The organism is Xanthobacter versatilis (assembly GCF_043193975.1).
Lineage (GTDB): Bacteria > Pseudomonadota > Alphaproteobacteria > Rhizobiales > Xanthobacteraceae > Xanthobacter > Xanthobacter autotrophicus_E.
The window spans coordinates 113,284-225,124 of sequence record NZ_JBAFVB010000006.1 but is presented as its reverse complement, the minus strand read 5'-3'; the positions used below and the strand labels follow the sequence as shown (position 1 = coordinate 225,124).

The window sequence follows — 111,841 nt, the reverse complement described above, 5'->3', positions numbered from 1 at the left end:
GCCTTGCCCAGGGCCGCGAACAGTTGATAGGCCGCAACTTCGGCGCCGCCGGCGCTGAAATCCACATGGCCATGGGAAATGACAAGAATGGTCCCGGTCAAAGACGCTCTCCCGCCATCCCGTGCATCGCGTGTCGATCCAGCGCCTCGCGCCAGCGCTCCTGGTGCAGCCAGGCGTTGAACAACATCACCCGCACCCGGAAGTCGCCGGAACCGAAAAGGCCCAGGGACTGCCGCTCCAAGTGCGTCAGCGCGATGTCTGGGCACACGCCCACCCGCCGCCCCGCCGCCTCCGCTGTCAGGCAGAGGTGGGAATCCTCGAAATCCCCGATGAGGTAGTCCTCGCAGAAGCCGCCAAGCTCCAGCAATTCTGCGCGATGGCCGATGAGGCAGGCTCCGGTGGCAGCGGCTTGGTCGATAATGGCACCCGCTGTCGCCGGCCCGGCCGCGAGGCCCTTGCCGGGATGCTGGTTCAGATAGACCCCGTAGGCCGGGCTGTACTCGAATGTCATGCCGTCATGCTGCACGCCGCCGCTGGGAAATAGCAGCCGGGTACCAAGCAGCGCATACTCCGGATTGTCGTCGAGCCGGGCGCTCAAGGCGTCGAGCCAGCCGGGGGCGGTGGGGATGACATCGGAATTCAGGAACAGGATCTGGCGTCCCCGCGCCACCGACAGGCCCAGGTTGTTGGCGCCGGAAAAGCCCCTGTTGCGTCCGCCCCAGACCACGGTCAGTGGCACCCGGTAGAGTTGCCACCACCGCTCCATGGCGGACTGCACGGGCTGCGCGATGTTGGGATCATCGACGATATAGAGCACCTCGCAGCGCTCGCGGATGAAAGCATCGTCTGCAAATTCAAGCAGTTGATGGTCCACGAAGTCGTAGCGACCGAACAGCGGGATGAGCAGCGACACCTCCGGCTCGGCCGCGACCGGGCCGATGCGCCGCACGAGGGGTTGGTTTCGCGGGTGCTGGCGCATGCGGGCGATGAGGCGCTGCAGCAGCGGGCCGTCGTGGGCGGCGAAGCGCTCCACCATGCGCTCGGGCGGCACCGGCAGGCTGAAGGCCCAGCGCGCGTAGCCCACCGCATCGAGGGGGGCGGGCTCGCTGGTGCGCTCATGGAGCAGGATGAGGTCGTCGCCGGCCCGGGCGAGAAGGCGCACCACGGAGCCTCCGCGAGCGGTCGGCGGCAACGCCTGCAGGAAGCCGGCTTCGGCGCAGTCGGCCCCGTAATCCGCTGAAAAGCCTTCGAAAATGTCGGGTCGGTTCCAGCGCAGCGCACCCGCCAGATCGAGGCACGCGCCCCTGTCGTCGACGACGAAGAAGTCGGCGCGGCCGAGCGACCAGCCGACGCAGAGGCCGCCGGCGTCGGGGACGGTTTTCAGGATGTCGATGTAGCCGCGGGGGTCGCCGGGGCGGTGGGAGGGGGTGGCGGACCAGGCGACGGTGCGCAAAAGGTCGGGCAAATCGCGCAGCGCATCGAACAGGACGCCCCGGGCCGGGGCGTATTCGCGCAGGATACGGGACAGGTCGGGCTCAAGATCGGCGGCAGCAAAGTCTTGCAATGCAACGCTTTTCTGCTTCCGCCCGCCGGCCCTGGCGTGCACCTTCGCGCCTTCCGGGAAGGGGCTGCGCCAGAGGAGGAGGTAGCCGGTGACTGGACTGGAGAAGGCATAGGCGGTGGCCACGTCGGGGCGCGGCACTTCGACCCGCAGGAGTGGGGCGAGGGGCTCATTTCCGCTGTAAAGTCCGAGGGTTGCGTCGCCGCTCGTCCAGCCGGTGAGGACCAGAATCTGGCCGTCGAAATACAGCCGGTCGAGTCCCGCCCCGTCCCGGTGGGTGCCGGTAGAGTCGGTCTGAACCACTGGCGGCCAGACCGGGCCTTCGACGGGGCGCTGCCAGATAACCTCTTTTTCTTCAGGGGCTTGCGCTGGCGGAGCGGGGTCGGCTGCGGGTTCTTGAACTTCATGGGGTTCAGGAGGTTCGGGTTCAGCTGCGCTGCCGCCTTGCGCCTGCTGCGGCCGAGATCGATTTGTGAACCACGACATGATCTTAACCCGCCCCAGCAGGGTCCAGAGGCAATGGCACCGTCCCCGCAATCCCTGACATGTCAATTAGAACTCGCGTAAGGGGACGTCAATTTGCATATTGCGACGCTGTGGAGATGCAATTCTAATTCACAAATTTTCTTATTAATAAAAATAGTTCACTGCGCAAAGGTTCGGCTGGGGCTGCTTTTGCGTGCAGCGCGATCCTGAGTTGCGGCGAATGGCTAATCGCGCTTTCCCTCGCCTTTTGGGCCTTGTACGAGAGGAATTGAAATGGTGCCGAAATCGGGCTCGATTCCAATTTGGCAAGGTATGGAGGTACAAGTGCGCGTAGCTTTGATGGCCCCGACCGCAGGCATAGAAAATTCCTACCAGCTGTCGGCGTCGGAGCTGTTCCGTACCGTTGGCGGCAATACCGGCAATCTGGCCTTCATTGAAGCTATCTCCATTCATTTGAAGCGACAGGCTGTTGTTGTTCCATGGGAAATCAAGCCGGATAAGCTTCGGGAGGTTGCCGACATTGTTGTTTTTGCCGGAGCCAATCAACTTGGAGCGCATACCCACCTTGGAGGACTTGCGACCCTGTTTGAAGCCGCCAAGCTGCCGGTCGTCGTGATAGGCCTTGGCGCGCAAGCCGATAGCCTGGAAGTTGAAACGACCATTCCCGAGGGCACGCTCCGATGGCTCAAGGTGGTTTCGGATCTGGCACCCTCATCAGCGCCCAACATCGGTGTCCGAGGAGAATATAGCTACAAGCAGATTGAACGTGTCGGGTTCGGTGATCGGGCTATCGTTACGGGCTGCCCTTCCAATTTCATGAATCTGGAGAGTGATTTTGCCTCCGTTATCGAAGCAAGATTGCAGCTTCCGATTCGTCGCATCGTCTCAGCAGTGGGCCAACATCGCTGGGGTCGTCTTGCAGATATCGAGCGTTCGTTGCTCGATCTGGTGGATTCGACGTTCGGCTCGTGCGTTGTGCAGAGTGGCGAGTTGATGGTCCAGCTTGGGCAGGGTGAGCTTAGCTCTATCCCGCCCGCAGAATTTGAACTCCTACGCGCCTATTTCCGTCCGGAATTGACCAGCGACGAGTTCGCTGTGTGGTGCCGCCGCAACATGCTCGCGTTCGGTAACGTTCCGAGCTGGAGAAAATGGCTGGCCCAGCATGATTTCGTTGTAGGGCCGCGTTTCCATGGCGTCATGCTGGCGATTCAGTCCGGGGTTCCCGCGGGGTGTATCGCGCACGACAGTCGGACAATTGAGCTTTGCACGACGATGGGCATTCCTGTTCGAAAAGTGCAGGACATCAAGCTTCCGATCAGCCTACAGGCACTCAGCAAACTATTCTCATTTAGCGCATCAGAGTATCGAGCAAAGCGCCAAAAACTGGCCAAGGCGTATGTTTCGATTCTTCAAGGTGCGAAACTTGATTTCGATGGCCGGCTATTGGCGCTATCGTCCAGCGTTTGATGTGGATCCAGAAATCCTGATTATAAACCAGCCGAAAATTAGAAAATATCATGGAAACTGCATCAAAATTCAGAGCAAAGCGAATTCAGAATGCGAGAGTGCAAGCATTCCGACACCCGCTACTCTCATTTAATGGTGGCGTTGTTTTCGATGATCCAAATGATAAGGAAAATATTTTCCTTCGCCACACGCGATATTGGAAACCTGTAGACCGCACGGATTATACATTAGATTTCAGTAATTTCGTTGCTGGATCGTATATCTACGGCGGACCGATTTACAATCATTTTGGACACTTTATGTCCGAAATGATTCATAGGATTACGCTTGCACGCATTCTTAATCCGGGGCAGAAAATTGTATTTGTTGCTCCGCCGACGACGCTAAGTAAAATACCAGATCCACCTAAATATATAGAGGCGATTCTCAATTTTATTGGCGTGAATCGGTCGGATTATATTGTTGTAAATGTGGATTCAACAATTGAGGAATTATTTGTAATCGAATCCGGCTCTGATCTTGGTGGTGGGCCAAAGCCATACTATGCGGATTTTTTGAGAGATAATTATAGAATCAAAGATCTAGATGGCTTTAAATATAAGTATGGCGGGAAAAAATTGTTTGTTTCCCGATCTCGATTGAATCACGGAGGGGGCTTCCTCGGCGAAGCGTACGTTGAGGAGTGGCTCGGATCGGCTGGGTTCGAAGCATTTTTCCCAGAAAATATATCATTTGACGAGCAAGTTGCAGCTTATTCGCTGTCGAACGAGGTGGTGTTCTCGGAGGGCTCCGCCTGCCATGGGACGGAGCTTCTAGGGACTTCAGCAATGGGGAAATGCTCCCTCCTTGGTCGTAGGCGTTCTCATTCCGATGTTTTTTGTCGCGTTCTGAAGCCAAGATCTGAATGTTTTGTTTACAAACATTGTGGAATCGAAATTGGAACCATTGTCCACCGAATTGGTAGTGGCGCGCCACTCAACGAATTTGCTGTCAGCTTGTATGATCCAATATATTTAAGCGAAATCATAAATTCAATTGGAGTTGATCCTAGGCATAAATTCGACACTTCTAAATATACTGACTACGTGCGAAGAGATTTCCAAAAATATGTAGATCATCACAAAAGTAAGCCATCTCCATTGTATTATTCAGATAATGAAGAATATATAACACAAAAAATGGGTGACTGTATCGACTCAATATCGTAATTCTACGAAATTTTTCTCAATAATACCGGCATTGAGAGTCCAAATATAAGTAATATCAAAATCGAAATATTCAAAAAAATAGGATCATAAAATGTACTTGTATATTCATTATAAAAACTAATTCTCGCACTATCAACGACGTGAGCGAGGGGATTAAAATAGATAAAATCTGATATTTTATTTGGCAATAAGTCTGGTAGGAATAGAATTCCTGACGAGACCCAAAGAATTGGACCCATAACATTTCCTAGCATCATCGCAAATGGCCAGATTGCGCTTACTCCTCCGAATATTAGACCTGTTGCAACTCCGAAAACCCAGGCATGGACTATTGCGCCAAGAAAATTCGGCCATTCTGATGCAGATACGTGGTGTCCTAAAATGGAAAGCGAGCTAAACAGCGTTACTGCAACAATAGTTCCGCTAATTATTTCGACAATAATTCGAGCAGCAAATAAATCAAAAATATCGACGCTTGGAAAATACAATAGAGATCTATTTTGAGCTATGGTTTGCATAATCTGGCGGTGGCAATACAGCCATAATATAAACGGGAGTACGCCAGTCATTAAAAAAACGGGGCCATCTGTTCCAATGGGTGCTGGTCTTCCGAGCACTGTGGTTATGACGATCGCAATCGTCAGATGGGCAAGCGGAATCATAATCCCCAGCAGGAAGCCGAAATAGCCGGCGCCAAACCGCGTCTGCAGGTCGCGCATGATCACCGCGCCGACCACGCGGGCGTGCATGGCCGAGGCAGTGCGCCAGCTCTCGCCGGCGAAGCGGGTGGGGCGGGGGGCGTTGGTCATGCTCAGGCCTCCATTGCCTGGCGGTGAACCTCGATGGCGTCGTTCACATCCTCGAAGATCATCAGCCGACCCTTCTGCAACACCATTCCGGCGGTACAATAATCCTTGATGGTGCCGGTGGAGTGGGAGGCCATGATCATGCCCGCGCGCGTGCGCCGCTCGGCAAAGGCCTGCGCGCACTTGAGCTGGAAGCGGGAATCGCCCACCGCCGTGATCTCGTCCACCAGGTAGAAATCGAACTCGATGGCCATGGATACCGCAAAGGCCAGCCGCGAGGTCATGCCCGAGGAATAGGTCTTCACCGGCATGTCGAGGTCGCGCCCCAGCTCGGAAAAATCCTCCACGAAATCGGTCACCTCGGCAATGTCCGCATCATAGACGCGGGCGAGGAAGCGGATGTTCTCCCGCCCCGTCATCTGCGGGTGGAAGCCGCCGGCAAAGCCCAGCGGCCAGGACAGGCGCACCGAGCGGTAGATGCGTCCGGAGGTGGGCGCCTCGGTGCCGGCGATGAGCTTCAGGAAGGTGGACTTGCCGGCCCCGTTCTGCCCGAGCAGCCCGTAGCTCACCCGCGGATCGAGGGTGACGGAGACGTTGCTGAGCACCACCTTGCGCCTGAGGTGGGTCCAGTAGGTCTTGGTGAGGCGGTCGGTGACGATCATCGTGCAGCCTCAAGCCTTCAGGTGGCGCATCAGCTCGAACGCCGAGACGATGACGAGCCAGAGGAGGCAGAAGGCCAGCGCCGCCGCCAGCGGCATCCAGAAGCGGTGGGGCCAGTCGCTCTCCTGCGCGCGCACGGGCTTGACGAAGGTGGCCAGATACATGCCCTGCCGCTCGGCGGCCACCCGCGCCTGCTCCAGCGCGGTGGCGGCCGCGGTGTACTGGCGCTCGGCGATCTGGCGCTCGAGGTCGAGGGTGTCGTAGCGCGTCATGATGGCGGAGAGGGTGTCCTTGTCGGGACCGCCGGCCGTGGTGAGGCGCGCCTTCAGGGCGGTGATGTTGTCGCGGATGGCCTGGCGGCGCGCCTCCAAAAGGCCGAACTGCGGGGCATCCGGGCTCAGGGTGCGGCGGGCGGTGCCCAGCTCCTGGTCGATGAGCACGAGGTCGCTTTCGAGGTCGCCGAGCAGCTTGGCGATGCCCTCGTTGGTGCGGGCGGGATCGATGACGCCCACCTCGTTGCGCAGGTCGCGCACCGCGGCGCGGGCCTTGCGCAGGCGGGCCTCGGCGCGCTCCAGCTCGGCCTGGCTCTGGGCGATGGCATCCTTGCGGGTGCGCTCGCCGAGCTTGTTCACCATGTCCTCGCTGAGGCCGACGATGGCGTCGGCGATGGTGAGCGAATCCTCCGGGGAGAAGGCCCACACCTTCACCGTGATGATGCCGGAGGGGGATTCGATGGCGGTGTCGATCTGGCTGCGCCAGCTGCGCTCCAGCCGCTCGATGGGGCGGTCCGGGTTGAAGCGGGAGAACCAGTCGATGCTCGGCCGCGAGAACAGCTTGCGCAGGCCGATGCGCTCGTCCAGCGCCGCCACCACGGCGAGGCTCTTCACGTAATTGGCGATGATGAGGGAATCCTGCACTTCCGACAGGCCCTGGGCGGCGGCGTCGGAGGAGAGGTTCTCGATGCCCGCATGCTCGGAGGTGCGCACCGCGAAGCGCGCTTCCGACAGATACTGGCTGGAGGCGAAGAAGATGAAATAGGCGGCCACGATCAGGGAGGGCACCACCACGATCACGATGAAGCTTGCCATCAGCGGCAGCTTGAACGCGGCAATGGCGCGCACCTCCGCGCTCCAGAACGCGGCGCTGGTGGGCCGAACGACCGATTGTCGCAGACGCGCCTCGCGCGCCTGGCGGCGCAGCTCCTCGCGCAGGCGCGCATTGCGTTTGACGAGGGCCTCGGCGGACGCGGGTGGCGGCGCCATATACTCGACCCGTGCGACGGTCTGGTTCACCGCGCCACCCTCTCCCACCCGATGGCGACCATATCTTCAGTCACTTCCCGAACCTCTGCGGCAGCTAGCATTCCGCAGCTTTCCATGTCTATCCTAACGCTTGGTGGCGCTGCCGCAAATCTGCATGAATTCGACTGGTCCTGATGACCCGACCCGGTTTTTCCACGCCACATACGTGCCCTGATGACGCAAAGGCGGTGGAGGAGGCGGAGGTCGGCGGCCCGGAACACGGGGCCTCGGATCTCGGCTCTCCCGATCTCGTCACCCCCGATACTGGCGCCCCTGATCTTGGCGGCAGCGACGGTCCGGCGCTCCGCGCCCGGCTGGAGCGGATCGAACGGCAGAATGCGGCGCTCATGGAAGCGCAGGCGGCCCTCGGCGCGCAGATCGCGGCCCTGCAGGACCATGCCAATCTGGTCGGGCAGATGGTCCAGGAGATGCACGCGGGACGCCGGCGCCGCCTGTTGTCCGGGTTCGCGTTGCCGCTGCCGCTGGTGCGGCTTCGGGAACTCATCACCGCGCCGGGACCCTCCTTTGCCTATCTGAAGGAAATGGCGCGCCTGTGTGTCGTCACCGGCACGAGCGTGGTGGCGGACGGGGCCGGCGGCTGGCGGCTGAAGCGCCGTCCGGTGGCGATCGCCCGCAACATGGCGCGCGATTTCTCCGCCCTCATGTTCGGGCGCCGGTCGGTGGTCTACCGGGTGCGGCCCCACCATCCGCCGCTGGCGGTGCGCCCGCGCGTCCTGCACGTCATTCCCAATGTCTATGTGGGCGGCTCGACGCAACTGGTGGTGGACCTTCTGGAGCGGCTGGGCCACCGCTACGAGATGCAGGTGGTCACCGCCGGGTTGCCGCCGAACGGCCGGCACGAGGGCATGGTGCTGCATCACCTGCCCTTGGGAAGCCAGCCGGCGGCGTTCGCCAATCTCCTGTCCTCCGTGCGGCCGGATATCGTCCACCTGCATTACTGGGGCGAGAGCGACCGCCCCTGGTACGAGGCGGCGCTGGCCGCCGCGCGCGAGAGCGAGGCGGTGCTGGTGGAGAACGTCAACACGCCGGTGGCGCCGCTGCGCGATCCGCGCATCCACACCTATGTGTTCGTCTCCGACTATATTCGCCAGGCCTTCGCGCCGGATATCGCCAACGGGCAGGTGGTGCATCCCGGCATCGATCTCGACCGCTTCTCGCCGCGCGATTTCGCGCCCGGTGCCGAGGACACGGTGGGCATGGTCTATCGGCTCACCCGCGACAAGCTGGACGACGATTCCATCCTGCCGCTCATCGACGTGGCGCAGCGCCGGCCGAAGACGCGTTTTCTCATCGTCGGCGACGGGGATCTCCTGCCGGTCTTCCACGCGCGGGTGAGCGACGCCGGCGTGCGGCACAATTTCGAGTTCACCGGCACCGTTTCCTTCGACGACCTGCCGGAGACCTACCGCCGGTTCTGCCTGTATGTGGCACCGGTGGTGCGGGAGAGCTTCGGGCAGGTGACGCCCTTCGCCATGGCCATGGGGCAGGCCGTGGCCGGCTACAAGGTCGGCGCGCTCGCCGAGATCCTGGGTGACGACGCCACGCTGGGGACCAGCCGCGCCGCGCTCGCGGATATCCTCATCGCCCTGCTCGACGACAGGGATCGCCTCGCCGCCCTCTCGCACGCCAACCGTGCACGGGCGCCGCACTTCGCGCTCAACGGGATGATCTCATCCTACGCCCGAATCTATGCCGAAGCGCTCGGCCGGGACGCGGACCTGATGCCCGGCTTTCCGTCGGCACAGTTTTACCGCGAAGTGTGACATTCCGCCATCAAGGACCATGGAATTGCCGCGCCGCAAATGAAAAAGCGTCGCTCCTAGTTGCATTTCGCTACCGTTTAGGCCGACAGTTTCCAAAGTGGGAATTCGGTTGCTTTGCATTTTGCGAAATAAGGCTGCACAACGGTTTCATTAGGTTGTGTAGTCAATTTTCGGGTTGTGCAAAGGGGATTCTGGGCTGGTAGCAGGGGCGGTCTGCGCAATGCGTTTTTGTTGCGCTGCACCGTAGGGCGGGCATGACATCACTTATTGTCGGGGCGAACGGCCTGATCGGTCGTCGTCTGTGTGAGCGGCTTTCCCGGAATTCCGTCGGCGTCATCGCGACGACGCGGCGGATGACGGACCTGCTGGCTCATCCGCAGGTGCGCTGGAAGACGGTGGATCTGGCCACCTTCGACGGCTGGGCGAAGCTGCTCGACGGGGTGAAAACCCTTTATCATCTCGCCTGGTCCACCATTCCCGCCAGCGCCGATCCCGATCCGGCGCGCGACATCCTGGAAAACGTGGTCGGCACGGTGCGAATGCTCGAGGCGGCACGGCATGTGCCTGGCCTGCGCATCGTGTTCGCGTCGTCGGGCGGCAGCGTCTACGGCGCGCCCGAGAACCTGCCGGTGAGCGAGGCGCATCCCACCCGGCCGGTGAGTGCCTATGGCATCTCCAAGCTCATGGTGGAGCATTATCTCGACAAGTATCGCGCCATGTACGGCGTGGATGGCGTGGCGCTGCGCATCAGCAATTGCTACGGCGCCCGCCAGCAGTCGCAGAAAGGCCTGGGTGCGGTGACCCTGTTCGCCCGCGCCGGCCTGCGCCGGGATCCGCTGAAGCTGTTCGGGGCCGGCGACGTGGTGCGCGACTATGTCCACGTGGATGACGTGGTGGACGCGATGATCGCCGCCGGTGCACGGCGCCACGTGACCGGCCCCATCAACATCGGGTCCGGCGTCGGCCATTCGCTGCGCGAGGTGATCACGCGGCTGGAGGCGGCCCTCGGCCACCCCCTGGTGGTGCAGCAGGCGCCGCCCCGCATCTTCGACGTGGCGGCCTCCGTGCTCGATGTCACGCGTGCCTATGAGCGGCTGGGCTGGACGCCGACCATCAGTCTTGACCTTGGCATCGAACGGCTGCTGGCCGAGTTGCGCAGTGAACTGGAAACGGAATGCGGGTCGCGCTCTTCGTCCATTGCTACTATCCCGAGCATTTTTACGGTACGGAAAGCTATACTCGGACACTAGCGCGGGAACTGTCCGCGCTGGGGCACGAGCCGGTGGTGGTGACCGCGACCTTTCCCGGCGAGACGCCCCAGCAGGAGATGGTGGAGCGCTACACGTTCGATGGGATTCCGGTCATCCGCATCGACCGCAACGTCCATCCCAACACCGGCCTGCGCGATACCTATGACCTGCCGAGCCTGCGCGCCGTGCACGAGCGCATCCTGCGTGGCATCCGGCCGGACATCGTCCATGTCTGCCACCTCATCAACCACACCACGGCGCTGCTGGAGGTGACGCGGCGGCTCGGACTGCCCACCGTCGCCACCTTCACCGACTTCTTCGGCTTCTGCTTCAACAACAAGCTGAGCGCCGCCGACGGCAGCCTGTGCGCCGGACCCAACGCCTCGCGGTCCAATTGCGTGGCCTGCTCCCTGTTCGCCGATGGCACGGCGGCCAGCAATCCGGCGCGGCGCCTCCTTGCCCGTCTCGTTTCGTCCGGGGCCGCGAACCTGCCGATCCTTGTTCCGGGATGGCGTCCGACCGTCTCCGCGCTGAAGGACCGGCCCGAGCACCTCGCCGCAGCCTACAGTGCCTACGCCGGGGCGCTGACGCCCACGCGCTTTCTCATGGAGGCCTACAAGCGCACCAGCATCGGCGTGCCGCTGGAGCTGAGCCGCTTCGGCATCGATATCGACCGCGCGCCCAAGCCGGCGCGGGACGGCGGACCGACGCGGCTCGGCTTCATCGGCCAGCTCGCCCCGCACAAGGGCCTTCACCTGCTGCTCAGGGCCCTGCGGGAGGTGCCGAAGGGGGCTTTCACCCTCGATGTCCATGGCGACGAGGGCATGGATCCGTCCTACGCCGCACAGGTGCGCGGCCTCTCGACGGGCCTCGACGTGAGCTTCCGCGGCACCTTCTCCATCGAGCGCATCGCGCAGGTTTTGGGCGAGATCGACTTGCTGGTCATTCCCTCCACCTGGGTGGAGAACAGCCCGCTGATCCTGCTCCAGGCCCTCGCCACCCACACCCCGGTGCTGGTGGCGAACGTGGAGGGCATGAGCGAGTTCGTGGAGGCAGGGTGCAACGGCTTCACCTTCGCCAAGGGCTCGGTGGCGGACCTTGCCGCCCGGCTCAAGCTCTTCGCGCAAGATCAAGGCCTTGCGCGTGCAATGAGCGCGAAGACGCACTATGAAAGGACCTCCCGCCATATGGTGGCGGATGTGGCTGACTTTTATGCCCGCGCCTGCGGCATCTGATGAGTGAGAGCATGGGTGGTGAGGGGCAACGATCGCTGGCGGTGACTATCCCCGTGCGCGAGGGCATCGCCGGTGATTTCGAGGCCTGGCTGGCGCAGAACCTGCTGCCGCCCGATGCGTCCGCGCCGCCCGAGGGCATCGCGCCCTTCCCGCCGGCCGAGCTCATGCACAACACCACCGGCCTGACCGAGCCGCGCGATTTCGCCAGCCACGGCGTGCACTTCATGCGCGCCCTGAACGCGCTGAGCCCCACCGCGCTGCCGAACTTCCGTTCGGTGCTGGATTTCGGGGTCGGGGTCGGGCGGGTGGCGCGGCTGTTCCATGGCTTTCGCGGCCGCTACGTGGGCATGGATGTAGACGACCGCCACATCGCCTGGGTGGACAGCAACCTGACCCATGTGCAGGCGGTGAAGACCAGGCCGCGCCGGCGGCTTCCCGCCATCGACCGCAGCTTCGATGCGGTGATCTCCATTTCCGTGTTCAGCCACCTGAGCGAGGCCGACCACCTGTTCTATCTCGACGAGCTGGCACGGGTGGCGGCGCCGGGGGCCGTGCTGTTCCTGTCGGTGCATGGCGAACAGGCACTGCGCCGGGCGCAGGCGGAAGAGCGCGTCTTCGCCATGCTCGACATCCCCGCCGATGCCCTCGATGCGGCGGCCGAAACGCTCCACGGCGGGCGCGGCTATGCCTTCATTCGGCAGAATGGCCATCTCACCAGCGCCGCCTATGACTACGGCATCACCTTCGTCTCGCAGGATTATGTGCACAGCGAATGGGGCCGGCGCTTCGAGGTCGCGGCCATCGGCGCCGGGGCGCTGCACGACTTCCAGGACGTCGTGGTCCTGAGGGCGCGGTAGAATGGCCGGGCTTCCCGTCGCCCAGCCCATCCGGGTCCTGATCGAACGCAGCCGCGCATTCGCGGTGCTCCCCTTCGTGCGGCCCATGCTGAACTGGCGGCGGCTGCCGCGCACCTACGGCACCGGCGCCACCGCCTCGGCCCGCTGGTTCCGCCTGCTGCGGCTGACCTTCGCGCTGGTGGTGCTGCTGCCGGCGGTGATCGCGGCGCTCTATTCGGGGGTCATCGCGACGCCGGTCTATATTTCGGAAGCCCGCCTCGCCATCCGCGAATCCCTGGGCGGGCGCACCATGCTGGACCAGGGCACGCAGGGCGCCTCGGGCGCGCGCGGCGCGGTCTCCGGCATCCTGCAGTCCCTGTCCTCGCTCCTGGGGGGCACGGGGCGGTCGGCGCAGAGCCAGGCGCCTTTCATCCTCACCAATTTCGTCACCAGCCGCGCCTATGTGGCGCGGCTGGATGCGGACGGCCTGCTGCAACAGGCGTTCTCGGGGCCGGGCATCGATCCGCTCTCCGCGCTTAGCAGCACGGCGAGCCTGGAGGAGCGCTGGCGCTACTGGAACCGGCATGTGACCGCAGCGGTGGACCGGCGGTCCGAGATCGTGCTGCTGAAGGTGCGCGCCTTCTCGGCGGAGGAGGCCCACCTCATCGCCGAGCGCATCCTGAAGGATGGCGAGGCCCTGCTCAACGACATCGTCGCCCGCAGCCGGGCCGAGAGCGTGGGCCGCGCCCGCGAGCAGCTCGACCGCGCGCAGGTGCGCTACACCGATGCCCTGGTGCGCCAGCAGGAATGGAGGGCGCGCCAGCGCGCCGTGGATCCGGTGCAGGCCGCCGACGCCCTCGGCCAGAGCCTCTTGCGCCTCGAACAGGAGCGCATCGCCGCCGACCGCGAGATGCGGGCGCTCGAACGCCTGTCCGCGCCCGACGGCCCCACCTCCGGCGTGCTGCGCGACCGTGTCCACGCCCTCGACCAGGAGATCGCCGACTTCAAGCTGCGCCTCGCCCGCTCCGGGTCGGGCAGCACGGCGGTCAGCGCGCTCGCGGCCTATGAGGAGGCGGAGCTGGAGGTGCGGTTCGCCGAGACCATGCAGTCCATCGCGGTCGCCGGATTGCAGGAGGCGGAGCGCCGCGCCCGGGCGCAGAGCGCCTTCGTCAACGTGTTCGTGCCGCCGAGCCTGCCGTCGACGGCCTCCGAGCCGGTGTGGTGGAAGACCGGGCTGTTCGTCTTCACCCTGGCCGGCATCTTCTGGATCAATGCCATGATCCTCGTCGCGGTGATCCGCGATCATCGTCATTGAGGGGGCGGGGGCGTGCTGTTCAGTATCGACGAGGACGCCGGCACCCGCATCGTGGGCTGGATCATGCCCGACAACCCGTCGAGCACGCCCCACGTGGTGGTGTTCACCGGCGGGCAGATGCGCAAGGTGGTGCGCGCCACCGTGCTGCGCCCGCTGCTGCGCGAGCAGGGCCTGCACGAGACCGGCATCTGCGGCTTCGTGGTGGACCAGCATGCGGTGGCCGACCTGCAGGACATGGCCGACCTCGAGCTTTATGACGAGGCCACCAATATCCGCATCTACCGGCGGCGGCCGGCCACCGCCAAGGCGGACCTCAAGCTGTTCCGGCTGGAGACCCGGGTGGTGCCGCAATCGGCGCTGAACGAGCCGTTCCAGGACCTCTTCCACATGGCCTTCACCCGGCTGGACCGCATGCCGGAGGAGGCGGTGCGCTCCATCCTCGGCATCCCCTTCTCGCCGTCCATCTTCTGCGCCGGCCGGCTGTATTTCCGGACCTACGAGCCACTGCTGCGCGATCGCGGCTTCAAGTGCTCGGTACTGGTGCGCGACCCGTTCGAGGAGCTGGCCGAGCAATTGCTCGCGCTGCGCTGGGCGGTGAAGACACCGAACCTCGCCTATTCGGTGCTCAGCGAGACCTACCGGCCGCTGGTGGAGAGCCTGGGCAAGGCCGACCTCTCCGAAATGGCTGACCTTGAGGCCTGGCTCGGCGCGCTGACCCCGTTCGAGCGCACCCTGATCGCGAGCCCGCTGGCGCGTCTTCTGACCTGCCGCAGCTCCGACGAGAACCTGGAGGCCGGCGCCGTGGAGCAGGCGCTCCAGACCCTGGCCGACATGGACGTTGTGGGCCATTTCAACGGCGTGGAGACCTATTGGGACACCCTGCGCGCGGTGCTGGAGATCGACCTGCCGCCCTTGCCCGCGCTGAATTTTTCCAAGCAGGTGGGCGATCTGGAGGCGCGGGTGCGCGACTGGCCGGCGGCGCAGGATCTCCTGGCCGCCGACGTGCAGATCTTCGCCGATCTCGGGGAAGCGATCCGGCGCACCGACGAGGCGACCGACGAGGCCGCCGTGGAGCCGACGCCGGCCTGATCCGCGCGGGGCAGGGGACGAGCTGACGCCGGGACTCAGCGGGTGCGGGCGTAGACGCTGCCCACATAGAGCGACGCCACCGCCCAGGCCGCGAACAGGATGCCGGACACCGCCGCCGCGTCGATAAACGGCGAGGGAAAGGCCTTTTCCGCGGGCAGGGTCGGCGCCATGAAGGTCAGGATATAGACCTGCTTCTGGGCCTGTTGCGTCCGTGCGTCCAGCAGCTCGCTTTCCGCTTCGTTCAGCCGCTGCTCGGCGAGGCGGCGGCGCACTTCCAGCTCGGCGGCAGCCTTCAGGTTGCCGCTGCTGCCGGCCTGCTCCCGGTCGAGGCCGAGCAGGTCGGTGTCCAGCGCCGCGATCTTCTCGTCCAGCGAGCGCATGCGCTCCTTCAGCGCGCGCACCACGGGGGAGTCCTCGTCCATGCGGGCGCGGGCGACGGTGAGGTCGGTGTTGAGCGCGGAGCGCTGGTCGCGCAGCTTGGCGATGACCGCATAGGAGCCGATGGCGCTGCGCGTGGGGTCGAGGGTGCCCTGCGCGTTGCGGAAGCCTTCGAGAGAGGTGCGCACCACGGCGAGGTCGGTGAAGGCCTCGCGCTCCTCGGCATCGGCCTGGAGCACGCGGTCGCCGCGGTTGCGGGTGGTGAGGGCGTTGGTGACGGCTTCGGCTTCCCGCACGATGGCGGCGCCGAGCAGCGCCGCGCTTTCGGGGCTGAAGGCGTGGATCTGCACCCGGATCACCCCGGACAGGGATTCCAGGCTCACCCGCACCTGCCGGTTCCAGTAGGCGACGAGGTCTTCCTCGCTGGCGTCGCTCGCAAGGCCGAACACCGGATCGCGGCCGGCGACGCCGAACACCCGGCGCAGGTCAAGCTGCTGCTGCAGGGCGTCCACCATGGCGCGGCTGCGCAGATAGTCCACCACCACGCGCGCTTCCTGGGAATTGGGCACCTGCGCGGTGCTGGAGCCGGACACCGGGCTGGCGCCGCCCGCCACCGTTTCCAGATTGCCGCGCACCACGAACCGCGTCTCGGAGCGGAACTGCGGCGCCGCGACCATGGCGAGGTAGAGGAAGGACAGCACCGAGGGCACCGCCACCACCACCACGAAGGACAGGATGGCCAGGTCGAGCCGCGTCAGCTGAAGGCCGCGGCGGCGCAGGTCGGCGAGGGCAGGCAGGCGGACGGCCAGGGGCTTGCGCTGGCCGGTGGTGCGCGCCGGCAGCAGCCGGGCGAGCCGTGCGGCCACCGGGGCAAGCGCGCCACGCGCCCGCGCGGGCCACCGCGGGGCGGCGGCCACCACGACCTCGGGGGAGCCTGCCTTCAGGATCTCGCTGGACGCTGGCGCCGGGGAGACCATGGCCGGCGCGTCCCTAAGGCACCACCGCCACCGTGGTGGCCACGGGCTGGGCGACGGCATTGAACACGGAGGTAATCTTCTGCAGATCTGACAGCGGCGCGTTGGCCACGTAGATCGCGTCCTTGTTGCGGATCTGGAAGCCGCGCGCGAGGAAGATGAAGTTGGGATCGCGCATGTTCCAGCGGTAGATCACGCGCACGTAGCCGTAGGCTTCAAGCGGCCGCGCATCGGGCCGCAGCTGGGTGGCGAAGCCGAGCGGCTCGAGGCGCATGAGATAGACGCCCGAGGGATCGGCCCTGTGGTCCACCAGGCCGCCGACGCGCGCGACCGCCTCCTCAAGCGTGATGCCCACCGCATCGAACGGGACCACGGTGGGATTGCCCGCCGCGCCGAACACGGTGAAGGTCTGCGGGTCGCGGATGACGACGATCTTGTCCAGCGGGCGGACGTAAACGTCTTCCTTGGGATCGTTGAGCAGCCGCTGCAGGGGCAGGGTGACGGTGGCATTGCCCCGGCTCAGGCGCACGAACACCTCATGGGCCGGAACCTTGATGCCGCCGGCGGCGGCGATCACGTCCAGCACCCGGTCGCCGCGGGGCGAGAGGGGCACGATGGCGCCGGAGGTGGCCTCGCCCAGCACGGTGGCGGAATTGCTGACGCTGCGGGTCACCACCACCACGGCCTGCGGCTCGATGGCCTTGCCGGTGAGGCGGTCCACCACGGCCTGCTCGATCTGCGAGGTGGTCTTGCCGGCCACCTGGATGCGCCCGGCATAGGGCACGGTGACGGAGCCGTCCTGCGCCACCTGCTGGTCGGGAATGGTGGCGCTGCGCGATCCGGTGCCCAGCCGGTCGATGACCGGGCCGGAGAACAGGCCGCCGGCGGCGGCTTCCCAGATGGTGACGGAGATGGAATCGCCCACGCCCACCACGTAGCGGCCCGGCGGGCGATAGTCGCCGAAGCGGACGCCGAAGCTGGCCGGGCGCTGCTGCTGCATCAGGTGCAGGGTGCGGTCGTCCACGTCGATGAGCAGGTAGCGCTGGTCATCTTCGGGCTGCTGCATCTCGATTTCGGTGCGCGACGGCCCCGAAGAGGGCAGCACCGTGCAACCGGCTGCTGCCCCGGCGAGGAGGCCCATGGCGACAAACCGAACCCAGCCCGTCATTCGATTCCGCTTCTGATACGCCCGACAAAGAATGGGGCAGTTATACATGCCGCAGGCATCCATAGCGACCTAGCGGTACAACGTTTAAAAGAGCGTTGCGGCTGTGCAACATGGTGCGTGGATGCGGCCCGGCAGGGCGCTTTCGCGCAAGGGGTTGGCCGGCGCAGCAATGAGAGCGGAACAGGTGATGCAGGCAGCGCGCGGGGGGCCGACAGCCGATGATCCGTCCCTCGCGGGCGGACCGGTTGCCCGCGAGTCGCTCGCCCGTGAACCGCTTGCCCGTGAACCGCTTGCCATCGTCACGGGAGGTTCGAGCGGGATCGGTCTGGCGGTCGCCCGCGAGCTCGGGCGCAGGGGCTGCCGGGTCGCATTGCTCGCGCGCGATCCCGCCCGCCTCGCCGCCGCCGGGTCGCTGCTGGCGGGGGAGGGGCTCGCCATCCTCACCCGGCCGCTGGACGTGCGCGACCGGGCGGCCTGCGAAGCCGTAGTGGCGGAGCTCATCGCCGGCGCGGGTCCCCCGCTGTGGGTGGTGACGGCGGCGGGGCTCGTCGAGCCCGGCTTCTTCCTGGACCAGGACCCGGCGCGGATGGAGGAGCAGGTCGCCACCAACCTCCTCGGCACCTTCCACGTGGTGCGCGCGACGGCGCCGGCCATGGCAGCGGCGGGGCGGGGGCATGTGGTTCTCGTCTCCTCCGGCGCCGGGCTGTTCGGCGTCGCGGGCTATTCCGGCTATTGCGCCAGCAAGTTCGCGGTGCGCGGGCTGGGCGAGGTGCTGCGCATGGAGCTGGCGCAGGCGGGGGTGCAGGTCACCGTCGCCGTGCCTCCGGACACGGACACGCCCCAGCTCGCCTACGAGGCCCGGCACCGCCCCGCCGCCATCGCCGCCTTCGCCGGGGCCGGGCGCGCCCTGTCGGCAGAAGCGGTGGCCCGGCACATGATCCGCAGCGCCGAGCGCGGCCGCTTCCTGTCGGCGCCGGGGTGGCGGCTTGGCGCCATCGCCCGGCTTCAGGGCTTCGTCTCCGAGTGCTTCGCCCGGGTGCAGATGCGCCTGCTGCGCCGCGCATCCAGGGACTGAAGGGGGCAGGATCCGCCGCCGCGCCCCGGATGCTGACGTGATCGGCCCGAACCCGACGCCGATCGAGGCTCGCGAGTCGAGGCTGGCGCAAGGCTGCGCGCTGGCCTGCCGCCCCGGGCCTGTCGTTGCGCCATGTGGCGGTTGTGCCCCGCGCCGGCCGAAGTGTCGCACCGACGGGGGCCTCCGGCCGGCGTCACGAAGCGCTAAATATGCGCCAGCCCAGAGGAGAGCCGCCGAAATTTCCGGCAGCATTGAGCCGGGCCGCGCCTCCTGTTACGCGGTTCCCGGCCCACGCCTCATCCATTGCTGAAGGACGCCGCGATCGTGCACGACAGCCATTCCCCCACGCCGCACCTCTCCCTGTCCAAGGACAAGATCAAGGTGCTGCTCCTCGAAGGCGTGAACGACAGCGCCGTGGAGCTGCTGACCAATGCCGGCTACACCAACCTCACCCGCCTGCCCAAGGCGCTGGACGGCGACGCGCTGAAGGAGGCCATCAAGGGCGTCCATATCCTCGGCATCCGCTCGCGCACCCAGATCACGCCCGACGTGCTGGAGGCCGCGGACCGGCTGATCGCCATCGGCTGCTTCAGCGTCGGCACCAACCAGGTGGACCTCGACGCCTCCCGCATCAGCGGCGTGCCGGTGTTCAACGCACCCTTCTCCAACACCCGCAGCGTCGCCGAGCTGGTGATCGGCGAGATCGTGATGCTGCTGCGCCGCATCCCCACCCGCTCCCACGCGGCGCATGAGGGCCGCTGGGACAAGTCCGCCACCAACAGCGTGGAAGTGCGCGGCAAGACGCTCGGAATCGTCGGCTACGGCAATATCGGCTCGCAGCTCTCGATCCTGGCCGAGGCCATGGGCCTCAAGGTGATCTTCTACGATCACACCGACAAGCTGCGCCACGGCCAGGCCGAGCCGGTGTCGACCCTCAACGCCCTGCTGGCCCAGAGCGACATCGTCAGCCTGCACGTGCCGGAGACGGCGGCGACCCACGGCATGATCGGCCGCGCCGAGATCGCCGCCATGAAGCCGGGGGCCTACCTTATCAACAACAGCCGCGGCACGGTGGTGGACCTCGACGCCCTCGCCGAGGCGCTGAAGGCGGGCCACCTGCGCGGCGCGGCGGTGGACGTGTTCCCGGTGGAGCCCGGCTCCAACGCCGAGCGCTTCGTCTCCCCGCTCCAGGGCCTCGACAACGTGATTCTGACGCCGCACATCGGCGGCTCCACCGAGGAGGCACAGGAGCGCATCGGCGCCGAGGTCGCCCGCAAGCTGGTGGATTATTCAGACACCGGCTCCACCATGGGCGCAGTGAACTTTCCCGAGGTGCAGCTCCCCGCCCGCCCGACGGGGACCCGCTTCATCCAGATTCACCGCAACCTGCCGGGCATGCTGGGGCGGCTCAACGAGGTGCTGGCCCGCCACTCCGTCAACATCGCCGCGCAATATCTGGAGACCTACGCGGACGTGGGCTACGTGGTCCTGGACGCCGATGCCTCCACCGCGGACAGCCAGAGCGTGCTCGCCGACATCCGGGAGATCGAGGGCACCATCCGCGCCCGGCTGCTCTACGAACGCAAGATCTGAAGCCGGATCCGATCCGGCGGGCGCATCCTGATCGCAAGGTGTGCCCGCCGATGGCCTCTTGTGCGTCGCCCGGGTCGAGGGCGAATCGAACGCGCCGCCCGGGCGCTCGCCCCAAGGCAGGGGCCCCTCGGCCCCGGCCGGTACCGCGCATACCTGCCGGCCTGGGCGCCCGGCGGTAAATCGGTCCTGATTCTCCGCGCAGGCAGCCCTGCAAAATCCGCATGCTACCGCTGCGATAGTTCAATCACAGCAGCGCTTCGCGGCGAAAATGGCACACTTTTCCCTGTCCAGATTCCGCCACAGGTGAGGCCGGGGAACCGGTGCCCGCTGCCGTGCCACTCGTGAGCCGGCTACCGCCCGATAGGTCCGGCGAGTGACAGACGCTGCCGCAGCGGTCCCAGAACCGAAAATAGATAGAGATCATAACGTTAAATGGGTTAGGGCGCGGTTCGCGCCGGCCCGCGCATAGGTATTTAGGTAGGTTAAGAGAACAGTGCCATTCCTGCAACACCCGGCGGGAAAGCGGCCGTGGAGGGGCGTGAACGGTACCGTTTCGATTGATCACTGTTTCGCCTTTTGTATGTTGGCTTGGCGACGAAGGGGGGCAGTCCCCGGTCGCCCACTGCGTGTTCGGGGGGTCTGAGGACGCAGTGGGAAATCGGGGCAAGAACCCTCTCGGGGTGCAGCCGCACCGGCGAAGCGGAACTCGCTCCCTCGATCAAACTTGGAGGTCTAAAATGAAGATGGTGAAGAGCCTTCTCCTCGGCAGCGCGGCGGGTCTTGTCGCAGTCGCTGGAGCCCAGGCCGCCGATCTGCCTGTCAAGGCGAAGGCAGTCGAATACGTGAAGGTCTGCTCCGCTTACGGCGCCGGCTACTACTACATCCCCGGCACCGACACCTGCATCAAGATCGGCGGCTACGCCCGCTTCGATACGTATGTGAACGCTGTCGGCACCTTCAACCCGGCGATCACCTCTGCCGCCGGCACCATCTTCAACGGTCCGGGCGTGGGCAACTTTGCCTATCCCTTCAAGGACTCTGACGACAACGACTACCTGACCCGCGTTCGCGGCACCATCGACTTCGATGCCCGCACCCAGACCGACTACGGCACCCTGCGCTCCTACGTGCGCTTCGGCGCCGAGTGGAACTCGCAGACCGGCACCGGCGCTGCTTCCGGCTCGGGCATCTACTTCGAGCGCGCCTTCATCCAGTTCTCCGGCTTCACGTTCGGTTACACCCAGTCGTTCTTCGACACGGGTCTGAACTACATGCTGACCACGCCGCTGTCGGGCTCCAACACCTGGACCACCCTCGCGGCCTACACTGCCCAGTTCGGCAACGGCTTCTCCGCCACCCTGTCGCTGGAAGACGCCGCCAACCGCACCACCGGTGTGCAGATGGCCGGCTCCACCACCCAGCCCATCATCGGTACCACCACCGTTGCGAGCGGCCTCGGCTACACCAACTACCAGGCTGGCCAGCAGGCTCCTGACATCGTCGCCAACCTGCGCATCGACCAGGCTTGGGGTTCGGCCCAGCTCTCTGGCGCCCTGCACCAGGTTCAGGTCACGCTTCCCGCTTACGCCGGCTACTATCCTGGCCTGACCTCCAGCGACTCCTGGGGCTGGGCCATCGGCGGCGTGGTGGAGTTCAAGCTCCCCTTCCTCGCCGCGGGTGACAGCATCTTCTTCCAGGCTGGCTACGAAGAAGGCGCCGCCAACTACCTCGGTCTGTCGGGCACCGCCCAGGGCCGTTCGACGGGCGTCGGCTCCATCAGCCTGAACCAGGTCGGCAGCTTCATCACTGCGACCGGCGCGTTCTACACCGTGGCTGACGCGGTGGCGACCGACCTCTTCGGCGACACCTCGCTGACCAAGGGTTGGCAGATCCAGGGCCAGTTCCGTCACTACTGGACCCCCGGCCTGCGTTCCGCGCTCTATGCCGGTTACCTGAAGTACGAGACCCCGGACAACATCGTCGCGGCGCTTGACTTCAACCTGTGGCAGGTTGGCGTGAACACCGTGTGGTCGCCGGTGAAGAACCTCGATATCGGTGCTGAAGTGATCTATAGCAAGGTGGATGGCTCGGCTCCGCTCGGCGCCTACGCCTCGACCAGCGCGTCTGGCAGCAACACCTACTCGCTCGTTGGCGGCTCCACCGACATCTGGTCGGGCGGCGTGCGCGTGCAGCGTAACTTCTGATCCTCGCGCTTAGCGAAGATTTCCGAAAGGCCCCGGTGGGAAACCACCGGGGCTTTTCTTTGTCTTGATCTTTAATTCCGTTAGGTAAGTAGTGGCAATTGCTAGAATTGTAATAATCCAATAGTGCGCCCACGGTATTTCAATCTGGATCGCATTTTGCCATTGTAGTCGGCGAGACGGTGCGGCGCGTTGCGCGGGCACGATGTGCGTCGTGAAATTCGGACATGACTTCGCTTGGGCCTGGCCACCGCACGTTGCTGCATGGCGCCCTTCCACGGTGTCTGGCGATTTCAGGACATCTCGTTCCGCTCTGCTTTGGACGCCGCACCCCGCGACAAAATGATCTGGCTCCTTACTTTCCCTTGCAGGGCATGGGGGGCGACGTTAAAGATACTTTGTATCGTTATGGGGGACTCGATGTTGCGTTCCACGGCATTTGCCCAGCTCAGCCCCAACACTGGCGTCATCAGGACTGGCGTCATCAAGACTGGCGGCGCGCGGGCGCCGCTCGCCGCTGCGCTGCTCGGGCTGGCCTCCATGGTGGGGACCGCGCCTGATGCGCGCGCGGCCGACCTTCTCACCGTCAAGGCCAAGGACCCCTACATGCGCGCCTGCACCGCGCAGGGCGAGGGTTTCTATTACATTCCCGGCACCGACACCTGCATTCGCGTGGGTGGCTATGCCTGGGCGGAAGGCTATTACAACACCTATACCCAGTATCCGGCGGAGAACGACAAGAGCTATTCGGTGGCCACCGGCGGCCTCATCCTCGATGCCCGCACCGAGACCGACTACGGCACCCTGCGCTCCTATTTCGAGACCAGGTTCCGCTGGCGCTCGTCGGACCCGTGGTCCGACGGCCCGAACAAGGCCGAGCTTGAGGTCTGGAACATCTATGTCCAGTTCGCCGGCTTCACCTTCGGCCACGCGCAGTCGTTCTTCGACTTCTACGCCAACGCCAACGTGCTGGGCACCGACCCGGCCACCATCGGCGACGACACCCGCATCAACCTCATCGCCTACACCTACGAGTTCACCAAGGGCCTGAGCGCCACGGTGTCGTTCGAGGACGCGGCCGACCGCCAGAGCGGCACCCTGGCCGCCAATCCCGCCACCTTCTCCACCGACGACTACCTCGCGGGGCAGAACGCCCCCGATGTGGTGGCGAACCTGAAGTATGAGGGCGAGTGGGGCTCCGCGCAGCTCTCCGGGGCGCTCCATCAGGTCCGCGCGGTGTCGCTGCTGAACACCATCTCGGCCACCGATTCCAACTGGGGCTATGCGCTGCAGGCCGGCGTCATGTTTAAGCTGCCGGCGCTGGGAGAAGAGGACACCCTCTACCTCCAGACCGCCTACACCGATGGGGCGACGTCCTATCTCGGCCTGCAGGATCCCTCGGGCAGCTATTCGCCGCCGGATGCCTTCCTGAGCCTCACCGGCCTCACCCGGGTGTCGGGCTGGAACGTCACCGCCTCGCTCCTGCACAATTGGAACGAGAAGTGGAGCAGCGCCCTGTTCGGCGGCTATGCTGCCTATGAGTTCAACGATGCCGAGGCGCAGTCCTTCTACGGCGCGTCGGGCGGCAAGAACTACAATGTGGGCGGCTATCTCGCCTTCGCGCCGGTGAAGCATTTCAGCATCGCCCTGCAGTACGACTACACCTACAACTCGGCCGCGAACTATCTGCTCACGGATTATTCGCCGGCGCTGTCGTCGGTGTCCGCCAACCGCGTGCTGCTGTTCGTCTCGCGCGACTTCTAGAGCCGCAGCTCCTCCGCCGCGATCCAGACGCGCCATCCTCCCGCCGGAGGGTGGCGCGTCTTGCGTTGCGGCAGCATGCCGCCTGAGGGATCGGCCCTTCGCTGTCGTGAGACTTCCGGTTCGTCGCAGAAGTGTGCTGAAGTCCCCCGGCCGAAGACGGGTGGCACGTGCCACCCTGCGGCACATGCGGCAGCGCATGCCGGCGTGAGGGAGACACGGGCGGATGGTTTCAGCGGACGGGCACGAACCCAGGCCCCGGCGCGGGCACGGCACGGCGTGGCCGGGCCTGTGGCCGCTGCTGCTCGGCCTCTTCGCCTTCGCCCTGCTGTGCGCCTTCACCCTCGCCGCCGCCCGCGGCCCCATCGAGGCCGACCTTGATTCGTCGGCCGCCGACATCCTCGCCCGCACCGGGGAGGGCTGGGCCTTCGCTCATTTCGAAGGGCGCGACGCCACGCTGGAGGGCGAGGCGCTGGCCGAGGAGGCGCGGGCCAAGGTGCGCGGCTCCCTGGCCGGCATGTTCGGCGTCCGGGTGGTGCATGACGCCACCACCATCCTGCCTGAGCGGCGCCCCTTCACCTTCAGCGCGGTCAAGGACGGCCGCGTCATCGCCCTCGACGGCTATGTGCCGTCGGCGGAAGCCCTCGCCCGCATCGTCGCGGCCGCCCGTGCCGGCGGCGACCAGGTGACGGGCCAGGAACGGCTGGTGCGGGCGCGCGGCGCGCCGCCCGGCGATTTCGCCGCCCTGGTCACGTTCGGCCTCGCCCAGCTCAAGAAGCTGCCGTCCGGCCGCATCACGCTGGCCGATGGGGCCATCGGCATCGAGGGCCGCGCCCGCGACCTTGCGAGCTACGACGCCCTTGCCCAGACCATGCTCGGCCCCCTGCCGGACGGGATGGTGCTGGCCCGCTTCGCCGTGCGCCCGCCGGTGGCCTCCCCCTTCTTCTGGTCGGCGGTGCGCGACGGCACGGTGCTGCGGCTGAGCGGCTTCGTGCCCTCGTCTGAGGCTCGCGGCGAGGTAGCCGCCGCCCTTTCCGCCGCGGTGCCCGGCATTGGCATCAAGGATGACACCCGGCTGGCGGACGGCGCCCCCGCCACCGAGTTGTGGCTGAAGGCGGTGCGCTTTGCCGGACAGGTGCTGGCGCAACTGCCCGAAGGCCGGGTGACGCTCTCCGACAGCACCATCGCGGTGGAGGGGGCGGCGCCGAGCTTCCCGGCCTTCGACCAGCTGCTGGCCCAGCGCCGCGCGCCGCCGGACGGCTTCCAGATCACCCGCTTCGCCGTGGAGCCGCCGCGCGCGGCCCCCTTCATCTGGCGCATCGAGCGATTGGCCGAGGCGGTGCGGCTGTCCGGCTACGCGCCTTCGGAGGAGGCCCGTCGGCTGCTGGTGGATGCGACCCGCGCGGCCTTCCCCGGCGTGCAGGTCTCCGACGACATGCAGCTCGCCTCCGGCGGGCCGGCGCCGGAAGTGTGGGCGAGCACGGCGAGCTTCGCCGTGGCCCAGCTGGTCAAGCTGCGCACCGGGGCGGCCGACGTGGCGGGCACGAAGGTGACGCTTTCCGGTGAGGCCACCGATTCCGTCACCTTCCTGTCGGTGATGCAGGCGGTGAAGGCGCCGCCGGCGGGGGTGAGCGTGGTGACGGACGACCTCGAGCCGCCCGCCATCTCGCCCTATGTGTTCTCGGTGCGCCGGGAGGGCGACGAGCTTACCGTCTCCGGCTTCTATCCGGACGCGGCCGCCCACGCCGCCATCCGCGCGGCGCTGGAGCGCGACTTCCTGCGCGAAAAGGTGAATGATGTGTCCGCCGTGGGCGGCGGCGCGCCGGCCGGGTTCCTGCCCGCGGTGCTGTCGGGGCTCACGCAATTGTCGCGCACGGGAACCGGGGAGATCAGCATCGTCGATGGCCAGTTGCGCCTCACCGGCACCGCCCTGACCTCGGCCGCCGCCAGCGAGATGGACGCCGAGCTGAAGCGGGCCGTGCGCCCGCCCTTCATGGTGGAGACCGCCATTGACGCGGCCGTCGCCCCGCCGCCGACGGATACGCCCACGTGCGGCCGGCAGGTGGGCGAGCTTCTGGCGCGTGGCACCATCCGCTTCGCCAGCGGCAGCGCCGAGATCGACCGGCACAGCCGGGGTCTCATCGATCGCCTCGCGGTGGCGCTCAAGCGGTGTCCCACCGCCATGGTGCGCATCCTGGGCCATACCGACGGGGTGGGGGACGCCGAGTTCAACAAGCGCCTGTCGGAGGCGCGGGCCAATGCGGTGCTCGCCTATCTCGTCACCGCCGGGGTTACCGCCGATCGCCTGAGCGCGGCGGGTTTCGGCGCCGGCCAGCCGCTGGCGCCCAATGATACCGAGGCGGGCAAGGCGCTGAACCGCCGCATCGAGTTCGAGGTGAAGGAGCGCGCACCGTGATCTATCTCACCCTCGCCTTGTGGCCTTATCTTCTGGGGGCGGTGGGAATCGGCCTTGCCACCGGCTATGCGCTCGGCCGGCTGAACCCGGGGAGGCGTGCATGACGGCCTTCACCATCGAAGTCCTACTGCTTCTGGCCCTGGCCTTCCTGCTGGGGCTGGCCGTGGGCTTCAAGCTCGGCCGCCGCGCCGTCCCTACGGCCGAAAGCGGGGCACCGCCCGTGGCCACGTTCACCGGCCGGCTGCCGGTGCACGAGGCAGGCGAGAACGAGGCGGGTGAGTACGGGGCAGGAGAGCGCGGGGCAGGTGGGCGCCTGCCACCGTCAGCGCTGCCCTTCTCCGCCACACCCTCCGACCCCGGACCCCATGATAGCGCCCATGACACCGCACCGGACCCTGTGGCTCCGCGTGCGCCGCTTCAAGGCGAGCCGCTTCCCCTGCCGCCGCGCCCGGTGCCGGCGCCGCGGGAGCCGGACCTGTTCTCCCGGCTCGGGCTGAGCCCGAACCTCGCCTCCCTGCCGCCGGAACCGGAGGACGAGCCCCTGCCGTTGCCGCTGCCCCCGCCGCCGGTGGTGCGGGAGAAGGGGCCGGACGGCCATCCCGGCGTGCGCCCGCCCACCCTCGATGCGCCGGAGGGGGAGGGGGCGGACGACCTCAAGCTGCTGAAGGGCATCGGCCCGCAGAACGAGCGCCGGCTCAACGCGCTCGGCATCTTCCATATCCGCCAGATCGCCGCCTGGACCCCAGACGAGGCGGCCTGGGTGGGCAGCTACCTGGCCTTTCCCGGCCGCATCGAACGGGAGAACTGGATCGGCCAGGCCCGTGCCCTCGCCGCCGGCGCGCCGCCGCCGGAGCCGGGCAGCCGCCGGCGAGGGTGAGGCGGGTCGCGGCTTCAGGGGGAGAGGATTGCCATCATCCCGCACCACGGGTGAACCCTCTCCCGCGTGCGGGGAGGGCAGGGTAGGGGCAGCGCCATAAGGAGATAGAGCACCGTCGCCGTCCGGCTTGACCGGACGCCCCATGGCCGGGCCAGGACAATGCGGTGGGGATAACGCGGCGGGTGCCTGGAAAGCGGCGAGATGGCCCCTCCGGTCAAGCCGGAGGGCGACGGGGTCGGGAAGTGCCAGCCCTCCCCCCGCACGTGGGCGAGTGCGCGCATCTCAGGAGGTGGAGAGCAGGCCGCTGTCATCCCGCCGCTGGTGAACCCTCCCCACAAGCGGGAGAAGGGCGCATCGCATCAGGGCGAGATGTTGGTCGTCATCGGAGGCCCGCCCTTTTGAACAGCCCGTCCGCCTCAGCGGCCGCCGCGCAGGTCGGCTTCCATCTGCAGCTTGGAGGGGATGTTGAAGCGCACCTTGTAGACTTGGTAGTTCTCCATCACCCGCTGCACATAGTTGCGGGTCTCGGAGAAGGGGATGGATTCCACCCAGTCCACCACGTCCACGTCCGGGTCGCGCGGGTCGCCGTAGCGCTGGATCCACTTGGCCACGCTGCCGCGCCCGGCATTGTAGGCGGCGAACACCAGCACGTAGTTGCCGCCGTAATTCTGCACCAGCTCGCCCAACTCGGCGGCGCCGAACTGCACGTTGTAGGACTGGTCGCTCATGAGCCGGGATTCGCTGAAGGGCACGCCGGTCTTCTTGGTGACCTCGCGGCCGGCCTCGGGCGTCACCTGCATCAGGCCCATGGCCTTGGCGCTGGACAGCGTGCGGGCGTTGAACTGGCTTTCCTGCCGCGCCACCGCATAGATTGCCGCCTTGTCCACCGGATTGCCGATGGGGGTGTAGCTGGGCAGGCCGAAGGTGGGGAAGGCTTCCGCCTCCAGCGGATGACCCTCCGCGAGGCCCTCCTTGCCCACCACCAGCGCGCCGCGGGCGTCGCCATTTGCCTCGGCGAGGTCGGCCAGCATGGCAAGCTGGGCCGGATCCTCCATGCGCCAGGCGAGGTCGTAATAGATGGTCAGGGGAATGTCGCGCTCGCCCACCGCATAAAGCATGCGGATGGCCTTCACCGGCTCCAGCCGGGCGAAGGTGTTGCGGCTGTCGAACGAGGGCGAGGGCGAGCGCAGCACCACCGGCGCCATGCCGAGCTTGGTGCGCGAGAGCTGGCCGTAATAGGTGGCCGGGAAGCGCGCCGCTGCCTGGAAGCGCTCGCGGGCACGGCCGCCGTCGCCCATGGCCTCGGCCGCCCGCGCCTGCCAGTAATAGGCCCGCGACAGGGTGATGGGGTGCTTCTGGTCGTCGTCGATCTTGGCGAAATGCTGGGCGGCGGTGCGCGGGTCCTTCAGGAAGCGCAGGGCGATCCAGCCGGCGGTGAAATGCTGCTCGGCACGGTAATTGTCGGCCTTGGGCGGCACGCCGGTGGCGGCCACCTTGTAGGCGGTCTGGAAATCGCCGGCGTCCAGCAGCTCGCGGGCGACGAGGCGCCGCTCGATCCACCATTCGTCTGGATCGGCCCGCACCTGGTCGGAGGTGGCGCCGGCCAGGAGCGCGCGCGCGGCGTCCTGCGGCTTGTCGGCCCGGCGGGCGAGCTGGGACTTGGCGAACAGATAGGCCGGATCGCTCGACAAATTGAACGGCACCTGGGCCAGCAGCTTCTCGCCGTTGGAGTCCTTCTTGGCGATGGCCATGCGCGCCTTGGTGAGGGCGACGATGTCCGAGCCGGCGCGGGCGGCGGCGCGCAGGGCGCGGTCGGGGTCCGGCTTGTAGCTGAAGCGGTCGGCCCGCAGCTTGTGGTCGGTGCGGGTGAGGAAGCCGGAGAACTCGTCGATGATCTTCGATTCGAAGCTCTCGTTCAGCTCATCCTCGCGCCACGCCTCTCGCACCCAGTCGGCCGCATCCGAGCGGTTGCCGGCGGCCACGAGGTAGCGGGCGAGCGCGATCTTGCCCTCGCCGGAGAGCGGCGGCTGCTCGGCGAAGAAGTCGCGCGCCTTGGCCGGGTCGCGGTTCTCCTGGAACAGCACCCGCTCGGCGCGGCGGCGCAGGGTGTTCTGGGTCGGCCAGCCGGGCTTGTCCTTCAGGAACTGGTTGATGGCGTCGAAGCCGAGGTCGTTGGGGGCGTGGCGGATGACGAGCCAGGTCACGAGGCTGCGCGCCGCCGGATCGTCGAGCTGCTGGGCGGCGCCCATGGCTTCCGCCGCGCGTCCGTTCTTGGCGGCGTTCACCGCCACCTTCAGCGCGGCGAGGTCGCCGCCGGGAATGTTGGACGAGGCGCCCAGCGTCGGCGCCACCTGGGGCGTGGCGGCCGGGGCGCGGGCGGTGGCCGGCTTGCCCGAGGGCTTGGAGGTGGACGGCTTTGCCGCATCCTTGTGGGCCTTGGCGTCCTTGCCGGACTTGGCGTCGGCAGATGCCTTGGCATTGCCGGTCGGTTTGGTGTCCTTGGCCTTGGCGTCCTTCGCCTTGCTGTCGTGGGCCTTGGCGTCCTTGGCCTTGGTGTCCTTGGCGGAATGGGTATCCTTCGCCTTCGAATCCTTGGCCTTGGCGTCCTTCGCGCTGTCCTTGGCGGAGGCCGGCTTGGCCGTCGGCGTGGTCTCCGCGAGAGCCGGCATCGCCCCGCTCCACGCGAGGGCGAGCGCAAGCGCGCTCACGGAAATCAGGCTCGAAACAGGCGACATGCAATGTCCTCGCGGCGGGTTGGTGTCGTTTGATGTGATCTTGCGGCTCCCCCTCACCCATGTTCCGCCAGCCGTGTTGACGAAACCCTAACCAGATTGATCGCGCAAAGAGGGCGAAAACGCGGCTCCTGACCTAGCGTCGGTTGCAGGGACGAAAATCCCTCACCGGGGTGCCGCTCTTTGGCGAAAAACAGGCGCATCGGCCTGAGGGCGCGGCGCCCGCGCGGTGTTCGGCGTACCGGCGGGGGGCCGGACGCATGGTGTCGTCGCGTGCCCCCTTTCCGGCCGGCCGGCAAAAGGATAAGGGTCAAGGCCCGCCCGCCGCTCATCCGAGCCGGCGTGCGCCGGGACGTTGGCGCACGGTCTCAAGGTTCGCGCGCAGGCGGTCCCGGTCAATCACAAGCCCCGCGAGGCAGGCCTCACCGGCCAGCCGATAAGCCCCAGGAACCCAAGGCGTTCGCCATGTCGCCCATTTCGTCTGCGTCGCGCTTCCGCGGCTCGTTTACCGCTCTCGTCACCCCGTTCCGCGACGGCGCACTGGATGAAAAGGCGTTCCGCGCCTTCGTGGACTGGCAGATCGCCGAAGGCACCCACGGCCTCGTGCCGGTCGGCACCACCGGCGAAAGCCCGACCCTCTCCCACGAGGAGCACAATCGCGTGGTGGAATGGACGGTCCAGCAGTCCGCCGGCCGGGTGCCGGTGATGGCGGGCGCCGGATCCAACAACACGGCGGAGGCGGTGGCCCTCGCCCAGCACGCGCAGAAGGTGGGCGCCGACGCCCTGCTGGTGGTGACGCCCTACTACAACAAGCCCACCCAGGAAGGCCTCTACCAGCACTTCAAGGCCATCGCCAACGCGGTGGAGCTGCCGATCTTCATCTACAACATCCCGAGCCGCTCGGTGATCGACATGTCGGTGGAGACCATGGCGCGGCTGTTCGAGATCAAGAACATCGCTGGCGTGAAGGATGCCACCGCGAACCTCGCCCGCGTGTCGCTGCAGCGGCAGGTGCTGGGGCCGGACTTCATCCAGCTCTCGGGAGAGGATGCCACGGCGCTGGGCTTCAACGCCCATGGAGGGCAGGGCTGCATCTCGGTGGCCTCCAACGTCGCGCCGCGCCTGTGCTCGGATTTCCAGACGGCCTGCCTTTCCGGCGACTACAAGGCGGCGCTGGCGATCCAGGACATCCTGATGCCGCTGCATACGGCGCTGTTCGTGGAGACCAATCCGGCGCCCACCAAGTATGCCCTCTCGCTGCTCGGCAAGATGAGCGAGGAGGCGCGGCTTCCCATGGTGCCGGTCTCAGAGACCACCCGCGCCGTGGTGAAGAGCGCCATGGTGCATGCCGGCCTCATCAACTGAGCCCGGGTCTGCTATCCTTCGTCCATGACCAAGCTGCTGGACCAGGCCATCGCCGAGATCCGCAAGCTCTCCGACGCGGAACAGGACCGCGCCGCCGAGCTGCTGCTCGGCCTCGTCCACCGGGACGAGGCGGGTGAGGCGGGTGAGGGCGGGGAAGCGGACTACCAGCTGACGCCGGAGCAGATCGAGCGGGTCCGGCTCGGTCTTGCCCAGGCGCGGCGCGGCGAGTTCGCGGATCCGCAGGAGATCGAGGAGCTGTGGCGGCAGTTCGGTCTGTGAAGGTCCACTTCACGCCGGTCGCGCAGCAGGACCTTGCGGCGATCCTTGCCTATCTGCGGCAGCATTCGCCAATGGGCATGCGTCACGTGGGTTCCGCGATCCAGCAGACCATCCGCCTGCTTGCGGCCGAGCCGTTCATGGGGCGGCCGGGGGTTCTGCCGGGCACCCGCGAGTTCATCGTGCGCGGCTATCCCTATATCATTGCGTATGAGGTTGATGAGACGCGCCGGGAACTGTCCATCGTTTCCGTCATCCACACCGCCCGCCAGCGCCCCTGACCCCTCCCGCTTGCCTGAGCGGTGCGTCGAGACCACATTCCCATCATGAGCAGCAAGAAGACCGAAGCCCCGCGCAAGATCGCCGCCGACAACCGGCGCGCGCGGTTCGATTTTGAAATTGGCGAGACTTTCGAGGCCGGTGTCATGCTCACCGGCACCGAGGTGAAGAGCCTGCGCACCGGCAAGGCCACCATCGGCGAGAGCTATGCCGCCCAGAAGGCCGGGGAGATGTGGCTCTACAACGCCTATATCCCGGAATATCTGGAGGCCAACCGCTTCAACCACGAGACCCGCCGGCCCCGCAAGCTGCTGCTGCACAAGCGGCAGATCGCCAAGCTCGGCCATGCGGTGGAGCGCGAGGGCATGACCGTGGTGGCGCTGAAGATCTATTTCAATGACCAGGGTCGGGCGAAGGTGGAGCTGGCCCTCGCCAAGGGCAAGAAAGCCCATGACAAGCGCGAGGCCTCCAAGGAACGCGACTGGGCGCGCGACAAGGCGCGCCTGATGCGCGACCGTGGCTGATCGGGCGGGGCGCGGACAAGGGGAGGGGAGATGGCCGGCAAGATCGCCTTCGATCACTGCGTGGTCCATGTGAGCGATTTCGCGCGCTCCAACGCCTTCTATGCGGCCGTGCTGGGGGCCGAGGTGGTGCCGGCGGGGGCGGGCTTCGCCTATCGCTTCGGAGACCGCCAGCTCAACCTGCACGGGCCGGGGGTGGACCCGGTTCCGGTGGCGCGACTACCGGTCCAGCCCGGCAACAGCGACCTGTGCTTCCGCTGGAACGGGCCGATTGCCGAGGCGGCGGCCCACCTTGCCGCTCATGGCATCACGCCGGAACTGGGCCCGGTGCCGCGCTTCGGCGCGCTGGGGCGGGGCACCAGCCTCTATTTCCGCGATCCCGACGGGTCGCTTCTGGAATTCATCTCCTATGACGACGCGCCGGGGGAGCAGCCATGACCACCTATAACAGCCTGCCCGACAGCCTCCCCGCGCCGGAGGATGACGGCCACGCCGCCCACCTGCCGGGGCTGGAGCTGCCCATCATCCAACTGCCGGCCACCGACGGGCGGCTGGTGGATCTTTCGGGCCTGTCGGGCCTTGCGGTGGTCTATGCCTATCCGCGCACCGGCGTGCCCGGCGAGCCCCTGCCCACGGGCTGGGACGAGATCCCCGGCGCGCGGGGCTGCACCCCGCAATCGTGCGCCTTCCGCGACCATTTCGCGGACCTCAAGGCGGCGGGGGCGGAGCATGTGTTCGGCCTCTCCCTGCAGGACACGGCCTACCAGCAGGAGGTGGCGGAGCGCCTCCACCTGCCGTTCCCGCTCCTGTCGGACCACCGGCACGAGCTGACCCACGCCATCCGCCTGCCCACCTTCACGGTGGAGGGCGCGACGCTGTTGAAGCGCATCACCCTCATCATCGAGGACGGCGCCATCTCCCACGTCTTCTATCCGGTGTTCCCGCCGGACCGGAACGCGGCGGACGTGCTGGCGCACCTTCACGCCAAGCGGTCGCAGGACGGGGAATAGGCCTGCTCAGGCGGCGTCGAGATAGGCCCGCACCGAGGCGAAGACCGAGCGGAACATGTCCGGCGTCAGCACCCGCGTATTGGTGTTGTAGCGCGAGCAATGGTAGCTCGCGAACAGCCGTACCGGCCCCAGTGTGCCGTCCGTGATGGTATCCGCCACGCCATGGCCGAACTTGAGCCGCGAGGCTTTCTGCCCCAGCGCCGCCAGCGTCGAATCATGGGCGATCTTGCCCAGCGTCACGATGGCGGCGAGGCGCGGCATGGCGGCCATGGGCGCGGACAAAAACGGCCGGCAGGTGCGGATTTCCTCCGGCGTCGGCTTGTTTTGTGGCGGCACGCAGCGCACCGCGTTCACGATGCGGGCATCGGTGAGGGTGAGGCCGTCTTCGGGATGGGCGGCATAGGTGCCGGTGGCGAAGCCGTATTCGATCAGCGTCGCGTAGAGCAGGTCGCCGGCATAGTCGCCGGTGAAGGGACGCCCGGTGCGGTTCGCCCCGCGCAGGCCGGGGGCGAGGCCGACGATGAGCAGCCGCGCATCCTCGGGCCCGAAGGCCGGCACGGGAGCGTTGTGCCAGGAAGGCTCCGCCGCCTGCCAGTCATGGCGGAAATCGGCGAGGCGCGGGCACAGGGGGCAGTCGGCCCCCGGCTCCAGGGCCGCTCGCGCAGGCGCCCGGGCTGAGGATGCCCGGGCAACGGAAACCTTGGCCATGCTTGGTGACCCGCGGCTCAGGGTTCGCCGGGGTCGCTGGCGGCGGCGGCGCCGCGGCGTTCCAGGAAGCGGGGCGTCTCCGACATGCGGCCCTGCCGCTCGGAGGGGTCGCGCCCGATCTTGGGCTGCAGGTCCACGAGGTCGATGAAGACATCGGCCTGTCGGCGCAGATCGTCGGCGATCAGTGGCGGCTGGGTGGAGATGGTGGACACCACCGACACGCGCACGCCCTTGCGCTGGAGCGCCTCCACCAGCGAGCGGAAGTCGCCGTCGCCGGAGAACAGGACGATGTGGTCCACGTGCTCGGCCAGCTCCATGGCATCCACGGCGATCTCGATGTCCATGTTGCCGCGCACGCGCCGGCGACCCTGGGAATCGGTGAATTCGCGGGCAAGCTTCGTGACCACGGCGTAGCCGTTGTAGTCCAGCCAGTCGAGCAGCGGGCGGATCGAGGAATATTCCTGGTCCTCGATCAGTGTCGTGTAATAAAACGCCCGCAACAGATACCCACGGCTCTGGAATTCCTTCAGGAGCCGCTTGTAGTCAATGTCGAAGCCGAGCGCTTTGGTAGCTGAATATAGATTGGCGCCATCTATCAGAAGAGCGATCTTTTCCAGGCCCTGCATACAAAGGTCCGCCGATGGAATGGGAATGGGCGTAACGGGAACGGCTGCAAACCACGTCCTACGTTCGCCTTTCTCCGACGAAGGCCGGCCCAAAGCAAGCGAAAAAGGCAGGGCGGGCTTGCCCATCATGGTGAATTGCTGTACTGACCCGCTCTTCCCAAGGCCGATAGTTGCGCGCCTTATGCGCATGAGGGAGTGACGAGCCCATGGCCCGTGTCACGGTTGAAGATTGCATCGACAAGGTGGACAACCGGTTCGAGCTGGTCCTGCTCGCCGCCCACCGGGCGCGCATGATCTCGTCCGGCGCCCAGATCACCGTTGATCGCGACAACGACAAGAACCCCGTGGTCGCCCTGCGCGAGATTGCCGACGAGCACGTCGGCCCCGAGGATCTGAAGGAAGACCTCATCCACTCGCTGCAGAAATACACCGAGGTGGACGAGCCCGAGCCCGAGGCGGTGCCCATGATCGCTTCCGGCGACAGCTCGGGTGGCGAGGACAGCGACGTGATGCTCGACCGGATGACCGAGGAAGAGCTGCTCGCCGGCCTCCAGGGCCTCGTGCCCCCGGAGCACACCGACGACGACGAAGGCTGATCTGCCGGGCTGATCGGCCTAGCCGATCATCAGCCGCGCACCCGCGTGCGGTTTGGTGCCATAGCGCTATTCACGGCCGGGCGAGTCCCGGCCGTTTCGTTTTGCGGGCTGCCAAGAGGGCCGGCGAACAGGGCTGTTGCTAGACCGGTCACGATTAAACCCTCCCCGGCAAGCAGGAGGGAGCAGCTCCCCAATTCAAACCGATTTAAGCGAACCCGTTGACGGGATTGCAGCTGAGTCCTATGGTCCCCGCCATGCATTGTTCCGGATACGAGATGCTGGGTTTTGGCCCGGTCCTGCGGCGAATTCCGCGCCCGGTCGACACGGTCGGCCGGGTACTGACGCGCCGTCCGGGACGCTGATTTTACAGGCGCCGCTGCAAAGCCAGCCGTGCCGCTTGTGAATCCCCCGATCCGACACGGCGCGATGACCGCAAGGGCCGCACGGTCCTTCTTCACCGCCTGCGGCCGATAGGCCCGTTTCCGTTCCGGATCGTCCCATGTCCCATGCCCATTCCCTGACCACCGTCGCCGCCGACGGCGCGGACTTCCATCGCCTCGCTGTGGAGGTCGAGCCCGAGACCAACCTGCTGCTGCGCCTTCTGGAGCCGTTCGTGATCCACGACGTGCTGCCGTCCCGCGTGGCGTGTGCCGCCACGAGCGATGGCCTCGCGGTGGAGATCGTGTTCGCCGCCTCCGCCGATCTCGCGCAGCGTCTCCATGGCCGGCTGTCGGTGATGGTGGGGGTGCGCGACGCGGTGCTGTCGCCTGCCGGCCGCGCCGGGGGCGCCGTTGCCTCCGAACATCGCGCGGCGTCCCACCGCGCCGCCTGACGGATCTTCCATGCTGAGCACCCTCGCCGACATCGCCGTCATCGTTCTTCCGGTCTTCGGCATGGTGGCGGTGGGCTACCTGGCCGCCAAGGTGAAGCTGGTGAGCGAGCGGGCCAGCGACGGGCTGGCCGAATTCGTCTTCAGCCTCGCGGTGCCGGCGCTGATCTTCAAGACGCTAAGCGAATCGAGCCTGCCGGAGGCCCAGCCCTGGGGCTACTGGATCTCCTATTTCGCCGGCGCGTTCTTCGCCTTCGGCCTCGCCATGCTGGCGGCGCGCAGATTGTTCGGCCGCAGCCCGCAGGAGGCGGTGATTCACGGCTTCGCCGCGGGGCAGGCCAACACCGTGTTCGTGGGCGTGCCGCTCATCCTGAAAGCCTACGGGCCGGAGGGGGCGGTGCCGCTGTTCCTGCTCATCGCCATCCACCTGCCGGTGATGCTGGTGGCTGCCACCGTGCTGATGGAGGGCAGCGCCGGCTTCTCCCGCGGCACCGCCATGAAGCTGGTGAGGGCGCTGGCGCTCAACCCCATCCTCATCGGCATCTATGCTGGCGCGCTGGGCCGCGTGCTCGGCATCCAGGCCACCGGCATTCCCAAGCAGATGGTGGACCTGATCGCCGCCGCCGCCACGCCCTGCGCCCTCATCTCGCTGGGCCTGTCGCTGAAGCGCTACGGCATGACGGGGGGCGACCTTGCCCCCTCCGCGCTCATCAGCGGGTTGAAGCTGCTGGTGCATCCGGCGGCGGTCTACGGGCTCACCTTCCTGTTCCCCATGCCGGCCGTGTGGGCCGGGGTGGCGGTGCTGTTCGCCGCCATGCCCTCGGGCATCAACGGCTATCTTCTGGCCCAGCGCTACGGCATCGGGGTGGGGGCCTCCACCAGTGCCGTGTCCATGTCCACCGGGCTTGCGGTGTTCACGGTGGCGCTCTGGCTCTACGTGCTCGGGGTCGGCTGAAGCGACAGCCGCCGCAGCACATCCTGCGGGGTGGCGCCGGCGGCGCGCAGGGCGGCAAGGCTGGTGGCGGAATTGCTCTTGGAGAGCTTGTAGCCGCTGTCGTCCAGAATCAGCCGGTGGTGGTGATAGATCGGCGTCGGCAGGCCCAGCAGGCGTTGCAGCAGCACATGCACCGAGGTGGCGTGATAAAGGTCCATGCCGCGGATGACGTGGGTGATGCCCTGCGCGGCGTCGTCCACCACCACCGAGAGGTGGTAGGAGGTGGGTACGTCCTTGCGGGCCAGCACCACGTCGCCCCAGCGGGCGGCATCGGCCTCCACCGTCTTGCGCGGGCCTTCGGGCACGCCCTGCGCCTCCCCCCACGTGAGCGGGCCACCGCCCATGTCCCTCACCGCCGCGATGGAGGCTGCCATGTCCAGCCGCACCACGAACGGCGCGCCCTGGTCGCGCAGCGCAGCCCGCGCCGCATCGCTCATGGCGGCGCGGGGGAAGGGGTTGAGCGGCGCCCCGTCCGGATCGCGCGGGGCAGGGCGGCCGGTGGCGCTTTCCTGCCCGATCACCGCGCCGGCGATCTCGGACCGGCTCTCGAACGCCGGATAGACCAGCCCCAAGGCTTCGAGCCGGGCGATGGCGGCGGCATAATCGGCGAAATGGTCCGATTGCCGGCGCACCGGGCCGTCGGGGACGACGCCCAGCCAGGAGAGGTCGTCGAGGATGCCGCGCGCATATTCCGGGCGACATCGGGTGGTGTCGATGTCCTCCAGGCGTAACAGGAAGGTACCGCCCATGCGCCGCGCCGCCTCCACATTCACCAGCGCCGAGAAGGCGTGGCCCAGATGCAGCCGGCCGTTGGGGCTGGGCGCGAAGCGGCAGGTGAAGCGCGCGGGATGGGACATGGCCGTGGATGACATGGCGCTGGAAGGCATGACGCTGGAAGGCATGGCGCTAGGATTAGAGCGTTTTCGCGCGAAGGGGATCCCGGTTCGCGTGAACGAGATGCGTGGACACAGGATTTTCGCGCGCAGTGGGCTGATGCGCTTGGAGCGCGTGTCAGCACGAGGTGGGAGGGAATGATGAGCGAGCCGCACCTCTCCGACCAGCCGGCGTTCGACCGGGCGCTGGACGATCTGCTCGCCCTCGATCCGCGTCTCGTGCCGCTGGTGGATCTGGCCGGCCGGCCGACCCTGCGCCGGCGCCCGCCGGGCTTTGCGGGGCTGGCTGCGGTGGTGGTGGCGCAGCAGCTTTCGGTGGCCTCGGCGCGGGCCATCCATGGCCGGCTGGAATCAACCCTCGGCGGCGCGCCAAGCGTGGATGCCATGCTGGCCGCGACCCCGGAGGCCCTGCGCGCCGCCGGCCTCTCCGCGCCCAAGATCCGCACCCTCACCGGCATTGCCCGGGCGCTGGCGGAGGGGGCGGTGGACCTCGACGCCGTGGCCCGCATGGAGCCGGACGCCGCCGCCGAGACCCTCACCCGCCTGCCCGGCGTGGGGCTGTGGACCGCCGACATCTACCTGCTGTTCTGCCTCGGCCGGGCCGATGCTTTTCCCCATGGCGACCTCGCCCTGCAGGTGGCGCTGGGCGAGGCCTTCGACCTGCCGGGGCGCGCGACGCCCCAGGGCCTGCGGGCGGTGGCGGAGGACTGGCGGCCGCTGCGCGGCGTGGCGGCCCATCTGCTGTGGGCGTATTATGGTGCGCGGCGCACCCGTCAGGGCGCGCCGGCCTGAGCGTTTCGAAGCCCACTCATTTGAAGCCCACCCATTGGTAATGCCATGACTTTTCCCAGCGGCTCTTTTCCCCTTGATGGCGTGTCCCTCGACGAGCCGGTGCTCGATGGCCCGCGCCTGCGCCCCCGCAACGGCGGCGCGCCGGATTGCCTCGTGGTGCTGCTGCACGGCTATGGTGCGGACGGCCGTGACCTCATCGACATCGGCAATGCCTGGGCGGACCTTCTGCCCGGCGCCATGTTCGTCTCGCCCCACGCGCCCGATCCCTGCGCGGGGGCGCCGGTGGGCCGCCAGTGGTTTCCGCTCACCTTCCGCGATCCCCATGAACTGACCCTCGGCGCCGAAGGCGCCGCGCCCCTGCTGCGGGATTTCCTCGCCGAGGAACTGGCCAAATACGATCTGCCGCCCTCCCGCCTCGCTCTGGTGGGCTTCAGCCAGGGGGCGATGATGGCGCTGAAGCTCGGCACCACGGCGCAGGAGGCCCCGGCGGCGGTGGTGGCCTATTCCGGCATGTGGGTGGATGCCGGGCGCGGGGATATCCAGCTGTCGGCACGTCCCCCGGTCCTGCTGGTGCACGGCAGCGAGGACGAGGTGATTCCCGCCCAGGCCCTGTTCGCCTCGGCGCAGGGGCTGTCGGCGGCCGGCGTGCCGGTGGAATGGCACCTGAGCCAGGGCCTCGGCCACGGCATCGACGACGAGGGGCTGTTCCACGGCGGGCGGTTCCTCGCCGAGTTCCTGGGCAAGGCGCGCCGCTGAGCATCAGCCCGCGCGCCATTTGAGCGTAACCCGCTTGGAATCAGCCCGCGCGGCATTTGAGCGTAACCCGCTTGGAAACGGTCGAAGACCGAGGCCGACAGTATGAGTCGTCAGGCTCTATCTAACAGCATCCGGGCGTGGTTTGGCCGCGGCTTCACAAGGATGACACGGAGCATATAGAGTATCGCCCGCGCATCGGGATCGTCAGCGACGATTCGGCTGCGCAGACGAGGAGTTCGGTCCTTGACCACTGCTTTGTCACCAGGTGCCTGGCCAGCGCTCGTGCTCAACGCGGACTATCGCCCGTTGAGCTACTACCCGCTGTCGGTCTGGAGCTGGCAGGACGCCATCAAGGCGGTGTTCCTCGATCGCGTGAATATCGTCGAATATTACGATAAGGCGGTGCGAAGTCCGGGCTTCGAGATCCGCCTGCCCAGCGTGGTCTCGCTCCGCACTTTCGTGAAGCCCACGCGGCAACCGGCCTTCACCCGCTTCAACGTCTTCCTGCGTGATCGCTTCTCCTGCCAATATTGCGGCTCGCGCGAGGACCTGACATTCGATCACCTGATCCCGCGCTCCCGGGGCGGGCAGACCACCTGGGAAAACGTCGTCGCCGCCTGCTCCCCCTGCAACCTGCGCAAGGGCAGCCATATGCCGGGCGACCTGGGAATGTGGCCGGCGCAGATGCCCTACCAGCCGTCCGTGCACGACCTGCACCAGAACGGCCGCCACTTCCCGCCCAACTACCTGCATGAAAGCTGGATGGACTATCTCTACTGGGATACCGAGCTGGATCCCTGAGAGCGGCGTGACATCCTTACGTCAGGCTTTGCGACGGGTTGTCGCGCCGCCAAAGGCCACCACGGCCAGTCCAGCCGCGATCAACGCATTCCATCCCGCCATGGAAATCCCGAACAGCCGCCATGCCGCCTCGTCGCAGCGCGGCACCCGCGCACCCTTCAGGGCGGACAGGATGTTGCCGGCCATGACCGGTGCTCCGGTACAGGCGGTAGGGCCGCTCCAGAACTTCCATTCCACGCCGGCGTGGAAGATGGCGAGGCCCATATTGCCCACCATGGCGACGCCGATGACGCCCAGCAGCACCCGCGCCAGCGTGGTGCGGCCGGAGCGCGCGGCGGCGAAGGCGAGCAGTCCCAACGGGATGGCGGCATAATAGGGCAGCCGCTGGTCAAGGCAGAGCGGGCAGGGGGCAAGGCCCACCACCAGCTGGAAATACCAGGCCGCTGCCAAAGCGAGGGCCGATCCGGTCACCAGCAGCAAGGCCGCCGTTTCGTCGAGACGCTGAACCAAGGTGAGCTTCCTGAAAGTGGGCCGGTGAGGCCGTCGTGGGAGCCCGATAGACCCGCCGCGCGCCCCTGTCCATGAGGCGGCCTGAAGATGACGCGCAAGTGAGCCGGACCCCTGCGGAGGTGCCCGGTCACCTTGGAATGCTTCTTACTCAGGGGCACCTGTATGGCGCTGCGGTGCAATATGGGGTATAAATTTGCTAGTCGTCTTCGGAGGCATTCGCATTGCGTTTCTCCTTCGCCGGCATATTTTGGTTTTAGCTACACAGATTGCAGCCGAAATGAACGAGATGATCCGCTCCCGCTCCCCCTTCGGTGCCCCCGTCGCGCAGACCGATGCGCAGGACGAGCCGGTTCTTCCCGTCGCCCAGCTTCGCGACATCAACACCACGCGCCGGACCGGGTGCCCGTTCCACGACGTGCGCGAGATGCTGAAGGACGTGGGCCTGCGCCCCACCCGCCAGCGCCTCGCCCTCGGCTGGTTGCTGTTCGCCAAGGGCGACCGGCACGTGACCGCTGAAATCCTGCACGAGGAAGCCATCAAGGCGCGCTTCCCGGTGTCGCTCGCCACCGTCTACAACACCCTGCACCAGTTCACCGAGGCGAGCCTGCTGCGGGAAGTGGCGGTGGACGGCTCCAAGACCTATTTCGACACCAACGCCTCCGACCACCACCATTTCTTCCTTGAGGGTCAGAACGACCTGGTGGACATCCCGGCCCGGGACGTGGCGGTGCAGCTTCTGCCCGAGCCCCCCGAGGGCTACGAGGTCGCCCGCGTGGACGTGGTGGTGCGCCTGCGCCGCAAGAGCCCCGCGCGCGGCTGAAGCGGTCGGGGCTGAGTCGGTCCGGACTGCGGCGCCCCCGGCGGGTTTGAAAGTGACAGATCGATGCGATGCCCCGGCTGGTCCGGGGCATTTTTGTTTCAGGCGCCGGCCCGGCATTCGGTCCGGCGCTGGTGCCGCACCGGCTGGCATCCGATTCGAGCGGAGGCGGCGGCGCCTGTCCTGTGCGCTTCCAGCAAGGCCCGCTCTCAGCTCGGTCCGCTTTCAGCGAGATCACTGTGGCGACCCCGCCCGGTCCCTACCGCCCCTGCCGCAGGGCGTTGAGCACGGCGATGGAGGCGTAGCCGTCCGCCGGGGTGATGCCCACCTTCTGCTGGAAGCCGCGCACCGCGCGCATGGTATCGGCGCCCACGCGGCCATCGGCGCCGCCGGTGTCGAAGCCGGCCGCCGTGAGGCGCTGCTGCACCTCCTGCAGCTCCGCCAGGGTCAGCGCCCGCTCGCCGCCGGGCCAGGAGGCCACGAACGGCCCCTCGCCCATGATTCGGTCGCCCAGGTGCACCACGGCGAGGGCGTAGTTGGACGAGGGATTGTAGGAGCGCACCGCATAGAAATTGTGGAGCAGCAGCAGCGCGGGACCGCCGGCGCCGCCGGGCAGCCACAGGCGCGCCGGCTCGTCGTAGCCCGAAAGCGACTGGCCCTCCACCGTCGTCACCCCCAGCTCGCCCCATTGGGCGAGGGGCCGGCGGGTCTTGTTGTCGGCCAGGTCGGTGTTGAATCCGGCCGGTAGCTTCGCCTCGAAGCCCCACGGCTCACCGCGGCGGTATTTGCCGCGCTGGACCAGATAGTTGGCGGTGCCGGCGAGGGCATCGTCCGGTTTGCCGAAGGGCGAGATGCGGCCGTCGCCGTCGAAGTCCACGCCCATGTTGAGCCAGACCTCGGGCATCCACTGGGTGTGGCCCATGGCCCCGGCCCACGACCCGCGCATCTCCTGCGGCGTGCCCCAGCCGCGCTCCACGATGACGAGGGCGTTGAGCAACTCCGCTTCCCAGTATTTGCGCCGCCGCGCATCGCCCCAGGCGAGCGCCGCGAGGGAGGGGAAGACGGGGGTCATGTGCTTGGGATTGTCGAGCACGTCGCCGAACGCGCTCTCCATGCCCCAATAGCCGAGCATCACCCGGCGATCGACGCCGAACGCCTTCTCGATGCGGTCGAACAGGCCGGCATACTGGCGGGCGCGCTGCTTGCCGGTGGCGATGCGCCAGTCGGAGACGCGGCGGTTGAGATACTGCCAGCTCTGCTCGGTGAACTCGGCCTGGTTGCGGTCCTGCGCATAGACGCCGGTGTCCGGCTTCAGGCCGTTGAACACGCGGTTGTAGGTGGCATCCGAGACGCCGCGTGCGCGGGCCCTGGCGCGGAAGGTCTCCACCCAGCGCGGGAACGGCTGCGCCGCCTGCTGGGCCAGCGCGGGGGCCGCCGTGAGCAATCCGGCCCCAGCCAGGGAGCCCGCAAGTCCGAGGGAAAAGGCGCGGCGGTTCAGGACGAGGGTCATTCGGTCTCCAGGCGGGACATCAGCTGGCGCCGTGCGGCGGGCCGGAGGGGTCGAGCACCTGCGGCGAGGCCACTGGACGGCCGACGATGGCACTGATGCGCGTCGCCTCCATCGGCCGCAGGGTCGAGACCAGCCGCACCGGCGGCGGATCCTCGTTCGCGGTCCCGGGCGCGGCGGTCCCGATGAGTTGGGTGACGCGGCGGGCGATGGCCGGGGCGGGATCGATGAAGGTCACCGGCCACGGCGCAAGGCGGGTCAGCCGGTCGAGAATGAGCGGGTAATGGGTGCAGGCGAGCACCACCGTATCGGTGCGCCGGCCGCCGGAATTGACGAAGCAGGGCGCGATCTCGACAACGATGTCGCAATCATCGACCGGATCACCCGCCATGGCGGCTTCGGCAAGACCCGCGAGCCGGTCGCTGGGCACCAGCGCGACATCGCAGCCGGAGGCGAATTCCCGCACCAGCGCGGCGGTATAATCTCGCCGCACCGTGCCAGGGGTGGCCAGCACGCTCACGCGCTTTGTACGGGAGGCAATGCAGGCGGGCTTGATGGCGGGAACGGTGCCGATGAAAGGCAGGGTGGGGTGAGCCGCCCGCAGCGACGGCAGGGCCAGGGTGGACGCGGTGTTGCAGGCGATGACCACGAGGTCGGGCCTCACCTCGCCGATCAACCGGTTCACCACGCGGTTGATGCGGTCGACCAGCGTGTCATCCGCGAGGGCGCCATAAGGGAAGGCGGCATCGTCGGCGGCATAGATGAAATGCGCGTCCGGGCGCACCCGGGCCACCTCGCGGAACACGGAGAGGCCCCCGAGCCCCGAATCGAACACCAATATGGTGGGCGCGCGATCCACCAGCTCCGAGGCCGGCACGCGGGGAAGCGGAGCAAGGGAGGTCACGTCGGGGCTCTCGGCGGCAGGTGAGACGATGGGCAAACGCTTATCCTCAACGGCGCAGGCGAGATTGTGACGCAGCGCCCGTAAAGGAAGGATGAGCGAGCCGCCAGAGCGGAAAACATCCGGCTTCGGTCTTTGGGAGCCGAAGGGGGCGATGGGCGTTGATGCCGGTCTTGCCCCGTCCCGGCCCTCTCCCGCGAACGGGAAAGGGAGCGAGCGGCGGGCGGTGGTGCCTCATTTCAAGTTTAGACACCATCCGCCGCCGGGCTGGGGCCGGTGAGGCCCCAGTCGATGCCTGTCGCGATCAGCCCGGTGCATCCGTCGGGAAGGCATCTCAGCTCCGCGAGACGGGCGTCAGCAGTCCCGCCAGGGCGCCGATGGCGGTGGATGCGAGGCCCACGAGGCCATCCGGAATAACGACGCGAAGGTCCGCCGCGGCACCGTGCTTATAAATCGTGTAGGCGGCGATCCCGGCGATTGAGCCGACCGCCAGGACGACGCTGACGCCCAGCGTCTTGACCACGATCTTGTAGACGCTGCCGTCGATGGTGACCCCAGTCCTGTCGGCTACGCGCTTTTCCTCCGCGTCGGACCGCAGCACGGCATCGGCCGCCAGGGTCTTGATCTGCTGCGGATTGTCTTTGAGTTGCTGCACGGCTTCCGGATCGGTGGCGAGCTTGTCCGTGAGCACGTTGGCGAGGACGTTGGCCGAGCGCAGCGGTGATTGTTCCATAATTATGCCCCCATAGGTTGTATAAAAAGATAATGCACTACTGCGTTCGCCCGGCAAGCCCCATGTTCACGCCCCATACCTGCGCCGCGCTACCCGGCGCCGCGCCTTTCTGCTAAAGCGCTCGCCTGCCCAATATGACGAGCACCCGCACATGATCCCGCGTTACAGCCGGCCCGAAATGGCCGCCATCTGGTCCCCTGAAGCCCGCTTCCGCATCTGGTTCGAGATCGAGGCCCATGCCGCCGACGCCATGGCGGACCTCGGCATCGTGCCGAAGGAAGCCGCGGCCAAGATCTGGGAGCTGGGCGGCAAGGCCGAGTTCGACGTGGCGCGCATCGACGCCATCGAGCGGGACGTGAAGCACGATGTCATCGCCTTCCTCACCCATCTCGCCGAGTTCGTTGGGCCGGAAGCCCGCTTCGTGCACCAGGGCATGACCTCATCCGACGTGCTGGACACCTGCCTCGCGGTGCAGCTGTCGCGCGCCTGCGACCTGCTGATCGCCGACGTGGACGCGCTGCTGAAGGTGCTGGAGCGCCGGGCGTTCGAGTTCAAGCTGACCCCCACCGTGGGCCGCTCCCACGGCATCCATGCCGAGCCCACCACCTTCGGCGTGAAGCTCGCTATCGCCGCCGCCGAGTTCCAGCGCGCCCGCGCCCGGCTGGTCGCCGCCCGCGCCGAGATCGCCACCTGCGCCATTTCCGGGGCGGTGGGCACGTTCGCCCATATCGACCCGGCGGTGGAAGCCCATGTGGCGCAAAAGCTCGGGCTCACCGTGGAGACCGTCTCCACCCAGGTGATCCCGCGCGACCGGCACGCCATGTTCTTCGCAGTGCTGGGCGTGGTGGCCTCCTCGGTGGAGCGGCTCGCCACCGAGGTGCGCCATCTCCAGCGCACCGAGGTGCTGGAGGCGGAGGAGTATTTCTCCCCCGAGCAGAAGGGCTCCTCGGCCATGCCCCACAAGCGCAACCCGGTGCTCACCGAGAACCTCACCGGCCTTGCCCGCATGGTGCGCGCCTATGCCCTGCCGGCCATGGAGAACGTGGCCCTGTGGCACGAGCGGGACATCTCCCACTCCTCCGTGGAACGCATGATCGGCCCCGACGCCACGGTGACGCTGGACTTCGCTTTGGCGCGCCTCACCGGCGTCATGGACAAGCTGGTGGTCCATACCGACAACATGCAGAAGAACATGGACAAGCTGGGCGGTCTCATCCACTCCCAGCGGGTGCTGCTGGCCCTGACCCAGAAGGGCGCGAGCCGCGAGGACAGCTATCGGCTGGTTCAGCGCAACGCCATGCGGGTGTGGCGCGGCGAGGGCGACTTCCGCACCTTCCTGCTGAACGACGCGGACGTGCGCAAATACCTCTCGGAAGACGACATCAACGAGAAGTTCGATCTCGGCTACCACTTCAAGAACGTGGACAACATCTTCAAGCGGGTGTTCGGCCGGGCGTGACCGGGGCCTGAACCGCCGTCATGGCCGGGCTTGTCCCGGCCATTCATGCCCTGCGACCGGGAGGCGCCGAGGACCCTCTCCCGCTTGCGGGGGAGGGCAGGGTTGGGGCAACGGTGTTTTCGTTCGGCCCCGCCGGTGCCTCTTGGCGCGGCGCTGCCCCCTCGCCAACACTCCCCCGCAAGCGGGAGAGGGGGTGGGACGGCGCTTCTCCACCCATTTCTCACCATCGTCGCGCTCCGGCTTGACCGGAGGGCCATCTCGCCGCTTCCCACGCCTCCGCCCCGTTTTCCCGGTCGAGCCATGGGCCCTCCGGTCAAGCCGGAGGGCGACGAGCACTATCGCCTTGAGGCGCCGCCCCCCTCAGATCGCCTTCAGCGGCTTTTCCAGCACCGCGAGCACGCGCGGCAGTTCGTGGCCGCGCTTCAGGATGTGGCCGGTCTGGGAGACCACGCAATACATGCCCTGGCGCCGGGCGAGGCGCGGGTCCTTCTCGATGCGGTAGAGGGGCATGTCCATGGCGCGGCGGAAGATGGCGAACACCGCCTTGTCGCGGGTGAAGTCGATGGCGTAGTCGCGCCATTCACCCTGCGCCACCATGCGCCCGTAAAGGTCGAGGATACGGTCGAGCTCCCGCCGGTCGAAGGTGATCTTCAATGGGGCGGGGGATGAGGCCGCGGGCTGGACCGAAGCGGCGCCGCGGCGCGACAGGATTATGGGTTCAACGTCTCCCATCGGGCCTCCTCTGCCGCGGCCTCATCCGGATGCCCGATCCATCAAGCGCGCTCCACGGGATGCGCCGATGGCGGGCGGAAGGGTTGAGGCCCTGATCCTTTGACCATGATCGCCTCCGGACGGGCGGCTTTCAAGGCCAATTGGTAGCCGGCTGTCTCAATTGCGAACACGGTATCTCGGTACCGATCACGGCAACGTCAATGAAATCACAGTCTCGCCGAAATTCGGTCAATCGCGCGCCGTGGGCCGGCGGGATCTTCAATCGCGTAGCAGGGCCGGTTCGCGAGGCGCTCCGGCTATCCCAGCCCCCCAGCCCCCCGGGGTGCGCGCGGACCGGCCACTGCTACGCACCGAAATCAGACCCCCAATAGGCCGCCTTCCGGGCGGCCTTCTTTTTTGCGCGTGTGCCTGGTTCGGGCGACCACAGCATAGCCTGTGCGGGATTGCGTGGACCTGAGGGCGAAAGCCGCCGCCGCGCGCGACACGTGGCACAGAGGCTGCACCGGTCATCCGCGCGCAGCCGAAGACCGTGTCTCAGGCCTGCCGCTCCGGCGTGTGGGCCAAAAGGGGGTCGGCGATCAGTTGCCCAGCGGCAGGAAGGCGGCGCCGATGATGGGGCCGGGCGTGGTCGGGCTGCCGGTCTGGACCAGCACCGCCACGGAATCGGAGCCATCCCGGCTCACGTCCTTGAGCGCCACGCGATAGCTCCGGGCATCGCCCTGCCAGATGGCGACACGGGTCCAGCCACGCACCACGTTGGAATAGGTCACGTTGCGCCCGCCGTTCTCGCCCCGGCCGATGGCCACCGTCTGGCTGCGCATGACCGGGCACAGCCACAGGTCGGCGCCATCAGCGGCGGCCTTGCTCTCGGGCAGGGAGATCTCCACCGCATCGCCGTCCCGCTTCACCGAAACCGGCACCGTGAGCCCGCCGCCGCTGCGGGCGGCGAACAGGGCGCGCTGGAGCGCGGCGCGATCGCTGCCCTTGGCGGAAAGCATGCCGTCCACCACCACCTGCGGGGTGAAGACCTTCCGGTCCGGACGCTGGTCGGCATAGGCCTTCTGGCGCAGGGAATGGCCGTGCAGCGCCAGCGTGTCCTTCCAGCCCACATAGTCCCAATAGTCCACCGCCAGCGTGAGGGCGAGCACCTGCGGGTCCTTGGCGATCTCGGTGAGGAGGGCGTCGGCGGGCGGGCAGGAGGCGCAGCCCTGGCTCGTGAACAGCTCCACCACGGTCTTCGGCTGGCTCTGTCCCAGGGCCGGGCTGGCGGCGAGGGCGAGTAGAAGCGCGAGGGTGGTGCGAGCGAAGGTCATGAGGCGCAATAGGAGCTTTCGGCAAGGAGAACGGCTTCGGGAATAACCGAGGCGGAGGACGGGCACCAGTCACAATGGGGTGTCACAGCGGGCCGGAGAAAACGTCCCGCAAGGGCAGCAAAAACGACGCGTACGCAGGGCCGGCAATCTTCACCCCGCATGAAAAAGGCCGGCCCGGAGGTGTCCGGGCCGGCCCTTGTTTGTCACCGGCGCGCGCCGGCGCAGGTCAGGCCGCGAGCGAGCGCAGCACGTAGGGCAGGATGCCGCCGTTGCGGAAGTAGTCGAGCTCGTCCAGCGTATCGATACGGCAGATGAGGTCGACGTTCTTCACCGAGCCGTCGGCGAACTTGATCTCGGCGGTCAGGATCTGGCGCGGCTTGAGGTCGCCCTCGATGCCCTTGAGGGTGACGATCTCGTCGCCCTTGATGCCGAGGGTCTGCCAGCTCTCGCCGTCCTTGAACACCAGCGGCACGATGCCCATGCCCACCAGGTTCGAGCGATGGATGCGCTCGAAGGACTGGGCCACCACGGCGCGCACGCCGAGCAGCTTGGTGCCCTTCGCCGCCCAGTCGCGGGACGAGCCGGTGCCGTATTCCTTGCCGGCGAACACCACCAGCGGAACGCCCTCGGAGCGATACAGCATGGCCGCGTCGTAGATCGGCAGCTGGGCGCCGTCCGGATAATGGATGGTCACGCCGCCTTCCACGCCCGGAACCATCTGGTTCTTGATGCGGATGTTGGCGAACGTGCCGCGCATCATCACTTCATGGTTGCCGCGGCGGGTGCCGTACTGGTTGAAGTCCACCGGGCGCACCTGATGCTCGATCAGGTACTGGCCCGCCGGGGACGCCTGCTTGATGGAGCCGGCCGGCGAGATGTGGTCGGTGGTGATGGAGTCGAGGAACAGGCCCATGATGCGGGCATTGATGATGTCGGTGACCGGAACCGGGTCCTTCGTCATGCCGACGAAGTAGGGCGGGTTCTGCACATAGGTGGACGTATCCTGCCAGGCATAGGTCTGGCCGGTGGGAATGGCGATCTTCTGCCAGTTTTCGTCGCCCTTGAAGACGTCGGAATACTTTTCCTTGAACATCTTCTTGGTGACGTTCTCGCGGATGTACTGGGCCACTTCCTTGTTGGTGGGCCAGATGTCCTTGAGATAGACGGGCTTGCCGTCCTTGTCGGTGCCGAGCGGCTCGGTGGTGAGGTCGATCTGCAACGAGCCGGCCAGCGCATAGGCCACCACCAGCGGCGGGGAGGCGAGGTAGTTCGCCTTCACGTCGGGGTTCACGCGGCCCTCGAAGTTGCGGTTGCCGGAGATGACGGCGCCGGCCACGAGGTCGTTCTTGTTGATGGCCTCGGAGATGGCTTCCGGCAGCGGGCCGGAATTGCCGATGCAGGTGGTGCAGCCGAAGCCGACCAGGTTGAAGCCGACCTCGTCCAGGTATTCCTGCAGGCCGGCGGCCTTCAGATAGCCTTCCACCACCTGGGATCCGGGCGCCAGCGAGGTCTTCACCCACGGCTTGGACTTCAGGCCCTTCTTCACCGCGGCCTTGGCGAGCAGGCCGGCGGCGATGAGCACCGAGGGGTTGGAAGTGTTGGTGCAGGAGGTGATGGCGGCGATCACCACGTCGCCATGGCCGACGCTGTAGTCGGTGCCGGCGACGGGCACGCGCTTGGCGGCCTCGCCGGGCTTCTTGAACTCACCTTCCAGGGCGGCGAGGAAGCCGGTCTTGCTCTCGGAGAGCAGCACGCGGTCCTGCGGGCGCTTGGGGCCGGCCATGGACGGCAGCACGGTGTCGAGGTCGAGTTCCAGCGTGTCGGTGAACACCGGGTCGGGGGTGTCCTTCTTGCGCCACATGCCCTGGGCCTTGGAGTATTTCTCCACCAGCTCGTAGCGGCTTTCCTTGCGGCCGGTCTCTTCCAGATAGTCGATGGTCTCGCGGTCCACCGGGAAGAAGCCGCAGGTGGCGCCGTATTCCGGGGCCATGTTGGCGATGGTGGCGCGGTCGGCCAGCGACAGGTGCTCCAGGCCCGAGCCGTAGAACTCCACGAACTTGCCCACCACGCCCTTCTTGCGCAGCATCTGGGTAACGGTGAGCACCAGGTCGGTGGCGGTGATGCCTTCCTTCAGCTTGCCGGACAGCTTGAAGCCGATCACCTCGGGGATGAGCATGGAGATGGGCTGGCCGAGCATGGCCGCCTCGGCCTCGATGCCGCCCACGCCCCAGCCCAGCACGCCCAGGCCATTGACCATGGTGGTGTGCGAATCGGTGCCCACCAGGGTGTCGGGATAGGCGACGGTGACCGTCTTGCCATCCAGCTCTTCCTTGCGGGTCCACACGGTCTGCGCCAGGTATTCAAGGTTCACCTGGTGGCAGATGCCGGTACCCGGGGGCACCACGCGGAAATTGTCGAACGCGCTCTGGCCCCACTTCAGGAAGCGGTAGCGCTCCTGGTTCTGCTTGTATTCCTCGTCCACATTCTTCTTCAGCGCGCTGTCGCTGCCGAAGAAGTTCACGATCACCGAGTGGTCGATGACGAGGTCCACCGGGACCAGCGGGTTGATCTTGGCCGGGTCGCCGCCGAGCGCCACCATGGCGTCGCGCATGGCGGCGAGGTCCACCACCGCCGGGACGCCGGTGAAGTCCTGCATCAGCACGCGGGCGGGGCGGTAGGCGATTTCCTTTTCCGCCTTGCCGCGATTGTTCAGCCAGTCGGCGACGGCGATCACGTCTTCCTTGGTGACGGACCGGCCGTCCTCGAAGCGCAGCATGTTCTCCAGAAGAACCTTCATGGAGAACGGCAGGGCGGATACGCCCGTGAGCCCGTTCTTCTCCGCCAGCTCAAGGCTGTAATAGACGTATTCCTTGTCGTCTACCGTCAAGGTTGTACGGGACTTGAAGCTGTCGAGAGAAGTCACGTGCGATAACTCCGGTTCGATGATCGACCGAGGTAGCGTCGCCGAAGAAGGGGAAGCGGGCTTTCCCATCTTGGACGGCGCGGTTCGGGGGCTTTATAGAGCCATTTCAAAGCGCGGTCATGCGATAACAGCATCCAATGTGCAATGCACCATAAGCAGGGGGCGCGGAGCAATGGCGGTGTCGGCTCTGGTGGGTGAAAAGCTGGCCTGCCGCAGGGGGTTCAAGCTGCTGTTCGAGCATCTGGACGTGACCGCGAGGTCCGGCCGGGCGCTGCTGGTGGTCGGGCCGAACGGGGCCGGCAAGTCCTCGCTGCTGCGCATCCTCTCCGGCCTGCTCGGGGCGACCGAAGGGAAGGTGCGCCTCGACGGGCCGGGCCTTGAGGCCGCCGACACCGGTGTGGGCGAGCACATCCATTATCTCGGCCACGAGGATGCGGTGAAGGGCGCGCTCACGGTCCGGGCCAATCTCGCCTTCTGGCGCACCGTGCTCGGGCCCACCGGCCTGCCGGTGGAGGACGCGCTGGAGGAGGTGGGCCTTGGCGGTCTCGGCGGGCTTCGGGCGCAGGTGCTCTCCGCCGGGCAGAAGCGCCGGCTCGCCATCGCCCGGCTTCTGGTGTCGCGCCGTCCGGTATGGGTGCTGGACGAGCCCACCACGGCGCTCGATGTGAAGGCGCAGGCGCGCTTTGCCGCCTTCGGCCGGGGCCATCTGGCGGAAGGCGGCATCCTGATCGCCGCCACCCATGCCCCGCTCGACCTGGGCGATGTGGACGAACTCAGGCTGGGGGGCGTGGGGTGATGGGCGGCATGGATCTGGGCCGGCGCGGTGGGATTGGTGGGGGAGGTGTTCGCGCCGGCGCCATCTCGCCCCCTCTCCCGCTTGCGGGGGAGGGCTGGGGAGGGGGCAACGGCAGAGAGGCCCGCACCACCTCCACCTTCAGGAGCCTTCGCCCATGATGGCCGCCTTTTTCGCCATCGTGCGGCGCGACCTCGCCTTGTCCCTCGGCTCCGGCGGCGGGGCGGGGCTGGGGGTGGTGTTCTTCCTCAGCGTGGTCACGGTGGTGCCGTTCGCGGTGGGGCCGGATCTGGTGCTGCTGGCGCGCATCGGCCCGGCCATCCTGTGGATCGGCGCCTTGCTCGCGAGCCTCATCGGCCTGGAGCGCCTGTTCGCGTCCGATGCGGAGGACGGCTCGCTGGATGCGCTCACCCTGTCCGCCCTGCCGCTGGAACTGGCGGCGGCGGCCAAGGGCCTGGCTCACTGGCTCGCCACCGGCCTGCCGCTGGTGCTCGCCGCCCCGGTGCTGGCGCTGATGCTGAATCTGGAGCCCGCCGCCATCGGCGCGGTGGTGCTGACCCTGCTGGTGGGAACCCCCGCGGTCACCTTCCTCGGGCTCATCGGCGCGGCCTTTGCCGGCGCGTTCCGGCGCGGCGGGCTGTTGATCGCGGTGCTGGTGATTCCCCTCGCCATTCCGGTGCTGATCTTCGCCGTATCGGCGACGCAGGCGGCGGTGGTGGGGCCGGTGCCGTTCGGCACGCCGTTCCGCGTGCTGCTGGGGCTCACCCTGTTCGCGCTGGTGCTGGGGCCGGTGGCCGCTGCCGCCGCGCTCAGGGCGGCGCGATCCTGAGCGCCGACGGCTGTTGAGGCGCGGACCTATTCCGCCGCGGTGCTGAGGGCGGAAAGCTCGGCCTCCAGCGCCGCCACCTGCTGGCGGGTGGCCTCGGTGGCGTCGTGCTCGATGGTGCGATAGGCCGCCACCACCGCATGGCCCAGCGGGGTGAGCTGGGTGCCGCCGCCCTGCTTGCCGCCGGTGCGGGGCGTCACCACCGGCCCGGTGAAGAGGCTGTTCATCTCCTCCACCAGCTCCCAGGCGCGGCGATAGGACATGTCCATGGCGCGCCCGGCGGCGGAAATGGAGCCCAGTGCCTCGATCTTCTCCAGAAGCTCGATCTTGCCGGGGCCGATGCGTTTGGGCCCGAGGTCGATTCTCACGCTGAGCGAGGCCATGCACAAACCTGAAGCGGAGCCGCCCTTGGACAGGCGGCGCGGGGCAATGGCTCCAGTCTAGCAGGAGCGCCCGATGCTGTCGCGCGGGGCGCACAGACAGTTCGGCCCCGGGCACGGGGTGCGTGTCCGGGGCCTCCGTTCGATATGCCACGAGAGACGGACGGGGAGGGGAATAAAAAGCGGGCCGCCACCGGGAGGCCGGCGGCCCGGAGAGATCAGTTGAACCGTGCGGCCTTGCCCGCCTGCGCCTCCTGCGCGCGGGGCAGGGCCGCCTCGGCCGCCACCAGCGATTTCAGCTGCGGCCCGGCGAGGGCGAAGGACACCTCGAAACCATCGGGCGTCGCCAGGGTGAGGATCAGGGTCTGAGGGTCGGATGCCTGTTCGATGCGCACCATGTGGGCGGGATAGACGAGGCGCAGGCTGTCGTCCTTGTGCCGGGCGCGCAGCACCTCGGTCATCATCTTGGGCAGGGTCATCACCATGGCGTTGAGGCAGTCGGATGGCAGGTTGAGGGCCGTCGCCGACCCGTCCGGCCGGCTGAAGCTCATGCGGATGCGGCTGCCGTCCACCGCCACGTCGAAAGCGAGGAGATCCTCGCCCATGATGTCGTCCCGCTCCATGAAGGGGCCTCCCGTGGTGGCGTCTGCGTGGAAGCTATATTCAATCAGATATAGCGTAAGTCAAGCGGAACTCGCTGCGGCGCAGTATGGGGCCACTCTATTTCCGCTTGCGCCGGTCCGTGGTGGCGTCCAGCAGGATGCCGCGGGTGAGGGCGCCACGGCCGAATCGGGCGCGCAGCTCGTCCATGGCGTTTTCCGCCGCCTTCAGGCGCTCGGTGGAGGTGTCCACGAGATCCGCCGGGTCGGCGTCGGCGATGGGGCAGAGGTCCGAGACCCCCACGCCGATGAGGCGGAACAAGGTGCCGTCCACCTCCTTCGCCAGCAGCTCCCGCGCCGCGTTGTTGATGCGGGCGGCAAGGCAGGTGGGGGCCTCCAGGGTGCGCGAGCGGGTGCGCAAGCGGAAGTCGGCACTCTTCAGCTTCAAGGTGACCGCGCGGCCGGCGATGCCGGCATGCTTCAGGCGGTCGCTGACCTCTTCGGAGAGGGCGTAGAGGGTCTGCTCCAGCGGGCGCAGGGCGCCCATGTCGCGCTCGAAGGTGGTTTCCGCCGAAACGCTTTTGGCCTCCCGCTCCGGCTCCACCGCGCGGGTATCGAGGCCGAAGGCGAGGCGCGACAGGCGCAGCCCTTCTGCGCCATAGCGCCGGGCAAGGTCGGCGGGGGCGGCGCGCTGCAGGTCGGCGATGGTGTGGAAGCCGTCCTTCGCCAGCTTGCCGCCAAACGCCGCCCCCACGCCCCAGATGAAGGTGACGGGGCGCGGCGCGAGGAAGCCCGCCGCCTCCGTCTGCCCCAGCACCGAGAAGCCGCGCGGCTTGTCGAGGTCGGAGGCGATCTTGGCGAGGAACTTGTTGGCCGCGAGCCCCACCGAGACGGTGATGCCCACCTCCCGCTCCACCGCCTGCGCGAATCGCGCCAGCGCGCGGGCGGGGCTGGCGCCATGCAGCGCCTGGGTGCCCGAAAGGTCGAGGAAGGCCTCGTCGATGGAGAGCGGCTCCACCAGCGGGGTGAGCTGCTGCATCATGGCCCGCACCTGCCGTCCCACCGTGCGGTATTTCTCCATGTTCGGCTTCAGCACCACCGCCTCGGGGCAGAGCGCCAGCGCCTTGAACATGGGCATGGCCGAGCGCACGCCCTTGATGCGCGCGATGTAGCAGGCGGTGGAGACCACCCCGCGCTTGCCGCCGCCGATGATGAGCGGCACGTCGGCAAGGCTTGGGTCGTCGCGCTTTTCCACGGCGGCGAAGAAGGCGTCGCAATCCACATGGGCGACGCTGAGGGTGTCCAGCTCCCGATGCCGCAGCAGGCGAGGGCTGCCGCAGGCCGGGCAGCGGTCGCCGGCAAGGCCACCTGTCTGGGGCGCATCGCACAGGCAATCGCGGCAGAAGCCGGGGGAGGTCATGATGACTGTCCCGGGTGGGAGAGTCGCGTGGTCATCCTCGTCCTTGCTGACGGAGGGCGACCTGCGGTCGCTCCGGCCCTTGCTGATGTAGAGCGACCGCAGGTCGCTCTACATGGGCCGGCGCACCGTGGCATCGGGGTCCGCCTGCGGGGCGAGGATTTCCAGCGCGCCCACCACGTGCCGGGGATCGAGCCCCTTCTCGGCGGCGAACGCCACCAGCATGGCCTCGTCCGAAATGAGGAAGGCCAGCACGCCCGCGCCGAAGCTGCGCCGGCCGGCGGCCTCGCGCAACGTCGCCGGGGAGAGGCCGGTTTCGGCGAGGAATCGCACCAGCCGCTCGCCGTCGGCGGCGATGAAGGCGAGGGCGGAGGTCGCCACCTCCTGCGCCGCATCGCGCTGCGCCTTGAGGCCTCTTGGTTTGTCCTGAATGGGCATTTGCGCTTCCGCAAGGAATGAGGTCTAGGTGTCACCCCATTCCAGCACGTTCCGCGCGGGCTGCGAAGGGTGGACGGCGCAGGGCGGGTCCGGGGGATGGGGATGGCCAAGACGGTAATGATCGTGGAGGACAACGAGCTGAACATGAAGCTCTTCCACGATCTGCTCGAAGCCCACGGCTACCGGACGGTGGAGACGCGCTCGGGGGTGGAGGCCGTGGAGCTGGCCCGCGCCCACCGGCCTGACCTCATCATCATGGACATCCAGCTGCCGGAGATTTCCGGCCTCGATGTGACCCGCAAGCTGAAGGCCGACCCGGAGCTGAAAGCGATTCCCGTGGTGGCGGTGACCGCCTTCGCCATGAAGGGCGACGAGGAGCGCATCCGCGCAGGCGGCTGCGAGGCCTATCTCTCCAAGCCCATCTCGGTGGCGAAATTCCTCCAGACCGTGCGCCAGTTCGCCGGCGGCTGAGGCCGGAAAATGATGAGCCGGCGGCCCACCGATTCGGCGGCTTTCGCTTTTGTCGCGATGTGCTAGTCTTCAATCTTCGGCGAGATACAGGCGGGACGGTGACGGTCGAAGAGGGCCGTTTGGATGGTGTTGTGCCCCGAGGCACCGCCATTCCCGCCATCAGGACAACCCTGCGGAGTGCTCAGGTCCGCCGCATCTCCTGGGTCCGTGGGGTTTGGCCGGTGGGTGAGCTTGCGGGAGGCCTCCCCGCTTTCTCCCCACCGGCCAGCCTATCTTCCGCAGACGATCACACCCTGTATGGATTGGATCGCCGCGCCTTCACGCCAAAAGAAAAGGGCGCCTTGCGGCGCCCTGGTCGGTCGAAATGAAGTCCGTCGCGACGAGCGATCAGGTCCGGCGGCGCAAACGGGCGCTTGGCCCGGCGCCGCCAAGGGTCACTTGATCTTGGTCTCGCGGAATTCCACGTGCTTGCGCACCACCGGGTCGTACTTCTTGAGCACGATCTTGTCGGTCTTGGTGCGGGAGTTCTTCTTGGTCACATAGAACACGCCCGTGTCCGCGCTGGACAGGAGCTTGATCTTGATGGTTGCAGCCTTGGCCATGTCTTGATCCCTGGGTGCCGCGTGCGGCGCGCGACCGTCTGGTTTGCGAAAACCGTGAGGTTGCGAAAAGAAAAACGGACGCGCTGCCGGTCCCGGCGGCTCGTGGGGGCGGAAACTCTCCCACGACGCCTCAAATGTCAAGGCCGGGGCGGGAAACCCGTTCCCGGAACGGCAATCCCCGCCCGCCTTCAGCGCGCGCGCAGGGCGAGTCGGCTTGCCACCACCGCCGCATACATGGCGAGCATGCCGCAGATGACGAAGGCGAAGCCGTAGGGGTTGTAGAGCCGCATGCCCAGCCCCGCCACCGGCGGGCCGACGATGAGGCCCACCGAATACAGCATCACGAATGCCGCATTGGCCGCCGCGAGGTCCGCGCCATGGTAGCGCTCGCCGAGATGCGCCAGTCCCACCGTGTAGAGCGAGCCCACGATGCCGGTGGCAAGGAAGATCATGGCCAGGAACAGCGGGCTTGAGACCGCCACGAACGGCAGGGTGAACGCCCCCGCCGCGCCCACCAGCGAGCAGACCAGCAGCAGGATGCGCCGGTCCACCTTGTCGCTGACAAGGCCGATGGGGATCTGGAAGGCCACATTGCCCAGCACCGCCGCCGTCAAGAGCAGCGAGGCGCTGGTCTCGGAAAGGCCGAGGCGCAGGCCGTAGAGCGGCAGGAAGGTCATCACCGCCGTCTCGATGGCGCCGAACACCAGGGCGGCCAGCACCGCCGAGGGCGAGCGGCGCACGAAGGTGAGCACGCCGTGGTGGTCGTCGCTGTGGATGCGGGGGGTGATTCCCCGCGCCAGAAGGATGGGAATGGCGCCCAGGCACAGCACGGCGGCGCCGGCGAGGTAGGGCGCCCAGCCCGAGGCGCCGAGCACGCTCAGGATGGCCGGGCCCAGCGCCGCCCCCAGCGACAAAGCGGTGGCATAGACGCCCATGATCAGCCCGCGCCGGTTCGGCGGCGCCAAAGCGTTGATCCAGAACTCGCTCACCGCGAACAGGATGCACAGGGCCGCGCCGAAGGTGAAGCGCAGCGGAAACCACATGAGGAAGGACGGCGCCGCCTTGAAGCCCACGAGGCTGGCGGCCGCCAGCGCGATGGCGCCCACCAGCAGCGCCCGCAGCCCCACCTTGCGCACCAGCATGGGCACGAACGGGGCGGTGATGATGGTCGCGACCCCGGCCACCGCCGTGTTCACGCCGATCCAGGTGCTGGAGATGCCGCGCACCTCCAGTTCCAGCGCCAGCAGGGGAATGGAGAGGCTGATGCCGACGCCAACGACGGTAATGGCGGAAATGGCGGCGGCGATGGAGGCCGTGCGGCTCATATGGCCCAGCGGCCTGTCAGGTGCGTGCATAAGATACGGGTCAATCAAGCAGGGTGCGGACAAACTGTCCACGGTGCATGGCATAGAAGGGCACCGGCAGGCGCGGGCTCGATCCAGCCTCGATGCGCTGGGCCAGTTCCTCCAGCACCACGCGGGTGACGGTGGGCAGCTCCTGCGCGGCGGTTTCCGCGAAGGTGAGCCAGGCGAGTTCCACCAGCTCCGAGTCCTCGCCCACGAGGCCGGCCACCTCGTCGCACACGGCGCGGGCGTCGGCGGCGAAGAAGCGGGTGTCGAAGCGCTTGGGCCGGCGCGGCGGGGTGATGGCGCGCGCCACATAGGTGAGGGCGCCGAGATCGGGAAACACCCCGCGCTCCTCGAACACGCGCCAGTCGTCGGATGGGGCCTCAGGGGCGCCGAGGTCCTTGGTGCCCACCAGAAGGCCGGTCTCCTCGTACATCTCGCGGATGGCGGCGGCGGCAAGGCCCCGGGCGCGGGAGAGGGTAGGGCGCTGCACCTTCGTCATCAGGCGGCGCTCGCTGTCGGCGTCGAGCACGCCATAGACCGGCATGGTCCGGTCGGCCTTCTCCAGCCGTCCGCCGGGAAAGACGAAGACGCCGGGCATGAATTTCAGCTTGGGATGGCGCCGGCCCATGAGCACGCGGGGCTTCTTGCCCTTGTGGTCGATGAGGATGAGGGTGGCGGCGTCGCGCGGGCGGACGTTGGGCCAGTCCTGGCGGCGCTCGGCCTGTGTCAGCCTCGTGGCGAAGTCGGTCATGGCGCGTCAGTGCTCATCAGGCGTTCTTTTGGGGCGTTCGTCCGGAGTGTCAATGCTGCGAAGGCCTCAGCGGACGGGCCGGACGGCGCGCACCACGGGCACCACCCCGTCGGGCGGACCTTCCCGCTCGGGGCTTTGCGGGTCGAAGCCGTGCATGCGCAGCGCCCATTGCAGGCTCACCAGCATGCCCTTCAGCGGCGGCAGCAGGATGAGGCACAGCGCCAGCGTCAGCGGCAGCCACAATATGAGATGCACCCACACCTCGGGGCGGTAGATTTCCTCCACCAGCACCATCAGCGGCACCACGATGTGCCCCACCAGCAGGATGGTGGCATAGGGCGGGGCATCGTCGGCGCGGTGGTGGTACAGTTCCTCGCCGCAGTCCGGGCAATAGGGCGAGACCTTGAGATAGCTGGAGAACAGACGCCCGCGGCCGCAGGCGGGGCAACGGCCGCGCGCGCCGCGCAGCAGCGCCTCGGGAACGGCGCGGGTGCGGGCAGGAGGCGGGCCATTGGGCCGGGAAGGCGGCTCCTGCGGCGCACGGTCCCGCGCCTCCCCCGGCTCGGTGCCGGCGAGGGTTGTCGTTACCGTCATGGTCGCAGGCGTGTCCACCGTCGAACCCCCTTCAGACCCCCATCAGGTCGCGATTTACGGGCGCGACCGTCCCTTTCCCTGCGGGCCTTTGCCCGGATGACCGCTGCCGGCATGCCGTCCGGCCGGACCCTGCCGGGCGCCGCCTTTCGGAAAGCCGCCCTTTGGCGCGCCACCCTTGGCACCGCCCCGCCGGAGCGGGCCGGGACGCCCGCGCGGCCCCTTTACATAGGAGCCTTCGGTCAGAAGCTCAAACCGCAGGGCGCCGGCCACCGGCGCCGCCTCCACCAGCTTGACCTCCACCCGGTCGCCGATGCGGTGCATTTCGCCGGTCCGCTCGCCCACCAGGGCCTGCCGGGTTTCGTCGTAGCGATAATAATCCTGCCCCAGCGTTGAGGCCGGAATGAAGCCATCTGCCCCGGTAATGTCGAGCGCGACGAAGAGTCCCGCCTTGGTGGCCCCGGTGATGCGGGCGTTGAAGGTGGCGCCGATCTGGTCGGCCAGATGATGGGCGATGAGCCGGTCCACGGTCTCCCGTTCGGCCGCCATGGCGCGGCGCTCGGTGACGGAGATGGCGGCCGCCACTTCGCCCAGCGTCGCGGTGGTCGCGTCGGGAGGCAGGCCGTCGGAGCCGAAATCCATGGCCCGCACCAGGCCGCGATGCACCACCAGATCCGCATAGCGGCGGATCGGCGAGGTGAAATGGGCGTAGCGGCGCAGGTTCAGGCCGAAATGCCCGTAATTCTCCGAGGCATATTCCGCCTGGCTCTGGCTGCGCAGGATCACCTGGTTGACCAACGGCGCCGCGTCGGTGTCCTTCACCTGCGCCAGGATGCGGTTGAAGTGGGAGGGCCGCACCTGGTCGATCTTGGCCAGGGCGATGTCCAGGGTCTTCAGGAATTCCCGCAGGTTGGAGAGCTTCTCCAGCGAGGGGCCGTCATGGACGCGGTAGATGAGGGGGGTCTTCTTCTCCTCCAGCGTCTCGGCGGCGGCCACATTGGCGAGGATCATTAACTCCTCGATGAGCCGGTGGGCGTCGAGCCGCTCCGGCACCACCACGCGGTCCACGGTGCCGTCTTCCTTCAGCACGATCTTGCGCTCGGGCAGGTCGAGGTCGAGGGGCTGGCGGGCGTCGCGGGCTTTCTTCACGCAGTCATAGGCTGCGTAGAGCGGCTTCAGCACGCCGTTGAGCAGCGGGTCGGTGGTGTCGTCGGTGCGGCCCTCGATGGCGTTCTGGGCCTGGGCATAGGCGAGCTTGCCCGCCGAGCGCATGAGGATGCGATGGAAGGTGTGGTGGCGCTTCCTGCCGTCCGCGCCGATGACCATGCGCACGGCGAGTGCCGGGCGGTCCTCCTTCGGGCGCAGGGAGCACAGGTCGTTGGAGATGCGCTCCGGCAGCATGGGCACCACGCGGTCCGGGAAATACACCGAATTGCCGCGGATCAACGCCTCGCGGTCCAGCGGCGAGCCGGGACGCACATAGGCCGACACATCGGCGATAGCGACCGTGACGATGAAGCCGCCGTCGTTGGCCGGATCGTCGTCGGCCACGGCGTGGACGGCATCGTCATGGTCCTTGGCGTCGGGTGGGTCGATGGTGACGAGGGGCACATCGCGCCAGTCCTCGCGGCCGCGCGGGGTGACGGGTTTTGCCGCCTCGGCCTCCTTCAGCACCGCCTCGGGGAAGACGTGGGGGATGGCGTGGGCGTGCAGCGCGATCAGGCTCACCGCCTTCTCGGAGCTCAGCGAACCCAGCTTCTCCTTCACCCGCGCGGTGGGCAGGCCGAACACCCGCTGGCGCATCAATTCGACGGTGACGAGGTCGCCGTCCCTGGCCTCGTGCTCGGCGCCTGGGGGCACCTGGAGCTCGCGGCCGAGCTGCTTCTTGTCGATGGGGATGATGCGCCCGCCGCCTTCCCCGCCGGGGGCGGCACGGAAGATGCCGATGGTCTGCCTGCGCGCCTTCTCCAGCACCTTGATGACGCGGCCCACATGGGCGACGCCATGCTCGATGGAACCTTCCACGATGCGCAGCAGCACCCGGTCGGCCAGGCCGGGGGCGGGGCCCACGGCGCGGCGCGGCACCTGGACAAGGATGGGCGGCGCGTCGCCCTGGGTCTCGGTATCCCACTCCACCGGCACGGCGATCAGCTCGCCGTCGCCATCGCGGGAGACGATGTCGGCCAGCACCACGCCGGGCAGGGCACCGGGTACGTGAAGCCGGCGCCGGCTGCGCTCCACCGTTCCGGTGTCGGCGAGGTCGCGCAGCAGGCTCTTCAGCTCGATCTTCTGCGCCGCGTTGAGGCCGAAGGCGCGGGCGATCTCGCGCTTGCCCACCTCGCCGCTCTGGGTGGCGATGAAGGCCAGCACCTGCTCTTTCGTGGGCATCTCGCCGGTGGCGTGGCGGGCCACCACCAGGGCCTCCACGCGCGCATGCTCGGCGGCCGCCTGCTTGCGCGAGGCGCGGGATTTACCCGGGCGCGCCTTGGGCGGGCGGGTGGCGGAAGGGGAAGATGGGGGCTTGGTGGGGCGCTTGGGCAACGGGTCCGTCCGGTTTCCCGCGACGCTACCCGGAACCGGCGCCGCGGGCTAGAGCGCGCGGCGCCGACCGGTCCCGCGTGCCGGTCTTGCAGCACCCTCAGGCGCGGCGCGGGATTGGCCTTGTGGCGGATGAGACAGGCTCACCGCCATTCCTTCACTGTGCCACTGCCGCCTTGTAGACGAAGCCGCGCTTGTCGCCGGCCGACACTTCGCACCAGGACTTGCAGGAATAGAGGGTCACCTTGGTGCCCTCGTCCAGCGTCCCGATGGCGGAGGCCGAGCGCTTCGGCCCGGAACGCAGCGTCACGGCGGAGCGGATGCGGGCGGTGCGGCCGTCGTCATCGGCAGCGGCCTTGCCAGCGTCTGCCGAGGCCACGGCGACGGCGCTGGGCTTGGCCTTGGGAAGCGGCGCTCCCGTCGCCGGTGCGGTATCGGCAACCGTCTGCGTGGCGCCCTCGGGCAGGATGGCGTCGTCGCCCGCCTCGTCGCCGCTGACCGGTTCGAGGAAGGCGGGACGGGCGAAATCGGCGGCGGTGGGGGCCGGCTCCGCCGGTGCCGAGGCAGGAATTGCCGTCGCCACCTGAAGCGCGTTGGCGCGCTCCGGCTGGGCCGGCGCGGCCGAGGGTGCGGGAGCGCCGAGGATGGAGGCGACCTTGGTGGACATCTGCGCGTGCCCTCCATCGGCGGTCTTGAGAACGGGCGGCTGCTGCGGGCGGGTTTCGCTCGCGGTCTTCGCAGTGGAGGCCGTCGCGGCCGTGGCTTTCGGGGCCGCGCCATCGGGGGCAGGGCGGTCGGGCGTCATGGCGTGGTAGGCGACCACGCCCCCCATGCCGAGGATCAGGAACGAAGCGGAAAGGGCCAGCGCACGCCATAACACAAGCCCATCCCGTGCCTTGCGGCGGGGCGGGCGGGCGCGGGCGCTTGAACCGATGCGGGGGCGGGGCGTATCCCGCCGGTTGTTGGAAACGTCGAAGCCGCCTTCCGTACCATAATCCCGGAAGGTGTCCTCCATACCGCCGGAGCGGCGCTGGGCGCGTCCAAGGCCAGCCATATATATACCTCCTGCCAAGCCGCCTGCGCCGGAAGAGGCAGAGGCTCGAGGATCCATTTCTTTGGGCCTATCGACCGCGCGAGGATCCGGCTGCTCTCGGGGATCGCCTTGCGACGCCGCCTTGTATGCAACCCGTCCCGTTCCAAACCGCTGGCGCGCGAACCGTGGCCTTCTTCCTCCCTCGTTCCGGCAAGACCGCCTGAAAAAGCGGCTCCTGAAAAAGATGCACCTGAAACGGATACATCTGAACAACAGGTCCTGCAAAGCGTACCGCCTGCTAGGCGTGGCGGAGCGTGGCGACAAATTGCGGCCGATATGTGCCCGAGCGGTAGCCCGGGAAAACACCTAGGTTTCTCTGGGTGATCGCTTCGCCATCTCTTGGCCATCGCTTGGAAATTCGCTGCGAGCAACGCCGCAGGGTCGACTTGAAGGTAATAGGGCCCCGCGCCGCCGCCGGCGCCTATCCTGCAATACGAGCAGGCGGCAGGCTGCTAAGCTTGGCTTCCCTTCCCTTGGAGCATTTTCGCGCGAAGGGGATCCCGGTTCGCGTGGAGAAAATGCTCCAGAGCAAGAGTCCAGAGTGAGCCTGGGCCAACGGAAAGTGCTTTAGGGAGCGCCAGCCATGTTCGACCCGACGACTTTGACCGGCATCCATACCGATATCAGCCTCTTTGCCATCGTCGCCGGCATCGCGGTGGTGGCGAGCCTCGTCCGGGGCCTTGACCGGCCCACGACGGCGGCGACTTTCCTCGCCCTCGCCTTCCTCACCAGCGCCACGGGGTTCCTGTTCCCCTTCAATGGGGTGCTGCCGTCCCACGTGGTCGGGGCGGTAGCGATTCTCGTGCTCCTGCCCGCGATTTTCGCGCGCTACGCGGTCGGGCTTGAGGGGCGTTGGCACGCCATCTACGCCGCCACGGCGGTGGCGAGCCTCTATTTCCTGGTGTTCGTGGCGGTGGCCCAGGCCTTCACCAAGGTCCCCGCGCTCCAGGCCGTGGCCCCCAGCCAGGGCGCGCCGGCCTTCGCGGTGACCCAAGGGCTGGTGCTCGTCGCCTTCATCGGCCTCGGCGTCGCCGCCGTGAGGGCGCGGCCGGCGTAATCCTATTTGCCGGGCACGCGCCACCAGGTCTCGGGCAGGGTGCCGTAGAGCGAGGCGCGCTGGGGCCGCTCGATCCGCGTCCAGCGGGCAAGCCACTGGCCCGGCGTGTGGAACAGCGGCACCCCATAGGCCCCGGACACCAGCACCCGGTCGAGGGCGCGGGCGGCGGACACATATTCGTCCTCGTCGCGGGCCGCCAGCAAGGCGGCGATGGCGGCATCGATGGCGGGGGATTTCGCCCCCATATAGTTGCGTGAGCCCGGCGTGTCAGCGGCGGCGGAGCCGAAATAGAACGCCTGCTCGTTGCCGGGGGAGAGCGACTGGCTCCAGGCAAAGGGCATCATGTCGAACTCATAGGCGCCCCGCCGGGCATCGAACTGCACTGCATCCACATACCGCACCTGTGCGGCGATGCCCGCCCTTTTGAGCTGGCTCTGGTAGGCCAGGGCGAGGCGCTCCTGCTCGCGGGTGGCCACCATGATCTCGAAGGCGAAGGGCCGTCCGGTCTCCCGGTTCACCAGCGCCCCCTGCCGCAGCATCCAGCCCGCCTTGTCGAGAAGCTGGAGCGCGGACTTCAGCCGCTCCCGATCGCGGCCGGAGCCGTCGGAGACCGGCGGGCGGAAGGTGCCGGCCAGCACCTCCGGCACCACGGCATCGGGGTAGGGGTCGAGCAGGGCCCGCTCGCGGGCGTCGGCCGGCACGCCCGAACTTGAAAGCACCGAACCTTCAAAGTAGCTCGCCGTGCGCCGGTAGAGGCCGTGGTAGAAATTCTTGTCCAGCCACTCGAAATCGAACAGCTCGATGAGGGCCTGGCGGACCCGTCGATCGGCGAACAGCGGGCGGCGCGTGTTGAACACGAAGGCCGAATAAGGCTTTGGCGTTCCGGTCGGAATCAGCTCCTTGACCACGTCCCCCGAGCGCGCGGCGGGAAAGTCGTATCCGGTCTCCCAGCGGCCGGGGTCGGTCTCGAAGCGGGCGTCGATGAGCCCCTTCTTGAAGGCCTCGAACTCGGTGTTGGCGTCCCTGAAGTAGAAGAAGCGGATCCTGTCGAAGTTATAGAGACCTCGGTTGAACGGAACGGTGCGCCCCCAATAGTCCGGGTTGCGCTCCAGCGTCACGGACGCCCCCGCATCCACCGCCCCGACCCGGTAGGGACCCGAGCCGGTGAGGGGGGTGAGGGTGGTCTCCTCGAAGCGGTCGCGGTCGATGCTGGCCTTTTTGAACACGGGCATGAGGCCCATGATGAGCGGCAGTTCCGGGTCCGGCTCGGTGAAGGTGAAGCGGACGGTGTGGGGATCCGGCGCCTCGGCTCTGGCGATTTTTCCGTAATAAAGACGGTGGTTTGGCCGGCCCATGTCGCGCATGAGCGTGAACGAGAACAGCACGTCGTCGGCGGTGACCGGGCTGCCGTCGGAGAAGCGGGCGGCGGGGTTGAGGGCGAAGGCGACGAAGCTGCGCTCGGCATCGCTGGTCACGCTCTGCGCCAGCAGCGGGTAGAGCGTGAACGGCTCGTCGAGGGAGCGCGCCATCAGGCTCTCGATCACGTAATTGCGCATGATGAGCGGCGCGGAACCCTTGACGATGAAGGGGTTGAGGCTGTCGAAGGTGCCCAGCAGCGACAGGTCCAGATGCCCGCCCTTGGGCGCATTGGGGTCGGCATAGGGCAGGGCGGCGAAGGTCGCGGGCAGGTCGGGGGTGCCGCGCATGGCGATGGCCGGCGCCCTGTCCAGCACCTGGGCGGATGCTTGTCCGGACACCTGCGCCGGCGTGCCGAGGAGCAGGAGCGCGAGGAGCCACGGCCTGGCGCCGCCGCCTCTTCCGGACCCGCGCCCGGCCCATCGCCCATGCTGGCTGAAACCGCTCCGCATCACGCCTTCCCAGCTCGCCGCCCCAGCCTGCCGCTGCCGGCCGCCCCACCAGCATGCGCGCCGTCCGGTTCACGAATCGTATGGACCGCCGCCGATCCTTAAGGTACCGCCGTGGCACATTTGACTGTTCAAACCAGCCGGTCGGCCGTTTGTTGGCCTTATTCCTCGGCAAGGTAGCACACGCTGTCCCGGCGCCAGGAGCGAGTGTGGGCGTGCGTGTTCCCCGTGCGGCTTTGGCCCGTCACCTTCTCGCCTCAATTGGGCTTGAGAGAGCCGGTGTCCGAGAGAGGGGGGTACGGCGCCCCGGCCTCAGCGCGTGCGCGGCCGGAGCCCCGGCGGCTCAGACCACAAGAAAGGCCACGATGACCATGACCAAATTCAACGCGCGGCTCACGGCCGGGGTTGCCGCAACGCTGCTCGCTGTGGCGTTCGCCGGCCCGGCCTTTTCCCAGACCCCGCCGGCCCAGCCCGCGCCTGCGGCCAAGCCCGCCGCCAAGCCCGCCGCCAAGCCCGCTGCTCCGGCCGCCCAGGCGCCCGCCGCTGGCGCGCCCCAGCAGGGCCAGGCAGCCCCCGGCCAGCCCCAGGGCGAAGCCGACGTAAAATTCTCCGCCTCCCCGTGGCAGAAGATCTGCCAGGAGATCCCGGAGCGGAAGAAGCAGGTGTGCGTGCTCACCCAGGTGCTTGGCGTCGAGAATCAGGCCATCGCCAAGGTCGACATCGTCGAGATGCAGGACGAGCCGAAGAAGCGCATCAACGTTTCCGTGCCGCTCGGCATGCGGCTCCAGCCCGGCCTGCGCATCACCCTCGACAAGGACCCGGTGAATATCCCGTTCGTGCTGTGCCAGCCCATCCAGGGCGGCGGCGCCACCTGCGTCGGCGACCTTGAGGTCGACGGCAGCTTCATCGCCAAGTTCCGCAAGGCCAATGCGGTGTACCTGCAGATGGTGAACGGCACCGGCCGCACCCTGAGCCTGCCCATCTCCAACGCCGATTTCGGCAAGGCTTACGATGGTGCCGGCATGGACGCCAAGGTGGCCATGGAGCAGGAGCGCAAGCGCATGGAAGAGGCCCGCGCCGCAGCCCAGCAGCAGGAAGAGCAGGGCAAGGCCGCTCTCCTGAAGAAGGGCCAGGAGCTCGAGCGCGCCAAGGCGCAGGGCGCCCAGTGATCTTGGTCCAGTGGACCTGATGACGTGATTTCAGGGCGGCGCGCCGCCCTGCCAGAGATCAGCAAAAAGGGCCGGCATGCAGATGCCGGCCCTTTTTATGTCTGTGGACCTGTACGGCCTGTCCCGCCCGGTGGCGGGACCGACGTTCAGTTGATGAGGTCGCGCCGCACCCGCCAGCCGCCGGCGCCGTCGTCCGTCAGGGCTTCGTTCACCTTGGGGTGGCGCACCGGCTCCTCGGAGAAGTCCCGCTCCAGGTTCTGCTCGGAGACGTAGGCGACATACTCGCTGTCCGCATTCTCGGCGAGCAGGTGGTAGAAGGGCTGGTCCTTGTGGGGGCGGATCTCCTCGGGGATGGAGAGCCACCATTCCTCGGTGTTGTCGAACACCGGGTCCACGTCGAAGACCACGCCGCGGAAGGGGAAGTGCTTGTGCCGCACCACCTCTCCGATGCGGAACTTGCCCTCACGCATGGTGGAGTGGAAGTCCGCCGCCGCGCCCGAAAGCGGCAGGGCGGCCGCACCTTCAGGGGCGGCAGCGATGCTCTTGCCCTCGGCCGCTCCGGCCGGCGCTCCAGCCTTGGCGTCCTGCGTCATCGCGTCGGCCTCGGGTGCAGACGCGATGGAAGTGCCATCCGGCGCAGGCGCGCCGGTGGCGGGTTTCGCGCGCGCTTTGTCGTGACTGCCCATGTCCCGCCTCTTCACTGTGCCGTCGCGATCGACCTTCCGTAACGGCAATGTACTGCAAGGTTAATCAATTCTGTCACAGTCCGTAGGCTTTGCCCATTTCCGGATCCTTGGCTGCGACAATACGGGCAAGATCGACGATCACCTTGGCCTGCTTCCAGGTGGCGTCGTCCTGCATCTTGCCGTCGATCATCACCGCGCCGGCGCCGTCGGGCATGGCTTCCAGGATCTTGAGCGCGAAGGCCACCTCGCCCGGATCGGGGGAGAACACGCGCTTGGCGATGTCGATCTGGGTGGGGTGCAGCGACCAGGCGCCGACGCAGCCCTGCAGGAAGGCGTTGCGGAACTGGCTCTCGCAGGCGGCGAGATCCGAGAAGTCGCCGAACGGACCGTAGAAGGGCTTGATGCCGTTGGCGGCGCAGGCGTCCACCATCTTGCCGACGGTGTAGTGCCACAGGTCCTGCTGGTAGCCGGCGCGCGGCTTGTCGCCGTCCGCGTCCGCTAGCACTTTGTAGTCCGGATGGCCGCCGCCGACGCGGGTGGTCTTCATGGCGCGGGAGGCGGCAAGGTCCGCCGGGCCGAGGCTCATGCCGTGCATGCGCGGGGAGGCGCTGGCAATCTCCTCCACATTCTTCACGCCCTCGGCGGTCTCCAGGATGGCGTGGATGAGGATGGGCTTGCCGATGGCGTGCTTGGCCTCCAGCTGGGCCAGCAGCTGGTCGAGATAGTGCACGTCCCAGGCGCCTTCCACCTTGGGCAGCATGATCACGTCGAGCTTGCCGCCGATCTCGCTGACGATCTCAACGATATCGTCCAGCACCCAGGGGCTGTTGAGACAGTTGATGCGGGTCCACAGGCCGGTGGAGCCGAAATCGGTGGCCTTGGCCATCTCGATGAAGCCCCGGCGGGCGGCTTCCTTGGCGTCGGAAGGGATGGCGTCCTCGAGGTTGCCGAGCACCACATCCACCTGCTTGGCGATGTCCGGCACCTTCGCGCGCATCTTTTCGAGGTGCGGTGGCACGAAGTGAATCATGCGCTCCAGCTGCACCGGCAGCTCGCGGTAAGGTGCGGGCGCACCGATGGCCAGCGGCTTGAAGAATTGGCGTGGCAGCTTCATGTGTCCCCCCGTGGATCCGGCGGCATGGCTCCGTGCCGAGCCGCCAACCTCTTGAATGCAATGCAGCATAGGTGGCGGGCCGGTGCAACACGACTTCATGGCAGGACGCGCGGGCGGCGCGCGTGAGGGGGAAGTCCGTCGCGGGTTCCGATCGCCGTCGCGGCGGGATGTGCTGCTCGGGCTCACCGGCCTTGCGGGTCTTGTCGCGGGCGGCGGTCCGGCACGCGCGCGCGATTTCTGGGGCGAGGGGCTGCCCGACCAGCCGACGGATTTCCTGTTCGGCTACGGCACGCTCATCAGCGAGTCGTCGCGCACCTCCACCTCGCACCGGCAGGTGGTGGCGGTGCCGGCGCGGGTTTCTGCGCGGTTCGGGCTGGTGCGAGCCTTCGTCGCCCGTGGCGGGGCGCGGTCCGGAGCGGGCTTCACCGCGCTGGGGCTGCGGCAGCCGCGCGACGGTGAGGTGCCGTCCTCCATCAACGGCGTGGTCTTCCCCGTGCTGGACGCCGGGGAGATGGCCGCCTTCGACCGGCGCGAGGGTGGCTACCGGCGGGTGGAGGTGGATCCGGCCCTGGTTGAGGGGGTGGGCTGGCAGGGACTGCCGCGCTCCGGCCGGGTATGGATCTATGTGCCCAAGGGCGTCCAGATGGGCATCTATCTTGATCGGGAGGCCGGCGCCCCGGACAACGGCGTCCTGCCCGACGCGGCGTTCCCGCTGGTCCAGTCCTATATCGACGTGGTGCTGCAGGGCGCGCTCGCGGAAGGCGCTGCCTTCGCGCGGGAGCTGATCGAGACCACGTTCGACTGGAGCGAATTCTGGCTCGACGACCGGCCCACGCCCCGCCGCCCGTGGGCGCAGACCGAGCAGGCCGGCGCCATCGACCGGCTGCTGGCGAGCGTTGAGCCGGCGGCGAGCCAGTTCCGCAACCGGCTCTATCCGGAACTCTATGCCGCGCGCCATCTCATGGATGCCGCGGCGCCACGCTAGAAAGCCGGCAGCCTACGGCAGCAGCAGGGTGGAGCCGGTGGTCTTGCGTGATTCGAGGTCCTTGTGGGCCTTCTGCACGTCCTTCAGCGCATAGGTCTGGTGGACCGGGATCTTCACCGCTCCGGTCAGCACCGCCTCGAACAGGTCGTTGGCGGTGGCGATCAGGTCATGGCGCTTGGCCACGAAGGTGGCGAGGGTCGGACGGGTGGCGAACAGCGAGCCCTTCTGGGACAGCTGGAGCAGGTCGAAATTCTTGATGGCACCGGAGGCGTTGCCGAAGCTGACCCACAGGCCCAGCGGCTTCAGGCAGTCGAGGGAGGCGGGATAGGTCGCCTGTCCCACCCCGTCATAGACCACGTCGCACAGCTTGCCGGCGGTGATCTCCTTCACCCGGTGCACGAAGTCCTCGTCCCGGTAGAGAATCACCTCGTCGCAGCCGTGGGACAGGGCCAGCTCCGCCTTGTCCTTGGAGCCCACGGTGCCGATGACAGTGGCGCCCAGGTGCTTGGCCCACTGGCACAGGATGAGCCCCACGCCGCCGGCTGCCGCCTGTACCAGAATCACGTCGCCCGGCTTGATGTGATGGGTGCGGCGCACGAGATACTGCGCCGTCATGCCCTTCAGCATCATGGCGGCGGCGGTCTGGTCGTCGATGGAGGCGGGCAGGTGCAGCAGCACGGCGGCCGGCACGTTGCGCACCTCGGCATAGGCGCCGATGGCGCTGGCATAGGCGACCCGGTCGCCGGGATGGAAATCGTTCACGTCCGGCCCCACGGCCTCCACCACGCCGGCGCCCTCGTTACCGGGGATGAAGGGAAGGCTCGCGGCCTTGTAGAGGCCGGTGCGGAAATAAACGTCGATGAAATTGAGGCCGATGGCGGTCTGGCGAATCTGCACTTCGCCGCGCCCGGGGGGAGGCACCTCGACCGCCTCATAGGCCAGCACCTCGGGACCGCCCGTCTGATGCACCCGAACCGCATGGACCATGACGCCAGACCCCTTTTCCTGCCGAGACGCCGGGATCATAGGCCGGCGCGGGACGCCCGCAAGCACCCTCAGCGCCCGCCGGAGACCCTGAGGATGGCGCCGGTGGTGTAGCTCGCCGCATCCGAGAGCAGGTACAGCACCGCCTCGGCCACCTCGTCGGCGGTTCCGGCGCGGCCCATGGGCGTGGTGGGCGCCAGCCGGTCCAGCCGGCCGGTGACGCCGCTGGCGTCGTGGATGTCGGTGGCGATGAGGCCCGGCGCCACTCCGTTCACCCGCACCCCTTCCCGCGCCAGCTCGCGGCCGAGGCCGATGGTGAAGCTGTCGATGGCACCCTTGCTCGCGGCGTACCAGACATATTCGCCGGCCGAGCCCAGGATCGCCGCCATGGAGGAGATGTTGACGATGGCGCCACCCTTGCCGCCGCGCGCCGTGGACATGCGCTTCACCGCCGCCTGCGCCACCAGCAGCGCGCCGGTGACGTTGAGGTCGATGACGCGGGCGATCTCGGCCGGATCCGCATCGGCAAAGGGCCCGGAGCGGCCGGTAATGCCGGCGTTGTTGATAAGATGGGTCACCGGGCCGAGGCGGGCGTCGGTCTCGTCAAACAGGTGGGCGATGTCTGCGGGGACGGCCATGTCGCCCTTGATCACCGCCACCTCGGCGCCGTGGGCGCGAGCGGCTGCGGCGGTGGCCTCGGCCGCGGCGGCATCGCTGGTGTAGTTCAGCGCGATCCGGCCATAGCCCGCCTTCGCGGCCCTGATCACGCAGGCGGCGCCGATGCCCCGGCTGCCGCCTGTCACCACGAGCACCTTGTCGGTCATTGCTGCTCCTCCGCGTGCCGCGCCGCGATCCGCCGCCGGCGCCGGCCGGTGGCGGCGACGTTCAGCATCTCCACCATCACCGAGAAGGCCATGGCCGCATAGATGTAGCCCTTCGGGATGTGGGCGCCGAAGCCGTCCGCCACCAGCGTGACGCCGATGAGCACGAGGAAGGCCAGCGCCAGCATCTTGGTGGTGGGATGGGCGGCGATGAAGGCCGAGAGCGGGCCGGACGCGGCGAACATGATCGACACCGCGATGATCACCGCCAGCACCATGATGGCGAGGTGCTCCGCCATGCCGATGGCGGTGAGGATCGAGTCCACCGAGAACACGAGGTCGAGCAGGATCACCTGCGCCACCACCGCCAGGAAGGCGCGCTGGGCGTAGGTGCCAGGGCCGTCGTCGGCCTCCAGCTCGTCCTCGCCCTCCAGCGCGCCGTGCATTTCCTGGGTGGCCTTGGCGATGAGGAAGGCACCGCCGCCCATGAGGATGATGTCGCGCCAGGAGAAATCGTGGCCGAAGGCGGAGAACAGGGTCTGCTGCAGGCCGATGAGCCAGGTGAGCGCGAACAGCAGCGCGATGCGCAGGATGAGCGCGGCGGAAAGCCCCACCTGCCGCGCCCGCAGCGCCTGGGCCGGGGGCAGCTTCTGCACCACCAGGGAGATGAAGACCACATTGTCGATGCCGAGGATGATCTCCATGGCCGTGAGCGTCACGAGTGCCGCCCAGGCTTCCGGCGACGTAATCCAGTCCAGCATCCCATCCCCCAGCACTCAAGTCCGCGCCAGAATGGGGGAACTCGCGCGCACCGCAAGATGTCCGGTGCCGATCGTCGCGCGAAAGGCGCCGCGCGTGCCGATGGGGCAACACGCCGCGCCGCTGCATCGTACCGGATCCTACGCCAAAGCCTTGCGGCGTGGCATCTTGAGGCCCTGACTCGGGGCTGCGCCGCCTTTTCTCGGCCCCAAGCTGGTTCTAGTGTGCGCTGCGCCGGAGACACGGCGGCGGGGAGGCTGCGATGGCGCAAGAGGACATCCACCACGGCGATACCCACCGTGACGACCTTCACGAGGTGATCGTGGTGGGCGCGGGTCCGGCCGGGCTTGCCACCGCCCTGGGGCTCGCCGCGCGGGGCGTGCCCACGGCCCTCGTCACCGGACCCGATCGCGGGGCCGACCACCGCACCACGGCGCTGCTGGAAGGCTCGGTGCGCATCCTTGAGGATTTCGGCCTGTGGGCGGAGCTGGAGCCGCGCGCGGCGCCGTTGCGCGACATGCGCATCGCCGATGCCACCCGCCGGCTTGTGCGGGCGCCGGAAGTCACCTTCCGGTCGGCGGAAATCGGCCTGTCCACCTTCGGCTACAACATCGAGAACGATGCCCTGCGCAACGGCCTGCTTGCCAAGGCCATGCAGCAGCCCAACCTTCACATCGCGCGCACCGCGCTGGAGCGCATCGAGTTTGCGCCCGACGCCCTTACCCTGCGTCTCGCGGACGGTTCCGCCCTGCGCGCCCGCCTGGTGGTGGGGGCGGATGGACGCCAGTCGCGGGTGCGGGGGGCGGCGGGCATTACCATGCGCACCCGGTCCTATCCGCAGGTGGCCTTCACCGCCACCGTGCGCCACACCCGCTCGCACGAGGACACCTCCACCGAATTCCACACCGAGACCGGTCCCTTCACCCTCGTGCCGCTGACGGGGGATCGTTCCTCCATCGTCTGCGTGGTCACGGAGCGGGAGGCGATCCGCCTGCTCGGCCTCGACGACATGGCGCTGGCGCGGGAGCTGGAGGCGCGGGCCTCCTCCGTGCTCGGCCGCTTCGAGATGGAGGGCGGCCGTGGCGCCTTCCCGCTGGCGGCGGAGACGGCGGAGCGGCTGGTGGCGGATCGCATCGCCCTTATCAGCGAGGCCGCCCACATCATGCCGCCCATCGGCGCGCAGGGCCTCAATCTCGGCCTGCGCGACGCAGGGGCATTGGTGGCCTTCGTGGCGGATGCCTTCGCCGGGGGCGAGGACGTGGGCGGGGAGGCGCTGCTGTCGCGCTATGCGGCGGCGCGTCAGCGCGACGTGTTCGGCCGCATGCGGGCGGTGGACCTGCTCAACCGTTCGCTCCTCTCGGACCTGCTGCCGATCCAGGGCGTGCGCGGCTTCGGCCTCTATCTGCTCGACCGGGTGGGACCTCTCCGGCGCACGCTGATGCGGCTCGGTATCGGCGACAAGGCGGCTTGAGGCGCAGGCCTCGGGCCTCAGAACAGGCTGAGCGGGATGAGGTGCCCGCGCAGCAGATAGAGCATGCCGGTCACCGTCACCACCGAGAACAGGGTGCCGAGGAGGACGGCGGCGGACGCCTCCTCCATGAACACATGGTACTGCCGCGCCAGCACGAACACGTTCAGCGCCGGCGGCAGCGCCGCCATCAGCAGCAGCGTCTCGGTCCAGACCTGCGAGAACGGCCCGAACAGGCTGAGCGACACCAGCGCGATCATCGGGTGCAGCACCAGCTTCAGCACCAGCAGAGGCCCCAGTTCCACCGGCACCCGCTTCAGCGGCCGGAGCGCCACGGTGACGCCCAGCGCGAACAGCGCGCAGGGGGCGGCGGCATTGCGCAGGAAATCCAGCATGCGCGACAGCGGCTCCGGCTCGCGGAACTCCAGCGCCGCTGCCAGCACCCCCAGCATGGTCGCAATGTTGAAGGGGTGGGTGAGCACCCGCTTCGCAATGAGGCCAAGGGTGTGCAGCAGGCTCTCGCCGCGTCCGCGCATGCTCATGAGCAGGGGCACGATGGTGAAGAACAGCAGGCTGTCGCAGGCGAAGATGAGCGCCGCCGGCGTCGCCGCCGCCTGACCGAGGGCGGCCAGCGTCAGGCCCGGCCCCATGTAGCCCACATTGGCATAGGCGCCGATGGTGACGGCGATGGCGGCCTCGCCTACATGCCCGCGCCGAAAGTAAAGGCCGATGGCGAGCGCGATGAGGGAGGTGGTCGCCGTGGACGCCACCACCGCCAGGATGAAGGCGGGATTGGCCAGCTCGTGGATCGGCGTCTGCGCCACGATGTGATAGAACAGCGCCGGCAGCGCCACATAGATGACGAAGAATGTCAGCCAGGCGAGCCCGCTTTCCGGCAGCCGGACCCGCCAGCCACAGAAATAGCCGAGGAAGATCAGCCCGAAGAAGGGAAAGGCGAGGCCGAACAGGTCGCTCATGGCAGCGCGCTCATGGGTGCAGGCTTTTCTTGGAGGGGCGTTGCAGGGCCGGCGGCACGGAAGCGCTTCTGGCGGGGGATGCCCGTGGCGCGTTACCTGATCCATAATCGGCGGGCGTGCCGATGAAAAGCGGGTGCCGCGCGCCGTCATCCTTCCGTTACGGTGACCCGACCCCCGCCAGGAGCCCCGGCGGGCATGCAGGGTCAAAGCCGTCGTGCCGCAGCGTTTTTCCGCGTACAAGGGCTAGGTGCGCCTTGCGCGTGGCCCCCCTCGCCATGATATCAAGGGTCAAACAAGGATAGGGCGGGCGCGCTGAACCTGCCCCGCCCGTGCTGCGACGGATCGTTCCCGGCCATGATGCGCCAATACGAACTCGTCGAGCGCGTTCGACGGTATAATCCCAACACCGACGAGGCGCTGCTCGACCGCGCCTATGTGTATGCCATGCGCGCGCACGGCAGCCAGCTGCGCGCGTCCGGCGACCCCTATTTCTCCCATCCCCTGGAAGTCGCGGCGATCCTCACCGATCTCAAGCTGGACGATGCCACCATCGTCTCGGCCCTGCTGCACGACACCATCGAGGATACCAGCGCCACCAAGGTGGAGATCGAGCGCCTGTTCGGTCACCAGATCGCGACGCTGGTGGAGGGCCTCACCAAGATCAAGAAGCTGGACCTCGTCTCCAAGCAGGCCAAGCAGGCGGAAAACCTGCGCAAGCTGCTCCTCGCCATCGCCGACGACGTGCGGGTGCTCCTCGTCAAGCTCGCCGACCGCCTCCACAACATGCGCACCCTGAAGTGGGTGCCGCCGGAGAAGCGCGATCGCGTGGCGCAGGAGACGCTGGACATCTACGCCCCGCTCGCCGCCCGCATGGGCATGCAGGACATGCGCGAGGAACTGGAGGACCTGTCCTTCCGCCAGCTCTCGCCGGAGGCCTACGAATCCATCGCCGAGAGGGTCTCGGAACTGCGCCAGGGCAACGGCGCCGTGGTGCAGGAGATCGAGCGCGAGCTGAAGGACGAGCTGGAACGGCGCGGCATCGCGGCCGAGGTGAAGGGGCGTGAGAAGCGGCCGTACTCCATCTGGGGCAAGATGGAGCGCAAGGCCATCGGCTTCGAGCAATTGTCCGACCTCTACGGCTTCCGCGTCATCGTCGGTTCGGTGGAGGACTGCTATCGCGCGCTGGGGGTGATCCACACCAAGTGGGCCATCGTGCCCGGCCGCTTCAAGGACTATATCTCCACCCCCAAGCCCAACGACTACCGCTCGCTCCACACCACGGTGGTGGGACCGCGCCGGCAGCGGGTCGAGATGCAGATCCGCACCCGGGACATGGAGGAGATCGCCGAATACGGCATCGCCGCCCACGCCCTCTACAAGGATGCGTCCGGCGCGCCGGGGGCCATGCTCTCCCACGAGAGCCGGGCCTACGCCTGGCTGCGCAAGACCATCGAGAACCTGTCGCAGGGCCTCTCGCCGGAGGAGTTCCTGGAGCACACCAAGCTCGAGCTGTTCCACGACCAGGTGTTCTGCTTCACCCCCAAGGGGCGGCTGATCGCGCTGCCGCGCAAGGCGACGCCCATCGATTTCGCCTATGCCGTGCATACCGACGTGGGCAATACGGCGGTGGGCTGCAAGATCAACGGCTCCATCGCGCCCCTGGTGTCGGAGCTGAAGAACGGCGACGAGGTGGAGATCATCACCTCCAAGGCGCAGACGCCGCCCGGCGCGTGGGAAACCATCGCCGTCACCGGCAAGGCGCGGGCCGCCGTGCGCCGTGCGACCCGCACCGCCGTGCGCGCCCAATATGCCGGCCTCGGCCGAAAGATCGCCGAGCGGGCTTTTGCCAAGGCCGGCAAGGTGTTCTCGGAGGATGCGGTGGCCAAGGGCACGCCGCGCCTCGCCCGCACAGCCGCCGAGGATGTGTTCGCCGCCGTGGGCCGGGGCGAGATCAAGACCGACGATCTCATCCGCGCCGTCTATCCCGACTGGCAGCCGCCGCGCGCGGAAGACCGCACCGACCGTCAGATCAACGGCGAGGGTTGGTTCGAGCTGAAGCGCGGCCACAACCTCAAGTTCAAGATCCCCGAGGGCGCCAAGCCACGGGATGGGGAGGATGCCGAGCGTCTCGACGCCATTCCCATCCGCGGCATCAACGGTGAGCTTCCGGTGCGATTCGCGCCGGAGGGGGGCGCGGTGCCGGGTGACCGCATCGTCGGCATTCTCACGCCGGGGGAGGGGATCACCATCTACCCAATTCAGTCGCCGTCCCTGCAGAGTTTCGAGGATGCGCCCGAGCGCTGGCTCGACGTGCGCTGGGACGTGGACGAGCTCTCGGACGGCCGCTTCCCGGCCCGCATCATCGTGACCGCCCGCAACGCACCCGGCTCGCTGGCCCAGGTGGCCGGCGCCATCGGCGATCGCGGCGGCAATATCGACGGTCTCCAGATGCGCTCCCGCTCGGCGGATTTCCACGAGATGGTGATCGACATCGAGGTGTTCGACCTCAGGCACCTCAACACCATCATGGCGGACCTGAAGGCCCGCGAGGTGGTGGCCCAGGTGGAGCGCGTGAACGGCTGACCCGCTGCGAGCGGGGCGCGCCCATCCATAAGCCGCAGCGGAGCAGGGAGCAGGGACGATGGCGGTGCTGAAGCCGGTGCGGCTCGGAGTGAACGTCGATCACGTGGCGACGGTGCGCAACGCGCGCGGCGGCGCCCTTCCCGACCCGGTGCGCGCCGCCGCCCTCGCCAAGGCCGCCGGAGCCCATGGCATTACCGCCCACTTGCGCGAAGACCGCCGCCACATTCGCGACGCGGACATGGAGCGGCTGAAGGCCGAGATCGACCTGCCGCTCAATTTCGAGATGGCGGCGACCGAGGAGATGGTTGCCATCGCCTGCCGCGTCCGTCCCAACGCCTGCTGCCTGGTGCCCGAGCGGCGCGAGGAGCGCACCACCGAGGGTGGGCTCGATGCTGCCGGCCAGCGGGCGGAGCTTGCGCCCCGGATCGCCCGGCTGAAGGCGGCGGGCATCCGCGTCTCCCTGTTCATCGCGGCGGATCCGGCCCAGATCGCGGCGGCGGCCGAGCTCGGCGCGGACATCGTGGAACTGCACACCGGCGCCTGGTGCGACGCGGTGACGGAAGGCCGGCATGTGGAGGCCGAGGCCGAGTTCGTGCGGCTGAAGGCCGGGGCGCGGCAGGCGGCGGGGCTCGGGCTGGAGGTCCATGCGGGCCACGGCCTCGACTATGCCACCGCCGAGCGCATCGCCGCCTTCCCGCAGATCGTGGAGCTGAACATCGGCCACTTCCTCATCGGCGAGGCCATTTTCGTGGGGCTCGACCAGGCCATCGCGCGCATGCGGGCGGCCATCGCGGCGGGCCGGGCCGCCGTCGGGGACGGCGCGGCGGCATGATCATCGGCATCGGCTCGGACTTCTCGGACGCCCGGCGCATCGCCCGCTCCATCGAGCGGTTCGGCGACCGGTTCCTCGACCGGGTGTTCACGCCTGGAGAGCGGCGCAAGGCGGACCAGCGCAAGCTGCGCGCCGAGACCTACGCCAAGCGCTTTGCTGCCAAGGAAGCCTGCTCCAAGGCGCTGGGCACCGGCCTCAGCCACGGCGTGTTCTGGCGCGACATGGAGGTGGTGAACCTGCCGTCCGGCCAGCCGACCCTGATGCTCACCGGAGGCGCCGCCCGCCGCCTCGCCGCGCTGGTGCCGGACGGCTATGAGCCGCACATCCACCTGTCCCTTACCGACGAAGGGCCGCTGACAGCGGCCTATGTGATCATATCGGCGGTACCCAAGACGGGCGTGTGACCCAGCGGGAGGCTCAGGCACGTGCGTTGCCGGGAGCCGACGAAGCCTCTATAGGGGCCATCAAGCGACCTTGGCCCTGTGGACACGGGCGCCGATCCGGCGTCTCTCCTCAGTTTCGGCGCAGTTTCATCTACCCTGCGCCTCACCCGGGATTTTTTGGACAACAGATGACCGCGACCAGCGACTCCAAGAAGGACGGCGGTTTCCTCGAAACCGTCCGCGTGATCGTCCATGCGCTTCTGATTGCGCTGGTGATCCGGACCTTCCTGTTCCAGCCTTTCAACATCCCGTCCGGGTCCATGAAGGACACCCTGCTGATCGGCGACTATCTCTTCGTCTCCAAGTACAGCTACGGCTATTCGCGCTTCTCGATTCCCTTCTCGCCCAACCTGTTCTCCGGCCGCATCTTCGGCTCGGAGCCCACGCGCGGCGACGTGGTGGTGTTCAAGCTGCCGCGCGACAACGAGACGGACTACATCAAGCGCGTCATCGGCATGCCCGGCGACAAGATCCAGATGATCGGTGGCCTTTTGCACATCAACGGCACGCCGGTGCAGCGCGAGCGCCTTCCCGACGTGTCCGAGGATGACGGCACCGGCCGCAAGGTCCCGGTGAAGCGCTGGCGCGAGACCCTGCCCAACGGCGTCTCCTTCGAGACCCTCGATCTGGTGGATAACGGCTTCTACGACAACACCCCCGTCTATGACGTCCCTCCGGGCCACTACTTCATGATGGGCGATAATCGTGATAACTCGGCGGACAGCCGGGTTTTGAGCCAGGTCGGCTACGTTCCCTTCGAGAATCTCATCGGCAAGGCGCAGGTGATCTTCTTCTCGGTCGACGAGGGCGCGTCCGCGTGGCAGGTTTGGACTTGGCCTTGGACGGTGCGATGGGATCGGCTGTTCTCTCGGGTACATTGAACGCGGTGGGCTCTGACCTCGCGTCCGTAGAAGAGCGGATCGGCTATCGCTTCCGTGACCGGTCGATCCTTGAGCTCGCGCTCTCCCACATCAGCGCCGTGAAAGGCGAAGCTCCGCGCCTGCGCTCCTACCAGCGCATGGAGTTCCTGGGCGACCACGTGCTCGGCTCGGTGGTGTCGCACATGCTCTATCTTGCCTTCCCGGAAGGGGAGGAGGGCGAGCTTTCGCGCCGGCTCGCCGAATTGGTGCGCGAGGAGGCCTGCGCCGAGGTGGCGCAGGACATGGATCTCGGCCCCTTCATCCGCCTCGGCCCCGGCGAGAGCCAGTCCGGCGCCCACAAGCGGCGGGCCATCCTTGCCGATGTGGCGGAAGGCGTGGTGGCGGCGGTGTTCCTCGACGGTGGCTACGAGGCGGCCCACCAGGTGGTGGAGCGCTTCTGGCGACCCCGCCTGGAGACCCCGCGCCGGCCGCTGCGGGACGCCAAGACGGTGTTGCAGGAATGGGCGCAGGCCCGCGGCCTGCCGCCGCCTTCCTATCGGGAGGTGACCCGTTCCGGTCCGGACCACGCCCCCCGGTTCACCGTGGCGGTGGATCTTCCGGGCCTGGCCTCCGAGCAGGCGGACGGGGCCTCCAAGCAGAATGCGCAGAAGGCGGCAGCCGCCGCTTTCCTCGTCCGTGAGGGCGTGTGGAAAAAGGACGAGTCGTGATGGCACCGGCAGGGAGGGGTCCCAAGGACCCCAAGAACAGCCCGGATAAGAACAGCCCGGATGAGAGCGGCCCCGGCAACGGCGCTCCGGCCAGTGATGTGTCGAGCGCGGCCAAAGGGTCGCCGCAGGACGCGGAGCACGAGCTGCCGGAGGACGAACTGCCGGACGGCGCGCTGTCCGACGAGGACTTCGACGACGAGGACGACGATTTCGACGAGGAGCACGATGTCGCGCCGCGCGTCCTGCCGCCTCTTGAGGGACCGACCCGCTGCGGCTTCGTCGCGCTTCTGGGCGCGCCCAATGCGGGCAAGTCCACGCTGACCAACCAGTTGGTGGGCACCAAGGTGTCCATCGTCTCCCACAAGGTGCAGACCACCCGCGCCATTGTGCGGGGCATCGCGCTGGATGGCGCGGCCCAGCTGGTGCTGGTGGACACCCCCGGCATCTTCTCGCCCAAGCGCCGGCTGGAGCGCGCCATGGTGTCCAGCGCCTGGACCCATGCCGCCGACGCCGACGTGATCGCGCTGCTGGTGGACGCCAAGCGCGGTCTGGACGAGGACATCGAGGCCCTGCTTGCCCCGCTCTCGCAGATCCACAAGCCGCGGGCGCTGATTCTCAACAAGATCGACATCATCCGCCGCGACACGCTGCTGGCGCTTGCCGCGCAGATCAACGAGAAGCTGGCGTTCGACCGGGTGTTCATGGTCTCCGCCCTGACCGGCGACGGGGTTGCCGACGTGCGCCGCTGGTTCGCCGAGCAGGTGCCGCTCAGCCCCTGGCTCTATCCGGAGGACCAGGTGTCGGATGCGCCCATGCGCATGCTCGCGGCGGAAATCACCCGGGAAAAGATGTTCCTGCGCCTGCACGACGAGCTGCCCTACCGCTCCACGGTGGAAACCGAGAGCTGGAAGGAGTTGCGCAACGGCTCCGTGCGCATCGAGCAGACCATCTATGTGGAGCGCGAAAGCCAGCGCAAGATCGTGCTTGGCAAGGGCGGCAGCACCATCAAGACCATCTCCTCGGAATCCCGGGCGGAGATTGCCGGGATCATCGAGCAGCCGGTGCACCTGTTCCTGTTCGTGAAGGTGCGCGAAAGCTGGGCGGACGACCCCGAACGCTACCGCGAGATGGGGCTGGAATTTCCCAAGGGCGGCTGAACGGGGCTGAAGGCGGGCGGCTCTTCGGCCGCCATCGTATCAGACGTGCGCGCCCCTCAGACCTCCGCGCCGAGACCTTGCCGGGCCTTGTCCAGCTCCTCGGCGTAGCGTCGCAGCACGTGGGCCTCGCCCAAAAGGCCCATGAGGCGGCGGGTGGCGCGGTCGTTCACCACGGCGAGATCCTCGGCCTTGGCCGCATCGAAGGCCAGCGCCGCCTCCTGCACGTTCATGGCCGGCAGCAGCATGTCGTCGTGATGGGTGGCAAGCCGGGAGACGGCTTCAGCGGGATCGTGCTCGGCCGCATGGGCCTCCACCACACGCACCAGACCGGCATAGGCGCCAGCGCCGTCCACCAGCACCACCATCCGCCGCGCGCCCAGCGGGAAGGCCGTGCGCAGGGCGCCGATGGTGCCATGCTCGGGGAAGGTGGCCATGTCGGTGCGCATCATGCGGGCGACGGTCAACTCGCGCATCCAGCCCACGTCTTGCGCGCTGCGGATGCTCTCTCCGCGCAGGTGAAAGCGCCAGGTGGAGAAGGAGTAGCCGAAGGTCTCCCGCACCGCGAGGGAGGTCACCACCGCCGCCGCCAGCACATAGCCGGACAGGGCGAGGTCCCGCGTCATCTCCAGCACCAGGAAGGTCATGGTGAGCGGCCCGCCGATGATGCCCACCGCCAGCGCCCCCATGCCGGCCACCGCGGTGACCGCCGGATCGAGCTGGAGCGACGGCCATAGCACGGCGAGCGCGCCGCCATAGAGCTTACCCATCAGCGCCCCGAGAAACAGCGAGGCGAAGAACAGGCCGCCGCGAAATCCCGAGCCGATGGACAGGGCCGAAGCCAGGATCTTCAGGCCGAAGATGATCGCCACCGAGAGTGCCACCGGGCTGTCCACCTGCAGGTGCAGCGCGCCATGGCCGTCGGAGAGCACCTGCGGGCTGTAGAGCGCCAGCGCGCCGACGCCAAGGCCCGCCACCGCCGGCCGCAGCGGCGCGGGAATGCCGCTCTTGCCAAACAGCATCTCCACTCCGGTGACCAGGCGCATGATGAGGATGGCGACCCCCGCCGCCAGCAGCCCCAGCAGAGCGATGGGCAGGATGTCGAGGGGCTGCACCAGCACATCAAGCGGGATGTTCAGCGGGTCCACATGGACCCCGAGCAGCCGCGCCACCATCACCGCCGAGACGGTGGACGCCAGCACCGGGGCGGCTGCCGGGATGGAATAGCTGCCGATAATGATCTCGAAGCCGTAGAAGGCGCCCATGAGCGGCGCATCGAAGGCCGCGCCGATGCCCGCCGCCGCCCCCGCGCCCACCAGGATCCGGAGGTCGTTGCGCCGCAGGTGGAAGGCCCGTCCGAGGCGGGCGGCGATGCCTCCGCCGATCTGCGAATAGCCCGCCTCCAGCCCGAGCGACGCGCCGAAGCCGTTGGAGACCATGGTCTGCAGCGACACGATGATGCTGTCGGTCAGCGACATGCGCCCGCCGTGCAGCGCATTGGCCTCGATGGGGTCGACGAAATTGCGTCGGCGCCAGCGCTTCAGGGCGAGGGCGATGAGCCCCATGGCCAGCCCGCCCGCCACCGGGACCAGAACCATCCAGGTCGAGGCCAGGGCCGGAGCGGCGCTGAGCCGGTCGCCGGGGGCGAGCTGGAACAGCGCCTCGTGCATCCATTGGGTGGTCTGGCTCATGGCGCTGGCCGCGAGCCCGGCGAGCATACCCATCACCGCCGCGATCCCCACCAGCGCAACTTCCCGCTCGCGCACGCTGGCCCGGACGGCGGCGACAAAACGGGCGAGGATGGAGACCGGCGCCCCGGTACCGGCCGGCGCAGGATCGGCAGGTCCGGAATCGGCGGGCGGGCCGGCCATCAGCTCAGCTGAATTTGTTGCTGCGGGGGAAGCCCTTGGGCGGCAGCCGACCGGCCGAGGCGCGCTCGCCCTGCCATTCCAGCAACTCCGTCACGGTCCAGGTGCGGCCGGAGGTGTCCTCCCAGGTCAGGCCCGAGGCCATGGAGAAGGCCTTCAGGTCCGACAGCCCGCCCTCGCGGTATCGTTGGAAACGCACGCCGCGCCCACGGGTCATTTCAGGAACCTGGTTGAGCGGGAACAGCAGCAGCTTGCGGTTGTCGCCGATCACCGCCACCCAGTCGCCCTCCACGAAGCGCACCGCCAGCGCCGCGTCCGGCGGATCGGTGACGAGCACCTGCTTGCCCTTGCGGGTGTTGGCGAGGCAGTCGTCCTCGCCCACCACGAAGCCGCGTCCCTCCTTGGAGGCCAACAGCAGCTTGCGGCCGGGCTGATAGGCGAAGACGGAGACGATCTCCGCCTCCTGCTCCAGGTCGATCATGAGGCGCACCGGCTCGCCGTGGCCGCGCCCGCCGGGCAGCTTGGCGGCCTCCAGCGTGTAGAAGCGCCCGTTGGAGGCGAAGACCATGACCTTGGAGGTGGTCTCGGCGAAGAAGGCGTGGCCCAGGCTGTCGTCGCCCTTGAACTGCAGGTTGGACAGGTCCTGCACATGGCCCTTCAGCGCCCGGATCCAGCCCTTGGCGGAGACCACGATGGTCACCGGCTCGCGCTCCACCAGTGCCTCGGTGAAGGCGTCCTCATGGAAGGTGGGGGGCGCCGCGAACGTGGTGCGGCGCCGGCCGATGGCAGTCTCGGGGCCGTAGGTCTTGCGGGTCTCGCGGATTTCCTTGGCGATGGACTTCCACTGCGCCGCCTCGGAGGCCACCAGCTTGTTCAGGCCGTCCTGCTCCTTGCTCAGGGCGTCGTGCTCCTTGCGGATCTCCATCTCCTCCAGCCGGCGCAGGGAGCGCAGCCGCATGTTGAGGATGGCTTCCGTCTGCACGTCGGTCAGCTCGAACGTGCGCATCAATTCCTGCTTGGGCTCGTCCTCCTCGCGGATGATGCGGATCACCTCGTCGAGGTTGAGATAGGCGATGAGGTAGCCGCCGAGCACCTCCAGCCGGTGCGCGATCTGTTCCAGCCGATAGCGCGAGCGACGCAGCAGCACGTCGCGGCGGTGGTCGAGCCATTCCCGGAGCGCTTCCGAAAGGGAGAGCACCTTGGGGACCTGCCCGCGCACCAGCACGTTCATGTTGAGCGGGATGCGGGCCTCAAGCTCGGTGAGCTTGAACAGGCTCTCCATGAGCACCTCGGCATCCACCGTGCGGGCGCGCGGCTCCAGCACCAGGCGGATGTCCTCGGCGCTCTCGTCGCGCACGTCGGCGAGCAGCGGCAGCTTCTTGTCGGTGAGCAGCTCCGCGATCTTCTCCACGAGGCGCGACTTGGCGACGCCGTAGGGGATCTCGGTGACCACCACCACATAGGTGCCGCGCCCGGTCTCCTCCTTCTCCCAGCGCGCCCGCACGCGAAACGAGCCGCGGCCAGTGGCATAGGCCTCGGCCACGCCCACCGGGTCCTCCACCAGCACGCCGCCGGTGGGGAAGTCCGGGCCGGGGACGAACTGGAGCAGGTCGAAGGCCGGGGCCTCCGGATGGTCGATGAGATGGAGCGCCGCGTCCAGCAGTTCGGCGGCATTATGGGGCGGGATGGAGGTGGCCATACCCACCGCGATGCCCTGCGAGCCGTTGGCCAGCAGGTTCGGGAAGGCAGCCGGCAGCACCGCCGGCTCTTCTTCCGAGCCGTCATAGGTCGGGCGGAAGTCCACCGCGTCCTCGTCGATGCCGTCCAGCAGCAGGCGGGCGGTCTCGGTGAGGCGGGCCTCGGTGTATCGCATGGCGGCGGCGTTATCGCCGTCCACGTTGCCGAAATTGCCCTGTCCGTCCACCAGTGGGTAGCGCTGGGCGAAATCCTGGGCAAGGCGCACCAGCGCGTCATAGACCGACTGGTCGCCGTGGGGGTGAAACTTGCCGATCACGTCGCCCACCACGCGGGCGGACTTCTTGAAGCCCTGGCCCGGATCCAGCCGCAGCTGGCGCATGGCGTGGAGGATGCGCCGGTGCACCGGCTTGAGACCATCGCGCGCGTCGGGCAGGGCGCGGTGCATGATGGTCGAGAGGGCGTAAGCCAGGTAGCGCTCTTCCAGCGCCTCCTTGAGCGTGACTTTCTCGATGTGCCCGTCGCCGGGCGGAAGTGTGCGCGTGGCCATGCCTGCCAGTTACCGCGCGCGGGGGCGAGCCACAAGCTGCCTTTCTAGACCGGGGGCATCATCGGCACGTCCCACAAGCGCCCGATGAAAAGCGTGCCACCGCCCGAATGCTGAACGGGAGATGAATTCGCCACCGTTCCCCTAGGTCAATAATGGCAAAAATTCGCGGTGGAGGTGCAGTCAACCGGTTTTGAAAGACGTTAGATTCCAAGGATGGAACAAAATCCCGCCCCAGCGACGTTTCAGCATCATAAGGCCGGGCGGTGAGTACGCTCGTGCCATGAGGAGGTCCGAAAATGAAGACGGCAGCTCTTGCGGCGGGAGGTATTGTCGCGTTGGCGCTTCTTGGTGCCGTGCCTTCGGCGTCGGCCGGATCGCTGGTGGGAAGCGGTTCCACCTTCGCTGGCCAGGCGCAGGCGCAGGCCCAGGTGGAAGACGTGCGCTGGGTTCGTCGGTGCTGGCAGGAACGCCGCTGGTGGAATGGGCGCCCCCATTGGGTGACCAGATGCCGGAATGTGTGGGTGGGTCCGCGCCGCTATTGGTGATGGCCTCAGGCTGGGGCAATGCTCCGGCGCCAGGCTGAAATGAAGGCCGCGCGCGCATCGGACAGGCCGAGCCCGCGCGGCTCCAGCACCCGGGTCAGCAGAAAGTAGCCGGTGAGGCGCAGCGCATCCTCCACATCGCCGGCGGGCGGGGCGGTGCCATCCACCAGGAAGCGGGGCAGGGCGAACAGCCGATCCGCATAGGGCGCGCCCGCCTCCCCGCAGACTGCCCGCCCGCTTTTCGGCGAGACATAGACCAGGTCCTCCCGGCGTCCTGTGGCGGCGCAGGTTTCCAGCTCCAGCCCGAACCCCAGCTCCGCCAGCAACGCCAGCTCAAAGCGGGCGAGCAGCCGGCCTGCCGATTCTCGGTCCTCGAAGGCGTCCAGGATGGCGCCGACGGTGAGGAAGAGGCCTTCGTGCGGATCACGCTCCGGCAACAGGTGAAGGATCTGCGCCATATGGGTGAAGCCGAAGGCGGCGTGGGGCGCGCGCATGAGCACCTCGGTGCGCACCACCGCCGGCTCCAGCGCATAATTGCCCATGTGCTCGTCGAGCCGCGCCCGCCAGGTGGCGCTCACCGTGTTGCCGGGCTGGAGCAGGGGCGCCTGCCGCCGCGAGGCGCCGCCGCGCACCATGCCGAGGTGCCGGCCGCGCAGGCGGGTCAGCAATTCCACGATGGCATTGCCCTCGCCGTGCCGCCGCACCCCCAGCACGATGCCCTCGTCGGTCCATTCCACGGCGCTGCCTGTCCGGCTCTGAAGTGTTGAGAAAAGGGTGCGCGCTTGCGCTCGCCTGCCATGCCGGCCGAACGGCGCACGCGCTTGCGGGCAATGAACGCCCTCCCGCAAGAAGACGCAAGGCACGAAGACGCAAGCTACGAAGGCGCAAGGCGGGATGACGCAACAGGTGGCCGCGCCTTAAGACGACGGAAACCCGAAGCGGCGAGGATGCGGCCATGCAAAGCCGCTCGCGCCTCCAATCCATCCTCGCCACGCTCGCCCTCCACCTGGGAGCGGCGGCGCTCATCGGCTACTTTGCCTATCACGCCTACAATGGCGACCATGGGCTGGTGGCCAAGCGCAACTATGAGCAGGAGATGAAGGCCCTGGAAGCCGAGCTGGCCGGCCTGAAGGCGCAGCGCCGGGCGATGGAGAACAAGGTGTCCCTGCTCGCCCCGACCCAGCTCGATCCCGACATGCTGGACGAGGAGGCACGGCGTCAGCTTAACTTCATAAACGGGAAGGATCTGGTGCTGCTTCGCAGCAAATGAACTGCATTTAAGTTCATGATCGAAATGAACCATTTTCGAGTTCATTGTAGCAGAATCAAGCGTTTGCAACGTGTTGCAGCGCACAACACGAAAATTGGCGCTTTGAGGGCACAGGGAGCTGAGTTAGGAAGGCGCAGTTCCAGCGCTTCCTGAGGATGCCGATGGCCAAAAAGTCTATTGCCCGCGTTGCCGATGCCTCGGCCCCGGCCCCCTTCACCAAAGACCAGGATCTTCTCGCCTACCGCGAGATGCTGCTCATCCGCCGCTTCGAGGAGAAGGCCGGCCAGATGTACGGCATGGGCCTCATCGGCGGCTTCTGCCATCTCTACATCGGCCAGGAGGCCGTGGTGGTGGGCATGCAGATGGCCATGAAGCCGGGTGACCAGGTCATCACCGGCTATCGCGACCACGGCCACATGCTGTCCACCGGCATGGCCGCTCGCGGCGTCATGGCCGAGCTGACGGGCCGCCGCGGCGGCCTGTCCAAGGGCAAGGGCGGCTCGATGCACATGTTCAGCATCGAGAAGCAGTTCTTCGGCGGCCACGGCATCGTCGGCGCCCAGGTCTCGCTCGGCACCGGCCTCGCCTTCGCCGATCGCTACCGCAACAATGGCGCCGTCTCGGTCACCTATTTCGGCGACGGCGCGGCCAACCAGGGCCAAGTCTACGAGAGCTTCAACATGGCCGAGCTGTGGAAGCTCCCGGTCGTGTATGTGATCGAGAACAACAAGTATGCCATGGGCACCTCGGTGTCCCGCGCCTCGGCGCAGCAGGACTTCTCCAAGCGCGGCACCTCCTTCAACATCCCCGGCGAGCAGGTGGATGGCATGGACGTGCAGGCGGTGAAGGCCGCCGGCGAGCGGGCGCTCGCCTTCGCCCGCGAGGGCAACGGTCCCTACATCCTGGAAATGCAGACCTACCGCTATCGCGGTCACTCCATGTCGGACCCGGCCAAGTACCGGTCCAAGGAGGAGGTCCAGAAGATGCGCACCGAGCACGATCCCATCGAGCAGGTCCGCAACCGTCTGCTGGAAACCCACGGCGCGACCGAGGACGAGCTGAAGAAGTTCGACGCCGAGGTCCGCGAGATCGTCAACGAGGCGGCGGACTTCGCCACCAACGATCCCGAGCCCGACGCGTCGGAGCTGTACACGGACATCCTGCGCTGAGCGGCGGGCCGTGGCCGCGCTGTTCCATATCCTCGCCGGCCTCGCGCTTGTCGCGGCGCTGATTGCTTGGGCCGTCGCGGTGCGCGGAGGCCTAAAGGCCATCGCCGCCAACCGCGCGGCCGGGCAGGGGGGCGGCGCGGCGAGCTACGCCCTTCTCGCGCTCTGGCCCTTCGCCGTGCAGCGGCGGGGCCGCGAGGCTGACATCGACGCGGTGCGGACCGGCAAGGCGGCCATCGCCTTCTTCGTGTCCGTGACCGTCGCGGTCGCCGCCATCTCCGCCTACACCAATCTCACCTACAAGCCCCCCGTGGCCCCGGCCGGCTCCGCGCCGGCCGCGCCCGCGGGCGCGCCGAGCAAGAGCTGACAGCCATGGCCATCGAAGTCCTCATGCCGGCCCTGTCTCCCACCATGGAGAAGGGCAATCTCACCAAGTGGCTCAAGAAGGAAGGCGACACCGTCAAATCCGGTGACGTGCTTGCCGAGATCGAGACCGACAAGGCCACCATGGAGGTGGAGTCCATCGACGAAGGCATCCTCGGCCGCATCCTCGTACCCGAGGGCGCCCAGGACGTGGCGGTGAACACCCCCATCGCCACCATCCTCGCCGACGGCGAAGATGCGAACGCCGCTCCGGCTCCCGCCCCCAAGGCGGCCGAGAGCGCCCCGGCCCCGGCCACAGCGCCCGCCCCCGCGGCGCCGGCGGTGATCGCCCCGCAGGCGGTGGCCCAGCCCGATCCGGAAGTGCCGGCCGGCACCGAATTCGTCACCCAGACCGTCCGCGAGGCCCTGCGCGACGCCATGGCCGAGGAAATGCGCCGCGACGGCGATGTCTTCGTCATGGGCGAGGAAGTGGCCGAATATCAGGGCGCCTACAAGATCACCCAGGGGCTGCTCCAGGAGTTCGGCGAGCGGCGCGTGATCGATACCCCCATCACCGAGCATGGCTTTGCCGGCGTCGGCGTGGGTGCAGCCATGGCGGGCCTGAAGCCCATCATCGAGTTCATGACCTTCAACTTCGCCATGCAGGCCATCGACCACATCATCAACTCGGCGGCGAAGACCCTCTACATGTCGGGCGGGCAGATGCACTGCTCCGTCGTGTTCCGCGGCCCCAACGGCGCCGCCGCCCGCGTCGCCGCCCAGCACAGCCAGGACTATACCTCCTGGTACTCCAACGTGCCGGGCCTGCGGGTGATCGCGCCTTATACGGCGGCCGACGCCAAGGGCCTCTTGAAGGCCGCCATCCGCGACCCCAACCCGGTCATCTTCCTTGAGAACGAGATCCTCTACGGCCACTCCTTCGAGGTGCCGAAGCTGGATGATTTCGTGCTGCCCATCGGCAAGGCGCGCATCGCCCGGAGCGGCAAGGACGTGACCCTGGTCTCCTTCTCCATCGGCATGACCTATGCGCTGAAGGCGGCGGACGAGCTGGCCAAGCAGGGCATCGAGGCGGAGGTCATCGACCTGCGCACCATCCGCCCCATGGACGTGGACACCATCATCGCCTCGGTGAAGAAGACCGGCCGCTGCGTGAGCGTGGAAGAGGGCTGGCCGCAGTCCGGCGTCGGCGCCGAGATCGTCGCCCAGCTTATGGACAAGGCCTTCGACTATCTCGACGCCCCGGTGCTGCGCGTCACGGGCAAGGACGTGCCCATGCCGTACGCCGCCAACCTCGAGAAGCTGGCCCTGCCGACGGTCGCCGACGTGATCGCGGCCGTGCACGCCGTGACCTATCGCTGAGGAGAGAGACCCATGCCCATCGAGATCCTGATGCCGGCCCTCTCCCCCACCATGGAGAAGGGTAACCTCGCCAAGTGGCTCAAGAAGGAAGGCGACACCGTCAAGTCCGGTGACGTTCTTGCCGAGATCGAGACCGACAAGGCGACCATGGAAGTCGAGTCCATCGACGAAGGCATCCTCGCCAAGATCCTGGTGCCGGAAGGCTCCCAGGACGTGCCGGTGAACCAGCTCATCGCCTTGCTGGCCGGTGAGGGCGAGGACGTGGCCGCCGCTGCCGCCGGTGGCGGTGCCAAGGCCGCTGCCGCTCCTGCGGCCGCTGCCGCGCCTGCGGCTGCTGCGCCCGCCGCTGCTGCGCCCGCCGCGGCTCCGGCGCCTGCCGCCGCTCCTGCCTCCAACGGCCAGGGCGGACGCGTGTTCGCCTCGCCGCTCGCCCGCCGGATCGCCAAGGACAAGGGCATCGACCTTGCCGCCCTCGCCGGCTCCGGCCCGCACGGCCGCATCGTCGCCCGCGACCTGGAAGGCGCCAAGCCCGGTGCCAAGCCGGCCGCAGCGCCCGCCGCTGCCGCCACTCCCGCGCCTGCCGCTGCTCCCGCCCCCAAGGCCGCGGTGGCCAGCGCGCCCGGCGCCGAGCAGGTCAAGGCCATGTTCGAGGCCGGCAGCTACGAGGAAGTGCAGCTCGACGGTATGCGCAAGACCATTGCGCGCCGCCTGGTGGAGAGCGAGCAGGTGACCCCCACCTTCTTCCTCACCGTGGACTGCGACCTCGACGACCTCATGGCCCTGCGCGAGCAGGTGAACGCCAATGCGTCCAAGGACAAGGACGGCAAGCCGTCCTACCGTGTCTCGGTCAACGACTTCATCATCAAGGCCATGGCGCTGGCGCTCCAGAAGGTGCCGGCCGCCAATGCGGTGTGGGCCGAAGACCGCATCCTGCGTATGAAGCACTCGGACGTGGGCGTGGCGGTGGCCATTGACGGCGGTCTCTACGCTCCCATCGTGAAGAAGGCGGAGCAGAAGACCCTCTCCACCATCTCCAACGAGATGCGCGACCTTGCCGGCCGTGCCCGCACCAAGAAGCTGAAGCCGGATGAATATTCCGGCGGCTCCACCTCGGTGTCGAACCTCGGCATGATGGGCATCCGGAACTTCACCGCCATCATCAACGCGCCGCAGTCCTCCATCCTCGCGGTGGGCTCTTCGGAGCAGCGCGCCGTGGTCCGCAATGGCGAGATCAAGGCGGTGATGCAGATGACCGTCACCATGACCTGCGACCACCGGGTGATGGACGGCGCGCTCGGTGCCGAGCTGCTCAGCGCGTTCAAGGGCTTCATCGAGAAGCCCATGAGCATGCTGGTGTGAGCACGCCGGTGTGAGGCTCGCCCCGGTGCTGCGGCAGATCAAATCCTGCCGCAGCCGCACGGTGTAGCTGCGTGGCAACGGTGTTTTCCGCCGTTGTACCCAGGAAGGTTGAGATCATGAGCCACACGCCCCACGAGCTTGCCGCCGACTTCCCGGAATATGCCGAGAAGATCCAGGCCCTGAAGCTGTCCGACGCCCATTTCGCCAAGCTCAGCGAGGCCTATCACGAGGTGAACCGCCAGGTTCATCGCGCCGAGACCGACGTGGAGCCCACCGGCGACGCCGAGATCGAGGCCCTGCGCCGCGAGCGCGTGCGCCTGAAGGACGAACTCTTCGCCATCCTGTCCAAGTGACCGGACCGGTGTGACACCAAACGGAGCGCCTTGTTGCGAGGCGCTCCGCACGTCCGGCTCCGGAAGCGGGAGCCGTGGAAAAAGGACCCGCCCGGCGCCGGCCGAAGACCGGAGCCGATGCCATCATGGAGACGGGCAAGCCTGATGAAGCTCTACCTCGCCGGCCCCGAAGTGTTCCTCGACGACGCGCGCGAGATCGGCCGGCGCAAGGTGGAGCTGTGCACCCGCTTCGGCTTCATCGGTCTCTATCCGCTGGACGGCGACCCGCTGCTGGATGCGGCGGCGGGGGCCGCGAGCCGCTCCATCTTCGCCGCCAACCTTGCCCTCATGCGCTCCGCCGATGCGCTTATCGCCAATCTCACCCCGTTCCGGGGCATCAGCGCCGATCCGGGCACCGCGTTCGAGGTGGGCTTCGCCTTCGCTCTGGGCAAGCCGGTGGCGGCCTATTCCAACCTGCCGGGTGAGCTGAAGCATCGCGCCCATTCCACCATCGGTGTCGCCGGCGGCGCGGAGGCTGTCCCCACGCTCTTGGCCGATGGGCTGCACGTGGAGGACTTCGGCCATTTCGACAATCTCATGCTGGCGGAAGCGCTTGCCGCCTCCCGGCTGCCGGTGATCCAGGCCCAGGCGCCTGCCGCCGACCCGTTCCGCGACCTCACCCTGTTCGAGCAGGCGCTCTCCGTTTTGGCCGAGGCCCGGTCCGCCGGCCGCCTTGGCACGACCCCATCCCTTTCCCATCCAGAACCCGCCGGACAGGCGCACGGCGAGGAGACCTTCCATGGCTGACAGTTACGACATCATCGTCATCGGCGGCGGGCCCGGCGGCTACGTGGCCGCCATCCGCGCCGCCCAGCTCGGCTTCAAGGTGGCCGTGGTGGAGAAGAGCCATCTCGGCGGCATCTGCCTGAACTGGGGCTGCATTCCCACCAAGGCTCTGCTGCGCTCGGCCGAGATCTATCACTACATGGAGCACGCCAAGGACTACGGCCTCTCCGCCGAGAAGATCGGCTTCGATGCGGCGGCCGTGGTGAAGCGCTCGCGCGGGGTCTCGGCCCAGCTGGCCGGCGGCGTGGCCTTCCTGCTCAACAAGAACAAGGTGGACGTGATCTGGGGCAAGGCGACCTTCACCGCCCCCGGCAAGATCAAGGTGGAAGCCAGCCAGAACCCGCCCAAGGGCGCCAAGGGCGGCGGCGACTACACCGCCAAGCACATCATTGTCGCCACCGGTGCCCGCCCGCGCGCGCTGCCGGGCCTTGAGCCCGACAAGAAGCTGATCTGGACCTATTTCGACGCCATGGTGCCGGAAAAGATGCCCAAGAGCCTGCTGGTCATGGGTTCGGGCGCCATCGGCATCGAGTTCGCCTCCTTCTATCGCACCATGGGCACCGAGGTGACCGTGGTGGAGGTGCTGCCCCAGATCCTCCCCGTGGAGGACGAGGAGATCGCCGCCGTCGCCCGCAAGCGCTTCGAGAAGCTGGGCATGAAGATCCTGTCCGGCGCCAAGGTGACCGGCGTCACCAAGCATGCGGACAGCATCACCGCGCATGTGGAGGATTCGAAGGGCGCCAAGCACGACATCACGGTGGAGCGCATGATCTCCGCCGTGGGCGTGGTGGGCAACGTGGAGGGCCTCGGCCTCGAGGCCATCGGGGTGAAGATCGAGCGCGGCTGCGTGGTCATCGATGGCTATGGCCGCACCAATGTGCCCGGCGTCTATGCCATCGGCGACATTGCCGGTCCGCCCATGCTGGCCCACAAGGCGGAGCACGAGGGCGTGATCTGCGTGGAGACCATCAAGGGCCTGCACACCCACCCCATGGACAAGAACAAGATCCCCGGCTGCACCTATTGCACGCCGCAGATCGCCTCCGTGGGCCTCACCGAGAAGAAGGCCAAGGAAGCCGGCCGCGAGATCAAGGTGGGCCGCTTCTCCTTCATCGGCAACGGCAAGGCCATCGCGCTCGGCGAGCCGGACGGCCTGGTGAAGACCATCTTCGACGCCAAGACCGGCGAGCTGCTGGGCGCTCACATGGTGGGCGCGGAAGTGACCGAGCTGATCCAGGGCTTCGTGGTGGCCATGAACCTTGAGACCACCGAGGAAGACCTGATCCACACGGTGTTCCCGCACCCGACCCTGTCGGAGATGATGCACGAGAGCGTCATGTCCGCCTACGGCCGCGCCATCCATTCGTGAGCGAGGCGGCGGGGCGTGGGACTTTGTCCCGCGCCTCTCGCCAAAGCGCCGTGGCGGCGGCATGATCCGCCACCACCCGCCGGCGGTCCTCGCCGGATGAAGGTGGCAAGGGGGCCGCAATGAACAACGAGACCTATGCGTTTCTGAGCCAGCCCGGCGTCGGCTTCTTCTCGCTCATCATCATCGGCATCATCGCCGGATGGGTGGCCGAGCGCGTCACCGCCAGCAACCACGGCCTTTTGACGAACCTCCTCGTCGGCGTGGCCGGCGCCTTCATCGGCGACAAGCTGGCCTCGGTGCTCAACGTGCCGGTGTTCGGCTTCTTCCGCACGCTGATCGCGGCCATCGTCGGCGCCATCCTGCTGCTGTGGATCTGGCGCGCGATCCGCTCGCGCTGAGGGAGGGTGGCATGATTGTCTCGATCATCGTCGGCATCATCGCCGGCTTCCTCGCCGAGAAGATCATGAGCTCGTCCGGCGGGCTGCTCACCAATCTGGTGGTGGGGCTCGTGGGCGGCATGCTGGGCGGCTGGGTGGCGGGGGCCCTCGGCCTCACCTATATCGGCGACGGGGTCGTGGACCGCATCGTGGTCTCCACCTGCGGGGCGATCCTGCTGCTGGTCATCTGGCGGGCGGTCACCGGCAAGCGGCCGGCCTGAAAACGCATTGCCGCAGCGCGCGCCGCGTGGCTTTCAGCCAAGGGTGGCGCGCGTTATGGTGAACTGAATTCCATGCCCGTCCGGCGCCTTGTCCGGGGCGGGCTTCGCCCGGCGCGGGCATTGCCCTGAAGGGCGTGCATCGTCCAGCCGGGGGTTGAGAGACGAAACGCATGGTCACGGTCATCGACACCCTCGCCCGCCCGCGCCACCCGGAAAAGGCCAACCGTCCGGAAACCGAGGTGCTGCGCAAGCCCGACTGGATCCGCGTGAAGGCGCCGGGCTCGGCCGGCTGGTCGCAGACGGCGGAGATCGTGCGGGCCAACGGCCTGCACACCGTGTGCGAAGAGGCGGGCTGCCCCAATATCGGCGAGTGCTGGGAGAAGAAGCACGCCACCTTCATGATCATGGGCGACACCTGCACGCGGGCCTGCGCCTTCTGCAACGTGCGCACCGGCATGCCCGAAGCGCTCGATCAGGGCGAACCGCAGAAGGTGGGCGACGCCGTGGCCAAGCTCGGCCTTTCCCATGTGGTCATCACTTCCGTGGACCGGGACGATCTCGCCGACGGCGGCGCCGAGCACTTCGCCCGTACCATTGCCGCCATCCGCAAGGCGAGCCCCGGCACCACCATCGAGATCCTCACCCCGGACTTCCTGCGCAAGGACGGGGCGCTTGAGGTGGTGGTGGCGGCCAGGCCCGACGTGTTCAACCACAATCTGGAAACGGTGCCGGCCAAATATCTCTCGGTGCGGCCAGGCGCGCGCTATTTCCACTCCCTGCGCCTGCTGCAGAAGGTGAAGGAGCTGGACGGCTCCATCTTCACCAAGTCCGGCATCATGGTGGGCCTCGGCGAGGAGCGGCCCGAAGTGCTCCAGCTGATGGACGACCTGCGCTCGGCGGAGGTGGATTTCATCACCATCGGCCAGTATCTCCAGCCCACGCGCAAGCACCACAAGGTGGAGCGCTTCGTGACGCCGGACGAGTTCAAGGCCTATGAGACGGTCGCCTATGCCAAGGGCTTCCTGATGGTCTCGGCGAGCCCGCTGACGCGCTCGTCGCACCATGCGGGCGATGATTTCGAGAAATTGCGCGCGGCCCGGGTGGCGCGTCTCGGCCGGTCCTGATCGTGCCATCCTTCTCCAACGCCCGGCAGGTGAGGCACGGGGCGCGGGACATGTTCGACCTCGTGGCCGACGTGGAGCGCTATCCCGAGTTCGTGCCCCTGTGCCAGTCGCTGCGGGTGAAGCGGCGCATGAAGTCCGACGAGGGCGTGGAGATCCTGGTGGCGGACATGACCGTCGCCTACAAGCTGATCCGCGAGACCTTCACCTCGCGGGTGACGCTGGACCGGCCCCGCCTCACCATCCATGTGGAATATCTCGACGGCCCCTTCAGTCGGCTCGATAACCGCTGGGACTTTGTCGGGCGCGGTGACGACGCGAGCGAGGTGAAATTCTTCATCTCCTACGAATTCCGCTCGCGCACGCTGGCCATGCTCATGGGCGCCATGTTCGATGCCGCCTTCCGCCGCTTCGCCGACGCCTTCGAGGCCCGCGCGGACCAGGTCTACGGTACGGTGGGGTAGGGCGCTTAGGCCTCCACCGGTCCGCCCGCGTCCTTCCAGGCCTTGAAGCCGCCGCCCACATGGGCCACCGGATCCAGCCCCATGTCCTGCGCCGTGGCCGCCGACAGGGCCGAGCGCCAGCCTCCCGCGCACAGGAAAATGAAGGGTCGGTCCTCCCCGAACGGCGGCTTGAAATAGGGGCTCTCGGGGTCGATCCAGAATTCCAGCATGCCGCGCGGACAGTGGAAGGCGCCGGGGATGCGGCCCTCCCGCTCCAGCTCGCGCGGGTCCCGCACGTCCACCAGCAGCGCGCCCTCGGCGATCCGGCGCTGGGCGTCCTGCGGCGTCAGCGTTTCGACTCGGGCGTTGGCTTCTTCAAGGAGCAGCTTGAAGCCTCTGGTGATGGTCTGGGGCATGGCCTCTCTTCCGGTGCGATGGACCGATCGTTTGGGGGAGGAGGCGGCAGGACCGGAAGCCCTGTCAAGCCGGCCCCGCTCCGCGGTCCGCCTTCCGCTGCGGGCGCGTGCCCGGCCCGGCGCAATTGTCTCGAAGGGCAGGGCGGGTTATGAGTCGGAAAAGGAGGCAGCGCACAATCGTCGGGCACGATGATAAAATAAGCGCTCCACCAACAGAGGGGTTCAGCGGCGGATGGAAGTGTTCCTCCAGCAGCTCATCAACGGATTGACCCTCGGGTCGATCTACGGATTGATCGCCATCGGCTACACGATGGTGTTCGGCATCATCGGAATGGTGAACTTCGCCCACGGCGATGTCTTCATGGTGAGTGCCTTCATCGGCCTCATCTGCGTCCTGCTGCTCACCACCGTGCTGGGGATGAGCTCCATCTTCCTCATCCTCGCCATTACCCTCGTGGTGGCCATGGTGTTCACCGGGCTGGTGAGCTGGGCCATCGAGCGGGTGGCGTACCGGCCCCTGCGCGGCTCCTTCCGCCTCGCGCCCATGATCTCCGCCATCGGCATGTCCATCCTGCTCTCCAACTTCGTGCAGGTGGCCCAGGGCCCGCGCAACAAGCCGCTGCCGCCCATGGTGCCGGACGTGATCGTGGTGATGGAGCGCAATGGCTACCAGGTCACCCTCGCCTACAAGCAGATCATCATCATGCTGGTCACCGCGACGCTGCTCGCCGGCTTCTGGTGGCTGGTGCAGAAGACCTCGCTGGGCCGCGCCCAGCGCGCCTGCGAGCAGGACCGCAAAATGGCGGCACTGCTGGGCGTGAACGTGGACCGCACCATCTCGCTCACCTTCGTCATCGGTGCCGCGCTCGCCGCCGTCGCCGGCGTCATGTACCTCATGTATTACGGCGTGGTGAATTTCGCCGACGGCTTCGTGCCGGGGGTGAAGGCCTTCACCGCCGCCGTGCTCGGGGGCATCGGCTCGCTGCCGGGGGCGGTGCTGGGCGGGCTGCTGATCGGCCTCATCGAGACCCTGTGGTCCGCCTATTTCTCCATTGAATACAAGGATGTGGCGGCATTCTCCATTCTTGTGGTCACGCTCATCTTCCTGCCGCAGGGCCTGCTGGGCCGGCCGGAAGTGGAGAAGGTCTGATGGCGCATCCGCCCGTCGCCGACCTGAAGCCGGAAGCCCTGCCCAGGGGCGATCTTCCGGCCCCCGGCCTGCCAGGCGCTCCATCCCCTCCGCCGGCCGCCCCGCACCCGGGGCCGGCGTCCGTCGTCGGCAGCGCATTTACGGATGCGATCGTGAGTGGCCTGCTCACGGGCCTGCTGCTGCTGCCGCTGGTGGGCTTCCGCGCCACCGAGTCGGGCAGCGGGCCGCTCGGCCTCACCTATCGCTTCGGGCTGGTGGCTGTGTTTGCCGGCATCGTCGCAGTGCTGCGGCTGGTGTTGAACCTCACGGTCTGGCGGCGCGGGCGCAAGGTGAAGGTGAGCGCGGGGCCTTCCGCCTTCGCCACGTTGGCGCAGAAGGCGGCGCCGGCCCTGAGGCCGGCCTTCTTCAGCTTCGCCATCGCCTATCCCTTCCTCGCCATCCTGCTGTCGGGGGGCCTGAGCCCCAGCCGCTACTGGGTGGACCTCGGCATCTATGTGCTCACCTATGTGATGCTGGGCTGGGGCCTCAACATCGTGGTGGGCCTCGCCGGGCTGCTCGATCTCGGCTATGTGGCCTTCTACGCCGTGGGCGCCTACACCTTCGCCCTGCTCTCCACCAGCGTGCCGGTGAACGACTTCTTCGCCGGCCATCTCGGGGAGGGGTTCTGGACCGCCTGGTCGTTCTGGCTGTGCCTGCCCGTGTCCGGGCTGCTGGCCGCGTTCTGGGGCGTCATCCTGGGCTTCCCGGTGCTGCGGTTGCGGGGCGACTATCTCGCCATCGTCACGCTGGCGTTCGGCGAGATCATCCGCCTCGTGCTCATCAACTGGGTGTCGCTCACCAACGGCGGGGCGGGCATCTCCTCCATCCCGCCCATCTCCTTCTTCGGCGTGCCGTTCAACGCCACCGACGAAGGCTTCGCGGCGAAGTATGGGCTCGACTTCGATTCCATGCACCGGATCATCTTCCTGTATTTCGTGATCCTGGGGCTGGCCGCGCTGACCGCGCTGGTCACCATTCGGCTGCGCCAGATGCCGGTGGGCCGGGCCTGGGAAGCCCTGCGCGAGGACGAGATCGCCTGCCGCTCGCTGGGCATCAACACCACCCTCACCAAGCTCACCGCGTTTGCCACCGGCGCCATGTTCGGCGGTTTCGCCGGTGCCTTCTTCGCGGTGCGGGTGCGCTTCGTCTCGCCCGAGAGCTTCACCTTCATGGAATCGGCGGTGATCCTTGCCATCGTGGTGCTGGGCGGCATGGGATCGCAGATGGGCGTGGCCGGGGCGGCCATCCTGCTCATCGGCGGCATGGAGATGCTGCGCAACCTCTCCTTCCTGAAGGCCGACTTCCTGTTCGGGCCGGATTTCGACCCCTCGCTCTACCGCATGCTCATCTTCGGCTTCGCCATGGTGGCAGTGATGGTGTGGCGCCCGCGCGGACTCGTCTCCTCGCGCCTGCCCACCATCTTCCTGAAGGAGCGCAAGGCGGTCTCCTCGGCCCTCGTCAAGGAGGGCCACGGCTGATGGCGAACCTTGATCCCGTGGCCGGCGCACGGGCGCCGATCCTGGCGGTGGACCACCTGTCCATGCGCTTTGGCGGCCTGATCGCCGTGAATGACGTGTCATTCGTCGCCGCCCGCGGCGAGGTGACGGCGGTGATCGGGCCCAACGGCGCCGGCAAGACCACCGTGTTCAATTGCATCACCGGCTTCTACAAGCCGTCCGCCGGCCGCCTCGCCCTGTTCCACGGCGGCGCGGCGACGCCCGGTGAGCTCGATGCCGTCACCGCCTCCGGCCTGTCCTGGGGCCGCACCGGGGCGGGCGCGCTCTATCTGCTGGAGCGGCTGCCCGACCACAAGGTGGCGTCCTGGGCGCGGGTGGCCCGCACCTTCCAGAACATTCGCCTGTTCTCGGGCATGACCGTGCTGGAAAACCTGCTGGTGGCGCAGCACATGTCGCTCACCAGCGCCGGCCTGCTCAACCCCGCCGCCATCCTCAACCTGCCGTCCTGGAAGCGCCAGCAGAAGGGCGCCATGGACAAGGCCCTCTACTGGCTGCACCAGATCGGCCTGATGGAGCGTGCCGACGACCCGGCCGGTGACCTGCCCTATGGCGACCAGCGGCGCCTGGAGATCGCCCGCGCCATGTGCACCAACCCGGTGCTGCTCTGCCTCGACGAGCCGGCGGCGGGGCTGAACCCGCGCGAATCGGCGGCGCTCAACGAGCTGCTCCTCTCCATCCGGCGCGACCACGACACCTCGATCCTGCTCATCGAGCACGACATGTCGGTGGTGATGGAGATTTCCGACCACGTGGTCGTGCTGGAATATGGCTGCAAGATCGCCGACGGCACGCCGCAGGAGGTACGCACCGATCCCAAGGTCATCGCCTCCTACCTCGGCGTCGAGGAGGAAGAGGCGGCCGTGGTGGAAGCGCAGGTGGGCGTATGACGGCCCAGACCCTTGCCCCCGGCGCCGTGGCCGCCCAGCCGGCGCCGAAAGGCCAGCCGCTGCTGTCGGTCAGCGGCGTCACCGCCTATTACGGCAAGATCATCGCGCTGAAGGGCGTGGACATCGCGGTGAACGAGGGCGAGATCGTCACCCTCATCGGCGCCAACGGGGCCGGCAAGTCGACGCTGATGATGACCATCTGCGGCAGCCCGCGGGCGCGGGACGGCCGCATCGTCTTCGCCGGGCGCGACATCACCGGCCTGCCCACCCATGAGATCATGCGGCTCAACATCGCCCAGTCCCCCGAGGGGCGGCGCATCTTCCCGCGCATGAGCGTCTACGAGAACCTGCAGATGGGCGCCGCCGTCACCGGCAATGCCCATTTCGCGGAGGATCTTGAACGCATGTTCGAGATGTTCCCGCGCCTGAAGGAGCGCATCGACCAGCGCGGCGGCACCCTCTCCGGCGGCGAGCAGCAGATGCTCTCCATCGCCCGCGCGCTCATGAGCCGCCCGCGCCTGCTGCTGCTGGACGAGCCGTCGCTGGGCCTCGCGCCGCTGGTGGTGAAGCAGATCTTCGACGCCATCAAGCTCTTGAACGAGACCGAAGGCCTCACCGTGTTCCTGGTGGAGCAGAACGCCTACCACGCCCTCAAGTTGGCCCACCGCGGCTATGTGATGGTCAACGGGCGCGTCACCATGTCGGGCACCGGGGCGGAACTGCTGGCCCGGCCCGAGGTGCGTGCCGCCTATCTGGAGGGAGGCCGTTGATGGCGTCGAAGGCGGATCCGGGGCGCGCCTCGTCCCCCCTGCTCATCGGTCCGCTGGTGGTGATCGCCGTGCTGGTGGTGCTGATCGCCCTCTGGCCCCAAGACCTGATCGGCGCCTCCCTGGGGGATTTCCTGCTGGTCACGCTGTTTCTTGGCGGCGCCGCTGCATGGCGCACCGGCAAGGCGGTGGCGCAGGGCTGGGCGCCGTTTCTGCAGCTCGTGTTCTACTGCCTGCTGCTGGCCGGCGCGGTGCGCTTCTGCCACTTCGCCCTGTTCGAGGACGAGCTGTTCTCGCTGGAGCCGTTCGCGGTGGAATTCGTGCTGCTCACGTCCATCGCGACGCTGGGCTTCCGCGCCCACCGTAAGCGCCAGATGACGGTGCAGTACGGCTGGATGTACGAGCCGGCGGGTAAGCTCGCCTGGCGTCCCAAGACATTCGGTTGAAACCGGCGCGAGGTGCCGCGCGCGGCATCGACAGGCCGGGGAATTGCGGCACAATGCGCCGCGGAGTTTCACTGGGAGGCGGACCGGTGTTCCGCTCCCGGACGAAAGGGAGAGACCTGATGAAGAAGCTCTTGATGGCGTCGCTCGCTCTGGGCGCCAGCCTTCTGCTTGGGGCGCAGGCCCAGGCGCAGGTGAAGATGGGCGTCGGCGGTCCCATGACCGGCGCGAATGCGGCCTTCGGCGCCCAGCTGAAGACCGGCGCCGAGCAGGCCGTGGCCGACATCAACGCCGCCGGCGGCATCCTCGGCCAGAAGATCCAGCTCTCGGTTGGCGACGACGGCGGCAAGCCCGAGCAGGGCAAGTCTGCGGCCAACAAGTTCATCTCCGACGGCGTCAAGTTCGTGGTCGGCCACTTCAACTCCGGCGTGTCGATCCCGACCTCGCAGGATTACGAGGAAGCCGGCGTCCTCCAGATCAGCCCCGCCTCCACCAACCCGACCTTCACCGAGCGCAAGATGTGGAACACGTTCCGCACCTGCGGCCGGGACGACCAGCAGGGCGCGGTGGCCGGCGCCTATATCGTCAAGAACTTCAAGGGCAAGAAGGTCGCCATCGTCCACGACAAGACCCCCTACGGCAAGGGTCTGGCGGACGAGACGCAGAAGACCATCAACAAGGGCGGCGTGAAGGAAGTCCTCTATGAGGGCATCAATCCCGGCGAGAAGGACTATTCGGCCCTCGTCTCCAAGCTGAAGGCCAATGGCGTCGACCTGCTCTACTACGGCGGCCTGCATCCCGAGGCCGGCCTTCTGGTGCGCCAGATGCGCGACCAGGGCATGAAGACCGTGCTGTTCTCTGGCGACGGCATCACCGACAAGGAATACTGGACCATCGCCGGTCCCGGCGCCGAGGGCACGCTGATGACCTTCGGCCCCGATCCGCGCAACAATCCGGCGGCCAAGGACATCGTCGCCGCCTTCAAGGCCAAGGGCGTCGATCCGGAAGGTTACGTGCTCTACTCCTACGCCGCGGTGCAGGTGATGAAGCAGGCGGCCGAAGCGGCCAAGTCCCTCGATCCCAAGAAGGTGGCCGCCGAGATCCATTCCGGCAAGACCTTCAACACGGTGCTCGGCCCGCTCTCCTTCGACAAGAAGGGCGACATCACCAAGCTCGACTATGTGGTCTACGTCTGGAAGGACGGCGCCTACACCCAGCTCTGACCGGTCGGAGCGTTTTCGAGCGAAGTGAACACCGGTTCGCATGACGGAAACGCACCAGTCTCGGTGACAGGAAGGCCCGCGCTCTGCGCGGGCCTTTTTGTTGCGTAAACCGAATGGCTCCGGCGCGAGCTATTCCACGCGGGCGCGGCCTGGCACGTCGTGTCGCGCCCCTGACCACATATTTACCACGGCAGTTGGTTGACCCGGCGGGTCGCAGGCCGCAGTCTCAGTATATTGTCGACATGAAGATCGGCGAACGTCGGCGCAGACCGCTTCAGGCGGGATGAGCCAGGCACATAAGCGCACGCACGGGAGCCTCAGGCGACCGGATGGGCGATGGGGCAGGGAATGGTCGCGGGCGGGCAGGTCTCACGCCTCTCTCACGCCTCACCGTTCTGCTCATGTTGTCACGACTGAAGCTCGATCCGTTCGTCGTCGCCCTCGCCCTCACCGTCTCCCTGGCCCTGGTCTGGCCGCAGCCCGGCGTCACGGGCGGCGTGCTCCATGCCGACAAGGCCGCGAGCTGGGGCGTCGCGCTAATCTTCTTCCTTTATGGCATCTCGCTGTCGCCGAAGCGGCTGCTTGAAAGCGCGACCCGCTGGGAGCTGCACCTGATCGTGCAGCTGGGCACCTTCCTGCTGTTTCCCGCGGTGGTCATGGGGCTGCTGGCCCTGGTGGGCGACCGCCTGCCGGAGGCAGTGGCGACGGGATTCTTCTTCCTCGCCGCCCTGCCGTCCACGGTCTCCTCCTCGGTGGCCATGACCTCGCTGGCGCGGGGCAACGTGCCGGTGGCCATTTTCAATGCCTCCATCTCCAGCCTGATCGGCGTGTTCGCCACGCCCGTGCTCATGGCCTGGTACCTGCACACGGTGGGCGGGGGGATGACACTCGGCCCGGTGATCCTGAAGCTGATCATCCTGGTGATCCTGCCGCTGGCGGTGGGACAGGCGGCGCGGCCGCTGCTGCTGAAGCTGGTGGAGCGCCATCGTCAGGTGGTGCGCATCGCCGACCGGGCGGTGATCCTGGCCATCGTCTACAATTCGTTCTGCGACAGCGTCGCCGCCGGCGTGTGGAAAGGCCACAGCCCGGTGCTGCTGCTGGAGATCGTGGCCGGCGTGCTGGCGCTGTTTTCCGTGGTCTACCTGCTGGTCGGGGTCGCCTGCCGGGTCTTCGGCTTCTCCCGGCCCGACACCATTGCGGTGGTGTTTTGCGCCTCGAAGAAGTCGCTCGCCACCGGGCTGCCCATGGCGCAGGTGATGTTCAACGGGTCGCCGGACCTGTCGCTGATCATCACCCCGATCATGCTCTACCACTTCCTGCAACTGGTCATCGTCGGCATCATCGCCGGCCGCAGTGGGGCGCTGGAGGCGGAGGAGACCGAGCCCGCCGTTCTCGCCGAGGACGATGACGACCTCGTGCCCGACGCGGTGCCGCAGCATCGGCAGGCGTCTTCGACCGCCTCCTGATGGACGCTCAGGCGGTGGGGATCTCCTCCACCGCCAGCTCGAAGGTAATGAGCACCGGATTGGCGCCCGGCACCAGCCGGCCTTCGGCCATGGCGCCGGTGAGGCTGACGAGTGCGAGGTCGATCTGTGCGGCGAGCGCGCCGGAGGCGTCGGGCGCCACGGTGCCAGAGGTCACGAACACCTCGGTGGCGTAGTCGTCCACGGTTGGGGCATCGGCGAAGCGGGCGCCAATGAGGCTGCCCACCCCACCGCGCAGATGCCCGCCGGCAAAGCCGTGGCGGCGGCATAATTCCTCCACCGCCGCGCCGATCTCCACGTTCGGCCGGACGCGCGCGAAGGCGATGCGCGGGCCGCCTTCTGCCGGCGCGATGCGGGCGTGAGGCGTGAAGAGGGGGAAATTGGTCTCGGCATCGAAATCGGCGGTGGTCTCCACCTCGGCGGCGGCATAGGCGCGGGCGCGGATGGGGGCGGCCACCACTGTCTCGTGGGGCATGATGTGGCCGCCGTGGCGGCTGCCGTCCGGCTCGATCCAGAAGGCGTGGCAATGGATGAAGGGCGCGCCCTCCTTGCGCCCGAAGGTGACGTTGCCGCGCTCCAGCCGCGTCTCGCCCGCCGGGGTGAAGGGCGCGCTGTACCAGGCGGCGTGGGTGGCGTCGGAGGATGCGGCCGGCATCACATAGGTGAAGGGACCGAAGCCGCCGTCGGAGATTTCCACCTGCGCCGCACCCATGCCCGCAGCAATGAGCGGCCCGGTGATGGCGGCATTGAGAGTGAGGCCCGGTTCCAGCGTGAAATCGAGCACCTGTAGCCGGCCCACGGCGCTTTCGATGCGCTCGCGCGGCGCCGGCCCCGGCTGTGCAATCCGGCGCATGTCCCCCATGGCGTCCTCCTTGTTCGCCGTGTGCGATAGCACGGGCGGAGGGCGTCTTCACCCTTCATGCCACGGCCTCGGTCATCGACGGATGCCGCGCGGGCTGGTGTCACCGCTCCGGCGGATAGAGATGGACGCCGCCGCAATTGTCGGAGACGGCGAGGCGCGTGCCGGCGGGCGCAATGTGGCCAGGGGTCAGGGGCACCTTGCCGGCACCGCCGGGGATGTCGAGCACATAGGTGGGCAGCGCGATGCCCGAGAGCCGACCGCGCAGGGCGCGCATCAGTTCCTGTCCCCGCGCGATGTCGAGGCGGAAATGGGCGGTGCCGGGGGCAAGGTCGGGATGGTGCAGGTAATAGGGCTTCACCCGGCATTCCACGAGGCTGCGGAACAAGGCGGCGAGGGTGTCCGCCTCGTCGTTCACCCCACGCAGCAGCACCGACTGGGACAGGAGCGGAATGCCAGCGTCCGCCATGCGGGCGAGGGCCGAACGGGCATCCGGCGTCAGCTCGCGGGCGTGGTTCACATGCACCGCCACATAGGAGGTTAGGCCCGGCGCCTTGAGCGCGGCAATGAGCGCATCGCTCACCCGCTCCGGTGCGGCGATGGGCACGCGGGTGTGGAAGCGAACGATCTTCACATGGGTGATGGCGGCGAGGCGCGCCATCGCCTCGCCCATGCGGCGGGGCGACAGCATGAAGGGGTCGCCGCCGGTGAGGATCACCTCCCAGATCTCGGGATGGGCGGAAAGATACGCGAATGCCCGCTCCAGCGCTTCCGGTGACAGGGTGGCTGCCGCGCCCGGCCCCACCATCTCGCGGCGGAAGCAGAAGCGGCAATAGACGGCGCACACCCCCACGATCTTCAGCAGCGCCCGGTCGCGATAGCGGTGGACGATGCCCGGCACCGGGCTGTGGGCTTCATCGCCGATAGGGTCGGCCAGTTCCTCCGGCCGCACATCCAGCTCGGCGGGATTGGGCACGAACTGGCGGGCGATGGGGTCGGCGGGGTCGGTGCGGTCGATGGCGTCGACGAGCGTCGGCGTCACTGCCACCGCATAGCGTTCGGCCACGCGGGCCAGCGCATCGCGGTCGCGCGCGTCTGCAAGGCCGGCGGCGACGAGGTCGTCGCCCGAGCGCAGGGTGCCTTGATCGCGGGCGGGCAGAGGCAGAAGGTTCGGCTGCGGAAGGTTTGGCATGGGCGTTGGGGCACCTATATGGGATGCGTCCGGCCTTGCCAATTCACGAGCCCCGCCGGGAGCGGCGATGCCAAGGAGCGATTCCATGGACGTGACCGAAAGCGATGTCCTGGCCGCCGCCGAGCGCTGGCGCCGCGAGGGCCGTGGTGTGGCGCTCGCCACGGTGCTGGAAACCTGGGGCTCGGCGCCCCGCCCGGTGGGTAGCCGGCTCGTCATCGATGCCGACGGCAATTTCCTCGGCTCCGTCTCCGGCGGCTGCGTGGAGGGCGCGGTGGTGGGTGAGGCAGCGGATGTGATCGCCTCCGGCGTGCCGCGGACGCTTGAATTCGGCGTCGCCGATGAGACCGCCTGGAAGGTGGGACTGTCCTGCGGGGGCAAGATCGCGGTTTTTGTGGAGCGTGTGGATTGAGAAGGTCGCCGGTGACGCGGCGCGTCCGGCGTTATATTCATTGGGGAAGATGACGCAGCCGGCCCGGCCGGCCGCTCCCTTAGGGAGGATGCCCACCCATGCGCCTCGACCTTCTGGCGGCCCTCAATGCGGAGCGCCTCGCGCGGCGGGCCTGCGTGATGGTGACGGAGCTGGAGAGCGGCGCCCAGCGTCTGGTCGGGCTCGATCAGGTGGACGCCGATCCGCTGGCCGGCGCCATCCGCGAAGCGCTCGCCCTCCGCCGCAGCCGCCTCGTGGGGGAGGGGGCAAAGCGGGCCTTCATCGCTGTGGAGGTGCCGCCCCCGCGCATGCTGGTGATCGGCGCGGTGCATATCTCTCAGGCATTGGCGCCCATGGCGCGCCTCGCCGGCTTCGACCTGACCATCATCGACCCGCGCACCGCCTTCGCCACGCCCGAACGGTTCGGCGACGTGCCGGTGATCGCGGAATGGCCGGACGAGGCCTTGCCGGCCTATGGCCTCGACCCCTTCACTGCCCTGGTCGCCTTGACCCATGACCCGAAGGTGGACGAGCCGGCCCTTATCGCCGCGCTGAAGGCGGGCTGCTTTTACGTGGGCGCGCTCGGCTCGCGCCGCACCCATGCCCGGCGGGTGGAGCGGCTTCAGGCGGTGGGATTGTCGCCGGAGGTCATCGGCCGCATCCATGCGCCCATCGGCATCGACATCGGCGCCGCCAGCCCCGCCGAGATCGCGGTGGCGGTGCTGGCCGAGGTGATCCGCGCCCTGCGCTCCGGCGCGGCCCACGCGGAAGGAGTTGCGGCGTGAAGTTCGGCTCCCTGCCCCTGTCCGAGGCCGAGGGCGCCATTGCCGCCCATTCGGTGCGGCTCGACGACGGCGTCCTCAAGAAGGGTACGCGGCTCGGGCCGGCCGAGATCGCGCGGCTCAAGGCCGCCGGCTTCCGCGAGGTGGTGGCGGCGCGCATGGAGCCCGGCGACATGGCGGAAGACGCCGCCGCCCGGCTGCTGGCGGAAGCGGTGGCCGGCCCCCACGTGCGGGCGGATGCCGCCTTCACCGGCCGCGCCAACCTGTTCGCCGAGGCCGCTGGCGTGCTGCGGGTCTCACAAGCGGCCCTCGACGCCTTCAATGACGTGGACGAGGCCATCACCCTCGCCACCCTGCGGGATTTCACGCCGGTGGCGGCGGGCGACATGGTAGGGACGGTGAAGATCATCCCCTATGCGGTGCCGGCCGACCTTGTGGATGCGGCGCGGCGGGCGTCGCAGGGGCTGCTGTCGGTGGCGCCGTTCCGGGTGAAGCGGGTGGCGGTCATCTCCACCTTGCTGCCGGGCTTTGCCGACAAGGTGGTGGCCAAGACCCTCGCCGTCACCCGTGCCCGCCTTGCACCCACGGGGGCGCAGATGGTTTCCGCCGACACCGTGCCCCACGACACGACGGCGCTGGCGCAGGCCCTCGCGCATGCGGCGCAGGAGGGGGCGGAGCTTGTCATCGTCTTCGGCGCCTCGGCCATCGCCGACCGCAACGATGTGATCCCTGCCGCCGTGGTCGCCGCCGGGGGCGAGGTGGTGCGGCTCGGCATGCCGGTGGACCCCGGCAACCTGCTGATGCTCGGCCGGCTCGGCGCCGTGCCGGTGCTAGGCGCGCCCGGCTGCGCCCGCAGCCCGAAGGAGAACGGCTTCGATTTCGTGCTGATGCGCCTCCTCGCCGGCCTCGAGGTGACCGCCCGCGACATCGCCCGGCTCGGCGCCGGCGGGCTGTTGTCCGACATCGCGGTGCGGCCCCATCCCAGGGCGGAGGGCGATGCGGGGCAGGGCTTCGCTGCCGTCATCCTCGCCGCCGGGCGCAGCGCGCGCATGGGGCAGGGCATCAACAAGCTGATGGAGGAGGTGGGCGGGGTACCGGTGATCCGCCGGGTGGTCGAGGCGGCGCTCGCCTCCACAGCGCGGCCGGTCATCGTCGTCACCGGACACGAGGCGGCCCGCATCGCTTCCGCGCTAGACGGCCTCGATGTGAGCTTCGTGCACAATCGCGATCATGCCAGTGGTATGGCCTCCTCCCTGGGCGCCGGCATTTCCGCCGTGCCGGAGAAAGCGGCTGGGGCGCTGGTGGTGCTCGGCGACATGCCGCTCCTTGGCGCGGACGTCATCGACCGGCTCATCGCCGCCCATGCGCCCGACGAGGGCCGGCTCATCTGCGTGCCGGTGGAGGACGGGCAGCGGGGCCATCCGGTGCTGTGGTCTCGGCGTTATTTCGGCGATCTGTGCGCCCTGGAGGGCGATGTGGGTGCGCGGCATATCCTCGCCGCCAACCAGGACGTGGTGGCGGAAGTGGCTATCTCCGGCGCCGGTGCCTTCCTCGACGTGGACACGCCGCAACTCCTCGCCCAGGCGCGGGCGGCGGCGGACGAGGAGAAAGCAGTCAGAACGGAGCCGGTATGAGGTGGGTGGCGCCGATGTCCAGGCGCTCGCACATCCATTGCGCCAGTCGCAGGCGGTGGCAGCCTTCCACATGCCGCTCGTAGCACAGCAGGCAGATGCGCCGGCCCTTGGCGAAGGAAGTCAGTTCCTCCAGCGCCGCCTGCGCCGGGGCGGTGGCTAGGTGGGCGTCATAAATGCGCATGAGCGCGTCGTGGTCGCCGCCGCGCGCCGCGAGCCGGCCCTCCTTGGGCGTGCCCAGAGTCCGCAGATGCACATAGGCGATGCCGTGCTCGGCGATGCCTGCCGCCAGCGCCGTCTTGGAAAAGCCCGGCCGGCGCGAGGCCGCCACCGCCCGCACGTCCACCACAAGATCCACCTTGGCCTCGTCCAGCGCCGCCTGGAAGGCGGACGGGGTGCTTTGCTCATAGCCGATGGTGAAGAGGTGGGTCGTGCTCATGGGCCGATCTTGCCCTGCCCGATGGCGGCCGTCACGCGTGCGGCCATGCGACAGTCACAACCGGGGGACTTGTTCCGGCCCGACCCGGACAACCATGGACTTAAGTGCAGGACGTGAGAAATTGACGCGCCGCTGGTGCGGAATGGGAACCTCCCACGCCTCAGGGGGTTCTCAGGGCGCCGGCCGCACAGAACGTGTGCCCGAAGCACAGTGACCGCCCCTGGGAGATAAAGATGCGTTTGTTCCGCTGTGCCGTTTGCGACCAGCTTCTCTATTTTGAGAATCGCCGCTGCGAAAAGTGCGGTCACGAACTCGGCTATGTCCCGGAGGCCAACGAGATCACCCCCCTGGAAGCCGATGGCGATGCTTATCGGTCAGTCGGCCATATCGATGCTCGCTACAAGTTCTGCGCCAATGCGGCCCATGATGCCTGCAACTGGCTGATGCCGGCGGATCAGGACGAGGAATATTGCCTCGCCTGCCGCCACAACCGCACGGTGCCGGATCTGACGGTGCCGGAAAACCTGCGCAAATGGCGCAAGATGGAAATGGCCAAGCACCGGCTGGTCTATTCGCTGCTGCGCCTCAACCTGCCGCTGGAGAACAACAAGGATCGCGAGGGCGGGCTGTGCTTCGACTTCCTCGCCGACATGCCGGACGCGCAGGCCCCCAATGTGATGACCGGGCATGATGAGGGCCTGATCACCATCGCCCTCGTCGAGGCCGACGATGCCGAGCGGGAGCAGCGCAAGAACGAGCTGGGCGAGCTCTACCGCACCGTGCTGGGGCATTTCCGTCACGAGGTGGGTCACTATTACTGGAATCGCCTGGTGCGAGACGCCGGCCGGCTCAACGCTTTTCGCGCCGTGTTCGGGGATGAGACCGCCGACTACGGGGAAGCGCTCAAGATCTATTACAGCTCCACCCCGCCAGCCGACTGGCAGATGAATTATGTCTCGGCCTATGCCACCGCGCATCCGTGGGAAGACTTTGCCGAGACCTTCAAGCATTACATCCACATCGTGGACACGCTGGAGATGGCGGCGGCGTTCGGCGTGGAAGTCCATCCCGGCCTGGATAACACCGGGGAGCTGGGCGCCCAGGTGGATTTTAACCCCTACCAGGCCTGCCCGGTGCAGCAGATGGTGGATTCCTGGCTACCCATCGCCTTCGCGCTCAACAACCTCAACCGCTGCCTCGGCATGTCGGATGCCTATCCGTTCATCCTCGGCCCCGGCGTGATCGCGAAGCTGGGCTTCATCCATAACCTGGCCCACCGCCAGGTGGCGGCGGACCCTGCTGCCGACCCGGCGGCACCCGTTCCGGAAGACATGGAGATCCCGAAGGGGCGCGGCGAGAGCGCCGAGGATGCGCCCGAGGGCAAGCCGGCGCCTGCGGCGGCGTAACTAATCGGTAGCCAGGGGGAGGGTGCAACGGCCCTCCGCCTGATGAGAAGAAAGGGCGAGTGCTCCGGAGCCCGGTGCACTCGCCCTTTCTATTTCCGACACCGCCGGGGGAGGGCGCGGCCTATTCGGCCGCCTTCGGCCCCTTGCTGGCGGTCTTCGTCGTCTTCTTCGCGGCGGGCTGCTTCGTCGCGGTCTTCTTGGCGGCGGATTTCGCCGCCGGCTTTTTCGCCGCCGTCTTGGTGGCCGTCTTGGCCGGAGCATCCTCGCCGGATGCGGCCGCCTTGGTGGCCGCCTTGCGGGGCGCCTTCGCCTTGGAGGGCGACAGGGCCGCCTTGGCGTCGATGAGGGTCACCGCCTCGGCGAGGGTGAG

108 protein-coding genes (2 of these 108 running past the window's edge) are annotated in these 111,841 nt (G+C 67.7%); 65 read left to right on the top strand and 43 right to left on the bottom strand.

Annotated elements, in window-relative coordinates; all coding sequences use genetic code 11:
- Positions 1-101: the start of a glycosyltransferase family 4 protein gene (locus V5F66_RS13995; protein WP_012115778.1), read on the bottom strand. 1,186 nt of this gene lie to the left of the window's left edge; only the first 101 of its 1,287 coding nucleotides appear in the window; it begins with the start codon at positions 99-101; its stop codon lies beyond the left edge, outside the window.
- Positions 98-2,047: a glycosyltransferase family 2 protein gene (locus V5F66_RS13990; RefSeq protein WP_394094063.1), complete on the bottom strand. Its 1,950-nt coding sequence runs from the start codon at positions 2,045-2,047 to the stop codon at positions 98-100. Before V5F66_RS13990 ends, V5F66_RS13995 begins: the two co-directional genes overlap by 4 nt.
- Positions 2,048-2,320: 273 nt before the next feature.
- Here V5F66_RS13990 and V5F66_RS13985 point away from each other — a divergent pair, with 273 nt between their 5' ends.
- Together V5F66_RS13985 and V5F66_RS13980 are read left to right on the top strand one after the other, a co-directional pair.
- On the top strand, positions 2,321-3,514 hold the full coding sequence (locus V5F66_RS13985) for a polysaccharide pyruvyl transferase family protein (protein WP_394000299.1): 1,194 nt from the start codon (positions 2,321-2,323) through the stop codon (positions 3,512-3,514).
- Positions 3,515-3,564: 50 nt separating this feature from the next.
- On the top strand, positions 3,565-4,722 hold the full coding sequence (locus V5F66_RS13980; RefSeq protein ID WP_394000297.1) for a glycosyltransferase 61 family protein: 1,158 nt from the start codon (positions 3,565-3,567) through the stop codon (positions 4,720-4,722).
- Positions 4,723-4,724: 2 nt separating this feature from the next.
- On the opposite strand, the gene V5F66_RS13975 is transcribed toward V5F66_RS13980, so the two are convergent.
- From V5F66_RS13975 to V5F66_RS13965, 3 genes are read right to left on the bottom strand one after another with little or no spacing between them, the layout of a single operon-like run.
- Positions 4,725-5,531 (bottom strand): ABC transporter permease, encoded by an 807-nt coding sequence (locus tag V5F66_RS13975; protein ID WP_394094062.1) that lies wholly within the window; start codon positions 5,529-5,531, stop codon positions 4,725-4,727.
- Between the two features lie 2 nt (positions 5,532-5,533).
- Positions 5,534-6,190: an ABC transporter ATP-binding protein gene (locus V5F66_RS13970; protein WP_012115783.1), complete on the bottom strand. Its 657-nt coding sequence runs from the start codon at positions 6,188-6,190 to the stop codon at positions 5,534-5,536.
- A 9-nt stretch (positions 6,191-6,199) separates the two neighbouring features.
- Positions 6,200-7,480 carry a hypothetical protein gene (locus V5F66_RS13965; RefSeq protein WP_041575941.1) on the bottom strand — a complete coding sequence of 427 codons (1,281 nt, stop codon included), beginning with the start codon at positions 7,478-7,480 and terminating at the stop codon, positions 6,200-6,202.
- A gap of 143 nt (positions 7,481-7,623) precedes the next feature.
- On the opposite strand from V5F66_RS13965, the gene V5F66_RS13960 reads away from it, so the two are divergent.
- From V5F66_RS13960 to V5F66_RS13935, 6 genes are all read left to right on the top strand, one after another.
- The gene (locus V5F66_RS13960; RefSeq protein WP_394094061.1) at positions 7,624-9,273 is read left to right on the top strand and encodes a glycosyltransferase family 4 protein; all 1,650 of its coding nucleotides are present in this window, start codon (positions 7,624-7,626) and stop codon (positions 9,271-9,273) included.
- Between the two features lie 254 nt (positions 9,274-9,527).
- Complete coding sequence (locus V5F66_RS13955; RefSeq protein WP_081437096.1) at positions 9,528-10,523, top strand: NAD-dependent epimerase/dehydratase family protein; 996 nt, start codon at positions 9,528-9,530, stop codon at positions 10,521-10,523.
- The gene (locus V5F66_RS13950; RefSeq protein ID WP_394006022.1) at positions 10,448-11,758 is read left to right on the top strand and encodes a glycosyltransferase family 4 protein; all 1,311 of its coding nucleotides are present in this window, start codon (positions 10,448-10,450) and stop codon (positions 11,756-11,758) included. The genes V5F66_RS13955 and V5F66_RS13950 overlap by 76 nt, the downstream gene beginning before the upstream one ends.
- 41 nt (positions 11,759-11,799) lie before the next feature.
- A complete protein-coding gene (locus V5F66_RS13945) occupies positions 11,800-12,615 on the top strand; it encodes a class I SAM-dependent methyltransferase (RefSeq protein WP_394050675.1) in 816 nt (271 codons plus the stop codon).
- Position 12,616: 1 nt separating this feature from the next.
- On the top strand, positions 12,617-13,909 hold the full coding sequence (locus V5F66_RS13940) for a hypothetical protein (protein WP_394094060.1): 1,293 nt from the start codon (positions 12,617-12,619) through the stop codon (positions 13,907-13,909).
- Positions 13,910-13,921: 12 nt separating this feature from the next.
- Entirely contained in the window at positions 13,922-14,998 is a 1,077-nt protein-coding gene (locus V5F66_RS13935; RefSeq protein WP_012115790.1) for a hypothetical protein, read from the top strand.
- 35 nt (positions 14,999-15,033) lie between these two features.
- On the opposite strand, the gene V5F66_RS13930 is transcribed toward V5F66_RS13935, so the two are convergent.
- Together V5F66_RS13930 and V5F66_RS13925 are read right to left on the bottom strand one after the other, a co-directional pair.
- On the bottom strand, positions 15,034-16,353 hold the full coding sequence (locus V5F66_RS13930) for a hypothetical protein (RefSeq protein WP_394094059.1): 1,320 nt from the start codon (positions 16,351-16,353) through the stop codon (positions 15,034-15,036).
- 13 nt (positions 16,354-16,366) lie between these two features.
- Positions 16,367-17,518 carry a polysaccharide biosynthesis/export family protein gene (locus V5F66_RS13925; RefSeq protein WP_041575950.1) on the bottom strand — a complete coding sequence of 384 codons (1,152 nt, stop codon included), beginning with the start codon at positions 17,516-17,518 and terminating at the stop codon, positions 16,367-16,369.
- Positions 17,519-17,705: 187 nt separating this feature from the next.
- On the opposite strand from V5F66_RS13925, the gene V5F66_RS13920 reads away from it, so the two are divergent.
- From V5F66_RS13920 to V5F66_RS13895, 6 genes are all read left to right on the top strand, one after another.
- Positions 17,706-18,593 carry an SDR family NAD(P)-dependent oxidoreductase gene (locus V5F66_RS13920; protein ID WP_394094058.1) on the top strand — a complete coding sequence of 296 codons (888 nt, stop codon included), beginning with the start codon at positions 17,706-17,708 and terminating at the stop codon, positions 18,591-18,593.
- A gap of 324 nt (positions 18,594-18,917) precedes the next feature.
- A complete protein-coding gene (gene serA / locus V5F66_RS13915) occupies positions 18,918-20,186 on the top strand; it encodes a phosphoglycerate dehydrogenase (RefSeq protein ID WP_394006013.1) in 1,269 nt (422 codons plus the stop codon).
- A gap of 737 nt (positions 20,187-20,923) precedes the next feature.
- Positions 20,924-22,390 (top strand): porin, encoded by a 1,467-nt coding sequence (locus tag V5F66_RS13910; protein WP_394094057.1) that lies wholly within the window; start codon positions 20,924-20,926, stop codon positions 22,388-22,390.
- Between the two features lie 417 nt (positions 22,391-22,807).
- Positions 22,808-24,151: a porin gene (locus V5F66_RS13905; RefSeq protein WP_394094056.1), complete on the top strand. Its 1,344-nt coding sequence runs from the start codon at positions 22,808-22,810 to the stop codon at positions 24,149-24,151.
- 223 nt (positions 24,152-24,374) lie between these two features.
- Positions 24,375-26,564 carry an OmpA family protein gene (locus V5F66_RS13900; RefSeq protein ID WP_394094055.1) on the top strand — a complete coding sequence of 730 codons (2,190 nt, stop codon included), beginning with the start codon at positions 24,375-24,377 and terminating at the stop codon, positions 26,562-26,564.
- 100 nt (positions 26,565-26,664) lie between these two features.
- Complete coding sequence (locus V5F66_RS13895) at positions 26,665-27,441, top strand: hypothetical protein (RefSeq protein WP_394094054.1); 777 nt, start codon at positions 26,665-26,667, stop codon at positions 27,439-27,441.
- Positions 27,442-27,857: 416 nt separating this feature from the next.
- Here V5F66_RS13895 and V5F66_RS13890 read toward each other — a convergent pair whose 3' ends face one another.
- A complete protein-coding gene (locus V5F66_RS13890) occupies positions 27,858-30,176 on the bottom strand; it encodes a transglycosylase SLT domain-containing protein (RefSeq protein ID WP_012115800.1) in 2,319 nt (772 codons plus the stop codon).
- A 462-nt stretch (positions 30,177-30,638) separates the two neighbouring features.
- Between V5F66_RS13890 and dapA the strand changes: the two genes are divergently transcribed.
- Genes dapA through V5F66_RS13860 form a run of 6 tightly spaced genes read left to right on the top strand, consistent with a single transcriptional unit; the run spans position 30,639 to position 33,624 of the window.
- Entirely contained in the window at positions 30,639-31,538 is a 900-nt protein-coding gene (gene dapA, locus V5F66_RS13885; RefSeq protein WP_012115801.1) for a 4-hydroxy-tetrahydrodipicolinate synthase, read from the top strand.
- Positions 31,539-31,562: 24 nt separating this feature from the next.
- Positions 31,563-31,817, top strand: coding sequence for a hypothetical protein (locus V5F66_RS13880; RefSeq protein WP_394050693.1), 255 nt, complete (start codon positions 31,563-31,565; stop codon positions 31,815-31,817).
- A complete protein-coding gene (locus V5F66_RS13875; protein ID WP_012115803.1) occupies positions 31,796-32,095 on the top strand; it encodes a type II toxin-antitoxin system RelE/ParE family toxin in 300 nt (99 codons plus the stop codon). The genes V5F66_RS13880 and V5F66_RS13875 overlap by 22 nt, the downstream gene beginning before the upstream one ends.
- Before the next feature lie 45 nt (positions 32,096-32,140).
- On the top strand, positions 32,141-32,617 hold the full coding sequence (gene smpB, locus V5F66_RS13870) for an SsrA-binding protein SmpB (protein ID WP_012115804.1): 477 nt from the start codon (positions 32,141-32,143) through the stop codon (positions 32,615-32,617).
- A gap of 30 nt (positions 32,618-32,647) precedes the next feature.
- Complete coding sequence (locus V5F66_RS13865; RefSeq protein WP_394006001.1) at positions 32,648-33,052, top strand: VOC family protein; 405 nt, start codon at positions 32,648-32,650, stop codon at positions 33,050-33,052.
- A complete protein-coding gene (locus tag V5F66_RS13860) occupies positions 33,049-33,624 on the top strand; it encodes a peroxiredoxin (protein WP_012115806.1) in 576 nt (191 codons plus the stop codon). Before V5F66_RS13865 ends, V5F66_RS13860 begins: the two co-directional genes overlap by 4 nt.
- 6 nt (positions 33,625-33,630) lie before the next feature.
- On the opposite strand, the gene V5F66_RS13855 is transcribed toward V5F66_RS13860, so the two are convergent.
- On the bottom strand, positions 33,631-34,332 hold the full coding sequence (locus V5F66_RS13855; protein WP_394094053.1) for a uracil-DNA glycosylase: 702 nt from the start codon (positions 34,330-34,332) through the stop codon (positions 33,631-33,633).
- Positions 34,333-34,349: 17 nt separating this feature from the next.
- Positions 34,350-34,958 carry a LabA-like NYN domain-containing protein gene (locus V5F66_RS13850; RefSeq protein ID WP_012115808.1) on the bottom strand — a complete coding sequence of 203 codons (609 nt, stop codon included), beginning with the start codon at positions 34,956-34,958 and terminating at the stop codon, positions 34,350-34,352.
- A gap of 206 nt (positions 34,959-35,164) precedes the next feature.
- On the opposite strand from V5F66_RS13850, the gene rpoZ reads away from it, so the two are divergent.
- The 3 genes from rpoZ to V5F66_RS13835 all read left to right on the top strand — a co-directional run bounded on the left by rpoZ (position 35,165) and on the right by V5F66_RS13835 (position 37,338).
- Entirely contained in the window at positions 35,165-35,554 is a 390-nt protein-coding gene (gene rpoZ, locus V5F66_RS13845; protein ID WP_012115809.1) for a DNA-directed RNA polymerase subunit omega, read from the top strand.
- Positions 35,555-36,053: 499 nt separating this feature from the next.
- Positions 36,054-36,386: a hypothetical protein gene (locus V5F66_RS13840; RefSeq protein WP_394094052.1), complete on the top strand. Its 333-nt coding sequence runs from the start codon at positions 36,054-36,056 to the stop codon at positions 36,384-36,386.
- 10 nt (positions 36,387-36,396) lie between these two features.
- The gene (locus V5F66_RS13835) at positions 36,397-37,338 is read left to right on the top strand and encodes an AEC family transporter (RefSeq protein WP_012115811.1); all 942 of its coding nucleotides are present in this window, start codon (positions 36,397-36,399) and stop codon (positions 37,336-37,338) included.
- Here the strand turns inward: V5F66_RS13835 and gluQRS are convergent.
- Positions 37,317-38,234 carry a tRNA glutamyl-Q(34) synthetase GluQRS gene (gene gluQRS / locus V5F66_RS13830; RefSeq protein WP_394000250.1) on the bottom strand — a complete coding sequence of 306 codons (918 nt, stop codon included), beginning with the start codon at positions 38,232-38,234 and terminating at the stop codon, positions 37,317-37,319. The genes V5F66_RS13835 and gluQRS overlap by 22 nt on opposite strands.
- On the opposite strand from gluQRS, the gene V5F66_RS13825 reads away from it, so the two are divergent.
- From V5F66_RS13825 to V5F66_RS13810, 4 genes are all read left to right on the top strand, one after another.
- Positions 38,233-38,412 carry a hypothetical protein gene (locus V5F66_RS13825; protein WP_394094051.1) on the top strand — a complete coding sequence of 60 codons (180 nt, stop codon included), beginning with the start codon at positions 38,233-38,235 and terminating at the stop codon, positions 38,410-38,412. The genes gluQRS and V5F66_RS13825 overlap by 2 nt on opposite strands.
- On the top strand, positions 38,412-39,062 hold the full coding sequence (locus tag V5F66_RS13820; protein WP_394094050.1) for a DNA-3-methyladenine glycosylase family protein: 651 nt from the start codon (positions 38,412-38,414) through the stop codon (positions 39,060-39,062). The genes V5F66_RS13825 and V5F66_RS13820 overlap by 1 nt, the downstream gene beginning before the upstream one ends.
- Positions 39,063-39,107: 45 nt before the next feature.
- On the top strand, positions 39,108-39,818 hold the full coding sequence (locus V5F66_RS13815; protein WP_012115814.1) for an alpha/beta hydrolase: 711 nt from the start codon (positions 39,108-39,110) through the stop codon (positions 39,816-39,818).
- Positions 39,819-40,061: 243 nt separating this feature from the next.
- Positions 40,062-40,619 carry an HNH endonuclease gene (locus V5F66_RS13810; protein ID WP_210236628.1) on the top strand — a complete coding sequence of 186 codons (558 nt, stop codon included), beginning with the start codon at positions 40,062-40,064 and terminating at the stop codon, positions 40,617-40,619.
- Positions 40,620-40,640: 21 nt separating this feature from the next.
- On the opposite strand, the gene V5F66_RS13805 is transcribed toward V5F66_RS13810, so the two are convergent.
- Positions 40,641-41,129, bottom strand: coding sequence for a disulfide bond formation protein B (locus V5F66_RS13805; protein WP_394094049.1), 489 nt, complete (start codon positions 41,127-41,129; stop codon positions 40,641-40,643).
- 277 nt (positions 41,130-41,406) lie between these two features.
- Between V5F66_RS13805 and irrA the strand changes: the two genes are divergently transcribed.
- A complete protein-coding gene (gene irrA / locus V5F66_RS13800) occupies positions 41,407-41,949 on the top strand; it encodes an iron response transcriptional regulator IrrA (protein WP_041575957.1) in 543 nt (180 codons plus the stop codon).
- 256 nt (positions 41,950-42,205) lie between these two features.
- Here irrA and V5F66_RS13795 read toward each other — a convergent pair whose 3' ends face one another.
- From V5F66_RS13795 to V5F66_RS13785, 3 genes are all read right to left on the bottom strand, one after another.
- Positions 42,206-43,456 (bottom strand): lytic murein transglycosylase, encoded by a 1,251-nt coding sequence (locus V5F66_RS13795; RefSeq protein WP_012115818.1) that lies wholly within the window; start codon positions 43,454-43,456, stop codon positions 42,206-42,208.
- Positions 43,457-43,475: 19 nt separating this feature from the next.
- The gene (gene murI, locus V5F66_RS13790; protein WP_394094048.1) at positions 43,476-44,393 is read right to left on the bottom strand and encodes a glutamate racemase; all 918 of its coding nucleotides are present in this window, start codon (positions 44,391-44,393) and stop codon (positions 43,476-43,478) included.
- Between the two features lie 295 nt (positions 44,394-44,688).
- Positions 44,689-45,087, bottom strand: a complete 399-nt coding sequence (locus V5F66_RS13785) for a hypothetical protein (RefSeq protein ID WP_012115820.1) — start codon at positions 45,085-45,087, stop codon at positions 44,689-44,691.
- A 151-nt stretch (positions 45,088-45,238) separates the two neighbouring features.
- Here V5F66_RS13785 and purB point away from each other — a divergent pair, with 151 nt between their 5' ends.
- Positions 45,239-46,546, top strand: coding sequence for an adenylosuccinate lyase (purB, locus tag V5F66_RS13780; RefSeq protein WP_394094047.1), 1,308 nt, complete (start codon positions 45,239-45,241; stop codon positions 46,544-46,546).
- Between the two features lie 360 nt (positions 46,547-46,906).
- Here the strand turns inward: purB and V5F66_RS13775 are convergent, their stop codons facing one another.
- From V5F66_RS13775 to acnA, 3 genes are all read right to left on the bottom strand, one after another.
- The gene (locus V5F66_RS13775; protein ID WP_012115822.1) at positions 46,907-47,278 is read right to left on the bottom strand and encodes a DUF2794 domain-containing protein; all 372 of its coding nucleotides are present in this window, start codon (positions 47,276-47,278) and stop codon (positions 46,907-46,909) included.
- Between the two features lie 578 nt (positions 47,279-47,856).
- Positions 47,857-48,591: a DUF1223 domain-containing protein gene (locus tag V5F66_RS13770; RefSeq protein WP_012115823.1), complete on the bottom strand. Its 735-nt coding sequence runs from the start codon at positions 48,589-48,591 to the stop codon at positions 47,857-47,859.
- Between the two features lie 226 nt (positions 48,592-48,817).
- Complete coding sequence (acnA, locus tag V5F66_RS13765; protein ID WP_012115824.1) at positions 48,818-51,514, bottom strand: aconitate hydratase AcnA; 2,697 nt, start codon at positions 51,512-51,514, stop codon at positions 48,818-48,820.
- Between the two features lie 19 nt (positions 51,515-51,533).
- Here acnA and ccmA point away from each other — a divergent pair, with 19 nt between their 5' ends.
- Together ccmA and ccmB are read left to right on the top strand one after the other, a co-directional pair.
- Positions 51,534-52,310 carry a heme ABC exporter ATP-binding protein CcmA gene (ccmA, locus tag V5F66_RS13760; protein WP_445329424.1) on the top strand — a complete coding sequence of 259 codons (777 nt, stop codon included), beginning with the start codon at positions 51,534-51,536 and terminating at the stop codon, positions 52,308-52,310.
- A 157-nt stretch (positions 52,311-52,467) separates the two neighbouring features.
- Positions 52,468-53,136 (top strand): heme exporter protein CcmB, encoded by a 669-nt coding sequence (gene ccmB, locus V5F66_RS13755; protein ID WP_041577463.1) that lies wholly within the window; start codon positions 52,468-52,470, stop codon positions 53,134-53,136.
- A 26-nt stretch (positions 53,137-53,162) separates the two neighbouring features.
- Here the strand turns inward: ccmB and V5F66_RS13750 are convergent, their stop codons facing one another.
- From V5F66_RS13750 to V5F66_RS13735, 4 genes are all read right to left on the bottom strand, one after another.
- On the bottom strand, positions 53,163-53,516 hold the full coding sequence (locus V5F66_RS13750) for a winged helix-turn-helix domain-containing protein (protein ID WP_394000231.1): 354 nt from the start codon (positions 53,514-53,516) through the stop codon (positions 53,163-53,165).
- Between the two features lie 215 nt (positions 53,517-53,731).
- On the bottom strand, positions 53,732-54,136 hold the full coding sequence (locus tag V5F66_RS13745; RefSeq protein ID WP_012115828.1) for a hypothetical protein: 405 nt from the start codon (positions 54,134-54,136) through the stop codon (positions 53,732-53,734).
- 97 nt (positions 54,137-54,233) lie between these two features.
- On the bottom strand, positions 54,234-55,532 hold the full coding sequence (locus V5F66_RS13740) for a DNA polymerase IV (RefSeq protein ID WP_394094046.1): 1,299 nt from the start codon (positions 55,530-55,532) through the stop codon (positions 54,234-54,236).
- A gap of 108 nt (positions 55,533-55,640) precedes the next feature.
- Positions 55,641-55,967, bottom strand: a complete 327-nt coding sequence (locus tag V5F66_RS13735) for a DUF3572 domain-containing protein (RefSeq protein WP_012115830.1) — start codon at positions 55,965-55,967, stop codon at positions 55,641-55,643.
- A 102-nt stretch (positions 55,968-56,069) separates the two neighbouring features.
- On the opposite strand from V5F66_RS13735, the gene V5F66_RS13730 reads away from it, so the two are divergent.
- Entirely contained in the window at positions 56,070-56,438 is a 369-nt protein-coding gene (locus V5F66_RS13730) for a response regulator (protein ID WP_041575964.1), read from the top strand.
- 434 nt (positions 56,439-56,872) lie between these two features.
- On the opposite strand, the gene rpmG is transcribed toward V5F66_RS13730, so the two are convergent.
- From rpmG to V5F66_RS13700, 6 genes are all read right to left on the bottom strand, one after another.
- A complete protein-coding gene (rpmG, locus tag V5F66_RS13725) occupies positions 56,873-57,040 on the bottom strand; it encodes a 50S ribosomal protein L33 (protein ID WP_012115832.1) in 168 nt (55 codons plus the stop codon).
- 188 nt (positions 57,041-57,228) lie between these two features.
- Entirely contained in the window at positions 57,229-58,395 is a 1,167-nt protein-coding gene (locus tag V5F66_RS13720) for an MFS transporter (RefSeq protein ID WP_394000225.1), read from the bottom strand.
- Positions 58,396-58,405: 10 nt separating this feature from the next.
- Complete coding sequence (locus V5F66_RS13715; RefSeq protein ID WP_394094045.1) at positions 58,406-59,140, bottom strand: NUDIX hydrolase; 735 nt, start codon at positions 59,138-59,140, stop codon at positions 58,406-58,408.
- 66 nt (positions 59,141-59,206) lie between these two features.
- Positions 59,207-59,734, bottom strand: coding sequence for a DUF983 domain-containing protein (locus V5F66_RS13710; RefSeq protein ID WP_394094044.1), 528 nt, complete (start codon positions 59,732-59,734; stop codon positions 59,207-59,209).
- Between the two features lie 54 nt (positions 59,735-59,788).
- A complete protein-coding gene (gene rnr, locus V5F66_RS13705) occupies positions 59,789-62,119 on the bottom strand; it encodes a ribonuclease R (RefSeq protein WP_394094101.1) in 2,331 nt (776 codons plus the stop codon).
- A 307-nt stretch (positions 62,120-62,426) separates the two neighbouring features.
- Positions 62,427-63,323 carry an SH3 domain-containing protein gene (locus V5F66_RS13700; protein WP_394050719.1) on the bottom strand — a complete coding sequence of 299 codons (897 nt, stop codon included), beginning with the start codon at positions 63,321-63,323 and terminating at the stop codon, positions 62,427-62,429.
- A gap of 622 nt (positions 63,324-63,945) precedes the next feature.
- Here V5F66_RS13700 and V5F66_RS13695 point away from each other — a divergent pair.
- Positions 63,946-64,419, top strand: a complete 474-nt coding sequence (locus V5F66_RS13695; RefSeq protein WP_394094043.1) for a hypothetical protein — start codon at positions 63,946-63,948, stop codon at positions 64,417-64,419.
- Positions 64,420-64,421: 2 nt separating this feature from the next.
- On the opposite strand, the gene V5F66_RS13690 is transcribed toward V5F66_RS13695, so the two are convergent.
- Positions 64,422-66,287 (bottom strand): extracellular solute-binding protein, encoded by a 1,866-nt coding sequence (locus V5F66_RS13690; protein ID WP_394094042.1) that lies wholly within the window; start codon positions 66,285-66,287, stop codon positions 64,422-64,424.
- Between the two features lie 362 nt (positions 66,288-66,649).
- On the opposite strand from V5F66_RS13690, the gene V5F66_RS13685 reads away from it, so the two are divergent.
- Positions 66,650-67,453 carry an invasion associated locus B family protein gene (locus V5F66_RS13685; RefSeq protein WP_012115840.1) on the top strand — a complete coding sequence of 268 codons (804 nt, stop codon included), beginning with the start codon at positions 66,650-66,652 and terminating at the stop codon, positions 67,451-67,453.
- Between the two features lie 146 nt (positions 67,454-67,599).
- Here V5F66_RS13685 and hspQ read toward each other — a convergent pair whose 3' ends face one another.
- Positions 67,600-67,923 (bottom strand): heat shock protein HspQ, encoded by a 324-nt coding sequence (hspQ, locus tag V5F66_RS13680; protein WP_012115841.1) that lies wholly within the window; start codon positions 67,921-67,923, stop codon positions 67,600-67,602.
- Between the two features lie 289 nt (positions 67,924-68,212).
- The gene (locus V5F66_RS13675; protein WP_012115842.1) at positions 68,213-69,253 is read right to left on the bottom strand and encodes an HpcH/HpaI aldolase/citrate lyase family protein; all 1,041 of its coding nucleotides are present in this window, start codon (positions 69,251-69,253) and stop codon (positions 68,213-68,215) included.
- A 169-nt stretch (positions 69,254-69,422) separates the two neighbouring features.
- Between V5F66_RS13675 and V5F66_RS13670 the strand changes: the two genes are divergently transcribed.
- On the top strand, positions 69,423-70,238 hold the full coding sequence (locus V5F66_RS13670) for a gamma-glutamylcyclotransferase family protein (RefSeq protein ID WP_394094041.1): 816 nt from the start codon (positions 69,423-69,425) through the stop codon (positions 70,236-70,238).
- A 12-nt stretch (positions 70,239-70,250) separates the two neighbouring features.
- Here the strand turns inward: V5F66_RS13670 and V5F66_RS13665 are convergent, their stop codons facing one another.
- The 3 genes from V5F66_RS13665 to V5F66_RS13655 all read right to left on the bottom strand — a co-directional run bounded on the left by V5F66_RS13665 (position 70,251) and on the right by V5F66_RS13655 (position 72,804).
- Positions 70,251-71,225, bottom strand: a complete 975-nt coding sequence (locus tag V5F66_RS13665; protein WP_012115844.1) for a quinone oxidoreductase family protein — start codon at positions 71,223-71,225, stop codon at positions 70,251-70,253.
- Between the two features lie 68 nt (positions 71,226-71,293).
- On the bottom strand, positions 71,294-72,046 hold the full coding sequence (locus V5F66_RS13660) for an SDR family oxidoreductase (protein ID WP_394000211.1): 753 nt from the start codon (positions 72,044-72,046) through the stop codon (positions 71,294-71,296).
- Positions 72,043-72,804, bottom strand: coding sequence for a TerC family protein (locus V5F66_RS13655; RefSeq protein ID WP_394000209.1), 762 nt, complete (start codon positions 72,802-72,804; stop codon positions 72,043-72,045). The genes V5F66_RS13660 and V5F66_RS13655 overlap by 4 nt, the downstream gene beginning before the upstream one ends.
- A gap of 260 nt (positions 72,805-73,064) precedes the next feature.
- Here V5F66_RS13655 and V5F66_RS13650 point away from each other — a divergent pair, with 260 nt between their 5' ends.
- On the top strand, positions 73,065-74,273 hold the full coding sequence (locus V5F66_RS13650) for a UbiH/UbiF family hydroxylase (RefSeq protein WP_394094040.1): 1,209 nt from the start codon (positions 73,065-73,067) through the stop codon (positions 74,271-74,273).
- A gap of 17 nt (positions 74,274-74,290) precedes the next feature.
- On the opposite strand, the gene V5F66_RS13645 is transcribed toward V5F66_RS13650, so the two are convergent.
- Positions 74,291-75,247: an AEC family transporter gene (locus tag V5F66_RS13645; RefSeq protein ID WP_394094039.1), complete on the bottom strand. Its 957-nt coding sequence runs from the start codon at positions 75,245-75,247 to the stop codon at positions 74,291-74,293.
- Positions 75,248-75,601: 354 nt separating this feature from the next.
- On the opposite strand from V5F66_RS13645, the gene V5F66_RS13640 reads away from it, so the two are divergent.
- The 6 genes from V5F66_RS13640 to era all read left to right on the top strand — a co-directional run bounded on the left by V5F66_RS13640 (position 75,602) and on the right by era (position 81,850).
- Complete coding sequence (locus tag V5F66_RS13640) at positions 75,602-77,830, top strand: RelA/SpoT family protein (protein ID WP_394000203.1); 2,229 nt, start codon at positions 75,602-75,604, stop codon at positions 77,828-77,830.
- Between the two features lie 58 nt (positions 77,831-77,888).
- Positions 77,889-78,662, top strand: coding sequence for a pyridoxine 5'-phosphate synthase (locus V5F66_RS13635; RefSeq protein ID WP_394000201.1), 774 nt, complete (start codon positions 77,889-77,891; stop codon positions 78,660-78,662).
- Positions 78,659-79,066, top strand: a complete 408-nt coding sequence (gene acpS / locus V5F66_RS13630; protein ID WP_012115851.1) for a holo-ACP synthase — start codon at positions 78,659-78,661, stop codon at positions 79,064-79,066. The genes V5F66_RS13635 and acpS overlap by 4 nt, the downstream gene beginning before the upstream one ends.
- Before the next feature lie 167 nt (positions 79,067-79,233).
- Positions 79,234-79,986 (top strand): signal peptidase I, encoded by a 753-nt coding sequence (gene lepB, locus V5F66_RS13625; protein WP_012115852.1) that lies wholly within the window; start codon positions 79,234-79,236, stop codon positions 79,984-79,986.
- Entirely contained in the window at positions 79,956-80,693 is a 738-nt protein-coding gene (gene rnc, locus V5F66_RS13620) for a ribonuclease III (protein WP_049776007.1), read from the top strand. Before lepB ends, rnc begins: the two co-directional genes overlap by 31 nt.
- The gene (era, locus tag V5F66_RS13615) at positions 80,693-81,850 is read left to right on the top strand and encodes a GTPase Era (protein WP_394094038.1); all 1,158 of its coding nucleotides are present in this window, start codon (positions 80,693-80,695) and stop codon (positions 81,848-81,850) included. Before rnc ends, era begins: the two co-directional genes overlap by 1 nt.
- Positions 81,851-81,906: 56 nt before the next feature.
- On the opposite strand, the gene V5F66_RS13610 is transcribed toward era, so the two are convergent.
- From V5F66_RS13610 to recO, 3 genes are all read right to left on the bottom strand, one after another.
- Positions 81,907-83,718: a chloride channel protein gene (locus V5F66_RS13610; RefSeq protein WP_394094037.1), complete on the bottom strand. Its 1,812-nt coding sequence runs from the start codon at positions 83,716-83,718 to the stop codon at positions 81,907-81,909.
- 4 nt (positions 83,719-83,722) lie between these two features.
- Complete coding sequence (parC, locus tag V5F66_RS13605) at positions 83,723-85,960, bottom strand: DNA topoisomerase IV subunit A (RefSeq protein ID WP_012115856.1); 2,238 nt, start codon at positions 85,958-85,960, stop codon at positions 83,723-83,725.
- Positions 85,961-86,510: 550 nt separating this feature from the next.
- The gene (gene recO / locus V5F66_RS13600) at positions 86,511-87,239 is read right to left on the bottom strand and encodes a DNA repair protein RecO (RefSeq protein ID WP_394000196.1); all 729 of its coding nucleotides are present in this window, start codon (positions 87,237-87,239) and stop codon (positions 86,511-86,513) included.
- 218 nt (positions 87,240-87,457) lie between these two features.
- Between recO and V5F66_RS13595 the strand changes: the two genes are divergently transcribed.
- The 12 genes from V5F66_RS13595 (at position 87,458) to V5F66_RS13540 (ending at position 96,830) form a co-directional block, all read left to right on the top strand.
- Entirely contained in the window at positions 87,458-87,772 is a 315-nt protein-coding gene (locus tag V5F66_RS13595; protein WP_012115859.1) for an FtsB family cell division protein, read from the top strand.
- A gap of 155 nt (positions 87,773-87,927) precedes the next feature.
- The gene (gene pdhA, locus V5F66_RS13590; protein WP_394000194.1) at positions 87,928-88,941 is read left to right on the top strand and encodes a pyruvate dehydrogenase (acetyl-transferring) E1 component subunit alpha; all 1,014 of its coding nucleotides are present in this window, start codon (positions 87,928-87,930) and stop codon (positions 88,939-88,941) included.
- Positions 88,942-88,951: 10 nt separating this feature from the next.
- Positions 88,952-89,305, top strand: coding sequence for a hypothetical protein (locus V5F66_RS13585; RefSeq protein WP_012115861.1), 354 nt, complete (start codon positions 88,952-88,954; stop codon positions 89,303-89,305).
- A 5-nt stretch (positions 89,306-89,310) separates the two neighbouring features.
- The gene (locus V5F66_RS13580; protein ID WP_012115862.1) at positions 89,311-90,681 is read left to right on the top strand and encodes a pyruvate dehydrogenase complex E1 component subunit beta; all 1,371 of its coding nucleotides are present in this window, start codon (positions 89,311-89,313) and stop codon (positions 90,679-90,681) included.
- Positions 90,682-90,693: 12 nt separating this feature from the next.
- Entirely contained in the window at positions 90,694-92,040 is a 1,347-nt protein-coding gene (locus V5F66_RS13575) for a pyruvate dehydrogenase complex dihydrolipoamide acetyltransferase (protein WP_394094036.1), read from the top strand.
- Positions 92,041-92,156: 116 nt separating this feature from the next.
- Positions 92,157-92,393: a YdcH family protein gene (locus tag V5F66_RS13570; protein ID WP_012115864.1), complete on the top strand. Its 237-nt coding sequence runs from the start codon at positions 92,157-92,159 to the stop codon at positions 92,391-92,393.
- Positions 92,394-92,537: 144 nt separating this feature from the next.
- On the top strand, positions 92,538-93,179 hold the full coding sequence (locus V5F66_RS13565) for a nucleoside 2-deoxyribosyltransferase (RefSeq protein ID WP_394094035.1): 642 nt from the start codon (positions 92,538-92,540) through the stop codon (positions 93,177-93,179).
- On the top strand, positions 93,172-94,587 hold the full coding sequence (gene lpdA, locus V5F66_RS13560; RefSeq protein WP_394005954.1) for a dihydrolipoyl dehydrogenase: 1,416 nt from the start codon (positions 93,172-93,174) through the stop codon (positions 94,585-94,587). The genes V5F66_RS13565 and lpdA overlap by 8 nt, the downstream gene beginning before the upstream one ends.
- Before the next feature lie 119 nt (positions 94,588-94,706).
- Positions 94,707-94,985 carry a GlsB/YeaQ/YmgE family stress response membrane protein gene (locus V5F66_RS13555; RefSeq protein WP_394094034.1) on the top strand — a complete coding sequence of 93 codons (279 nt, stop codon included), beginning with the start codon at positions 94,707-94,709 and terminating at the stop codon, positions 94,983-94,985.
- A gap of 11 nt (positions 94,986-94,996) precedes the next feature.
- Positions 94,997-95,245 carry a GlsB/YeaQ/YmgE family stress response membrane protein gene (locus V5F66_RS13550; protein ID WP_012115868.1) on the top strand — a complete coding sequence of 83 codons (249 nt, stop codon included), beginning with the start codon at positions 94,997-94,999 and terminating at the stop codon, positions 95,243-95,245.
- A 170-nt stretch (positions 95,246-95,415) separates the two neighbouring features.
- Positions 95,416-96,369 (top strand): lipoyl synthase, encoded by a 954-nt coding sequence (gene lipA / locus V5F66_RS13545; protein WP_012115869.1) that lies wholly within the window; start codon positions 95,416-95,418, stop codon positions 96,367-96,369.
- 2 nt (positions 96,370-96,371) lie between these two features.
- Positions 96,372-96,830: a type II toxin-antitoxin system RatA family toxin gene (locus V5F66_RS13540; protein WP_012115870.1), complete on the top strand. Its 459-nt coding sequence runs from the start codon at positions 96,372-96,374 to the stop codon at positions 96,828-96,830.
- Between the two features lie 5 nt (positions 96,831-96,835).
- Here V5F66_RS13540 and V5F66_RS13535 read toward each other — a convergent pair whose 3' ends face one another.
- Entirely contained in the window at positions 96,836-97,225 is a 390-nt protein-coding gene (locus tag V5F66_RS13535; protein WP_394000184.1) for a rhodanese-like domain-containing protein, read from the bottom strand.
- A gap of 232 nt (positions 97,226-97,457) precedes the next feature.
- On the opposite strand from V5F66_RS13535, the gene V5F66_RS13530 reads away from it, so the two are divergent.
- From V5F66_RS13530 to V5F66_RS13500, 7 genes are all read left to right on the top strand, one after another.
- Positions 97,458-98,375, top strand: coding sequence for an ABC transporter permease subunit (locus tag V5F66_RS13530; protein WP_394050744.1), 918 nt, complete (start codon positions 97,458-97,460; stop codon positions 98,373-98,375).
- Positions 98,375-99,892, top strand: a complete 1,518-nt coding sequence (gene livM / locus V5F66_RS13525) for a high-affinity branched-chain amino acid ABC transporter permease LivM (RefSeq protein WP_394000181.1) — start codon at positions 98,375-98,377, stop codon at positions 99,890-99,892. The genes V5F66_RS13530 and livM overlap by 1 nt, the downstream gene beginning before the upstream one ends.
- Positions 99,892-100,818 (top strand): ABC transporter ATP-binding protein, encoded by a 927-nt coding sequence (locus tag V5F66_RS13520; RefSeq protein WP_394050746.1) that lies wholly within the window; start codon positions 99,892-99,894, stop codon positions 100,816-100,818. Before livM ends, V5F66_RS13520 begins: the two co-directional genes overlap by 1 nt.
- Positions 100,815-101,588 carry an ABC transporter ATP-binding protein gene (locus V5F66_RS13515; protein ID WP_012115875.1) on the top strand — a complete coding sequence of 258 codons (774 nt, stop codon included), beginning with the start codon at positions 100,815-100,817 and terminating at the stop codon, positions 101,586-101,588. Before V5F66_RS13520 ends, V5F66_RS13515 begins: the two co-directional genes overlap by 4 nt.
- Positions 101,588-102,031 (top strand): DUF6867 family protein, encoded by a 444-nt coding sequence (locus tag V5F66_RS13510; protein WP_394094033.1) that lies wholly within the window; start codon positions 101,588-101,590, stop codon positions 102,029-102,031. Before V5F66_RS13515 ends, V5F66_RS13510 begins: the two co-directional genes overlap by 1 nt.
- 119 nt (positions 102,032-102,150) lie before the next feature.
- The gene (locus V5F66_RS13505; protein ID WP_394005950.1) at positions 102,151-103,251 is read left to right on the top strand and encodes a branched-chain amino acid ABC transporter substrate-binding protein; all 1,101 of its coding nucleotides are present in this window, start codon (positions 102,151-102,153) and stop codon (positions 103,249-103,251) included.
- A gap of 401 nt (positions 103,252-103,652) precedes the next feature.
- The gene (locus V5F66_RS13500) at positions 103,653-104,717 is read left to right on the top strand and encodes a bile acid:sodium symporter family protein (RefSeq protein WP_394094032.1); all 1,065 of its coding nucleotides are present in this window, start codon (positions 103,653-103,655) and stop codon (positions 104,715-104,717) included.
- Between the two features lie 7 nt (positions 104,718-104,724).
- On the opposite strand, the gene V5F66_RS13495 is transcribed toward V5F66_RS13500, so the two are convergent.
- A complete protein-coding gene (locus V5F66_RS13495; protein ID WP_394094031.1) occupies positions 104,725-105,588 on the bottom strand; it encodes a PCC domain-containing protein in 864 nt (287 codons plus the stop codon).
- Positions 105,589-105,697: 109 nt separating this feature from the next.
- Positions 105,698-106,786, bottom strand: coding sequence for a lysine-2,3-aminomutase-like protein (locus tag V5F66_RS13490; protein WP_394094030.1), 1,089 nt, complete (start codon positions 106,784-106,786; stop codon positions 105,698-105,700).
- Positions 106,787-106,871: 85 nt separating this feature from the next.
- Between V5F66_RS13490 and V5F66_RS13485 the strand changes: the two genes are divergently transcribed.
- The 3 genes from V5F66_RS13485 (at position 106,872) to V5F66_RS13475 (ending at position 109,629) form a co-directional block, all read left to right on the top strand.
- Entirely contained in the window at positions 106,872-107,195 is a 324-nt protein-coding gene (locus V5F66_RS13485) for an XdhC family protein (protein WP_394094029.1), read from the top strand.
- A gap of 98 nt (positions 107,196-107,293) precedes the next feature.
- Positions 107,294-107,998, top strand: coding sequence for an XdhC family protein (locus V5F66_RS13480; protein ID WP_394094028.1), 705 nt, complete (start codon positions 107,294-107,296; stop codon positions 107,996-107,998).
- Positions 107,995-109,629, top strand: a complete 1,635-nt coding sequence (locus V5F66_RS13475) for an NTP transferase domain-containing protein (RefSeq protein WP_394094027.1) — start codon at positions 107,995-107,997, stop codon at positions 109,627-109,629. Before V5F66_RS13480 ends, V5F66_RS13475 begins: the two co-directional genes overlap by 4 nt.
- Here V5F66_RS13475 and V5F66_RS13470 read toward each other — a convergent pair.
- Complete coding sequence (locus V5F66_RS13470) at positions 109,610-110,065, bottom strand: DUF488 domain-containing protein (RefSeq protein ID WP_394094026.1); 456 nt, start codon at positions 110,063-110,065, stop codon at positions 109,610-109,612. The two genes, V5F66_RS13475 and V5F66_RS13470, sit on opposite strands and share 20 nt — an antisense overlap.
- Positions 110,066-110,298: 233 nt before the next feature.
- Between V5F66_RS13470 and V5F66_RS13465 the strand changes: the two genes are divergently transcribed.
- Positions 110,299-111,471, top strand: coding sequence for a zinc-binding metallopeptidase family protein (locus tag V5F66_RS13465; protein ID WP_394000165.1), 1,173 nt, complete (start codon positions 110,299-110,301; stop codon positions 111,469-111,471).
- A gap of 121 nt (positions 111,472-111,592) precedes the next feature.
- Here the strand turns inward: V5F66_RS13465 and topA are convergent, their stop codons facing one another.
- On the bottom strand, positions 111,593-111,841 hold the 3' portion of the coding sequence (topA, locus tag V5F66_RS13460) for a type I DNA topoisomerase (RefSeq protein WP_394000163.1). It continues 2,457 nt past the right edge of the window; only the last 249 of its 2,706 coding nucleotides appear in the window; the start codon falls outside the window, past its right edge; it ends in the stop codon at positions 111,593-111,595.

Excerpts from the sequence above, each read along its gene's own strand:
- V5F66_RS13990 (WP_394094063.1), bottom strand. The coding sequence starts at position 2,047 with ATGTCGTGGTTCACAAATCGATCTCGGCCGCAGCAGGCGCAAGGCGGC.
- V5F66_RS13985 (WP_394000299.1), top strand. The coding sequence starts at position 2,321 with ATGGTGCCGAAATCGGGCTCGATTCCAATTTGGCAAGGTATGGAGGTA.
- V5F66_RS13980 (WP_394000297.1), top strand. The coding sequence starts at position 3,565 with ATGGAAACTGCATCAAAATTCAGAGCAAAGCGAATTCAGAATGCGAGA.
- V5F66_RS13975 (WP_394094062.1), bottom strand. The coding sequence starts at position 5,531 with ATGACCAACGCCCCCCGCCCCACCCGCTTCGCCGGCGAGAGCTGGCGC.
- V5F66_RS13970 (WP_012115783.1), bottom strand. The coding sequence starts at position 6,190 with ATGATCGTCACCGACCGCCTCACCAAGACCTACTGGACCCACCTCAGG.
- V5F66_RS13960 (WP_394094061.1), top strand. The coding sequence starts at position 7,624 with ATGACCCGACCCGGTTTTTCCACGCCACATACGTGCCCTGATGACGCA.
- V5F66_RS13955 (WP_081437096.1), top strand. The coding sequence starts at position 9,528 with ATGACATCACTTATTGTCGGGGCGAACGGCCTGATCGGTCGTCGTCTG.
- V5F66_RS13950 (WP_394006022.1), top strand. The coding sequence starts at position 10,448 with ATGCGGGTCGCGCTCTTCGTCCATTGCTACTATCCCGAGCATTTTTAC.
- V5F66_RS13940 (WP_394094060.1), top strand. The coding sequence starts at position 12,617 with ATGGCCGGGCTTCCCGTCGCCCAGCCCATCCGGGTCCTGATCGAACGC.
- V5F66_RS13930 (WP_394094059.1), bottom strand. The coding sequence starts at position 16,353 with ATGGTCTCCCCGGCGCCAGCGTCCAGCGAGATCCTGAAGGCAGGCTCC.
- V5F66_RS13925 (WP_041575950.1), bottom strand. The coding sequence starts at position 17,518 with ATGACGGGCTGGGTTCGGTTTGTCGCCATGGGCCTCCTCGCCGGGGCA.
- V5F66_RS13920 (WP_394094058.1), top strand. The coding sequence starts at position 17,706 with ATGCAGGCAGCGCGCGGGGGGCCGACAGCCGATGATCCGTCCCTCGCG.
- V5F66_RS13910 (WP_394094057.1), top strand. The coding sequence starts at position 20,924 with ATGAAGATGGTGAAGAGCCTTCTCCTCGGCAGCGCGGCGGGTCTTGTC.
- V5F66_RS13905 (WP_394094056.1), top strand. The coding sequence starts at position 22,808 with ATGTTGCGTTCCACGGCATTTGCCCAGCTCAGCCCCAACACTGGCGTC.
- V5F66_RS13900 (WP_394094055.1), top strand. The coding sequence starts at position 24,375 with ATGGTTTCAGCGGACGGGCACGAACCCAGGCCCCGGCGCGGGCACGGC.
- V5F66_RS13895 (WP_394094054.1), top strand. The coding sequence starts at position 26,665 with ATGACGGCCTTCACCATCGAAGTCCTACTGCTTCTGGCCCTGGCCTTC.
- V5F66_RS13890 (WP_012115800.1), bottom strand. The coding sequence starts at position 30,176 with ATGTCGCCTGTTTCGAGCCTGATTTCCGTGAGCGCGCTTGCGCTCGCC.
- dapA (WP_012115801.1), top strand. The coding sequence starts at position 30,639 with ATGTCGCCCATTTCGTCTGCGTCGCGCTTCCGCGGCTCGTTTACCGCT.
- V5F66_RS13880 (WP_394050693.1), top strand. The coding sequence starts at position 31,563 with ATGACCAAGCTGCTGGACCAGGCCATCGCCGAGATCCGCAAGCTCTCC.
- smpB (WP_012115804.1), top strand. The coding sequence starts at position 32,141 with ATGAGCAGCAAGAAGACCGAAGCCCCGCGCAAGATCGCCGCCGACAAC.
- V5F66_RS13865 (WP_394006001.1), top strand. The coding sequence starts at position 32,648 with ATGGCCGGCAAGATCGCCTTCGATCACTGCGTGGTCCATGTGAGCGAT.
- V5F66_RS13860 (WP_012115806.1), top strand. The coding sequence starts at position 33,049 with ATGACCACCTATAACAGCCTGCCCGACAGCCTCCCCGCGCCGGAGGAT.
- V5F66_RS13855 (WP_394094053.1), bottom strand. The coding sequence starts at position 34,332 with ATGGCCAAGGTTTCCGTTGCCCGGGCATCCTCAGCCCGGGCGCCTGCG.
- V5F66_RS13850 (WP_012115808.1), bottom strand. The coding sequence starts at position 34,958 with ATGCAGGGCCTGGAAAAGATCGCTCTTCTGATAGATGGCGCCAATCTA.
- rpoZ (WP_012115809.1), top strand. The coding sequence starts at position 35,165 with ATGGCCCGTGTCACGGTTGAAGATTGCATCGACAAGGTGGACAACCGG.
- V5F66_RS13840 (WP_394094052.1), top strand. The coding sequence starts at position 36,054 with ATGTCCCATGCCCATTCCCTGACCACCGTCGCCGCCGACGGCGCGGAC.
- V5F66_RS13835 (WP_012115811.1), top strand. The coding sequence starts at position 36,397 with ATGCTGAGCACCCTCGCCGACATCGCCGTCATCGTTCTTCCGGTCTTC.
- V5F66_RS13825 (WP_394094051.1), top strand. The coding sequence starts at position 38,233 with ATGGCCGTGGATGACATGGCGCTGGAAGGCATGACGCTGGAAGGCATG.
- gluQRS (WP_394000250.1), bottom strand. The coding sequence starts at position 38,234 with ATGTCCCATCCCGCGCGCTTCACCTGCCGCTTCGCGCCCAGCCCCAAC.
- V5F66_RS13820 (WP_394094050.1), top strand. The coding sequence starts at position 38,412 with ATGAGCGAGCCGCACCTCTCCGACCAGCCGGCGTTCGACCGGGCGCTG.
- V5F66_RS13815 (WP_012115814.1), top strand. The coding sequence starts at position 39,108 with ATGACTTTTCCCAGCGGCTCTTTTCCCCTTGATGGCGTGTCCCTCGAC.
- irrA (WP_041575957.1), top strand. The coding sequence starts at position 41,407 with ATGAACGAGATGATCCGCTCCCGCTCCCCCTTCGGTGCCCCCGTCGCG.
- V5F66_RS13795 (WP_012115818.1), bottom strand. The coding sequence starts at position 43,456 with ATGACCCTCGTCCTGAACCGCCGCGCCTTTTCCCTCGGACTTGCGGGC.
- V5F66_RS13785 (WP_012115820.1), bottom strand. The coding sequence starts at position 45,087 with ATGGAACAATCACCGCTGCGCTCGGCCAACGTCCTCGCCAACGTGCTC.
- purB (WP_394094047.1), top strand. The coding sequence starts at position 45,239 with ATGATCCCGCGTTACAGCCGGCCCGAAATGGCCGCCATCTGGTCCCCT.
- V5F66_RS13775 (WP_012115822.1), bottom strand. The coding sequence starts at position 47,278 with ATGGGAGACGTTGAACCCATAATCCTGTCGCGCCGCGGCGCCGCTTCG.
- V5F66_RS13770 (WP_012115823.1), bottom strand. The coding sequence starts at position 48,591 with ATGACCTTCGCTCGCACCACCCTCGCGCTTCTACTCGCCCTCGCCGCC.
- ccmA (WP_445329424.1), top strand. The coding sequence starts at position 51,534 with ATGATCGACCGAGGTAGCGTCGCCGAAGAAGGGGAAGCGGGCTTTCCC.
- ccmB (WP_041577463.1), top strand. The coding sequence starts at position 52,468 with ATGGCCGCCTTTTTCGCCATCGTGCGGCGCGACCTCGCCTTGTCCCTC.
- V5F66_RS13750 (WP_394000231.1), bottom strand. The coding sequence starts at position 53,516 with ATGGCCTCGCTCAGCGTGAGAATCGACCTCGGGCCCAAACGCATCGGC.
- V5F66_RS13745 (WP_012115828.1), bottom strand. The coding sequence starts at position 54,136 with ATGGAGCGGGACGACATCATGGGCGAGGATCTCCTCGCTTTCGACGTG.
- V5F66_RS13740 (WP_394094046.1), bottom strand. The coding sequence starts at position 55,532 with ATGACCTCCCCCGGCTTCTGCCGCGATTGCCTGTGCGATGCGCCCCAG.
- V5F66_RS13735 (WP_012115830.1), bottom strand. The coding sequence starts at position 55,967 with ATGCCCATTCAGGACAAACCAAGAGGCCTCAAGGCGCAGCGCGATGCG.
- V5F66_RS13730 (WP_041575964.1), top strand. The coding sequence starts at position 56,070 with ATGGCCAAGACGGTAATGATCGTGGAGGACAACGAGCTGAACATGAAG.
- rpmG (WP_012115832.1), bottom strand. The coding sequence starts at position 57,040 with ATGGCCAAGGCTGCAACCATCAAGATCAAGCTCCTGTCCAGCGCGGAC.
- V5F66_RS13720 (WP_394000225.1), bottom strand. The coding sequence starts at position 58,395 with ATGCACGCACCTGACAGGCCGCTGGGCCATATGAGCCGCACGGCCTCC.
- V5F66_RS13715 (WP_394094045.1), bottom strand. The coding sequence starts at position 59,140 with ATGACCGACTTCGCCACGAGGCTGACACAGGCCGAGCGCCGCCAGGAC.
- V5F66_RS13710 (WP_394094044.1), bottom strand. The coding sequence starts at position 59,734 with ATGACGGTAACGACAACCCTCGCCGGCACCGAGCCGGGGGAGGCGCGG.
- rnr (WP_394094101.1), bottom strand. The coding sequence starts at position 62,119 with ATGCCCACGAAAGAGCAGGTGCTGGCCTTCATCGCCACCCAGAGCGGC.
- V5F66_RS13700 (WP_394050719.1), bottom strand. The coding sequence starts at position 63,323 with ATGGCTGGCCTTGGACGCGCCCAGCGCCGCTCCGGCGGTATGGAGGAC.
- V5F66_RS13695 (WP_394094043.1), top strand. The coding sequence starts at position 63,946 with ATGTTCGACCCGACGACTTTGACCGGCATCCATACCGATATCAGCCTC.
- V5F66_RS13690 (WP_394094042.1), bottom strand. The coding sequence starts at position 66,287 with ATGCGGAGCGGTTTCAGCCAGCATGGGCGATGGGCCGGGCGCGGGTCC.
- V5F66_RS13685 (WP_012115840.1), top strand. The coding sequence starts at position 66,650 with ATGACCATGACCAAATTCAACGCGCGGCTCACGGCCGGGGTTGCCGCA.
- hspQ (WP_012115841.1), bottom strand. The coding sequence starts at position 67,923 with ATGCGTGAGGGCAAGTTCCGCATCGGAGAGGTGGTGCGGCACAAGCAC.
- V5F66_RS13675 (WP_012115842.1), bottom strand. The coding sequence starts at position 69,253 with ATGAAGCTGCCACGCCAATTCTTCAAGCCGCTGGCCATCGGTGCGCCC.
- V5F66_RS13665 (WP_012115844.1), bottom strand. The coding sequence starts at position 71,225 with ATGGTCCATGCGGTTCGGGTGCATCAGACGGGCGGTCCCGAGGTGCTG.
- V5F66_RS13660 (WP_394000211.1), bottom strand. The coding sequence starts at position 72,046 with ATGACCGACAAGGTGCTCGTGGTGACAGGCGGCAGCCGGGGCATCGGC.
- V5F66_RS13655 (WP_394000209.1), bottom strand. The coding sequence starts at position 72,804 with ATGCTGGACTGGATTACGTCGCCGGAAGCCTGGGCGGCACTCGTGACG.
- V5F66_RS13650 (WP_394094040.1), top strand. The coding sequence starts at position 73,065 with ATGGCGCAAGAGGACATCCACCACGGCGATACCCACCGTGACGACCTT.
- V5F66_RS13645 (WP_394094039.1), bottom strand. The coding sequence starts at position 75,247 with ATGAGCGACCTGTTCGGCCTCGCCTTTCCCTTCTTCGGGCTGATCTTC.
- V5F66_RS13640 (WP_394000203.1), top strand. The coding sequence starts at position 75,602 with ATGATGCGCCAATACGAACTCGTCGAGCGCGTTCGACGGTATAATCCC.
- V5F66_RS13635 (WP_394000201.1), top strand. The coding sequence starts at position 77,889 with ATGGCGGTGCTGAAGCCGGTGCGGCTCGGAGTGAACGTCGATCACGTG.
- acpS (WP_012115851.1), top strand. The coding sequence starts at position 78,659 with ATGATCATCGGCATCGGCTCGGACTTCTCGGACGCCCGGCGCATCGCC.
- lepB (WP_012115852.1), top strand. The coding sequence starts at position 79,234 with ATGACCGCGACCAGCGACTCCAAGAAGGACGGCGGTTTCCTCGAAACC.
- rnc (WP_049776007.1), top strand. The coding sequence starts at position 79,956 with ATGGGATCGGCTGTTCTCTCGGGTACATTGAACGCGGTGGGCTCTGAC.
- era (WP_394094038.1), top strand. The coding sequence starts at position 80,693 with ATGGCACCGGCAGGGAGGGGTCCCAAGGACCCCAAGAACAGCCCGGAT.
- V5F66_RS13610 (WP_394094037.1), bottom strand. The coding sequence starts at position 83,718 with ATGGCCGGCCCGCCCGCCGATTCCGGACCTGCCGATCCTGCGCCGGCC.
- parC (WP_012115856.1), bottom strand. The coding sequence starts at position 85,960 with ATGGCCACGCGCACACTTCCGCCCGGCGACGGGCACATCGAGAAAGTC.
- V5F66_RS13595 (WP_012115859.1), top strand. The coding sequence starts at position 87,458 with ATGCAAAGCCGCTCGCGCCTCCAATCCATCCTCGCCACGCTCGCCCTC.
- pdhA (WP_394000194.1), top strand. The coding sequence starts at position 87,928 with ATGCCGATGGCCAAAAAGTCTATTGCCCGCGTTGCCGATGCCTCGGCC.
- V5F66_RS13580 (WP_012115862.1), top strand. The coding sequence starts at position 89,311 with ATGGCCATCGAAGTCCTCATGCCGGCCCTGTCTCCCACCATGGAGAAG.
- V5F66_RS13575 (WP_394094036.1), top strand. The coding sequence starts at position 90,694 with ATGCCCATCGAGATCCTGATGCCGGCCCTCTCCCCCACCATGGAGAAG.
- V5F66_RS13570 (WP_012115864.1), top strand. The coding sequence starts at position 92,157 with ATGAGCCACACGCCCCACGAGCTTGCCGCCGACTTCCCGGAATATGCC.
- V5F66_RS13565 (WP_394094035.1), top strand. The coding sequence starts at position 92,538 with ATGAAGCTCTACCTCGCCGGCCCCGAAGTGTTCCTCGACGACGCGCGC.
- lpdA (WP_394005954.1), top strand. The coding sequence starts at position 93,172 with ATGGCTGACAGTTACGACATCATCGTCATCGGCGGCGGGCCCGGCGGC.
- V5F66_RS13555 (WP_394094034.1), top strand. The coding sequence starts at position 94,707 with ATGAACAACGAGACCTATGCGTTTCTGAGCCAGCCCGGCGTCGGCTTC.
- V5F66_RS13550 (WP_012115868.1), top strand. The coding sequence starts at position 94,997 with ATGATTGTCTCGATCATCGTCGGCATCATCGCCGGCTTCCTCGCCGAG.
- lipA (WP_012115869.1), top strand. The coding sequence starts at position 95,416 with ATGGTCACGGTCATCGACACCCTCGCCCGCCCGCGCCACCCGGAAAAG.
- V5F66_RS13535 (WP_394000184.1), bottom strand. The coding sequence starts at position 97,225 with ATGCCCCAGACCATCACCAGAGGCTTCAAGCTGCTCCTTGAAGAAGCC.
- V5F66_RS13530 (WP_394050744.1), top strand. The coding sequence starts at position 97,458 with ATGGAAGTGTTCCTCCAGCAGCTCATCAACGGATTGACCCTCGGGTCG.
- livM (WP_394000181.1), top strand. The coding sequence starts at position 98,375 with ATGGCGCATCCGCCCGTCGCCGACCTGAAGCCGGAAGCCCTGCCCAGG.
- V5F66_RS13520 (WP_394050746.1), top strand. The coding sequence starts at position 99,892 with ATGGCGAACCTTGATCCCGTGGCCGGCGCACGGGCGCCGATCCTGGCG.
- V5F66_RS13515 (WP_012115875.1), top strand. The coding sequence starts at position 100,815 with ATGACGGCCCAGACCCTTGCCCCCGGCGCCGTGGCCGCCCAGCCGGCG.
- V5F66_RS13510 (WP_394094033.1), top strand. The coding sequence starts at position 101,588 with ATGGCGTCGAAGGCGGATCCGGGGCGCGCCTCGTCCCCCCTGCTCATC.
- V5F66_RS13505 (WP_394005950.1), top strand. The coding sequence starts at position 102,151 with ATGAAGAAGCTCTTGATGGCGTCGCTCGCTCTGGGCGCCAGCCTTCTG.
- V5F66_RS13500 (WP_394094032.1), top strand. The coding sequence starts at position 103,653 with ATGTTGTCACGACTGAAGCTCGATCCGTTCGTCGTCGCCCTCGCCCTC.
- V5F66_RS13495 (WP_394094031.1), bottom strand. The coding sequence starts at position 105,588 with ATGCGCCGGATTGCACAGCCGGGGCCGGCGCCGCGCGAGCGCATCGAA.
- V5F66_RS13490 (WP_394094030.1), bottom strand. The coding sequence starts at position 106,786 with ATGCCAAACCTTCCGCAGCCGAACCTTCTGCCTCTGCCCGCCCGCGAT.
- V5F66_RS13485 (WP_394094029.1), top strand. The coding sequence starts at position 106,872 with ATGGACGTGACCGAAAGCGATGTCCTGGCCGCCGCCGAGCGCTGGCGC.
- V5F66_RS13480 (WP_394094028.1), top strand. The coding sequence starts at position 107,294 with ATGCGCCTCGACCTTCTGGCGGCCCTCAATGCGGAGCGCCTCGCGCGG.
- V5F66_RS13470 (WP_394094026.1), bottom strand. The coding sequence starts at position 110,065 with ATGAGCACGACCCACCTCTTCACCATCGGCTATGAGCAAAGCACCCCG.
- V5F66_RS13465 (WP_394000165.1), top strand. The coding sequence starts at position 110,299 with ATGCGTTTGTTCCGCTGTGCCGTTTGCGACCAGCTTCTCTATTTTGAG.